This window comes from Frankia sp. ACN1ag, assembly GCF_001414035.1.
Taxonomy (GTDB): Bacteria; Actinomycetota; Actinomycetes; order Frankiales; family Frankiaceae; genus Frankia; species Frankia torreyi.
Genome location: NZ_LJPA01000008.1, coordinates 1 through 115343, shown reverse-complemented (window position 1 = coordinate 115343; position 115343 = coordinate 1). Strand labels below are relative to the sequence as shown.

The following is a 115343-nucleotide window of genomic DNA, read 5'->3' as shown; positions in this document are numbered from 1 at the left end:
ACTTCGCCGACTACGAGGCCAACAAGATCGAGCGGCTTGGCCAGGAGGCCGCCCGCCCACACCGCGTCACCTACCGCAAGCTCACGCGCGACTGACGTTCCGCCGCCGCCCGGGCTGGGAGACCAGCACGGGCGGCGGCGTCGGGACGGCCTTGTCGTCGGACGGCCTTGTCGGCGAACTCAGGCGGCGAACTCAGGCGGCGAGCTCAGTCGGCGCGGTTCTGCAGCGAGTTCGCCGCCATCTGCAGGTAGTCCCAGAGCGTCTTGTACTGATCGGGCGGCAGGTTCAGGGAGTCGACCGCCGCGCGCATCACGACGAGCCAGGCGTCGCGCTGTACCGGGCCGATCGCGAACGGCACGTGCCGCATCCGCAGCCGCGGGTGGCCCCGCAGCTCCTGATAATCGCTCGGGCCGCCCCAGTACTGGATGAGGAACAGGCGCAGGCGATCCTCCGCCCCCGCCAGATCCTCCTCCGGGTACAGCGGACGCAACACCGGATCGTTCGCCACCCCCTGGTAGAACCGCGCGACCAGCCTGCGGAACGTCGGCTCTCCGCCGACCGCATCGAAGAAGGTCGTCGTGGGCTGGGCCGGTGTGCGGGGCTGGCTCACGCCTCCATTGTGCGTCACATTCGCCTGCATCCGGGCCGCCGATGCGCTCTCAGCCCGTACGGGGTGCGACCCACGCCGTGGTGTCCGGTGGCAGGGTCAGCGTCGCGCCGTCGTAACCCACAGGTCCGCTCGCGAGCACCAGTCGGCCGCTCAGGTCGATTGTCACCTCCCGTCCCATCGTCGTCACGCACGTCATACGTGCCGGCCCCACCGAGGTGGGCGCCCCCGGGGTCGCCCGTTCGGCGGTCGTCGGGTCCGCGGTCGTCCGGTCGAAGGCAAGACAGCCCGCGGGTGCGTCGTCGCGCCAGTGCAGCTCGTCGCCGCGCAGGTGCGGCAGGGCCCGGCGCAGCGCGAGCGCCCCACGGATGAGCAGCCACGTCGACATCGGATCTTCGGCCTGGGCGAGGATCGCGAACCCGGCCCAGTCGGCCGGCTGCGGCAGCCACGGCTCGACGCCGTCCGCGGTGAATCCGTACGGCGGCGCGTCGCCGGACCAGGGCAGCGGCACGCGGGCGCCGTCCCGGCCCGCCACCGTGCCCCCCGAACGGGTCCACGCCGGGTCCTGGCGCGCCGCCGGCGGCACGTCGGCCTGCGGCAGCGCCAGCTCGTCGCCCTGGTAGAGCACGGCGACGCCGGGCAGCGCGAGCAGGGTCAGCAGCGCCGCCCGGGCGCGGCGGGTGCCGACCTCCCCGCCCCCGTAGCGGGTCACCGGACGCACCACGTCGTGGTTGGCCAGCACCCAGGTGGCCGGCGCGCCGACCGCCGCGAGCGCCGCGCGTTCGGCGTCGATCACCGTCCGCCAGGCCGGCGCCGACCACGGGATGGTCAGCAGGGAGAACGAGAACGTCAGGTGCAGCTCGTCGGGGCGGACGTACCGGGCCAGGCGCGCCGGGTCGCGTACCCAGGTCTCCCCGATCAGCACCCGGGGCCGGCCGTCCCGGCGGGTGTACTCGTCAGTGATCGCCCGCCAGCTCCGGTAGATCTCGTGCACGCCGTCCTGGTCCCAGACCCGCGGTTCGCCCTCCTCCCGAAACCCGCTGTCGTCGATCACCCGGTCGGGTGGGTTGTCGCGCAGCTCGCCGTCCTTGACCAGGCCGTGGCTGACGTCGATGCGGAAGCCGTCGACGCCCCGGTCGAGCCAGAAACGCAGGGTCGCCTCATGATCGGCCCGCACCGCGGGATGGTCCCAGTTCCAGTCGGGTTGCTCGGCGTCGAACAGGTGCAGGTACCACTGGCCGTCGGCAACCCGGGTCCAGGCCGGACCGCCGAAGACGGACATCCAGTTGTTCGGGGGCTCGCCGCCGTCCGGTCCCCGCCCGTCCCGGAAGATGTACAGCTCCCGCTCGGGTCCGCCCGCCGGGGCCGCCAGCGCCGCCTGGAAGGCCGGATGCGCCGAGCTGGAATGGTTCGGAACCAGATCGACGAGGACGGCGAGACCGGCGTCGGCGGCGTCGGTGAGCAGCGCATCGACGTCGGCGAGGCTGCCGAACAGCGGGTCGACCTCGCGGTGGTCGGCGACGTCGTAGCCGTGGTCGGCCATCGGGGACGGGTAGAAGGGTGTGATCCACAGGGCGTCCACGCCCAGCTCGGCGAGGGCCGGCAGGTGCTGGCGCAGACCGGTGAGGTCGCCGACGCCGTCGCCGTCGGAGTCGGCGAAGCTGCGCAGATACACCTCGTACAACACGGCCCGCCGCCACCATCCGGCATCCCGGTTGCCAACGCGGGCCGGAGACGAACGGGGGGTTTCCCCCCTGTTACCAGAACTCGATCCAATCGTGGAATAGTCAGTGCTGGAATGATGTATCCCCATGTGATCCTTTCTAAGGCCCCTGGTCCCGCGGTGACCGATACCCACCAGGGCGCCGTCGCCGACGCCGGGACACCGACAGATCTGCCGGCCGTCCCGGCCTCCGGCGGCGTATCTAGCACCTCGGCCCCGCCCGGTCTGTCCCGTCCGGACCTACCGCCCCGTCCGGACCTACCGCCCCGTCGGGACTCGATGCTTCGGGCTGCCCCACCGTCGCGGCCTTTCGGACGCGGGCGGTCGGACGGCCGCGCTGGTGCGACACATGCTCCTCCGGCGACGGCTCGGTGGCGGCAAACCCGGCTCGAGTGCGCGAAGGGATGGCGATGGGGTACTGCTCCCGGCTCGGGTCGACGTTCTCGCGATGCGCGATATCCGGTTACCGAACTAGACTTCCGCGGGTGGACCAGGTGACTGGCCGTTACGGCTCGGTCCCGGTAGTCGGATTCGATCGGGGGCGGGGGGATCCAGCCCCGACGCCCGAACCCGCCACCGGGGCTTCGTCCGGCATGTCCGCTATCGCTGCCGCGGCGGACGCCGGGATCGCCCTGAGTTCGCAGGCGGCAGCCCGGATGTCGCAGCAGGTGCGCCGCTCGGCGTCAGCGGGGCTGCGCGGTGCCCGGGGGATCGCCCGCGTGCTGTGGGGCGGCCCGGGCGGCGACGGCCGGGGCGGCCCGGACGGCTCGCCGGCGTCGTTCCTGGCCGACGCCGGGCTCGTCCTCGGTGGCACCCTCGATCCTGAGCACGTCCCCGACCTGTTGGCCGGGCTGGCGGTGCCCCGCTTCGGCACCGGCGCGATGGTCTGGGTGCGCGACGGCGACGACGTGCGGCTGGGCGCCACCGTCTTCATCGACCCGAAGGTCGACAAGATCATGCGGGCGATCGTCGCCACCCGCCCGCCCACGCTCGCCGACGACTTCCCGCCCGGCGTCGTGCTGCGCAACGGGCAGACCTACTGCCTGCCCGACTTCGACAGCCTGCGAGCCACGCTGTCGTTCCCGCACGAGCTCGCCTACCAGCAGTTCCGCCGCATCCAGGGCGGCCCGACGGCGAACGTGCCGCTGTCGGTGCACGGGCGGATCCTCGGCGCCATCACCGTCGGCCGCCGCGAGGGCTTCTACACCAACGCCGAGGTCACTCTGCTGGAGGACCTGGCCCGCCGCGGCGCCCTCGCGTTGGAGAACGCCCTGCGCTTCAAGGAGGCCCAGGAGTCCGCGTTGACCCTGCAGCGCTCGCTGCTGCCGGCCCATCCGCCCGCTCTCGAGGGCGTCGAGATCGCCATGGAGTACCGGCCGGGGACGGCGGGCACCGAGGTCGGCGGCGACCTCTACGACGTGATCCCGCTGTCCGGTGGCAGGGTGGGAGTAGCCATCGGCGACGTGATGGGCCGCGGGCTGCGGGCCGCCGCGGTGATGGGCCAGCTTCGCGCGGCGCTGCGGGCCTACGCGCTGGAGGACTGGTGCCCCGCGGAGGTCCTCACCCGGCTGGATCGGGTCGTCGGCCTGCTGCCCGGCCTGCAGCTCGCCACCTGCATCTATGCGGTCTACGACCGGCATACCGGCCGGGCGACCATCGCCAACGCCGGGCACCCCGCCCCGCTGGTGATCCTGCCCGACGAGGACCCGGACTACCTCGTGCTCGACCCCGGCCTGCCGCTCGGCGTCGGCGAGGGCGGCGGCTTCAGCGAGACGACGGTGACGCTGCCGCCGGGCTCGGCGTTGGTGATGTTCACCGACGGCCTGGTGGAGTCGCGGCGCCGGCCGCTGGTCGACGGCCTGGAGAACCTGCGGCGCGGATTGACCGAGCAGCGTGCCCGGGTGGCCGCCGCGCGGGCCGGCCAGGCCGCGGCAAACGGCAACCCCGGCGACGCTGCGCGGGGGGGTGCGGCGGAGGGCGACCCGGCCGGCGGCTCTGACAGGCCCGGCGAGGCGTCGACCGGCGCGTGGGTCGACCGGCGGGCGCCCGGGCCCTCCCTCGGCCCGCCGCGGGGCATGGCCGACCGGCGCAGCGGCCGGGACCGGCGCACCGGCCCGGACCGCCGCGCCGGGGGCGAACGTCGCGCCGGGGGGGCCGATCGGCGCCGCCGGGCCCGCGGTGACAGCTTCGCCGCGCGGAGCTGGTTCGGCCCGGACACGGTTGCCGGTACCGGCGAGGGCCCGGCCGAGGAGACGGCCCGGTCGCTGCTCGAACGGTGCCTGATCGCCGCCGACCTGCCGGCCCGCACCGACGACGACACAGCCATGGTGGTGCTGACCACCCAGGCGGTGAACCCGCCGCTGCTCGAACTGGCGCTGCCCGCGGTGGCCGCCTCGGCCGGGCAGGCCCGGATGGCGATGCGCGACGTCATGCTCGACTACGGCATCACCTCGGTCGAGGACGCGACCCTGCTGGTCAGCGAGGTGGTGACGAACGCGGTCCTGCACGCGCGCAGCGACCTGGTGCTGCGGGCGTCGCTGGAGCCGGGCCGGCTGCGGATCAGCGTCGAGGACCGCGAGGGCGGCCACCTGCCGCGTCCGGGCGCGGCGGCGGCGAACAAGCCCGACCCCGAGTCGGGCTGGGGCCTGCTGCTGGTGGAGGCGCTGTCGCTGGCCTGGGGAGTCGAGACGACCCCGGGCGGCAAGCGGGTCTGGTTCGACATCGAGATCCCCGACGTGCCGGGACGTGGCGTCGGGGGCCGGCTGCCAGCCGGATCCGAACCGCCGCCGCTGATGGATCCCCCGGGGCACGGACCGTTTCCCCCCGACCCGCCGGCCCAGGGCCGGGGCTGGACCTGACCCCCGGGCCCGCCTGCCCCCGGGCCCGCCTGCCCCCGGGCCCGCCTGCCCCCGGGCCCTCGCTGCTGTCCGGGCTCTCGCTGCTGTCCGGGCTCTCAGCGGCGGGCAGACGCTGCGGGGGACACCTGCGTCGCCTCGGCGGTGCGCACGATGTTGCGCAGCATGCCGCCGAACACGGCCGCATGGAAGGGACTGATCGCCCACCAGTAGAGCTGGCCGGGCAGCCCGCGGGGCAGGAAGATCGCCCGCTGCCGGTAGACCGTGCCGCCGTCGTCGCCGACGGCGGCACGCAGCTCCAGCCAGCCGTCGCCGGGCATCTTCATCTCCGCGCGCAACCGCAGCAGCCGGCCGGGCTCGATCTCCTCGACGCGCCAGAAGTCCAGCGCCTCCCCGACGTGCACCCGCTGCGGGTCCCGCCGGCCGCGGCGCAGGCCGACGCCGCCCAGCACGATGTCCAGCCAGCCGCGAGCCGACCAGGCCAGCGGCCACGAGTACCAGCCGTTCTCGCCGCCGATGCCCTCGATGACCCGCCAGAGCCGATTCGGTGGGGCGGCCACCGGCATGCTGCGCTCGTCGACGTAGAGCGCCCCGCCCGTCCAGTGCGGGTCCGTGAAGGTCGGCTCGCCGGGCGGCCGGGGAGCGCAGGCCACGCCGCCGCGTCCCGCCGCGGTCCCCAGGACCGACGGCGGCAGGGTCCCTGCCGTCACTGCGGTCCCTGCCGTCACTGCGGTCCCTGCCGTCACTGCGGTCCCTGCCGTCACTGCGGTCCCTGCCGGCTTCGGCGAGCCGGCCCGCCGCCTGGTTCGGGCGGGTGAGCGGGTCGGCCAGACCGCCGTCGACCAGCGGGTCTCGACGCCGCGTTCGCGGACGCGGGCGAGAGCGTAGGCGGCCGCGGTGTCGAAGGGCATCAGCCCGTCCGGCGGGTCCGGGATCCACCGGCGGACCGCGTGCTCGTCGCGGACGACGACCTCGGTACGCAGCGACCGGACCAGGGGCTTCGCGATGGCCTTGGGTACCGGGGTCACCACGCCGACCCACAGCGAGGACAGCCCGGGGGACAGCACCGGTACCGGAATGATGATCCGTCTGCGCAGCCCCTCCACCGCCGCGAAACGTTGCATCATCTCCGCATAGGTCAGGATGTCCGGGCCACCCACGTCGAAGGACTGGTTGACCTCCGGAGGCACCCTGAGCGCGCCGATCAGGTAGTACAGCACGTCCCGGACCGCGATCGGCTGGATGCGGGTGCGCACCCAGCGGGGGGTCAGCATCACCGGCAGCCGTTCGGTGAGGTAGCGCAGCATCTCGAACGACGCGCTGCCGCTGCCGATGATGACCGCCGCCCGTAGCACGATGGTGGGGATCCCGGAGTCCAGCAGGATCCTCGCGACCTCCTGGCGGGAGCTCAGGTGCGCGGACAGGCCCTCCTCGCCGCCCGCCGGGCTCAGCCCGCCGAGGTAGACGATGCGCCGTACCCCGGCCATGCGGGCGGCGGCGGCGAAGGCGCTCGCCGCCTGGCGGTCCACCGCGGAGAAGTCGCCGCCCGAGTCGATGGAGTGGATGAGGTAGTAGGCGACGGCGACACCGGCCATCGCCGCCGGCAGGGAGGCCGGGTCGCGGGCGTCGGCCTGGACCACCTGCGCCCGGGCCGCCCAGGGGACGCCGCGCAACCGCGCCGGGTCGCGGGTCATCGCCCGCACGTCGTGCCCCTGGTCGAGCAGGCGGGGGGCCAGCCGGCCGCCGATGTAGCCGGTCGCCCCGGTCACGAGGATGCGCACACCGGCTACCTGCCCAGCGCCGACAACGCGTACCCGGGACCGGGTCGGGTGCCTCAGGCCGAGGCGGCCTCGGTCACGTCCGTGCTCAGGTAGGCCGACCAGCGCGGATCCATCCGCCGGGACCCCAGAATGCGCCAAGCGGCTCCGCTCGGCGCTCGGGGAGCCGTGCGGAGCCGCCAGCCAAGATCAGCCACGGCGCGGTCGGCTTTGACATGGTTGCAGCGACCGCAGGCCGCCACGACGTTCTCCCATACGTGAGCGCCCCCACGGGAGCGCGGAATGACGTGGTCCAGCGATGTTGCTGGCGCATTGCAGTACACGCACCGGTGATGATCGCGCGCCAGCACCCCCTTGCGGGTCAGTGGGACCTGCGAGCGGTATGGCACCCGGACGAAACGCGCTAACCGGACCACGATCGGGACGTCGACAGACGTCGTCGAGGACCGAAGAACCTGGCCCGCCGATTCGACCATCACAGCCTTGTCGGTCAGGACCAGGACGAGCGCGCGCCTTTGCGACACCACGCACAGAGGCTCGTACGTGGCATTGAGAACCAGCGCCTCTGCCACGCGCCGACCTCCTGCCCACCGAGGGCCCTTTGCGGGCCGTTCTGCCCAAGCGTCTCCGGTGACAATGGACAGTCAACCGTCTTCGGCGGCAGAACGCGAGCCTGTTTGCATGGTCATCGGCTTTCGTGCCGTGGCGCTGCACATATCTGGTGGCCTTTGTCACTCTCCGCCCATCAATCGGTGAACTTTTAGTCACTCTCCGTCGATCCAATGTGAGCGGGGTCATCATGGCGGCGCGTGGTCGCCCGCCGGCCACGTCCGGGGGCGGGCACCGATGGGCCGTCCCCATGGGCGAGACTGATCTCTGATCGTCGCCCCCCCGGGGTCGTGGGCGCGCCACGCCGCGAAACGGCCGCCTCGGGGGTGTCGCGACCGCCATGACCGACGGAATCGACAGGAAGGATGACCGACGTCGTGACGCCCGCCCCGTCCCTGCTGGCCCAACCGCTCATCCCCGGCCTGGGGATGCTGCTGTCCGCCTCGCCGTCGCCCACCGCGTCGCCGGGCCCGCTGTCCGCCGCCGCGGCGGCCACCCCGCCACCCTCGCCGAGTCCATCGGTGACCACCGATCCGCTGGTCTCGCTCGAGGGGGTCGCGAACGCGCTGCGCGACGCCTGCGGGACCAGCCCCGGGCTGCTCTGTCGCACCGTCTATAACGCTACGCACAGTAACTATCTTGCCTCCGGCGCGGAGGTGTTCCTGGGCACCCCGATCAGGATCATCCTCATCCTGCTGATCGCCCTCGTGGTGCGGGCGCTGCTGCACAGGTTCATCCGGCGAACCACGGAACGAGCTGGTTCCGGCGGCGGTGGGCTCTTCCGCGGTTCCCGCGCCGGGACGCTGCTGGGCGCGTTCGGGGATCCGACGGTGCTGATGGAAAGGCGCCGGCAGCGGGCGGCGACGGTCGGTTCGCTGCTGCGCAGCGTGACCTCCATCTTCGTCTTCGGGTTGGCATTCCTGAGCATCCTGGGCGAGCTGGGCATCAATCTCGCGCCCATCGTCGCCAGTGCGGGCGTACTGGGAATCGCCGTCGGTTTCGGGGCGCAGAACCTCGTCCGCGACTTCCTGTCCGGGATGTTCATGCTGCTCGAAGACCAGTACGGCGTGGGTGACGTCATCGATGTCGGCGCCGTCTCGGGCACCGTCGAGGCGGTGAGCCTGCGGATGACGAGGCTGCGCGATGTCGAGGGGACCGTCTGGTACGTCCGTAATGGCGAGATCACCCGGATCGGCAACAAGAGCCAGCAATGGGCAAGGACCGTGCTCGACGTCCCGCTCGACTACGACACCGAGGTCGGCGAGGCCAAGCGGGTGCTCGGCCGCACCGCCGACGAGCTGTGGGCGGACCCCCGGTGGAGCAGCCTCATCCTCGCCGAGCCGGAGGTGTGGGGTATGGAGACCATGACCGCCGACGGCTACTCCCTGCGTCTCGCGGTCAAGACCCAGCCGCTGAAGCAGTGGGAGGTGGCCCGCGAGCTGCGGGAGCGGGTGCGCACGGCACTCAGCGACGCCGGCATCGCCCTCGGCACCGTCCAGCGCAGCGAGGTGACCGTGGTCGACGACGACNAGGAGGAGCGCAACGACGACGAGGCCGAGGACGACGGCTCGGGGACGGGACTGCCGGGCGGCTCGATCACCGAGGACCTGCCGCGGCCGCGGCTGGACCCGCCGAGCCCGTCGCGCTCCGGGTGAGCCCGTCCGGGGTGCTCGCCGTGCGCCGCCGGCCCGCCGCGCCACCAGGCGGAACCCCGTCGCAGCCGGGGATCCGGGGCCGGCGGCCTGGCTGAAGCTGGCCTGAAGATCGCGGTAGGTGTTCCTGAGACGGCCCGGCGACCATCCACCTGTCCACTGCGCACAGGCAGACTGGAGCCGTGCGGGTACTGGTGGTGGACGACGACGCGGCTGTCCGGGAGTCCCTGGAGCGCTCGCTCCGGTTCGAGGGCTACGAGGTGACGACCGCGATCGACGGCGTGGAAGCTCTCGACGCGGTGTGCCGCAACCAACCGGACATCGTGGTCCTCGACGTGATGATGCCCCGCATCGACGGGCTGGAGACCTGCCGCCAGTTGCGGGCCCGTGGCGACGACGTGCCGGTGCTCATGCTGACCGCGCGTGACGGTCTGGCCGATCGAGTCAGCGGCCTCGACGTCGGCGCCGACGATTACCTGGTCAAACCGTTCGCCCTGGAGGAGCTGTTCGCCCGGCTGCGGGCGCTGACCCGCCGGGCGGCGCTCGCAGCCCGGGCCGCCGGGGCGGGCGGCGCCGGCGGGTCGGGCGCGGTCGCCGACTCGGTGCTGCGCTACGGCGGCGTGAGCCTGGATCAGGCCAGCCGCCAGGTGACCCGGGGCGAGCGCGAACTGACCCTGACGAAGACCGAGTTCGAACTGCTGGAGCTGTTCCTCAGCCATCCGCGGCAGGTGCTGTCCCGCTCAATGATCATGGAAAGGGTCTGGGGCTACGACTTCGGCCCCACCTCCAACTCGCTGGAGGTCTTCGTGAGCTACCTGCGACGCAAGCTCGAAGCGGGCGGCGAACCCCGGCTGCTGCACACCGTGCGCGGCGTCGGCTACGTGCTGCGTGAGCCGGCGGGGGACCGCGGGTGACGCGAGCCGGCGCAGGACCGCCGGCAAGCGGTGCGGCGCCGCCGTCCTGGGGGCGGCCGATGCCGGCCTATCCGGTGCCCGCCGGTGCCGGTGCCGCCGGTGCCGCCGGTGCCGCCGGCGCTGCCGGTGGTGGTGCCGGTGGTGGTGCCGGCGCCCCCGCCGGCGGCGAGTCCGGCCCGCCGAGGGGCGCCGTCCGGCGCGACGGTTTCGCCCGGCGGGTCGGGTCGAGGCAGCGGTCCCGGCTCAGGTTCTCCTCGCCGCTGGGCCGGCTCACTCTGCGGGCGCGGCTCGCGCTGCTCGTCGGCATGGCGGTGGCCGCCGCCGTCGCGGTGGTCGCCGGGGTCTCCCTCGGCGCCACCAGCATCGTTCTCAACCAGGCCATCGACGACCAGCTCATCGAGCAGGCGGAGGCGTCCGCGGACACCATCCAGACCAACTCGCTGGGCCTGGGACTCGGCCTGCAGGCCTTCAGCTTCGGCCTGGAGGGTCAGTTCCTGGATGCCACCGGCAACCCGCTGCAGAACGCCGTGTCGTCCTGGAACAGCGTGCGGATCCCGGTCGACGCCGCCGACGCCGAGGTCGCCCGCCGGGAACGGACCCAGAACCTGCGCACGATCACCGTCGACGGCCAGTCCTACCGACTGGTCACGGTCCCGCTGCAGCGTCCGGCGTCCGGCGGGGCGCTCCAGCTCGCCCGGCCGACCACCGACGTCGACCGGACTCTGCGTGACCTCGGGCTGGTGCTGCTCGTCGTCGGGGTCGCCGGGGTCGTCGGCTCGGCGCTCGCTGGCCGGATCGTGGCCCGGGCGGCACTGAAACCCGTCGACGCCGCCGCCGCGGCCGCCGAGGAGGTGGCCCGCACCCAGGACCTCTCGGCGCTGATCCCCGTCACCGGGGCCGACGAGATCACTCGGCTCGCGGAGAGCCTCAACAGCATGCTGCGCGCGCTGGAAGCCTCCAGAGCCCGTCAGCGCCAGCTCGTCGACGACGCCAGCCACGAGCTGCGCACCCCCCTGACCAGCCTGCGGACCAACATCGAGCTGTTGCTGCGCGCCGAGGCGAACCCGCACCGCGCACTGCCCGCGGCCGACCGCGAGGCCCTGCTGCGCGACGTGGACGCCCAGATGCGCGAGCTGTCCGGGCTGGTCAGCGAGCTCGTCGAGCTCGCCCGGGACGAGCTGCCCACCGAGGACGTGGAGCGGCTCGACCTGGCCGAGATTGTTGCCGCCGCCGCGGAACGCGTGCGTCGACGAGCCACCGGCAAGGGCATCCGGATCGAGGTCGACGCCGCGGGCTCCCCGGTCGACGGCCGGGCGAACATGCTCGAACGAGCCGTCACCAATCTGCTCGACAACGCGGTGAAGTTCTCCCCGCCGGCGTCGGTCGTGCGGGTGCGCACCCGCGACGGCGAGGTCACCGTCGCCGACGACGGGCCGGGCATCGCTCCGCAGGAGCGGGCCCAGGTCTTCGATCGGTTCTACCGGGCCACCTCGGCGCGTGGGCTGCCGGGATCCGGGCTCGGCCTCGCGATCGTCGCCGACGCCGTGAAGACCCACGGCGGCACCGTGACCGCGGAGGGCTCGCCGAGCGGCGGGGCCCTGCTGCGGATGCGGCTGCCGCTGGCGACCCCCGACCCCTCGGACCCCCGGGATGCGCTGACCCTGGCGGGCGGCGCCCCGGGCACGGACGCCGACCTGGTGTGGCGCCCGCCGCCGGCCGGCGCCTCTCCTACCACAGGCTCTCCGGCCCCCACGCCGGCGGACGGTGTGTCCCGGCCGGGTCTCGCGGCGGAGAATCCTGGTCCGTGAGCCCAGACGATCCCGCCCGGTCCGAGCCGTCCCAGCATTCCGTCAGCGCGGTGCCTGGCACGGCGGTGCCTGGTGCCGTGGCGCCTGGTGCCGCGGTCATCGGCGTCGCTGCGGCTGTCGCGGAGCCTGCGGACCCGGCCGGGGATTGGACGGCGCCGCCCGCCCGGGAGCTCGCCGAGCTTGCCGAGGCGTCCGGAGTCGCGACCGCGTACCGCGACGCCGAAGGGGCGCTGGTGCGGGTCGCGCCGCAGACCGTGCGGGCGGTCCTGCGCCTGCTGGGGATCGACCCGAGCGACCCCGCGGCGGCCCTCACCGCGGCCCGGGAGGCGCCCTGGCGGCGTCGGCTGCCGGCCTGCGCCGTGGTTTCGGCCGCCGCGCCGCGCCCGATCATCGTGCACCTGCCGGCGGGTGCCGTGGTGCAGGCCGAACTGGAACTCGACACCGGCCGGCGGATCCTCCTCGACCCGCCGGGCGAGCCCGCCGAACGCCGGACCCTCGACGGCGAGCCGTGGGAGGCCCGGCTGCTCGCCCTGCCCACCGGGCTGCCGCTGGGCGACCACGTGCTGCACGTCGCGGTGGGGGCACAGCGCTTTCGCTGCGCGCTCGTCGCCGTACCGGACGCGGTGCCCGGGCCCCCGGCGCTCGCCGAACCGGCGCGGGCCTGGGGCTGGATGATCCAGCTTTATGCGCTGCGGTCGGCGTCCTCGTGGGGCATGGGCGACTACGCCGACCTCGCCGATCTCGCGGACTGGTCCGGCCGGGCGGGTGCGGATGTGCTGCTCGTCAATCCCCTGCATGCCGCCGCCCCGACGCTCCCGGTCGCCGCGTCGCCCTACTCTCCCGTCAGCCGCCGCTTTGCCGCGCCGCTCTACCTGCGGCCCGAGGCGACGCCCGAGTACGCGCGGGCCGACGAGCGGACCCGGGCCGCCGTCGACGAGCTCGCCCGCGAGGCCCGCCGGGACGGCCGGCCGGACGGCCTGCTCGACCGCGACGCCGTGTGGCGGGCGAAGTCCGCCGCGCTGGAGCTGCTGTTCCGGGCCGCACGCGGCGCCAGCGACCCCGAGGTCGGCGACCCGGATGGCGGTGCCGGCGGGCCTGGCGGTGCCGGCGGGCCTGGCGGTAACGAGGACACGGCCACCCAGGGGCTGGTCGACTTCGCGACCTGGTGCGCGCTGGCCGAGCGGCACGGGCCGGACTGGCGGGCGTGGCCCGCGCAGCTCGCGCATCCCGGCACACCCGCCGTCGCGGCCGCCCGCGTCGAGCTGGCCGACCGGATCGCCTTTCACACCTGGCTGCAGCGGCGCTGCGACGACCAGCTCACCGCGGCACAGGCCGCCGCCCGAGGCGCCGGGATGGCCGCGGGGATCGTGCACGATCTCGCGGTCGGGGTCGATCCGGGCGGGGCGGACGCGTGGGCCTTGCAGGACGTCCTCGCCGTCGACGCCACGGTGGGGGCCCCACCCGACACGTTCAACCAGCAGGGCCAGGACTGGGGACTGCCGCCGTGGCGACCGCAGGCGCTGGCCGACACCGGGTACGCGCCGTTCCGGCAGATGGTGGCCGCAGTGCTGCGCCGCGGCGGGGGGCTGCGGGTCGACCACATCCTCGGCCTGTTCCGGCTGTGGTGGATCCCGCAGGGTGCCGGGGCGGCGAATGGGACCTACGTCCGCTACGACGCCGAGGCGATGCTCGGGCTCGTCGCCCTGGAGGCCGCGCGGACCGGTGCCGTCGTCGTGGGCGAGGACCTGGGCACCGTCGAGCCGTCCGTGGCGACGACGCTGGCGCGTACGGGGGTGCTCGGGTCCACGGTGCTGTGGTTCGAGCAGGACGACTCCGGCCGTCCGCTGCCGCCGGCGCGGTACCGGGCGGCGACGATGGCCAGCGTCACCACGCATGACCTGCCCACCGCGGCGGGTTATCTCGAAGGCGAGCACGTGCGGCTGCGGGCCGGGCTGGGCCTTCTCGGGCGGTCCGAGCAGGCGGAGACCGCCGGCTGGCGCGCCGAGCGGGACGCGCTGCTCGACCTGCTGCGAGCCGAGGGACTGCTGGCCGGGCCGGTGGGCGCCACCGAGGGCGGCGGCGTGCAGTTCACGCCGGCGGCCCGCACCGAGCTCGCCTTCGCCCTGCACCGGCTGCTGGTGCGCTCACCGTGCCGCATCGTGCTGGCCGCCCCCGGTGACGCCCTCGGCGACCTGCATCAGCCGAACCTGCCGGGCACGGTCGACGCCTATCCCAACTGGCGCCTGCCGGTGCGCGACGCCGACGGCGGGGAGGTCACGGTGGAACGCCTGCGCACCGACCCCGCGGTGGCGCGCCTCGGCGCGCTGCTCGACGAGGTGCGTGGCGTCGACGAGGTGCGTGGCGTCGACGAGGTGCGTGGCGTCGACGAGGTGCGTGGTGCATCCGTTGCCGGTGGGGTCTTTCTCACCCCCTCGCGGGGACCGTCGGCACCCCTGAAAGAGGACCCTAGACCCACTTCCCGGTAACCTTCGCTGCGTGACTCCTCGTCAACCGCGCTGGTCCCGCTGGCTGCCTCTCGCCGGTATGATCCATTCGTCGCGAGGGCCGGGCGGGCGCCCGGCGTCGCGGCGCGGCACCTTCCTGCGCCGGGCGCTGACCGTCGGCGGCCTCACGCTCTTCACGCTGCCGGTGTTCGCGGCGGCCGCCTCCGCAGGGGAGATCGGGACCAAGTACAACCCCGATCCGCTCTCGGCCCTGCAGACCTGGGGGATCTACGGTGGCACGATCGTCGGTGGGTTCCTGATCGCGATCCTGCTCGCCGCCTGGTCCAGCCGCAAGAGCGGGCCGGCGCGCTACCGGCCGGGTCAGCCCTGGGAGCACGACGAGGTCTGGATCGGCACCAAGCCGGAGGAGATCGAGGGCGAGCGGGCTCAGAAGGCCGTCCCCGGCGCGGGTGGTGCCAGTGGCAACTGGTGAGGCGTTCACCTCGGAGCAGCTTGAGCGGCTGAACCGGGCGTTGGAACTCGCCCAGAAGCACAGCGGCGTCCGCTTCGGCGTCCGGCTCGGGTCGGTGCGCGGCGACGTGCGGCTCGCCGCGGAGCGGATCCTGTCGACCCTCGTCGAGGACCCGGCCCGGGATCCCGCCGTGCTCATCCTCGTCTCGCCGGGGCAGTGCTTCGTGCGGGTAGCCACCACGCCGGCCGCCCGCAAACGGATCAGTGACTCCGCGTCCGGGCTCGCCGCGCTCACGATGACCTCCAGCTTCTCCCTGGGCGATCTGGTCGGCGGACTTACGACCGGCATCCGCCAGCTCGGCGAGGCGGCCGGCCCGGCCGCCCCCGGCACCGCCGCCCTCGGCAGTGGTGCTCCGGCCAGCCCCAGCTCCGCAGGCAGCCACGCGACCCACTGACGCGGCGCACCTTCGGCGGGCGAGTCTCGAGAGTCGGCCGGCAACCGCCGGTCCGCAACTCGCGTACGCGGATTTCCGCATTGCCGGATGACGCCGTCTTCTGCGATCCGGCGGGCACGGGGAACTGCAGGAGGTGGGTGCCATCCGCAGCGGCGAAAACCGTCATCAACCTCCTGTCACTGGCCCACGCCGGTCGGGGCGGGGTTGACAGGTTGGCGAGGCGGCTCGTGGCGGCCGTGCCGGCGATTCACCGTGACGACTCATCTTGACGACCGACCGGCACGCCCTCGATGCGGACGTGCCGGTCGTAGCGCCGAGCCCGGAGCCTACGCGGCTGCGGCGGCGTCCTTGGTGCGGGCGGCCAGCGCCCGGACGAGCCCGTCGCGGCCCTCGAGCAGGGCGCGGCGCAGCGGCGGCGTCGGGTTGCGGTCGGCGAGGTACGCGTCGACCCTGGCCACCGTCTCCGGCTCGATGACGGAGGACGGGAAGAGCATCTGGGTGATGGTCGAGGCCGTGTCGAAGCTGCGGGTCTCCCAGATCCCGCCGATCTCGTCGAAGTAGCGGGCGACGTAGGGCCGGGTCAGCTCGATCTGGTCGGAGATCCAGAAGCCGCTCATCGTCGCGACGGCCAGGTGGTTGGACAGCTCGTCGGAGTCCATCACCGCGGACCACGCGGCGGACTTCGCCTCGGCGCTCGGGCGGGCGGCCCGCGCGGTGGCCGCGCGCTTCTCGCCGGTGGCGGTGCGGTCGCGGGCGAGCTCGGCGTTGATCTCGGCGTCGCCGTAGACGCCCCGCGCCACGAGCTGGGTCAGCAGCGTCCAGCGCAGCTCGGTGTCCAGGACGAGACCCTCGATGACGTCGGTGCCCTCGAACAGCGCCCGCACCCGGGCCACCTGGTCGGCGTCCTCGGCCCGGGCGAACGTGGTCGTGTAGACGAGCTGCACGTCGCTGCCGGGCGGCGCGGACCGGGCCAGCTCCTCGGCGCGCTCGGTCAGCGCCCGCAGCGCCGGGGTGCGGTTCGCCGGCTCGCCGTAGGCGTCGATGGTGAGGTCGGCCTTGGCCAGCAGCGACTGCACCACGCCGATGTCGTCCTCGGCGGTCACCCCGGACAGCACGAGCCGGACGTACTCCCGCGCGGCGAGCTCCGCGTCGCGGGTCATGTCCCACGCCGCCGCCCAGCACAGCGTCCGCGGCAGCGACTGGGAGATCGCGCCGATCGACTCGACCAGGGTGGCCAGCGACCGTTCGTCCAGGCGGACCTTGGCGTAGGTGAGGTCGTCGTCGTTGAGCAGGACGAGGTCCGGCTGGCGGGCGCCGACGAGCTTCGGCACCTCGGTGAGCTCGCCGGTCACGTCCAGCTCGACCCGCTCGCGGCGGACCAGCGCGCCGGTGGCGTCGCGGTCGTACAGGCCGATCGCGAGCCGGTGCGGGCGCAGCGCCTTCGACGCGGTCGGCGGGGCGCTCGGCGGCTCCTGCACCACGTCGAACGAGGTGAACAGGCCGGAGGAGTCGGTGAAGAAGCGCGGGCGCAGAGTGTTGACGCCCGTGGTCTCCAGCCACTCGGCGGACCAGGTCGTCAGATCCCGGCCGCTGGCGTTCTCCAGCTCGTCGAGCAGGTCGCGCAGGGAGGTGTTCGCGTACTCGTAGCGGCGGAAGTAGGTCCGCAGCCCGGACAGGAACTCCTCCTGCCCGACCCAGGCGACAAGCTGCTTGAGTACCGACGCGCCCTTGGCGTACGTGATGCCGTCGAAGTTCGTGCGCACCGCGTCCATGTCGGGGGCGTCGGCGACGATCGGGTGGGTGGAGGAGAGCTGGTCCTGACGGTAGGCCCAGCCCTTCTCCGCGTTGGCGAAGGTCGTCCAGCCGTTGGTGAACCGGGTGGAGCTCACCTGCGCCAGCACCGACATGTAGGTGGCGAACGACTCGTTGAGCCACAGGTCGTCCCACCAGCGCATGGTGACCAGGTCGCCGAACCACATGTGCGCCATCTCGTGCAGGATCGTCTCGGCGCGGCGCTCGCGGCGGGCCTCGGTGACCTTGGCCCGGAAGACGTACTCCTCCAGGAAGGTCACGCAGCCGGCGTTCTCCATGGCGCCGGCGTTGAACTCCGGCACGAAGAGCTGGTCGTACTTGCCGAACGGGTACCGGTAGTCGAACACGCGATGGTAGAAGTCGAACCCCGCCTTGGTGATCTCGAAGATCTCCGCCGGGTCGAGGAACTCGGCCAGCGAACGCCGGCAGTACAGCCCCAGGTCGATCCCGTCGTGCTGGTCACGGACCTCGTGGTAGGGACCGGCGACGAGCGCGGTGATGTAGGTCGAGATCACCGGCGTCGGGAGGAACCGGATGATGCGCACGCCGATCGCGGCCTCGGCGACCGCCGCGACCGCACCGTTGGAGATGGCCGACCACTCCGCCGGCACCGTCACCGTCAGCGTGAACGTCGCCTTCAGATCGGGCTGGTCGAAGCAGGCGTACATCCGGTGCGCGTCGTACGTCTCGAACTGGGTGTACAGGTAGACGGCCTCGTCGACCGGGTCGACGAAGCGGTGCAGCCCCTCGCCGGTGCGCGAGTACACGCCGTCGCCCACCACGGTGAGCCGGTTGGACTCGGCGAGGTCGTCGAGCCGGATGCGCTCGCCGTCGAACACGGCGGCGGGGTCCAGCGACCTGCCGTTGAGCACGACCTCGTCGACCTTGGCGGNGGCGAGCTCGATGAACGTCGACGCCCCCGGCTCGCGGGCGGTGAACGTGACCGCGGTCGACGTGCGGAAGGTCCCGGGGCCGGTCGTCAGGTCGAGTTCGACGTCGTAGGACGCCACGTTGAGCAGGCGGGCGCGCTCGCGCGCCTCGTCGCGGGTGAGGTTGTTGGGCACCCGGTTCCTCTCGGCAGGCACGGACTTCTCGGCTGGCACTGCATTCCCGCGAAACGTACCCGGGAACGGGTGCGTTCGGCGTGTTGTCGGGCACGCGACCGCGCTGGCCTGGGCCGGCCCGACGCGGCCGCCCGCAGCCCGGGGCCCGCACCCCCGCGATGCGCCGCCGCGCGGAACCCACCGCCGCACGGACTCATCGGCGCCGGTCGGACTCGTCGGCGCCGGTCGGCCCGGGTGGCCGCGGCACGGTCGTTGCCGTCGGCCCAGTCTCCCACGTGACGGGCGGGGTCTCCCACGTGACGGGCGGGTCCGGACGCCGTCGGTGGAGGTGGTCCGCCCGGGCCAGACCGGGCGGCGGTTCACCGAGGCAAGCTCCGGATTGTGGCGATTCGCGCGGGGTAGGTCCTCCGTCCGCGGGGCCGGTGCGGCACGATGGCGACATGTCCCGCACGCGCGGGCGGCGCGGGCGGCGACGTCCGGACAGTCCGGCGCGGCGTCGTGGCCGTCAGGCCGCGTTGGCCGTGGTCGATGTTGGCCGCGGTGGGGTGTGGGGGCGTCGGGATGTGCCGGCGTCCGACGTGTCGGCAGTCGGGACGCCGTGGGTGTCCGGGACGCCGTGGGTGTCTGGGACGTCTGGGTGTCGGAGCCGGAGGGGGCGCGGGTGAGGCGGGTGGCCGGGTTGGGCCGCGTGCCCGTGCGCCGGCGTTCGGGCGGGTCCGGGACGGGTGCCGGGGGAGCGCCGGCCGGCCGGCCGGACCTGGGCGCCGGCGGTGCGCCACCGGACCCGGGTGGGAGCGCAGGCGTCGGCAAGGACGGCGGTCCTGGTACCGGCGGCGGGGCGGCGGCGCACCCGGACTATGAGCCGGGCCGTTCCTCGGCGCATCCCGCCCATCCCACGACGCACCCGGCGGGCCCTGGGACGCACCCGGCGAGCCCTGGGACGCACCCGGCGAGCCCTGGGACGCACCCGGCGAGCACCACGACGCACCCGGCGATCGAAGCTGCGGGCGACCCCGGGTCCGGGGCCACCGTGGCCGGGGTGGGCAGGGGCCCGCGGCAGGGGATCGTCCCGCGCCGGCTGCGGATGCTGCGGGCCGCGCGGGCGGCCGGGCTGGATGAGCCGGGCGAGACCGTACCGCCGCCCGCCCGCGACGCCTCCGACCCGGGGCAGTCGCCCGCGGCCCGCGCCGAGGAGCACATCCCGGTCTCGTTGCGGGTGTCGGCCGGCTGGTCCTGGCGCCTGATCATCATCGGCGCGGCGATCTACATCCTGCTGATGGCGATCGGCCGGGTCCGGGTCGTGGTCATCCCGATCATCGCCGGGCTGCTCATCTCCGCGCTCATCCACCCGCTGGCCCACCGGTTCCAGCGGCTGGGCCTGCCGCGCCTCGGTGCGGCGTTCGCCGCGCTGTTCGTCTTCTTCGCCGTGCTCGCGGGGGCCGCCGTCGCCGTCGGGTTCAACGCCGCCAACGAGATCCCGACGGTCAGCGACCAGGTGAGCGCGGGTGTCGAGCAGATCCGCGGCTACCTGACCAACGGGCCGTTCCACCTGTCGCAGAGCCAGATCGACAATCTCGTCGACGACATCCGCCGCAACCTGGCGAACAACCGGGGGCGGCTGGTCTCCGGGGTGATCTCCGGCGCGTCGGTCGCGGCCGAAGTGATCACCGGTCTGCTCGTCGCGCTGTTCTCGACGTTCTTCTTCCTCTACGACGGCGACCGGATCTGGGACTGGATAGTCACCCGCTTCCCCGAGGGTGCGGAGGAGCGGGTGCGCGGCGCCGGCCGGGAGGCCTGGCTCACGATCACCGGCTACATCCGGGGGACCGTCTTCGTCGCCGCCGTCGACGCCTTCGGCATCGCGATGGGGCTGGTCGGTGTCGGCGTGCCGCTCGTCGCGCCACTGGCGTTGCTGACCTTCTTCGGCGGATTCGTGCCGATCATCGGGGCGACGGTGGCCGGCGTGGCGGCGGTCCTGGTCACGCTCGTTTCGGGCGGGGTGACCGACGCGCTGATCATTCTGGCGGTCGTGCTGGCCGTGCAGCAGATCGAGGGGCACCTGCTGCAGCCGCTGGTCATGCGTCGGGCCGTGCGGCTGCACCCGCTCGCGATCGTGATCGCGCTGTCCGCCGGCGGTGTGCTCGCCGGCATCCCCGGGGCGATCGCCGCCGTGCCGTTCGTCGCCGTGGTGAACCGGGTGGCCGGATATCTCGCGGCGACCGGGAAGCGTCCACCACCCTGATCGGTTCTAGCTGGGCAAACGGAGCTGTCGTTCGAGGAGGCCGTGCATGAGCACCGAGACCCTGTCCACCCCGGCGGTGGCCGAGGACGACCCCGGCACGGTCGTCGCCGACCTCTGGTTCGACCCGCTGTGCCCGTGGGCGTGGCTGACGTCGCGCTGGCTGCTGGAGGTGGAGAAGGTCCGCCCGGTCCGGGTCCGCTGGCACGTGATGAGCCTCGCCGTGCTCAACGAGGGGCGCGACCTGCCCGAGCAGTACGCGGCCATGATGGCGAAGGCCTGGGGCCCGGTGCGGATCTGCATCGCCGCCGCCGAGCGGCACGGTGAGGGCGTCCTCGCCGCGCTGTACACCGCACTCGGTCGCCGCCGGCACCTGGAAAAGGCCGAGTTCGACGAGGCGACCCTCACCGCCGCCCTGACAGAGGCGGGCGCCGATCCCGCGCTCGCGGCCGCGGCGACCTCGACCGAGTGGGACGCGAAGCTGCGGGCCAGCCACGCAGACGGCATCGGCCGCGTGGGCATGGACGTCGGCACCCCGGTGATCGCGGTCGGCGAGAACGCGTTCTTCGGGCCGGTCATCACCCCGGCACCCAAGGGCGAAGACGCCGGCCGGCTGTGGGACGGAGTGCTGCTGGTCGCCGGCACACCCGGCTTCTTCGAGCTCAAGCGCTCCCGGGATGTGGAACCGATCTTCACGTGATCAGGCATGATGACGCATCATGCGCGTCCATCTAGGTTCTGACCATGCAGGCTTCCACCTGAAGGCGGCGCTCGCCGAGCGCCTGGTGGAGCTGGGCCATGCGCCCGTCGACCATGGTCCCGTCGAGTACGACCCCGACGACGACTACCCGCCGTTCGTCCTGGCGGCGGCGCGGGCCACCGCGGCCGAGCCGGACAGCCTCGGCATCGTCATCGGCGGTTCCGGCAACGGCGAGGCGATCGCGGCGAACAAGGTCGTGGGGGTGCGCGCGGCGTTGGCCTGGAGCGAGCAGACCGCCACGCTGGCCCGTCAGCACAACGATGCCAACGTGCTCAGCCTCGGTGCCCGCATGCACACCGTCTCCGAGGCGCTGGCGTTCGCGGAGGTCTTCCTCACGACGCCGTTCAGCGGCGAGCAGCGGCACGTGCGCCGGCTGCGGATGCTCTCCGCCTACGAGCGGACCGGCGAGGTCCCCTCGGCGTCCGGCACGGCGTCCCCGGCGTCCTGACCGGCCGGCCGGTCCGGCGGGGCGGGGGCTGACAGGCGGGGCGCGGGCGCGGGTCGGCGAGGTCCGGCGGACCGCCCATCGGGTCGCCGCGGTGGCCGCGGCCGGCCGCCTTCGCCCCGTCCGTCCGCCGTAGTCCGTCCGTCTGTCGTCGCCTGTCCCTGTTCCGTCGCCTGTCCCTGTTCCGGGGCCTGTCGGTGTTCCGTCGCCTGTCGGTGTTCCGGGGCCGAACCCAGGTCCGTCGCCCGGCCGTACCGCGTCGTAGGGAGATCGGGGTCGGCGGCCGGGGTGATGCGCTGGCCGCGACGCAGCACCATCACCCGTTCCGCCTCGGCGAGGTCGTCCGCGCTGGGCCGGGCGGCGTCGCGCGCCCGCATCGCCGTCGCCGGAGGCAGCCGCGAGCGTCCGGCGCCGACCAGGCCGCGTAGCTGAGCATCGGGATCGCCGGCCTGGGGTGGTCGCATCCGCGAGCGGGCGGCGCGTTCGGATCGCGGCATGTGCCCTCCTTCGGCTGCCGTTCCTGCGGCGCCGCCAGCCGGGCGCGGCGGAGTCGACAAGCGTCGTCCGCCGTCGGTGTCGCGATCGTAGCCCGTGGCGGGTTGATACACCGGTCACATGTGCCGGATCGGGGTCCGATCTGGTGACCCGAATTGATGACGCAGCGCGATTGCACCCGCCGTATTGCGTCCCTTTGCGGGAGTCCCGGCTTACCTCGTGGGTGTCCGGATGCCCGCGCAGGAGACCGCGCCGCAGTCGGGTGCAGCCGGCGCGATCGGGCCGAGTGGCGTCGGTGGAACGGCCGTCCGCGGCCGGCGTCGACGCTGGCCGCGCCGGTCTGCCGGCAAACGGGGCGCCCCGCTGCTGCGGGGGGTGGACGTGGGAGCGGCGGATTCCACAAGCCCCGTCGCCGTGGCGAATCGGGGCCGGAGGAATGCCCGCATAGTGCTCCTGGTGGTCTTTCCTTGTTGTTCGCGAGACCGGGCGGATATCTGACCGTCGGGAGCCCGTCGCTTTCCGTGGTTGATCATTCCCGTCCGCCCGGCCGGTCGCCGTCCACCCGCTGTCCGATCTGTTCCTCGGTGTCCGTATGCTGGGCCCGCCGGGAGAACGTCCGATAAGCCAATGTATGGCCAATAAGTGCCTGCCGCGGAGTAAGGGGACGAAGGTCGGGATGGCGGACTTTGGTGCACTTACATTGACACTCCTGGTGAATCGCCTGAAACTGCATGCTGATCTCGTCCAGCCGTCACCAACCGCTGCGCCCTCGTTGGCGTCTGTCACCGGTCCCGCCGTCGCAGCCTAGGAGTTGAGTCTTGGACAGCGTGCCCGTGAGCGTCATCATCCCGGCCTACAACGAGGCGATGCGCCTGCCCGGTTCGCTGCCCCCGCTGGTGTCGATGATGCGCAAGATTCCCGACGCCGAAGTGATCTTGGTTGATGATGGGAGTACCGACGGCACCGCCGCCGTCGCGGAGGAGCATCTCGCCGGGTTGCCGGGCGGCCGTGTGCTGCGGTTGCCGTGGAACTCGGGCAAGGGCGCGGCGGTGCGTGCCGGTGTGTCGGTCGCGCACGGTGCCTCGATCGTCTTCATGGACGCCGACGGCGCCTCGGACGTCAACGATCTGCCGTTGTTGCTGGCCGCGCTGGAACATGCCGAGGTGGCGCTCGGCTCGCGCCGCATCGGTGGCGGTGCGGTGCGTAGCAGCAGTCGCCGGGTCGGTAGCTGGGCGTTCAACCAGATCACCCGATCGCTGGCCAGCCTGGACGTCGCGGACACCCAGTGCGGATTCAAGGCGTTCCGGGGCCAGGAGGCGAAGCTGCTGTTCAGCCTCGCCCGCTCATCGGGATTCGGCTTCGACGTCGAGGTGCTCTCGATCGCCCGCTCGATCGGATACCGCATCGCCGAGGTCCCGATCCACTGGGCGGAGATCCCCGGCGGCACGTTCCGGGTGACCCGGCACACGCCGGCGATGATCGTCGACGTGGTGCGGGCCCGTCGCTACCTGGGCCGCGCCGCGCCCGGCCTCGTGGTGCCCGCCAGCCCGGTGCCGTCCGTCCAGGCGGTGTCCGCCGTCTCGTCTGACCCGCTTGCCCCGTCTGACCCGCTTGCCCCGTCTGACGCCGCTGCCCCGCCTGACCTGGCTGTTTCACCCGATACGGCGCTCCCGTCCGACTCGTCCGCTTCGCCGACGCGAGGGGGTCCGGCGGGCAGCCCCGACCGCGCCGGAGGGCCTGTCCGGTCGGTTGTCGGCGCAGTCCCGCGGACTCCGCTGTCGCCGCCGCGCCGCCCACGGCCCGAGGCGGTCCAGCCCGCCGCGGCCCGCCGGATGGACCCGGTTCCGGGCGCCTCGGGCGCCGGGCGCTCCCTGGCGGACCCGGTCGTGCGCGGGCCGGCCGCGGCGGCCACCAGCGCGGGCCGCACCTCGGACGCCGGGGGTGCGGGGTTGATCCTTCCGGGTGCCACGATCAGCCTCCCGAACCCGGGTGTGAGCCGGCTCGCGAGCCCGGGGGTCGCCCGCGCGCAGCCCGGGGGGACCGCCGACGAAGCCGTCGTGACCATCCCGTCGCCGGGTGGGGAACCGACGCCGACGGCCACGGCCGCGCTCGCCGCGGTGCTGGCGACGGCGGTGGGCGGCGCCGAGGTGCCGGCGCGCCCCGCACCCGAGCGGGACGGCGCAGCCCGCTCGTCGTAGCGCTCGCCCTCCCGGCCCGCGGACCATGGGCCGCCCGGCCGCCCGGCCGCCCGGCCGCCCGGCCGCCCGGCCGCCCGGCCGCCCGGCCGCCACGTCGGTCGGCGGCTCGTGACCGGACCGGTGTGGCCTCCTCCGGCGGTGGGACGGGCGGGAGGGGACGCATGGGGTGCTATCAGCCGGGGAGGGGTGAGACATCCCGGTTCCGGCACTCTAGGTAAGGTCTGGCGTACCTGTTCTCGACCCTGGAGCCAGCGATCTTCTCCCCCGCCCGCGGTCCCGTCGCGACGGCGACCGGCCCGCGTGTGGCCCGGTCATCCGCCGCATTCACCTCCGCCCCCGCCTCCTCACTGCGTACCCGCCGGACCTCGCGGTGGCCGTTGCTCGGGATGGCGGTGGGGTTCGCGGTGCTCTACCTGCTCCAGGCGCCCGGCCGGCTGACCGCGGACACCAAGCTCGACGTCCCGCTCGACCCGTGGGGCTTCATGGGTCGCGCCACCCATCTGTGGAACTCCCTCGCCGAGTTCGGTTACGTGCCGAACCAGTACGTCGGCTACCTGTTCCCGATGGGGCCCTTCTTCGGCCTGGCCAAGCTGGTCGGCCTGCCGCCCTGGGCGACGCAGCGGCTGTGGATGGCGTTGCTGCTGACCGTCTCCTCGTGGGGCGTCGTGCGCCTCGCCGACGCGCTGCGCCTCGGCGTGCCTGTCACCCGGGTACTGGCGGGGCTCGCCTACACCCTGTCGCCGATGTTCCTCGGCAAGGTCGGGGCGACCTCCGTCGCGCTCGCTGGCGCGGCGATGCTGCCCTGGATCACCCTGCCGCTCATCCTCGCGTTGCGCCCCGACGGTGCCCTCGGCGCGGACACCGGCACGGCGGCGTCCCCCGGCCCGCCGGACGACTTTGGTTGGCGCGAGGCGCACGACCCGGCCGCCGATCCGGCGCGGCGGCTGTCCCCGCGCCGCGCTGCCGCGCTGTCGGGCCTCGCCGTCCTGGGGACCGGCGGCATCAACGCCACTGTCACGCTCTGCGTGCTGCTGTGCCCGGCGGTGGTGCTTGTGTTCGCGGGCGGGACCCGCCGGGCGTGGGCGCTGCGGGCCTGGTGGGTGGTGGCGGTCATCCTCGCCTCGACCTGGTGGCTGCTCGCGCTGATGGTGCAGGGTCGCTACGGGCTGAACTTCCTCCCGTACACCGAGACCGTCCAGACGACGACGGCCACCACGTCGGTCGCCGAGGCGCTGCGCGGCGCGACGGACTGGATGGCCTACCTCCAACTTCCGCGCCCCTGGCTGCCGGCGGCGACCGAGTACGTCTCCCGGCCGGTGCCGATCGTCGGCTCCGCGGCCGTCGCCGCGATCGGGCTGTGGGGGCTGTCCCGGCCGGACCTGCCCGCCCGCCGGTTCCTGCTGGTGACGCTCGCCGTCGGGACCGTCTCCATCGCTGCGGCCTACCCGGGCGATCCGGGCAGCCCGTTGTCGGGCGTGGCGCGCGATCTGCTCCGCAACCAGCTCGGCTTCCTGCGCAACGTCTACAAGTTCCAGCCGGTGGTGCGGCTGCCGATCGCGCTGGGCGTCGGGCATGCGGTGGTCGCCCTGCCCGTCCGGGTCCGCCGCGCGCCCTCGCGGCTCCGCCGCGCCGCAGGCCGACGGGGCTGGGCGCGCCCTCGGGCCGGCGTGACGACGGCGGCCGCCGCCGTGACGGCGGTCGCGCTCGTCTGCGGCATGACTCCCGCGCTGTCCGGCCGCGCGTTGCAGCCCCGCCCGTTCACGCAGGTGCCCGACTATTGGGTGCAGGCCGCCGACTGGCTCGGCGGGAACCCGCAGGGCGGCCGGGCGCTGGTCCTGCCCGGTTCACCGTTCGCCGAGTACGACTGGGGCCGTCCACTCGACGAGCCGTTGCAGTGGCTGGCGAAGACGCCCTGGGGGGTGCGTAGCCTCATCCCGCTCGGCGGAACCGGGGTGACCCGGCTGATGGACGGCATCGAACGCGAGCTGGCCACGGGCTCCGCGCCGGGGCTCGGTGACGCGCTGGCCCGGGCCGGCATCGGCCAGATTCTGCTGCGCAACGACCTGGAGCAGAAGGACTGGGACATTCCCCCGTCCACCGACGAGCTGCACCGGGCGCTGCGATCCTCCGGGCTGACGCTGGCCGCGTCCTTCGGCCCGCAGGTGCCCGCGCGCGCCTCGGCGAAGGAACGGCTCGTCGCGGAGCTGCGCAACCCGAAGCAGAAGGTGCCGGCGCTGGAGATCTGGACGGTGCCGACAGGCGCGAAGCTGGTCCAGTCCTACGCCGCCGACAGGGCTGTCGTCGTCTCCGGCGGGCCCGAGGCGACGGTGCAGCTCGCCGCGCAGGGCCTGCTCGGCGCGGACCGGCCCGTCGTGCTCGCCAGCGACCTCGCCGACCCGTCGGCCTCGGCGACGGCGGCGTCGACGAGCCCGAACGCGATCAAGGCCGCGCCGCGGGAGGTGATCGGCCCGTCGACCGCCTGGGTCGACACGGACACCTTCACCCGCCGGGACAGCACCTTCGGCATCGTCCACGACGCCAACTCCTACCTGCTCGGGCCGACCGGCAACGCGGTGGGCAGGACCGGGGAGCCCAACCAGTGGGCCGAGGACGACGTGGCCGGTCACCAGACCGTCGCCGGCTTCGTCGGCGGCATGTCGGTCACCGCCTCCTCCTACGGCTACGACCTGCTCGCCGCGCCGGACCTCGCGCCCCCGGCCGCCGTCGACGGGTTCGCCGCGACGGCCTGGACGGCCATGCGCAAGAAGGGCACCACCTCCGCCGGCCAGTGGATCCAGCTCGACGTCGGCCGCCGGATGACCGTGCCCTACATCGACATCAGCCTGCTGTCGGAGGGCTCCTGGCGACCGGCCGTGCGGGCGATGCGGGTGACCAGCGAGACCGGTGCGGTCGTGACCGAGGTGTCCCCGGTGGAGGACATCCAGCGCCTCGCCGTCCCACCGGGGGAGAGCCGCTGGTACCGGCTCACGTTCGAACGGGTCGACCGGGAGAACGACGACACCCTCGGTGCCGGCATCCGGGAGATCACCATCCCGGGCGTCGCGTTCCAGCACTACGCGCAGCTCCCCGACGACGTCGGCCGGCTGTTCGCCGGAGCCGACCAGGGAGACGTCGCATTCTCGCTGGCGCGGGAGCGGGTCGACCCGGCGCAGCCGTTCGGCGGCTCGGAGGAGCTGGCGCTGTCCCGCCGCTTCGACGTGCCCCGGGAGATGACGTTCACCGTCAACGGCACGGCGAGCTTCCTGCCGCCTCCCCGGGGTACCCCGCCGGCGGACGACGCGCCGCTGGTCGTGCCCTGCGGCAGCGGTCCCACCCTGGTCGTCGACGGCGAGCGCTACCCATTGCGGATCATCGGGCGCAACAGCGACGTCACCTCGGTGCTGCCGGTGCAGGCGTTGCTGTGCTCCGAGGGCAGCCGCCTGACGCTGCCGGCCGGGACGCACCTGCTTCGCGTCGACCAGGGCCCGACCTCGATCCTCGTCGACTCACTGGCGCTGATGGGTGCCGGGCGTCAGCCGGCCGCGCCGGCGGCGCGCGCGACGGTGGTGGGCCAGTGGGGTGCTGAGCGTCGGACCGTCCAGATCGGCGCGGGCGAGCGGGCGTTCCTCGCCGTCCGGGAGAACGCGAACTCCTCGTGGACCGCGAAGCTCGGCGGCACCACGCTGACGCCGGTGCGCCTCGACGGCTGGCAGCAGGGCTGGATCGTGCCGGCCGGCGCCGGCGGCACCGTCGTCATCGACAACATTCCCGGCGCCGAGTACCGCCGCGGCCTGATCGTCGGGCTGCTGCTGGTGCTCGTGCTCGTCGGGCTGGCTGTGCTGCCGGAGCGCTTCCGGCTGCGGCGCCGCTCCGACGAGAACGGGTACCCGGTCTTCCCGCGGCTGCCGCGGGCGAACCGGTCGCCCGGGGTGGCGCGGCCGGGGGCACCGCCGTCGGGCCGTGCCGTGCGGGTGCTGTGGACCGGGCTGGCGACGGTCGCGCTGGTCCTGGTGGCCGGCCCGGTCGCCCTGGTGGTGCCGGTGTTCGTCTGGCTCGGGCGGTCGCGGCCGCAGGCGCTGGGATGGCTCGCCGCGATCGCGATGCTCGGCGCCGGCATCGGGGTCGCGGTGGAACCGAACAGTCAGCCCGGGTCGGGGCACGGGGCGTTCGGGGTGCCCGTGCAGGTGCTCGGTTCGCTGGCGTTCGCCGCGGTGCTCGCCGCGCTGGCCGTCTGGGTCTGGGAACGGCCCGCGGATCCGGAGATTCCTGAAGCCGACGGTCGTGGTTCCGGCGGTCCTGATTCCCGTGTCGGGCGGCGGACTTCCGGTGGCGGCATGCGGACCGCNAGCAAGAGACTCGACTAGCGGCGCCGCGACACCGGCAGTTCGATCCTTGGCCGCCATCCGTTTCAGAAGGAGTCACCGGGCCATGACAATGGTTGTGAGCGGATCCTCGACCCGGCAGTCCGGAACGGCCCCCGCAGCCGCGGCGGGCACCGCGCCGCTGCTCGACCCGGGGTGCGTCGAGCGGATGGCGCAGGCGATCCACCGCCGCTACCTCGACCACGAGCTCGGCAAGCGGCACGAGGCGGGGTCACGCCCGGGGCTGCGGCCGTGGGCGGAGCTGGCCGAGCCGCTGCGGGAGGCCAACCGTGCGCAGGCCGCCCAGTACGCGGCGATCGTGCAGGCCCGCGACTGGTCGATCGTCTCCGCCGGGCCGGACGGCGACCCGTTCGCCTTCACCGACGCCGAGATCGAGGAACTCGCCCGCGACGAGCACGTCCGGTGGCGCCGGCACAAGGAGCGCCAGGGCTACTCCTACGGACCGCTGCGCAGCGACGCCGAGCCGGACAAGCGGCACCCGTCGATGGTGGACTGGGAGGAGCTCACCGAGGAGGACCGCGACCGCGACCGCGACGTCATCCGCAACATGCCCGCCGTGCTGGCGCAGGCGCGGCTGAGGGTCACCCGCAGGCAGGCCGCCGCCGCGAGCTGAGCCGCGCCCGCGTCAGTCGAAGCCGTTCTCGCGCAGCCACCGGCGCCGCTGGCGGGCGGACAGAAGCCGGATGATGCGGGGCCGGCGGGCGTAGTCCTCCTCGAGGATGCGGCGACGGACGGTCGCGTCCCTGACGTAGCGGAAGCCGTCCTCGTCCGCCGACTCGCGAAACCCCATCTCGACCAGATCCTGCAGGTCCGGGGTGCGGTCCACCCAGCCCAGCAGGAACTCGGCGGCGGCGGGGAGTTCCGCCGCCGCGGCGGTGAACTCGTGGGATGGGTCAAGGCGCAGCAGGCTCGCCGTCCGCCAGAGCGGGGCGAGCGCGCCTAAGTCGTCGCGGCGGTCCATGCTGCGCAGGCTGGCGAGGGCGACGGCGAGCAGCCCCAGGCGCAGCAGGTCGGGGTCGGTTCGGCGAACGGCCAGTGCGGCCATCCGGAACCCGAAGGCCCGCAGGGTCTCCGCCTCCACCTCCGGGCGGATCAGGTCCAGTAGCTGTTCGAGACCGCCGCCGCGCCGCGCCTTACCCAACAGTTCGACGATGGCAAGGTCGCGTTCATGGGGAATCGTTTGATCGGTGTAGTGTATTGATGATTCGCCCGTGAGGCAGACGAGGTCCGCGAGTTCAATCCGGCCCGACGGGCACCTCTCGTTGCCGGTCATGGCGCTCCTCTCCGAAACTGGCCGGTCGGCGCAGTCCTCTGGCGCCGTGGCCGAGCGCCCCGATCGCGCAGAGTGTCGCCACGATGACCGGGAGGATCATGGGGGCATCCTCTCAGGTCCCGACGATGCCGACCAGTGGGTAACACTGGGTGACAGGGTGCCCGTTTCGGGACGGGGGGTAGGACGACGGTGCGGGGCGCGGGCGACCTTTGGGATTCGTTACGCCCACAAATTGGCTACTTTGCGTGAGTAGCGGCCCGGTGTCCGGGTGGGTCGTATGCCCCGACAGACACCGTTTTTATGGCCTCTGCCTGCCATATCCCTGTTCGGGGTGACCTTGCGGGGGCGGGTCCGGACGGGCCGGCGGCGGGTGACCTCTCTCCCGAGCAAGCGATTTTCCCTGGTTACGCTGGACCTGCTCCTCGACGGCGACGCGCGCCATCGCCGTGAAAACGCGAAATCCCCTGCAGAGAGGCCGGCCTACGACAATGGGATTGGCGCAGGACGGCGGGGCTCCGGCACCGCCGATACCCGATCGGGTGTTGACTCCGGGTGAGCAGATTCTCGCCGCGTCGGACCGGGCGAGTGCGCCGCTGACCTGCGGGCTATTCGTCCAGACGACGGGGCGGCTGGACCCGGCGCGGCTGCGGGCCGCGGTGTGGACAGCGATCCGTCGTCATCCGATGGCCCGCGCTGTGCTCTACGGATCCCGCCAGCACGCCTGGCGGTTCCCCGCCGAACCCACGGCGGATCCGGTCGGCTTCGTCGACGACGGAACCGACGGGTGGCGCATCCACGAGATCCTGTCCTCGGCGCCGTTCGACCTGCACCGCTACCCGCCGATCCGGGTGGCGCTGATCCGTCGGGCCGACGGCGACCAACTCAGCGTGGTGGCCCATCACCTCGCCTTCGACGGGCTGCGGCTCGCCGCGCTCGTCGCCGAGATCCTCGACCACTATCGCGCGACGGCTTACGCCGCCGACCGCGACGGTGCCGTCGCACCGGGCGAGGGACACCGCGGCGTGCCGGCGGGCGTGCAGCCGCTCGCCCGGGCCGGCGCGCCCGGCTGGGCCACGCTCGTCCGCCACTCCGGGCGCTACATCACGCCGCTGGCGGCGGGGGGCGACGGCTACGGCTTCCATCCGCTGACGCTGCCGGCGCCCACCGGCCGGCGGACGCTGCCGGACGGCCGGCCGATGACCATCAACGATCTGCTGATCGGCGCGGCGCATCTGGCGGTCGACCGGTGGAACTCCCGCCGGGGCGGGGGGTCCAGCCGGCTGCGGATCCGGATGCCGATCGCCCTGGCGTCCGCGCCGTCGTCAGCCGCGGCGCCGTCGGTCCCCGCGCCGGGCGAGATCGGCGGCAACCGCACCGGTCTGACGATCATCTCGAGTGAGGTCGCGGACCGGGTCGACGCACTACAGCTCGCCGTCCGCGTGGTGGAGCAGACCGACCTGGCCAAGCAGGCCATCCCGCCGGTGGTGCCGGGGCTCTCCGGGGCGCTCGGGGTCGCTGCGGCGCGGTTCGTGCCCGGCCCGTGGCGCAGCACGCTGCTGCGCTGCGGAGTGGCCGCGGGGCGCCCGGTGCTCGCCCCGACCGCCGCGGTGAGCAACCTCGGTCGCTTCGACGACCTGGCCGGGGCCGCTGGGCTGCCGATCAGCGCCGTGTACTTCACCGGGACGGCCGGGATGCCGCAGGGGCTGTTCATCGGCGTGCTCGGGATGGGCGACAGCCTGAACGTCACGTTCGGTTACCACCGCCATCTCCTCGGGCCCGGCTCGGTGCCGGCCTTCGCGGATCTGTTCCGAGCCGCCTTCGTCGAGCTGGGCGCCACCGGCGCCCCCGGTGCCACCGTGCCGACGCCGGTGACCGTGCCCACGCCCGCCGTGCCCACGCCCGCCGTGGCCAGGGCCCCGCGGCCGGACCGCGCGGCGTCGCCCGCGGTGACCACCCGCCGCGGCGGGGCCGTTCCGTCGCGTTGACGCGAGGCTGGGCGGCGCGCCGGTGGGCCGCCGCAGGCACCGCCCGCCCGGGACCCTCACCCGCGGGCGGGCACCCCGGCGGCCACCCGCGAGAAGCCGGGGGCCGGCGGCGCGTCGGCCCCCGACACCAGCTCGCGGCTCGTGGCGAGCAGCAGGTCCTCTCCGGTGCCGGGACGCAGCCGAGGCTCGGCGGACACTCCCGCTCGAGCCAACGCCGCCCGCGCGGCGGCCTCGCCGGCGCCGTAGAGGACGGCGACCACCTCGCCCCCGTGGGGATCCGGCCGGTACACCAGGTCGGTGCGGCGCAGGGCGGGGCGGGGCGCGCCGGCCGGCAGCGTGAACGTGGCGTGGGTGAGCGCGTCGTCGACTCGGCGGCGATCGCGCGCCGCCCTCCCTCCGCGGCCCGAGCCGACCGGCCGCGCCAGCCGGTCGATCTCGGCGGTGACCACCCGGGCGAGCAGCTCGGCGCTGGCGTCCCAGGTGAATCCGGCCGCCCAGGCGCGCGCGGCCGCGCGCAGCCGGGCCGCGGCGGGCGGATCGGCCAGCGTCCGCAGCGCCTTGCCGATCGTTCCCGCCAGCGGCACGCCCTCGTCGACGAGCCAGCCCGTCGTCCCGTCCCGGACCGCGTCGCGCAGCCCCGGCACCCGGAACGCCACCGCCGGCACCCCGAGGGCGGCCGCCTCCAGCACCGACAGCCCCCACCCCTCCCCGTGCGAGGGGTTCACCGTCAGCCAGGCCGAGGCGAGCAGCCGGTCGCGGGTGGCCGCGTCGGTGTAACCATGCCACCGAACCACGTCGCCGCCACGGGAGTCGCTGCCACGGGAGTCGCCGCCAGGGGAGTCGCCGCCACGGGCGTGGCCGCCCTCCCCGAGGGGGCCGTCCCCGGAGACGGTCGTCAGGCCGAGCGCGACCGCGCGGGCGACCAGCCGCTGCCGATCGGGGCCGTCGCCGACGACATGGACGGTGAGACCTGGATGAGCGGCGACCAGCGTCGGCAGCGCGTCCAGGAGCAGGTGCAGCCGCTTGTGCGGCACGAGCCGACCGACGCACACGATCGTCGGCGCCGCGGCCGGACGCCCCGCCGCCGGGTCCGCCGCATCCCCCGAGGACGCCATGCCGGCGGCGGTCATGGGGGAGGAGACGGCGGCGGTTGCGGGGGAGGGGACGGCGGTGGTTGCGGGGGAGGGGACGGCGGCGGTCACGCCGTTGGGGACGAGGAAGCGCGGGCCGGGCAGGCTCAGCACCTCGCGTGCCTGCGCCCGGGTCGAGGGGGAGACGACGACCACCGGGCGGCGCCGGTAGACCAGCCGGCTGCCCGGTGCCTCGAGCAACTGCCCCACCTTGGCCACCGGACCCGGGAAGTACAGCGGGAACTGCTTCTGGTGGACATGGTGCAGCACCTGGACGATCGGTGTGGACGCCGGCAGCACCAGCGGGCTGAAGAACGGGATCCCGTTCTGGCAGTCGACGACCGCGTCGACGCGGTGTCCACCCCGCCCGAGGCCCGCCAGCCGGCCCAGCACGGACGGATAGACCCCGAAGGTGCCACCGCCACGGCGGACGTCCACCCCGGCCACGTGCTCGGCCACCGGCAGCGCCTGTCCCCCGTCCCCGGCCGGCCGGGAGGTCAGCAGCGTCACCCGCGCGCCGGCTGCGGCGAACCGCTCGGCGATCGACTGGCAGAACAGCTCGGCCCCCCCGGCTTGCGGGTGGTCCTGATCACGCCAGTTGAGGAACACCACGTGCCGGCCGGCGAGGGTGGGCAGGTACCGGTGCTCCCCGAGCCCGGCGGGGTGCGGCGTGCTGGGGCTTCCGATCACCGGTGGCGTTCCTCTCGGTTCGATCGACAGGGCTTAGCATGTTCGCCTGCAACCTACAGATGTCGGAAAAATCGGCGGGCACATACCATGGCCGGTGTTCCGCCACGGGTGATCGACGTGTTCCGTTCCCGATGGGGAGACTGATGGCGAAGCCCTCGCGAGAGGCTGTGTCCGGCCTGCTGGCCGGCCCGGCAGCCCTGGCGGTCGCCGGCATGCTCGTCAACGGCTGTAACCTGCTGATGAACCTGATCGTCGCGCGCGCTCTCGATTCCGATTCCTACGGCGCCGTGTCCGTTCAGGTGAGCATCTTTCTGATCCTGTCGGTCGCCGGGAACGCCCTGCTCATCGCCGTCGTGCAGCACGAGACGTCCGGGACCGGGGACACCCGCCGCGAGCAGTGGTCCTGGATCCGTCGGCTGCGCGGGGCCTGCGGCGTCGGAATCGTCGTCGCCACCGTCGCCGCCCTGGCGCTGTCCCGCCCGGCGGCGGCGCTGATGTCCTACCCTCACCCGGTGGCGATCGCCGAGGCCACGATCGGGGCCGCGCTGTGGACGCTGCTGTGCGTGGAACGCGGCCTGATGCAGGCCCGTGGCGCCTATCAGCGGCTGGCCGTGAACTTCGTGGTCGAGGGCTTCGTCCGGATCGGCCTGGTGATCGTCTTTGTGGTCTCGGGCATGGGGGTCAACGGCGCGGGGCTCGGCATCGTCATCGGCGTGATCGTGGGCGCCGAGCATGCCCGCTGGGCGGTCGCCCGCACCCCGCGGCTACCCCGTCCGGCCGCCGTCCGCACGTGGTCGGCGCCGCTGCCCGACGACGGCACTCCGCCGGCCACCGGCCCGATCCCGATTCCGATCCCGGCCCCGCGCGCCAGCGCCCGCCAGAGTGTCATCGCCGACACCACCGTGGCGCTCGGTGCGCTCATCCCGCTGGCCCTGCTGCAGAACATGGACGTCGTCATCGTCGGCTGGCTGGGCACGGACGGGGTGGGCGGCTACGCGGCGATCTCGACAGCCTGCAAGGTGCCGGTCTTCATCGGGCTGGCGGTGGCCAACTTCCTGCTGCCCGAGGCGGCGCGGCGGCGCAAGGAGGGCCGCTCGGCCGGGGCGACCCTGGCGGTGGCCCTCGCGTTCGTCGTCGCGCCCGGCCTGTTTCTCGCCGCGATCGGCCTGGTCGGGGCCAAGTGGCTGCTGGGCCTGGTATTCGGGCCCCACCTGACCGGTGCGGCCCCCGCCCTGTGGGTGCTGGCGCTGAGCATGACGCTGCTGGCCGTCACCCTCATGTTCACCACCTACCTGCTCGGCGCGGGGGTCCGCCGGGTGGTCGGGGTGCTGGCGGTCGCCACGGTGGCGACGGCGGCGGCGCTGGTCTCGGCGGGCGGCGGCTCGATGGCGACGGCCACGGCGGCGCTCGCCGCCGAGTCGGTGACCGCGCTCGCGGTCGGGCTGCTCGTGGTCCAACTCCACCACGCCGACCGGCAGGCGGCGGGCAGGAGGGTCAGGGACGACGGGCGCGGCGGCGGGGACGCGCCGCCGCTCGGCGCCGCGTCGATCAGCGACGCGCGGCCCGAGGAGGGCTTCCCCGCGCCGGTCTAGGCGCCCCCGGACGGGCGTGGTCCAAAGGCCTTGTCCGATATGTCGTTCTAATCCGTCGGGTACGGTCGTCCTACTCGGCCGGGGCCCCCCACCCTCCGGCCTCGAGAGGGCCCACCGGCGTTGAGAGGCGAGGCCACCGCACATGCCAGCCAAGATCCGTTCGGATGCCGACGGCGGTGAGCGCGGGCGCACCACAGTCGGCAGACATGGCCGTCGTCGCGGCAGGGACACCCCCGACGGCCATGACCGAGCAAGCCGTCCCGACGCCGCTTCTCCGGACGCCCCTGACCCGGACGCCGCCGCTTTGTACACCCCTGACCCGTACACCCCCGACCCGGGCACCCCCGACCCGGGCACCCCTGACCCGGGCACCCCTGACCCGGACGCATCTGACGACCCGGCCGCCGCTGCCCCAGGCGCCACCGTTTCGCACGCCACCGTTTCGGGTGCCACTCTTGCGGGTGCCGCGGCCCCGGACAGACGCGCCTCGGACACCGGCGTCCCGGACCCCACGACCCGGGACGGCGCGGCCCCGGACCCCGCGACCCGGGACGGCGCGACCCGGGACGGCGCGACCCGGGACGGCGCGACCCGGGATGGTGACCTCACCGGTCGGGGCGGTGCCCTCGGCGACGGCACTGATGATCATGAAACTCTGCCTGGCCGCAGCAAGCAGGTCCGGATCGGCAGGCAGGTCCGCTTCGGAAAGGGCCATGCTCCCGACGGCGGCCATGCCCCCCGCGACAACCATGCCCCCCGAGACAGCCATGCCCCCCGAGACAGCCATGCCCCCCGCGGCAGCCACACCGCCAACGACGGTGATGACGGCGGCCCCAGCAGCGACGACCACGACACCCTGCCGGGTCGTGCCGGTGCCTTCCTCGGCGGGGACACCGACCAGACCGAACGCGGTCGCCGTGCCCGCCGCCGGGACCGCGCCGGCCGGCGTGACCGTGCCGCCGAGGCCACCTGGATCGGGGCCGCGGACCTGCCCGGCGCCGACCAGCCGGAGATCCCCCCCAAGCCGGCCGCGGCCGCGGAGGACGACAGGGCCGCGGGTGCGCAGCACACCCGGCTCAGTCGCCGCCGGCTGCTCGTGACCGCCGTGGGACTGGGCGCGGCCGCGGGTGGCGGGCTCATCGCCGGGCGGCTGCTGTCGTCGGAGGGGTCGGTGCCCGGCGGCCTGCCCCAGGGCCAGCCGTCCACCCCGGTCGGCGGGGTCACCGCCGGCCCCTCCGTGCAGGCCGGCTCGGTGACGAAGCTGCCCGAGAACCTGCTGACCATCTACGGCGCGCCCGGCAGCTTCGGCAACTTCGACGGCGGCCAGACGACCGTCCGGGTCACCGAGGTGCCCGGGTGGGGCTTCGGCCCCGGCCAGGCCGCGTTCAATTCTGCGGTGTCGGCCGACGGCACCGTGTTCATGACGACCACGCCGTTCTCCGACGACCAGTCGAAGCTGACCGGTACCGACATGGAGATCGAGATCTTCGAGCCGGACATCGAGCGGTTCACCCGGCTGGTGATCCCCTCGACGAAGGGCCGCCTGAGCCTGCCCCGGCTCGATCCGAACTACCGCGGCGTCGGCGGCGGGGACACCTCCGACGTGATCGTCGTGCCCGGCCCGGACGGCGCCCAACGGGTGCTGTTCACCTCGCTGATGCCGTACTACGGCTGGAACACGGCCGTGGACGGGGAGCTGCCGAGCGTGGGCCAGCTCCGCCGGGACCAGCCGACCGCGCGGTGGGTCTATGACCCGCAGGTGTCCTGGACGGCGGAGCAGCTCGCCACGACGGCCTCGCCGTCCCTCGCCGCACAGGCCTTCCCGCCGCTCACGCCGTTGCAGCCGCGTTCCTCGCGCGGGCCGGCGTCCATCGCCCGCCTGCCACGCAGCGGGCACCTGGTCATCGCCCAGTACCTGGGCGCCGGCGGCGGCGGAACCGACAACGGGGCGCTGCTCGTCGTCGACTCGGCCGGCCGGGTCCTGGCGCACTGGCAGTATCCGCAGGTCCGGCCGTTGGGCATCGCGCTGGTCGTCAACCCGCGGGAGGTCGTCGCAGATCCGACCAGCGAACCGGACGACGAGCGGTTCGTCCTGATCAGCGATGTGCGGGGCCTGGACTACAGCACGCAGCCGTTCCCGATCCAGGAGTTCTCCTACTCGGCGTCCCGCGGCACCATCACCCCGTGCAGCACCGCGGTGCGCGCCGTGCAGGACGGTTCCCGGATGGAATCCGCCGTCTTCGGCGCGGACGGCACGCTCTACGTGGCGCGGACGAAGAGTGACGGCCTGCACGCCGAGACCGTGGCCGTCTACCCGAAGCTCGGCCGCGAGCGCGGCCTGGTGACCCGCGCGCCGGCGACCGGCAACTGGCCGACGGACACCTGGGGCATCGCGAACCAGCCCGACTATCTGGTGGCCGGCACCGACCAGGGCGGGCTGGTCCGCAGCATCACCCTCGACCCGCGGACCGGCGCCGTCCTGCTCGCCGGCCTCGACGGCCTGGTGCAGGTCGTGCGGCCGGCGGGGCGCGGCGCACGGATGACCTTCCGCACCGAGCCGCCCATCGACGTGGGCCTGAACATGCTGCGCGGTCCGTCGACCCGCTACGTCGGGGTGCGCCGCGGCGCGGTCGACCCGCTGCGGCGCAGCCTGTGGCTGCCCGTCAACCAGATGGTGCTCGACGGTCTGCCCTGGCCGTACCCGCCGTTCAAGCTCGACCAGTGGCTGATGCGGGTCGACCTGGACGTCCTGCTGGGCGACGACTGAGGGCGACGGCCAAGGGTTCAGCCGCCGGCCACAGCGCGCAGCGGCAGCGCCAGCAGGTAGGGATCGAACCGGGCGTCGCGGAAGCCGACATGGCGGTAGAAGGCGCGCCCGGGTTCCCGCATCGCATGGGCGAGCAGCAGGGGTAGCCCGACCATCCGGTGTACGGTGAGTGAGCGCATCACCGCGTCGCGGACGAGCCGGGCGCCGATCCCACGGCCCTGGTAGCGCAGATCGACGGCGAGCCGGCCGACGAACATCGCCGCGACCGGCTCGGTCGGCCGCCGCGAGCGTCGGCGCGAGCCGGGGATGCGTTCCACTGCGGCCGTCGCCAGGCAGTAGTAGCCGGCGATCCGGTCGGCATCGAGGATCACGAACGTGTTCGTGGTCCGATCCTGCTGATGTTCGAGGGCGCGATGCCGCAGCCAACCGTCAAGCAGGTCGTCCCCGCTGTTGAAGGTCGTGCGATCCATGGCCTCGGTCAGGGCCGCGGGTTTGGTCAGGGGCACTGCGTGACATCCTTCTTGCCGGGTCGGGGACGCGGTCGGGAGGCGGTGGGCGGTGGCGGACTACTCCGCGCCCGGCTCGTCGTCCAGCAGCCGGCGCAGCCTCGGGGTGTCGGCCGGCGGCTCGTTGAGCAGCGCCTCGAACGCGCCCCAGTCCGTGTCCGGCACGCGGAACAGCCGCCGGTCGGCCAGCACCTCCTGGGCGTACCGCTTCATCGCCTCGACGGCGAAGTCCTCGAGGGACAGGCCCTCNCCCTCCGCGGCGGAACGGATGACGCCCGCCGAGTCCTCGGGTAGCTGCACGGCGAGTCTGTCGTCCCTGGCGGCACTCATGCTGGCAGTCTGCTCCCCGCGCGTCCGGGCCCGCTCGCTGGGTCTGCCTCATCGTGACAGAAAGGTCTGCGCGCCGTGCCGCCTTCGCCCGTTCCCACCGTCCCCCTCGCGCANGGCGCCCGGATGCCCCAGCTCGGGCTCGGGACCTGGCCGCTGGACGACCGCGCGGTCCAGGGCGTCGTGGAACAGGCGATCGGGCTGGGCTACCGGCTGATCGACACCGCCCACAACTACGGCAACGAGAAGGGGGTCGGCGCCGGCCTGCGCGCCGCCGGGGTGGCCCGCGANGAGCTGTTCGTCACCACGAAGTTCAACAAGCGCTCACACAGCGTGCGGGGAGTGCGCCGGGCGGCCGCGGAGAGCACCCGGCGGATGGGCCTCGACTACGTCGACCTGTTGCTCATCCACTGGCCCAACCCGTGGCGGGACCGGTACGTCGCCGCCTGGAAGGGCCTCGTCGACCTGGTGAAGGATGGTCAGGTGCGGGCCATCGGCGTGTCGAACTTCAAGACGACCCACCTGGACCGGCTGCTGGCCGAGACCGGGGTGGCCCCGGACGTCAACCAGATCCAGCTCGATCCGCGGCTGGGTCGGGGCGCGGTCCGCGCCTACCACGCCGAGCACGGCATCGTCACCGAGGCCTGGAGCCCGCTGGGTGCCGGCACCGGCCTGCTCGACGAACCCGTCATCACCCGGATCGCCGCCGCGCACGGCCGCACACCCGCGCAGATCGTGCTGCGTTGGCACGTCGAGCTCGGCGTGGTGGCGGTGCCGAAGTCGGCCAGCCCGGCCCGGCTGGCCGAGAACATCGACGTGTTCGGCTTCAGCCTGACCGCGGAGGAGATCGCGGCCATCTCCGGCCTGGACCGCGGGGCCGCCGGCGAGGCCGACGCCCTGGACTCCGACGTCTTCGGCCACTGACGTCTTCGGCCCCTGACGTCTCAGGCGGTCATGTCTCGCCGCCGGAAGACCATCAGGGCGAGCAGCACCATGACGCCGGCGTAGACCACCCCGCGCAGCAGGGCGTCGGCGTAGGGCATGGGGTCGGCGGCGCCGCCGGTGGCGATCTCCTGCATGAGCTGCACCGGCAGCCACGAGCGCGCCGGGCGGTAGATGCGCGCGATCAGCATCTCCACCGGAAGCGCGTAGGCGAGCGCGACGGCGATCGCGGCCGCCGGCCCGCGTAGCAGGATCGCGGCCAACGCCCCGATCGCCGCGTACCCCAGCGAGCCGAGGCACAGGTTGACGAAGCCGGTGCCGAGCTCGACCAGTCCCGCCCCACTGCTCCAGGCGGCGGTGGACACCCCCCGGGTCGGCGCGAGCAGGAACGACAGCCCCACCGAGACGGCCGTGGCCGCTGCGACGATCAGGACGACGAAGGCCGCCAGGGCGAGCAGCTTCCCGGCGAGCAGCCGGGCCCGGTGGGGCCGGGCGACGAGCTGGTTGCGCAGGGTGCCGTGACTGTGGTCACCGGCCAGCGAGGCGGCGACGACCGACAGCGCCACCACCCCCAGCAGGATGCTGACGGCCTGCACGCCCTGGAGCAGGCCGTCCGGCCGGGACAGGGCGGCGGCGGTGACCGGATCGCCGTCGAAGTCCCGGTGCCCGACCGAGAAGAAGGTCAGCACGGTGCCGAGGAGGGCGCACGCGACCACGGCACCGAGCGTGCCCAGCAGGAACCGGGGCCGCAGCAGGGGCACCCATTCGGCCCGAAATGCCGCGATCATGTGGCACCCCCGCGGCTGTGGGCCGGGTCGAGCCCGGCGCCCACGGGCGGCGGCACGCTCCCATCCGGCTCCTGCCCGGCCTGGGCGGTACGGACCAGGTCGCCGTCGATCTCTCCGGTGACGCGCAGAAAAGTCTCCTCCAGGTTGGGTCGGTGGGTGCGCAGCGAGCGCAGGGTGATGCCGGCGCGCATCGCGAGCCGGTTGAGGTGGGCGGCCAGTCCCTCCGGGGCGTGCGCGGTGACGACCGGCCGGCGGCCCCGGGTGGCCGAGGCGTCCGGAGGACCGTTGCGCAGATCGATCTCGACGCGCAGTCCCTCGTCGCCGAGCAGCCCGGCGAGCCGGCGCGCGTCGGCATCGTGCTCGGGGATCATCACGATGCGGGGATCCTCGGCCGCGAGCAGGTCGGTGACGTGGCCCTGGAACAGCATCCGCCCGCCGTTGATCATGACGAGGTGGTCGCAGATCTGCTCGACCTCGGTGAGCAGGTGGCTGGAGACGAAGACGGTCATCCCCCCGCCGGCGAGCTGGCCGAGCAGCGCCCGGATCTCCCGGATGCCCGCCGGGTCCAGACCGTTGGTCGGCTCGTCCAGGATGAGCAGGCACGGGTCGGGTAGCAGGGCGGCGGCGATGCCCAGGCGCTGCTTCATGCCGAGCGAGTACGTGCTGAACCGGTCGTCGGCCCGCTCGCCCAGGCCCACCTGCCCCAGCACCTCCTCGACGCGGCGCTGTCGGAGGGCCCGTTGCCAGCCCCCGATGCCGCGCAGGATCGCGAGCTGATCGAGGTTGCGCCGGCCCGACAGGCCCGGGTGGAAGGTCGGGCCCTCGATCATCGCGCCGACCCGGTGCAGGTAGCGGTCCGGCTCGGTGATCGGCTCGCCCAGGACGTGGCCGTGGCCGGCCGAGGGCCGGATGAGGCCCAGCAGCATCCGCAGCGTGGTGGACTTGCCGGCGCCGTTTGGCCCGACGAAGCCGGACAGGGCCCCGCGGGGCACCTGGAGGTCGAGATGATCCACGGCGCGCCGGGCGCCGTAGCGCTTGGTCAGCCCGCGGGTCCAGATCGCCGTGTCGGCGCGGGCCAGGCCCGCCGTACCGTCCATGACGGTCGGCGAGGCGGCCGTCCCGTGGGCCGGGTCGTGGTTCGCGTGGGCCGGGTCGGTGGCCGAACCGGAAGTCATCGTGGTGCTGCTCCCACCCTGGGTGTCGGATGCCCGCCGCAGGGGGCGCCCTGCAACGGCGAGCGTCGGGGAGTGCGACCGGGGCAGTCCGTGAGCGCTCGCGGCCCGGTCGGGTGACGCGCACCCGCGAAAGTCAGGGGGCGGCACGTCCACGAATGTCAACGACCAGCCTGTGGGCCGGGTTCCAGCTCCGCGGCTTCAACCTGTGTTNTCCCGCCGGTTGACCTCGTCACGCGCCGAGGCTCGGCGTGGACGAGCAAATCAGCCTTTTTAGCTGGATTTCCTGACCGACTTCGTTTTTCGTACCGCCAGTGACCTGGCCGCCTTTTTGGACGCGACGTGGCGGTACCGCCGGCATGTTCCGGTCGCTCGGATCGCTTTCCTTCGGCTGGCGGGCGCGCCGGACCCGTCGGGTTGCAGGCCGGGGCTGCCCGCCGGACGACCGACAGGACACCAGGGACGCGGGACGCCCGTCACCCGACACAACCCGCCCCCGACGAGTGGACGACAATCCTGGCGTGGGCGAAACGGCTGGCCTCCGGCGCGGCATCCGGACGCTGACGCTGCTTGCCAGCATCGCGATCATCGTGATGCTGGTGCTGGCCGTGGCCTCTGCCCTGCGGTCGCGGCACGCCGCCTCCGAACGGGGAAAGCACCTGGACCCCGCGGCCACGACCACCGCGATGCTCCTCGCCGACTTCGTCGATCAGGAAAGCGCGTTGCGTGGCTACATCGTCACCCGTGACCGCGGCTTCCTGGAGCCGTTCGACGACTCCCGGCGTTCGGTCCCCGCGCTCAACGCGCGGCTGGACGACCTGCTGGCCGACTTCCCCGACCTGCGGGCGCAGCGGACCCGGGTCGACGTCGCCTACGGGACCTGGCGGCGCGAGGTCGTCGAGCCGGAGCTGGCCGCGATGGCCCGCGGCGACGTGGCCGGGGCCGCCGGCATAGTCCGCGCGAACGCCCGCCGCGACTTCGACGAACTGCGCCGCCAGGCCGCCCGCCTCGCCGGACAGATCGACCGCGAGCAGGTCGAGGCGTCCGGCCGGGTCGAGAGTTCGTCCGTGCTGCTGCTGAGCTCCCTGGCCAGCGCGATGTTCGTCATCCTCGGTGTCCTGGTGACGATCATGATCGTGCTGCGGCGCTGGCTGCTGCGCCCGATCGGCGCCCTGCAACGCTCGGTCAACTCCGTGGCGGCCGGGCGATACGACACGCGGATCCCCTCGGTGGGCCCGGCGGAGATCGTGGCGCTGGCGGCGGACGTCGAGACGATGCGTGCCCAGCTCGTGCGCCTCGTGCGGCAGAACGAGCGGTCCTGGGAGGCCCTGGCGCAGCAGGGGCCCGCCGTTATCGCTCTGCGCGACGCGCTCACCCCCTCACTGCTGCGAGCCCGCGGGCTGATGTTGCACGGACGGGTCGATCCGGCCCAGGGGGAGCTTGCGGGGGACTGGTACGACGCCTTCGAGCTGCCCGACGGACGCGTCGCCGTGGTCGTGGGCGACGTCTCGGGCCACGGCGCCGCAGCGGGCGTCTTCGCCCTGCGACTCAAGCAGCTCCTCGACGCCGCGCTGTCCACCGGCGCTGGCCCGGCCGCCGCGGTGGAATGGGCGGTGGAGAACCTCGGCGAGACCGAGGAGATGTTCGCCACCGCCATCATCGCCGTCGTCGATCCACGCAGCGGGGAACTGCACTACGTCAACGCCGGCCACCCGGACGCGCTGCTGCTGCGCCGGGCCGGGCCTGCCTGGGCGATGGCCGCGCCGGCCGCCCCGCCGGCCATTCCCCACCCCGCCGCGCCGCCCACCCCGCCGGCCGGCGCCGTCGACGATGCCAGGGTCGACGATGCCAGGGTCGACGCGGTGGTCGACGCTGCGGACCCGGCCCGCAAGCGGGACGCCGGCGTCGCGGGGCCCCGGCCGTCGGTGAGCGTCAGCGCGATCGTGGGGCCGGCGGCCGGCGCGCGCCGAAGGCCGACGAACCAGGCGCCCGCGCCGAAGGGGAACCGCCGGCACCCCGCCGCCCAGATCGTGCGGCTGCCCCCGACGGGGCCGCTGATGTCGGGCCTGCTCGCCGCGCCCGGCGCGTGGGAGATCCGGACGTTGCACCTCGAACCGGGGGACGCGCTCATCGCCTACACCGACGGGCTGGTCGAGGCGCGCGACGCCGCCGGTCGCCAGTTCGGCGCGCACCGGCTGATCGCGGAGATCCTGCGCGACCCCGGCCGCACCCCGGTGGGCCTGCTCGACGCCGCCTTCGACGCCGTGCGCCGGCATGCCCCGGGCCGGCAGGGCGACGATCGCACCGCGATCATCCTGGCGCGCACCAGCGAGCCGGCGGCGATCACCGGCGGGCGGTCGTAACGCCGACAATCGGCGTGGTTACCGGGGNTTTCGGGTACATCTTGCGCCATGAACGACGAGCCCGGCACGGACCGGCCCACCCGCTCGAACCGGACCCTGCGCTCCCTGCCGTCCCGCTTCAGCCCGCTGCGGCTGATCGCCACCATCCTGCTCGCCGTGCTCGTCGTCGGCCTGATCGCGGTGGTGGCCGGGTGGCGGCCCAGCCTCAACCCGTTCAAGGAGCGGACGATCGACCGCAGCTCCCCGGCGGTGCTGCGCTCGCTGGAGGACCTCAGCTCCTACCACGCCGCCGGCGCCCACTTCGAGGTCGTCGTCGATCTCGAGGACGACACCAGGTGGATCCCGGCGGCGCTGAAGGGGGAGCGCACACTGTTCGTGGGGGTCGGCACGGTCGACTCGACGGTCGACTTCGGCCACCTCGACGCCGACGCCGTCACCGTCTCGCCGGACCGCCGATCGGTGACCATCGAGCTGCCGAACCCGACCCTGTCCACGCCGGTGCTGGACCTCGACCACAGCTACGTGGTCGCCCGCCAGCGCGGTGCGCTGGACCGGGTTGGCGGCCTGCTCGGCGGGGTCAGCAGCGACAAGGGGCTGTATCAGAAGGCCTCGTCGAAGATGACCGACGCGGCCAGGACCGACGGTCAGGTCATCGAGCTGGGCAAGAAGAACACGACCGCCATGCTGCGCGGTCTGCTCGGGGCGCTGGGTTTCACCGACGTCCGCGTGACCTACGCCGCCGACCGCCGCTAGCCGGGCGGCTGGCTGGTGGCCTCCCGGCACCGCCCGGCCACGGGCGGTGCCGGGACCTGGCCACCGGGTGCGGCCGGGGGACACGGCCGGAAGGACACGGTGGTCCCTGACCGTCGCCCGGACGGGCGAGACCGACGGCTCAGCGCCGAGCCGCCTGCTCGGCCACCACTCGGTCGATCTCCGCCTGGAAATGCTCGGAGATCTTTATGACATGCGGTTCCCGAAGCAGATAAAAATGTTCACAAGGGACATAGTGCGTGTCGTGGCTGCCGGTGAGAAAAGCCGACCAGGCGTCCTCCGAGTCCGGATTTTCGGCCGATCGGTAGACGAGGGTCCGGCCGGCCCACGGCTGCGGCCGGTAGAAACGCTCGAGTAGCCTGCCGTGATTGAAGAAGACGTCGAACTGCTCCATTCCGCCGAACTGCACCACTCCGGTCAGCGGAATCTGCACCATTTTCTTCAGCGTCGCGATGTTGGTGAAGTTTGCCCGCTGCTCCGGCAGTAGCCGCTGGGTGAAGCGCGTCAGCCGGTGGCGGTAGGTACGGGCGTGCTCCTGCGCACCGCCGGGCGTCACCGGCGCGCCGGCTCCGTTCGCGGTGTCGGCGGCCGGCGCTGCGCCGTCCTCCTCGCCGGGCGTGATCCGCAGGGAGGACGGCATGTAGGTGTCCATGATCGACAGAAAGCCGACCTCGTCACCGGCCGCGGCGAGCTGCTGGGCGATCTCCATCGCGATCAGACCGCCGAGGGAGTGCCCGGCCAGCAGGTAGGGGCCCCGCGGTGCGATGATCCGGATGATCTCCAGGTGGCGGCGGGCGGTCTTCTCCACGCTCCAGTCGGGGAAGCCGCGCCGTTCCAGACCGTGTGCCTGGAAGGCGTAGACCGGCTGGTCGTCGCCGAGCCGGCGGGCGAGCGAGTGGAAGCCGAGCGCGAGCGCACCGGCTCCGGCGAAGCAGAACAGCGGCGGGCGCGAGCCGGTGGTGCGCAGCGGCACGACGGTCGGGTGGCGGGGGCCGGCCTGCTGGGCCAGCGAGACCGTCCGGGCGAAGGCGCCGAGCGTGGGGGAGTCGACCAGGGCCGACGACGGCAGGGAGACCCCGAGCTTCTCGCCGACGAGGGTGAGCAGCTCGTTGGCGGCGAGCGAGTCGCCGCCGAGCTCCATGAAGTCGTCCTCGATCCCCACCTCCTCCAGGTCCAGGACCCGGGTCCAGATGTCGGCGACGACGATCTCCCACTGGGTCCGCGGCCGGGCGGACCCGGCGGGGGCCGCGGGNGGGGGCGGCAGTGCGCCGCGGTCGACCTTGCCGCGCTCGTTGCGGGGCATCTCCGCCAGCGCCACGATCGTCGTGGGCACCATCCAGACCGGCAGCCGCTCGCGCAGCGCTCGGCGGATGCGCACCGGGGACAGCGTGTTGCCGTTCACCGCTGGGACGACGTAGGCGACCAGGCGGTTCTGTACCCCGGTGGTCACCGCGGTGACCACCGCCTCGGCGATCTCCGGGGAGTTCAGCAGGGCCGCCTCGACCTCGCTCGGCTCCACCAGGTACCCACGGATCTTCACCGCGGCGTCGCGCCGGCCGAGCAGCACCATCGTGCCGTCGGGCTCGAACCGGCCGAGATCGCCGGTGCGGCAGGTGGTCCGGCCGTCCGGGCGCGGGGTGAACTTCTCCGCCGTCAGCTCCGGGCTGCCCCAGTAGCCCGCGGACAGGTACGCCGAGGTCACCTCGACGTCGCCCGACTCGCCGGGCCCGGCGATGGTGCCGTCCTCGCGGCGGAACACCACCTCCTTGCCCGGCGCGGGCAGCCCCGCCGGCACGGTGCCCGCGGGCACCGGCGCGTCCGGCGCAATCTCGAAGAAGCCCAGCGAGGCGATCTCGGAGGCACCAGACCAGTTCACGTAGGTACAGGACGCCGGCACGTGCGGGCGCAGCGCGGCGATGTCGCGGCCGTACGCGGCCTCCCCGCAGGTGGTGACGATCCGCAGGTCGGCGAGGATCTCGTCCGGTTCGAGCGCGCCGAGCAACGCCCGCAGCAGCGACGGGGTGGTCTGCAACGCCGTCAGGTGCTGGGCGTTGATCCAGTCACCGAGACCGGGCAGCCCCGCCGACCGTGGGTCGTAGGCGTAGAGGCCCGCGCCGTTGAGCAGGCCGAACACGACTACGGTGATCCCCGCCGCGAACGAGTACGGCAGCACCAGCGCCAACCGGTCGCCGGGCCCGAAGCCGAGGCGCTGCGCGCCGGCATAGGCATCGCACAGGAATGTGCCGTGCGTCCAGACGACGCCCTTGGGTGCGCCGGTGGAGCCGGAGGTGAACACGATGCAGGCCGGGTCGGTGAGCTGCGGCTCGGGCCACCAGACCGCGTCGGCCCCGTTGGCGGCGATCCACTCGGCGCCGTCGCCGGCCGCGGCCGCGAGGTCCAGCACCAGCCGGGGACCGTTGCCGGCCAGCAGCTCCAGCAGCGGTTTCGGATCGACCGTCGCCACGGCGGCCGCCTGCGCGTCCGGCGACCCCACCGGCCGCAGGCCCACCGTGGAGCGGGCGACGGAGCCGTCGCTCAGGTCAGTGATCAGCGCGACGCAGCCGGCCTGACGGATGATCTGAGCCATCCGCTCGGCCGGCACCATCGGATCGAGCGGGACGACGGGCCGGCCGGTCTTCATCGCCGCCAGCACGCCGAGCAGCCCGGGGACCCCGTGCGGAAGCAGCGTCGCCACCGGGCCGTCCTCGGTCGCGTCGAGGCGCCCCAGCACGGCCACCGCGATGTCGTCCGTGCGGCGGTCGGTCTCGGCGAACGTCATCGTGACGCCCGGGGACACCACCGCCGGGGTGTTGGGCAGGTGCGTGGCGACCTCGCGGAACCGGCTGACCACCGAGGCCGGTAGATGATCGAAGTCCAACGCGGGGAAGGGGACGTCACCTCCGGGCGTCGCGACCGCCAGAGCCGCGCGCCGATCGCTCTCGTTCAATGCCACTCCTTGTCCTCTGTGCTGCCGGCGCCATCGGTCCGTGCCAGATGACCCTCGACCACGTGACTCTCGCCGATCGTGGGATCGTCAGTCGCGCGCGACCAGGCGGTCCGTCGGAAACGCCCCGAAGGGCCGTCGCCGCGGCGACGGACGGGCGGGGCTGTCGGCGGGATGCCGCCTGACGGGAGTGGGTCGTTCTGGGCGACTCCGCCAACGAAACACGTGCGGCGCTGCAACCGTTCGCTCGAGGTACACGAACAGCCTCCCCAGCATGCAGTCCGGTATAGCGTGGGACTTTATACCACGATGGTGTGGCTTACTTGTCGCCACCCCTCGTAACCTTGACGGAAGTGTCGGTTTACCCGCTCGTAATCGGGGTCGACGTTTCTCCACTCCGTAAGGATTTGCTGGTCTTGCCGGGTATTCCGGCTACGGCGCGAACCGGTCACCCGGTGCTGATCTGCGCTCGTCGGGCATTCTCCCGATGGGCGCGTCACGGCACCCGGGGCCGCCCGGTCGGGGCCTGGCGCTCCAGCCGGTCGGCGTGTCCGCCGGTCCGGCTCCTCGGAGTCCACCGGCGGCGGGTGATGGGCTTCCGCGCGCCTGACCGGATGCGCGGGTTGTTCCGGGTACGCGGGCCGCGCCGGCGTCCCCTCGCCGCCCCGCCCCCGCCCGGGGAGGGGCGAGCACTTCTCGGGCAGCCCGAACGGGCCGGGCGCGATGCCGCAGCGGCGGGGTCCGGGTACCCCCGCGGACGATCGTGGAGGTCGCCCCGGCGACCGCGGCCGCGAGATCGCAGCCTCGCTGTCACCTGTGTCACTCTGCACCAGAAGTGCTGCCGAGACTTGCATCCCGAAGCTTGAGCGTCCTAGACTCATGAACTGTGAACGACGGACGAGCTGAAAGCCGAGGCCTCACGGCGAAGGATCGCCGGGATGTGCCTCGGGGCGGCCCGGCCCGCCGTGACACCCAGAGATCGATCAAGACGAGGGAGGCCCTTGTGAGCACCTACCTGTGGGACCCGTTCGCGGCGCTGGGGCGGATGGACCGGGAGTTCGACGAGATCGTTCGGCGCGCGTGGGGTACCCGGCGCCCGGCGCTCGCCGGCCGCTCCCAGAGCGCGGAGCTCGCCGTTCCCTCGGCCGACGTCGTCACCGAGGGCGAGGACGTGCTGATCAACCTCGAGCTGCCCGGGGTAGACGTGGAGCACGACGTGGTCGTGGAGATCGACCGTGGCCGCCTGGTCGTCCGCGGCCGGCGCGGTGGGCAGCGCGAGCGGGAACACGCCGGTCGCGTCCACCGCGAGAGCTGGTCCGGCAGCTTCCGCCGGGAGTTCCAGCTCCCCGAGCGGGTCGACGCCTCGCGGATCTCCGCGGGCTACGACCGGGGCGTGCTGACCGTCCGGCTCGCGGGCGCGGCGGTCGAGCCGAAGGCGACCCGCATCGCGGTCACCGCGGCGAGCGGCGACCACGCGCCGGCCGCCGTCGCGAAGCCGGTCGAGGTCGCGCCGGCCCAGCCGAGCGAGGTTCCGGCCGTGTCGGCGCAGCCCACGGCGCAGAGTGAGGGCGGCCGGGCCGAGTCCGCGAACACGCCGGCCGCGTGACGGCGCACCCGGGGTGCGAGTCCCTCCGCACCCCGGCCCGCCGCGGCGTCGGGCCCGGGGCGCATGACCTCCCGGGCCCGCGTCGGCGTCAGCGGCGCAGCGAGTCGCCGGTGGACGACGAACGGCCGCGGCCCGTCGAGCCGCGGCTCGACGGCGGCGGCACCATGGGGCCCACGTCCCCGTCCGGGGCGACATCCAGGTCGACGATGACCGGCGCGTGGTCGCTGGTTCCGGTCCCCTTGCGGGCCGCCCGATCCACCCACACCGCGCGCACCCGGCCCGCGACGTCGGCGGACGCCAGCGTCAGGTCGATGCGCATGCCGAAGTTCTTCGGGAAACAGAGCTGGCGGTAGTCCCAGTAGGTGTAGACGACGTCGTCGGGCCAGCGGGTACGCAGGACGTCGACGAGACCGGCGTCGACGAGCTCCCCGAGGGCGGCGCGTTCGGCCGATGTGACGTGCGTGGCGCCCTCGAACTGCGCGACGTCCCACACGTCGGCATCCGTCGGGGCGATGTTGAAGTCGCCGAGGGTCATCAGCGGGCCCCGGGCCACCTCCGCGGTGACGACGTCGCGCAGCGCGGCCAGCCAGGACAGCTTGTAGGCGTAGTGCGGGTCGTCGACGGTGCGCCCGTTCGGCACGTACAACGACCAGACCCGGATGCCGTCGCAGGTCGCGGCGATCGCGCGAGGTTCGGGGTCGGGGAAGCCCGGCCCGCCCGGCAGGCCCCGCACGACGTCGTCGAGGCTGCCCCGCGACAGGATCGCCACGCCGTTCCACCGGCCGTCGCCGTGATGGGCGACCCGATAGCCACGCCGGAACAGGTCCTCGTCGAAAAGCTCGAGGAAGGCGTCGTCCGACAGCTTCGTCTCCTGCAGGCACACCACGTCCGGTCCGGCGCGGTCCAGCCACTCGATCAGCCGGGCCTGCCTGGCCTTCGCGGAGTTGATGTTCCACGTCGCGATCCGCACAGCAGGTCACGGTAGTCCCGTGCCGCGGCAGGCCCGCGGCCGCTCCCGACCGGCATGCCATGCTGACGCGCGTGGACGGCGAGCGCACGGCGGTGGGGCGCCCCTACGTGATCTGTAGCTGCGCGATGTCGCTGGACGGCCGGATCGACGACTGCTCGGATGCGCGGCTGATCCTCTCCGGGCCGGCGGACCTCGATCGGGTCGACGAGGTGCGCGCCGGGTGCGACGCGATCCTCGTCGGCGCCGCGACCGTCCGGCGGGACAACCCCCGTCTCGCCGTGCGCGCCGAGCATCGTCGCGCCGCGCGGGTCGCCGCGGGCCTGCCGCCGACGCCGGTCAAGGTGGTGCTCTCCGGCGGCGGCGACCTCGATCCGCGTTCCCGCCTGTTCGGCACCGACCCGGTCGACACGCTCGTCTACCGGCGCGCCGGCAGCGCCGCACCGCCGCCATCCTGGTCCGTGGCGCCGCCCGGCGCCGCCATCGACCACACCCGAGTCCTCCCGGCGCCCATCGCCGATGGGGCGGCGGGGGCGGGCGGACCTGGTCCCGGCGGGCGGGTGAGCGTCGTCGACCTGCCCGGTCGGCCGCGGGTGGACGTTGCCGAGATAGACGTTGCCGAGATGCTCGCCGACCTCGCCCACCGGGGCGTGCGCCGCCTGCTGGTCGAGGGGGGAACCTCGGTGCACACCGCCTTCCTCACCGCCGGCCTCGTCGACGAGCTCCACCTCGCCGTCGCCCCGTTCTTCGTCGGCGAGCGGGACGCGCCGGCGTTCGTCGGCCCTGGGGCCTTCCCGCAGAACGTCCATTCCCCGCTGCGGCTGGCCGAGGTCCGACAACTCGACGATGTGGTGCTGCTTCGGTATCTGGTGCCGACGTCGGCCTGAACGCGCCTCGTCCGGTTTTGTGCGCACCGGTTTTGTGCGCCCCCGGCCGGGCATCGCTCCACCCGGATCAACCGATCCCATGGTCCGAGGGAGTGATCACTGTGTCGGTGCAGACCGGCGGCCGGCTGCGGCACGCCGTCACCAGCGGCGGCGACGCTGGCAGCCAGGCGAAGGGCGCGGCGCGCCGGGCTCGCCACAGCCGGACGGTCGACATCACGGCCCGCATCGGACTCGCGGGGCGGGGCTTGGTCTACGTCCTCATCGGGGTGCTTGCCCTCCAGGTGGCCTTCGGACTGAGCAACGCCCAGACGAACCGCAACGGTGCGCTCGGGGAGATCAAGGACAAGCCGTTCGGGTCCACGGTCCTGGTCATCATGGTCATCGGCTTCCTCGGGTACGCGGCCTGGCGGCTGCTCGAGGCCGCGGTCGGTGTCCAGGACGAGAACGGCGAGAAGAAGCGGACCGCGAAGCGGGTGGTCTCCGCGGCACGTGGCGTCATCTACCTGGTGATCGCCGGTAGCACGATCAGCTTCCTCGTCTCGGGCGGCGGCGGGTCCGGCGAGCCGGCGCCCTGGACGGCGCGGGTCATGCGCAACGACGCCGGCCGGGTGCTCGTGGGCATCGTCGGCCTCGTGGTCGTCGGCATCGGCATCGGCATGATCATTCGTGGGGCGAAGCGGAAGTTCGAGGAGAAGCTGAAGACCGGGGAGATGGGCGCGCTCGCCCGTAAGATCGCCAAGCCCGCGGGTCTCGTCGGCTACATCGTGCGCGGCATCGTGTTCGGGCTCGCCGGCGTGTTCGTGACCAAGGCGGCGATCGAGTTCGACCCGAAGGAGGCCAAGGGCCTCGACGGCACGCTGAAGACCCTCGCCGGGCAGGCGTACGGCCAGTGGCTGCTCACCGTGTGTGCGATCGGCCTGGCGCTGTTCGGCGTCTACTCGTTCTTCGAGGCCCGCTACCGCAAGCTCTGACCGTCGACGGTCCGCGCGACGGCGGCCCCGGTCGGTGCCCACGGGCGGCCGGCCGGGGCCGTCCTCGCACGCCCGGAACCATGGGCGGCTGACCAACCGGGCACGGTAGCGTGCGTGCTGCCCGGACCGGCGGCCGCCGAGCTGCGGATCGGCGGATCGGCTGAGCGGCGGATCGGCTGAGCGGAGGGGACGCGGGTGCGCGCTGGCCGGTCGTCGGACGGGGCGTCCCCCCGACGGCCCCCGCGCCCGGCCACGCTGCTCGCCGACATCTCCCCCCTGCGTGAGTACCCGGCCTACCGCCGGTTGTGGGTGGGGGAGACGATCTCCGCCCTCGGTTCCCAGATCACGGCCACCGCGGTGCTGCTGCAGGTCTTCGCCGTCACCCGCTCGTCGTTCCAGGTCGGCCTGGTCAGCCTGGTGGCGCTGGTGCCGCTCGTCGCCGGCGGGCTGTTCGGCGGCGCCATCGTGGACGCGGTCGACCGCCGCCGCCTCGCGATGATCACCTCTGGTGGGCTGGCGGTGGTCTCGGCGGCGTTCCTGCTGCTGACTCTCGTCGGCGCCGTCGACGACGCCGCCTGGCCGCTGATGTGCCTGGTCGCCGTGCAGTCCGCGCTGCTGGCCGCCGATCAGCCGGCACGCCGGGCGATGACGCCCAACCTGATCCCGCTCGAGCACCTGCCGGCCGCCAGCGCCCTGGCCCAGATCGGCGGCACCGCTGCCGGGGTGTTCGGCCCGCTCATCGCCGGCGTGACGGTGGCCGCCGGCGGCTTCTCGGTTGCCTATGCGGTCGATCTGGTCACCTTCGCCGCCCCCTTGTACGGGCTGGCCCGGCTAGCGGCGATGNCACCGCGCGGCGGCGGGCGCGGCGCGGGGGTGGCCAGCGTCGCCGAGGGGCTGCGATTCCTGCGCGGGCAGCCGGTGCTGTTGATGACCTTCGTGGTCGATCTCATCGCGATGGTGTTCGGGATGCCGCGGGCGTTGTTCCCGGCGCTCGCCGAGGGCCGCTTCGGTGGGGGGAGCGCGACGGCGGGCGCGATGTACTCGGCGGTCGCGGTCGGCTCCCTGCTCGCCGCCGGGCTGTCCGGCCCGCTCGGCGGGGTCCGCCGCCAGGGGCTCGCGGTGGTGGTCTCGATCGTCCTGTGGGGCGGGGCGATCGCCGGCTTCGGCCTGGCCCATGACATCGCGCTCGGCCTGGCGCTGCTGGCGCTCGCGGGCGCCGCCGACATGGTCAGCGCCATCCTGCGCAACGCGATCCTCAACGTCGCCACCCCCGACGAGATGCGCGGGCGGCTGCAGGGCGTGTTCCTCGTCGTCGTCACCGGCGGGCCACGGCTCGGGGATCTGGAGGCCGGCAGCGTCGCGGCGGTCACCTCGCCGGCGTTCTCCGTGATCAGCGGGGGGCTGGCCGGCATCGGCTGCCTGCTGCTGGTGACGGCTGCGGTACCCGCGCTGATCCGCTACGACGCGAAGGCCGCCCTTGCGCAGGCCCGGGAACGATCCTCGCAGCCGCCTGCGTCCGCCGCAGCTGCGTCCGCTCCGTCCGCTCCGCATGACCGGACCGAGGCGCCGGTGGTACCCCGTCCCTCCGGTGGCACCTCGCGGGACACCCTCGATCCGAGCGCCTAGACCGCGCCCAGACCGGTCAAGGGGCGCAGGGGGCCTGCGCGTCTCGCCGTCGTCCGTCCCGCAGTGTTCCCCGGAGCGGAACGTTACGGGATCGTTACTGCGGCGCCGTTCCTCCGACATCGTTCTCTCGTCGAATGTCAGTTGACGATGGTTCATGTGGTGAGACACATCGGGGGTGGTCGACCGTGACCGGCACGTCGGGCACGTCGGGCACGTCAGGCACGTCGCCTGTGGCCACCTACCTGCGAGCGCTGGCGATGGAGACGACGATGCTCGCCCGCGCCTGCGGCAAGAGCGACGTGCGCCGCCTCGAACCCGAGGACCTCGTCGCGCTCACCGTCGAGGCGGCGGCGCTGGCCGAGGTGCCGCTGGCCGAGGTGCCGCTGGCCGAGGTGCCGCTGGCCGAGGTGCCGCTGGCGGGGACCGACTGGGTCCCCGGATGATGACCGTGCAGGCGAGCGCTGACGTCGTCATCGTCGGCGGCGGCATCGAGGGGGCTGCGATCGCCTGGGCGCTGACCCGCAAGGGCGTGTGCAACGTGCTGGTCCTCGAACGGGCCACCATCGGCTCGGGCGGGACGGGTCGGTCCAGCGGCATCATCCGCTGCCACTACGGAGTGCCCTCGCTGGCCGTGATGGCCTGGCACGGCGTGCAGTTGTTCACCCACGCCGCCGAGATCCTCGGGGTGGCCGACGGGGTCGGCTTCGAGCAGGTCGGCTACATCGTCGGCGTCGGGCCGGGTGATGCCGCGGCGCTGGCGGCCAACGTCGAGGCGGCGGCGGCGGTCGGCATCGACACCCGCCTCGCCGATCCCGCGGAGGTCGCCGAGCTGTGGCCGGCGGCCGACCTCGCCGACTTCGCCGCGTTCGCCTACGAGCCGCGCGGCGGCTACGGCGACGCCTACCGGACCTGCCACGCGTACCTGGCTGCGGCCCGCCAGGGCGGGGTCCGGGTGCGCCAGGGTGCCCCGGTGGCGCGCATCCTGACCTCGGGCGAACGAGCAGGTGGGGGCGAACGAGCAGGTGGGGGCGAACGATCAGGTGGGGGCGAGCGTGCCGATGGGGGCGAGCGCTTCGATCGGGGCGCGGGGCCCGGCGGGCGGGCGATCGGGGTGGAGCTCGCCGACGGCAGCCGGATCGCCGCCGGCACGGTGGTGCTCGCGGCGGGCGTGTGGTCGGCGGCGCTGGCCGCCGGGGTCGGCGTCGACCTGCCGCTGCGGGCCCAACGGGAGCAGATCCTGCTGGTGGCGCCAGGCGCGCCGGTCGGGAACGTACCGGTGCTGTCCGACCTGGTCGGCCTGCAGTACGTGCGCCCGGAGCGCTCCGGCGACCTGCTGGTCGGCAACAGCGACCACAGCCGCCCGCAGTGGGTCGACCCCGACGCCTACCCGGGCGCCGCGGACCCGCAGTACGTGGAGCGCGCCGTCGGCCGGTTCGCCCATCGCTTCCCGGGTCTGCCCGAGGTGGCGCTGTCGTCGTCCTACGCCGGCTGCTATGACGTCACCCCCGACTACAACCCGATCATCTCGGCAACGCCGGTCGACCGGTTGTTCGTCGCGGCGGGGTTCAGCGGCCACGGGTTCACGATCTCGGTCGCGGTCGGTGAGCTCGTCGCGGACCTCGTCGTCGACGGGGATTCCAGCCATCCGCTCATCCCCGCCGCCGACTTCCGCCTCTCCCGCTTCGCCGAGAACGCCCCCCTGGTCAGCCCGCACCCCTACGCCGCCGCCGGCCAGATGCGCTGAGCCAGGCCGGCTGCCTGAGAGCGGCGCCGCCTGTCTCTTCCGCAGGGATAAATCGGACATCGAATCCTGTGGAAGGACCATGGCGGCTCGCTCCCGCGCATCCGCCGCTGTCCAGGCCCGTCCGCTGCCACGCCACGTCCCGCGAGGACCTCGGCGCCCCGTGATGCGTGGCCGGGCGTCAGGGGCCGTTGTGGGAGCCGTGGGCGGTGACGGACAGGAAGCGGATCGGCAGCTCCAGCAGGCGGACCGGGCCGTGCGGCCCCTGGCCGTCGAACATCAGCGCGTCGCCGGGGTGCAGCACGTAGCGGGCCTNGCCGTGCCCGTACTCCAGCACGCCGTCGAGGACGTAGAGGAACTCGGTGCCCTCGTGCTGGAACAACGGGAAGACCTCGCTGGCCTCCGTCAGGGTGACCAGCAGCGGCTCCATCCGCTTGGCTCCCCCGCGCAGGGTGCCCAGCAGCTCGTAGAGGTGGCCGACCCGGCTGCCGCGGCGCACGATCCGGGCGCCGTGCCCGGCGGGCACGAACACCGCCTCCCGCTCGTCGTCGACGCCGCGGAACAGCGCCGTCACGGGGACGCCGAGCCCGGCGGCGAGCCGGCCGAGGGTGGACAGGCTGCAGGAGGTCTGGGCATTCTCGATCTTCGAGAGCATCGCCTTGGACATCTCGGTGCGCCGCGCGAGCTCCGCGACCGACAGCGCGGCGGCGAGGCGGTACTCGCGGACCCGGGCGGCGATGACCCGTTCGAGGGCCTGCTCGCCCGGCTCGGTGGACACAGCATGCAGCGTAGGGCGTCGAGACCGGGGCACGGTCGGCCCGGCATCGACGTCAGGCCCCGCGGGGACGGCTCGGCCGGGCAGCGCGCGGCGGGCAGCCGTCCCGCGGCCGACGCTCGGACTGGCAGATTCTGCCGGCCGCACCGGTCAACTCGGCAGTCCACGGGAGTCCGTAAGCGTGGCTCGGCCGGCACGCTCGGGACATATGGAACAAATGACGTTCGCGGCCGCCGTCCGCGCGGTCAACGACACCCTGTCCCGCCGGTCGGCCCGCCATGGCGGGATGCCCTGCCCCGNCGGGCCGCGAGCGATCCAGGACGACGTCCTCGCCGCCTGCGACCTCGGGTGCTTCGACGACGCCGTGCCCCTGCTGGAAAGGATTGTCGACCGCCTGGGCCGGCGGGGTCCCGCCGCCCCGCACGGCTACCTCGTCCGGGTGGTGCGCTCGGCCCTGGGTGAGCTGCACCGCGACCGGCGGCGCGCCCACGGCCTGCAGCAGCGGCCCGAACGCGTGCCCGACGCGGCCTGGGCGCATGAGGCGCTGCCCGACCCCGCCGACCGGGCCCTGCTGGCGCACCTGATGACATGGCTGGGCAGCGATGTGCCCGCCGTCGCGGGCACCGGCTGGCCCCTGTCGGCCTGGGCCGACCGCTACGGCACCACCCCGGCCGAGATGGCGGCCTGGATCCGTCGCGTGATGGCCGCCGTCGAGGCGACCTCGCCGCGGCGTCACCGGCGCTACCTCGCGGGGCCGCTGGCCGACAAGGCGCCCGTCGTGCCGCCGGTGAGCGCCTTCACCGGCCGCGACGCGCGGCTCGACGGGCTCGCCCGGGAATCCGGCCGGTGGGACGGCAGGGGTGAGGGTCGTGGTGACGGGCGTGCCGGGCTGGCGTCGGCCCGGCCGCTGTGGCCGACGGCCGGGGGTGCGATGCCGGCCGCCGAGACGGTGCGGCGGGAGGTCGCCGGCTATCGGATCGTCGGGCTCACGGCGACCGTCGCCGGCCTGCACGGCACGGGCGCCGTCGCGGTGCGCGCGCTGCGCGCGGCGCTGGTCGAGGCCTTCGGACCGACAGCCGCGCGGGCCGCCGACGACGACCTCGCCGACGCGCTGCGGCGCGCCGCTCAGCCCGCGGCGCCGATCGCCGACGGGACCGGGCCCGCCGGCGGGACCGGACCCGCCGACTGCGGTGCGGGTGCCGATAGCGGTGCTGGTGCTGGTGCTGGGGGCGGGGTCGTCAGTGCCACCGGTGCCCGCGCCGCGGGATCGCTGCTGCTCGCGGCCTGAGCGCCGCCCGCGACCAGGGCCGCGAACGGGTCGCTCAGCCGGGCCTGCGCCGGGACGAGCGTGCTGACCGGCCGGTCGCCCGCGAGCCGGCGCAGGGCGTCGAACGCCGCGTCGACGGAGGCGTCGAAGTAGGCGTCGAGGAAGCGGGGATCACCGGCCCGTAGCACCGAGCCGTCCGCCGCGCGCGGGGCGGACGCGGGCACGTGCAGCAGCCGGGAATGCGGCGCGAGCAGTTCACCCCAGGCCCGGCACTGCGCGGCCAGCTCCATCGGCGCCGTCCCCGACAACGCCGCGATGATCTCGATGAGCTCCGGCTCCGGCACCACCATGACCACCCGCACGTCGGGCCCCGCGTCCCCGAGCAGCCGCGCGCTGGGCGCGCTCGGCTCCGGTGGCTCGGTGAGCACGTGTGCCCAGACCCGGCGCGGGGAGTTGTCCGGGCGGCGCAGCCAGTCCTGCATGATCTCGTCGGCGAGGGCGAAGTCGAGCTGCGCCCCGCCGTGCACCGACCGGGCCGCGCGGGCGAAGCTGCCCAGGCCCCAGCCGAGCGCCTTGGCCAGCAGTGCCGCGACCGTGTAGGAGCCGGTCCACTGCAGGCCGGTGACGACGATGCCCTGCGCGCCGACCCCGGACGCGTCGGTGGGGGCATGGTGGGCCGTGGGCTCGTGCGGAGCCGTGAAGCGGTGGACGATCAGCGGCGGCAGCGGGCCCGCGGGCAATCCCTCGACCAGCAGCGGCGTGGCGTCCCAGCTCGCCGCGGTCCGCTCGAAGACCTCGGCGAAGTCTCGTTCGGCGTCGGCCCGCTCGCTGATCGCGTCGACGCGTTCGAGCAGCACATGGTCGGCGAAGTGGCAGCGGTGGCGCCGGCCTCGCCAGTGCGGCCGCACGGTCACCGACCACCGTCCGTCGCGGGCTGCCGCCGCCGCGAACAGGGCGCCGCCGGTGGTCCGGCCCTCCTGCGCGGAGCGGGCGCGAAGCTGCCGCTCCCGCTCCTCGGCCTCCTCGGCCCGGCGGACGAGTTTGCTGATGGAGGGACTGCGCAGGCCGTAGGCGGCGAGCATGTCGCTCTCATGGCCACCGACCGCCCGGGCCAGCTCGATGATCGCGTGTGCCGGGATGGTCGTCTCGTTGCTCAGCCAGCGGCGCAGCTTGTGGGTGCCCTGCAGATCGAGCGGTCCGGCCACCCGTTCGGCGAGCGCGGGCAGGCTGATCTGCTCGCGGTTGAGCACCGTCTTCATCGCGTCCGCCCAGCGGGCCTGGCGCGGATCGTCGCCGATCCGCGTCGGCAGACTGTGCGGCTGGAACCGGCGCGCCTGCCGGGCGGAGCCGCGCTGCGGCGCGCCTCTGCCGCTCACCGACCCCGCCCCACCGCTCCCGGCCACCCCACCATTCCCGGCCACTCCTCCCTTCCCGGCCACGCCACCATCGTGACTGATACCACCGGTTTGCCGGCCTGGAGTCGCCGGGTAGCAACCAAAGGGTAGTTAGTCATAATCATTCTGCGATGATGATGGAGGTGGGAGTGATGGCGCTCTCCACCCGAGGCACGCCCGACAGCGGGGTCACCCTGGGCCGCTGGGACCCCTTCCGCGAGATCGAGGAGGCCTGGAGCCGGATGGGCAGCCTGCTCGGCGACGTCGCGGGCGGCTCCGGCCGGCCGCTCGGCGTGCTGGCCGGGGCGGTGCTGCCGGTCGACATCGAGGAGACCGACGACGCCTACGTCGTCGAGCTGGAGCTGCCCGGCGTCCGCCGCGGGGACGTCTCGATCGATCTGCGGGACGACGAGCTCCACGTCACCGGGGAGATCAGCGAGCGTGAGCGGACCGGTGTCGTGCGCCGCCGGTCCCGACGGATCGGCCGGTTCGAACATCGGATCGCCCTGCCCGGCGAGGTCGACATCGAGGGTGTCTCGGCGAACCTGGCCGACGGGGTCCTCACGGTGACCCTGCCCAAGGCGCGTCGCAGCCGGCCACGGCACATCGAGATCACCGTGGGTGACCGGGGTGAGGTCGGGGCTGGTCGCGAGGCCGCTCCGGCTGGTCTGGAGGCGGGCTCGGCTGGTTTGGGGACGGGTTCGGCTGGTTCGGAGACGCGGGAGACGGGCTCGGCTGGTCGAGAGGCTGGGTCACCTGGCCGGGAGGCCGGTTCCGAGGCGAGGGAGTTCCGCTGATCCGTCGCCCGACGGCTCTGACGGGCGGATGACGGTCGGCTTTCGGACATGTCGCGGAAGGAGGCGGGAAAACGACCCTCGCGCAGGCACACTATGGTGCGTCTGGCGATCGAGGGAGAGTGCTGGTGTCTGGGACCCCGCTGCGCGTCCACACCCCGGCCGGGGAGGTGACGCTCACCGGCGACGAGCCCGCCGTGGTGGGGCGGGCCCGGTCCGCGGACATTGTCATCAACGACGGACGGGTGTCCCGTCGGCATCTGGTGCTGCACCCCACGGCGGTCGGCTGGCGGGTCGAGGACATCAGCGCCAACGGGTTGTGGTGCGACGGTCGCCGGCTGGGCGACGTCGACATCGTCGGTGAGCTGCGGCTACGCCTCGGCGCCGCGGACGGCCCGGAGGTGGTGCTCCTGCCCCGGCCTGCTCGGCCGGTCATCCCAGCGACGGCCCCGACCCGCGGGCCGGACGCGGCGCCCGTCTCCATCGAGGACCTTGCGGCCTTCGCGCCCACCCCAGTGACGTCTGCGCCGGTGGGTCCTGGCGGGAACGGCGGTGTGCCTGGGAACGGCGGTGGGCCCGGAAACGGCGGTGGGCCCGGGAGCACGGAGCCGCCGGTGCCGGTCGGGGCCGGGGTGCCGGGGCAGCCGTCGGGGGCGGCCGGCATCGCGCCGGGGGTTTCGGGGGGCCTGTCGATCGATCCGGCGACCGCGCAGAGTGCGGTCGTGCACGACCGGCGCCGCGTGCATCCCCTCAGGCCCGGCCGGATGCGGATGGGGCGCTCCCGCGACAACGAGATCAACGTCGGGGATCTGCTCGCCTCCCGTCACCACGCCGAGCTGCACATCTCGCTCGGCGGGGTGGAGCTGGTCGACCTCGCGTCGGCGAACGGCACCTTCGTCAACGGCCACCGGATCAGCCGGGCCCCGGTGATGCAGCGCGACGTCATCGCCATCGGCCACCATCTGTTCCAGCTCGAGGGCAGCTCGCTCGTCGAGTACGTCGACTCCGGGGACGTCGCCTTCGAGGTCCAGGACGTCTCCGTCTGGGCCGGCACCAAGCAGCTCATGCACGACATGACCTTCCGGCTGCCCGGCCGGTCCCTGCTCGGCGTGGTCGGCCCCAGCGGCGCCGGCAAGTCCACCCTGCTCAACGCGCTCACCGGCTTCCGGCCCGCCGACCGCGGCTCGGTGCGCTACGCCGGCCGAGACCTCTACGCCGAGTACGACGAGCTGCGTCGCCGCATCGGCTACGTGCCCCAGGCCGACCCGCTGCACGACCAGCTCACCGTGCGCGAGGCCCTGCTCTACGGCTCGGAGCTGCGCTTCCCGGCCGACACCACCGCGGCCGAGCGCCGCGCTCGGGTCGAAGAGGTCATCGGCCAGCTCGGGCTGTCCGCGCACGCCGACACCCGGGTCTCCCAGCTCTCCGGCGGCCAGAAGAAGCGCACCAGCGTCGCGCTCGAACTGCTCACCCGACCGTCGCTGCTCTTCCTCGACGAGCCGACCTCCGGCCTCGACCCGGCCAACGACCAGTCGGTGATGGAGACGCTGCGCGGCCTCGCGAAGGGCGGCGGCGCCGGGTCCACCGACGAGAGCGGCCGGACCGTCATCGTCGTCACCCACAGCGTGCTGTTCCTGGATCTGTGCGACTTCATCCTGGTGCTCGCCCCCGGCGGCCACGTCGCCTACTTCGGTCCGGCCGACGGGGCATTGCGCTTCTTCGGCAAGCAGGACTTCCGCGAGTTCGCGGCGGTCTTCCGGGAGCTGGAGGCCACCCCGGGCGAGCAGATGGCCGCCCGCTTCCGGGCGTCGGAGTTCTTCGTGCCCTCCGCGGTCGTGGCGCCGGCGGTCCGCAAGGCGCCGCCAGAGCTACCCAGCGTCCGCCAGCAGCCGGTGACCGCGCAGCTGTCGACGCTGACCCGCCGGTACTGGCGGGTCGTCCTCGCCGACCGGTCCTACCTGCGACTGATCATCGCCTACCCGTTCCTGCTCGGCATCGTGCCGCGGGTGCTCAAGGCTCCCGACGGACTGGGCCCGCTGCCGCAGTCGCCGAACGCCGACGCCACCAAGGTGCTCGTGGTGCTGGTGCTGTGCGCCTGCTTCATGGGGATGGCCAACTCGATCCGGGAGATCGTCAAGGAACGCGCGATCTACCGGCGGGAGCGGACGATCGGCCTGTCCCGCACCGCCTACCTCGGTTCCAAAATCATCCTGCTGACCGCGATCACGACCGCGCAGTGCCTGGTCTTCACGCTCATCGCGGTGGTGGGCCGCACTCCGCCGCAGGCCGCCGCGCTCGGCTCGCCGCTGCTGGAGTGCCTGCTGGCGGTGATCGTCGCGGCGCTGGCGTCGATGATGATCGGCCTGTTCGTCTCCACCCTGATCGACAACGCGGACAAGGCGATGCCGATCCTCGTCCTGGTCACCATGGGTCAGCTCGTGTTCTCCGGCGGCCTGACCTCCATGACCGGGCGGCTCGTGCTGGAGCAGGTCAGCTACCTCGTCCCAGCCCGGTGGGGGTTCGCGGCGCTGGCCTCCACCGACGACATCAACGTGGTGAGCAAGCTCGGCAACCCGACCCTGCGCACCGACCCCCCCGACCGGCTCTGGGAGCACAGCGCGGGCACCTGGGCGCTCGACATCGTGATCGGCATCGCCATCGGCGTCATCGCGCTGGCACTCACCACGCTCATGCTGCGCCGGATCGAACCCAAGGTCACCCGAGCGGCGGATGCCGCGCCGGCGCAGGGCACAGGGCTGCCCGGGTTCAGGCCCGACCGGGTCCACGGCCAGCCGCAGCCGCCCAAGGGCCGGATGTCCCTGCGCGGCTGAGGAGGTCGGTGACCTCCTCGCACCAGAAGGCCAGACCGCAGAGCTGGTAGGTCAGCGGGCCCTCGGCGAGCGCGGGGCGGTTGTGCTCGAACAGCACGTGCCCGGCGATCTGCACGGCCCAGCTCGCCGCGAACACCGGCAGACCGATCCTGGGTCGGACGAGCACCACCGGCAGCGCGAAGGCCACCCCCGGGATGCCGACGAGATGGGTCAGCCGGATGGCCCGGCCGGTGTGCTGGGACCGGTAGTACGCCATCTTCTCGGCGAACGGGGCCGAACGGTCGGGCACCGCCCCGCCGGCCGTCCCGGATCCGCGCGCCCCGCGTCGGATGTTCATCGCCGCCCACCTCCCGCCGGCCGTGGCACCGAGGTCAAGGTCCCCGCCGGGCCCGGGCCGGCTCGCCCGTCGGTCGTTCGATCGTTCGGTCGTATCCACGTTGCCAGGCGCCGCGCCCGCGGGGTAGGACCCAGGGATGGGCAAGACGAGCGAATCGGTGCAGGCGGGCACGTCCCGCCCGGGTCGCCTGCTCGCCGTCCTGACGGCCGCGACGCTGCTGCAGTGGCTCGGTTCCTTCGCCATCGCCCCGCTGCTGCCGCTCTACCTGGCCGACCGGCACATCTCCGCCGCCGGCGTCGGGGTCGTGATGGCCGCGTTCTTCCTCGGGGCGCTGCTGTCGCAGTATGCCGCCGGGCGGGCGGCGGCGGCCCGCGGTCACCGCGGGGTGCTGCTCTCCGGGCTCGCCGCCTACGCTGCCGGCTGCCTCGGCCTGTTCGCCTCGACGGGGGTCGGGATGGACGCAGTCATGCGTGTGCTGCAGGGCGCGGGCGCGGGCGCGTTCGAGGTCGCCGCGCTGACCGCCGTCGCCACGACGGTCGCCCCGGGCACGCAGGGGCGCGCGTTCAGCGCCATCTACACCGGGCAGCTTCTTGGCGTCGCGCTCGGTCCGCTGCTCGGCGGCTTCGCGGGCGAGCACCGGATGGATCTGGTGTTTCTGGGCAGCGGCGCGGCCGCGGTGCTGGCGTCGTTGCCGGTGCTGTGGCTCCTGCCCGCTACCGTCCGCGCCGGATCGGTTCCCGCCGCTTCCACGGTTGCGGCCGCTTCCACGGTTGCGACCGTTTCCCCAGTTGCGACCGATGCCGCGGGGAGCAGCGCCCCGACGGGTCCGGCCGGTGGTGCCCCGCCGGCCCGGCTGCTGCTGCGCCGCGGCGTCCTCGGGCTGTTGCTGGTCGCCGGCTGCGACGGGCTGATCGCTGGCGTCTACGAGACATGCTGGAGCCTGCTGATGGAGCGCGACGGCGCGTCCACCACGCTGATCGGCCTCACCTTCACCCTCTTCGCGTTGCCATACCTCGTCTTCGCCTGGCCCGCCGGCTGGCTCGCCGACCGGTGTGACCGGCGCCGACTGATCGGGGCGACCACGCTCGTCCTGTCGGTGACGGTCGCCAGCTACCCTTTCCTGCACTCGATCCCGCTCATCATCCTGTTGAGCTGCCTGGAGGCGGCGGGCCTCGCCGTCGCCTACCCCGCGGCCCAGTCCCTGCTCGCCCAGGAATGCGCCGCCGGTGACGGCACCGGCCGCGGTCAGGGCCTGTTCGCGACGACACAGACCGCCACGACCGTGTTCGCCGCGCTGGCCTCCGGGGCGCTGTTCGCGGCGGATCCGCGGTTGCCGTTCGTGCTGGCCGCGCTCGCCGCGCTGGTCACCGCCGCCCTGCTGCCGCCGCTATGGCGGGAGGTCGCCGGCACCGTGGCCCAGGTCCAGGCGCGGTCCGCTGCCGGGGGGGCGGGGGTCGGGCCGGGCACGGCGGGCGGGCCGGACACGGGGCGGGAGGCTGCGGGGCGGGAGGCTGCGGCGACGCCCGGCCGGCCGTAGGCCTCGGGTCGGTTCCGCGGGAGGCGCTGGCGGATCAGTTCGCGAACCCGGGCGCCCGTTCGGCCACCGCATGCAGGGCCTCCGCGAGCAGGCTGACGGCGGTCGGGATGTCCTCGGTGCGGATGCCCGCGTAGGACAGGCGAAGGTGGCCCGCCTCCTGTTCGCCGATGGTGAAGAACCGGCCCGGGGCCACCGCCACCCCGAGCCGCCCGGCGCTGGTCGCCACCGCGAGGTCGTCGATTCCACGGGGCAGGCGCAGGAAGAGGTTCACCCCGCCGCGCGGCGGGGCGAAGGAGCATTCGGGCAGCTCACGGGCGAGCGCCGCACCCAGGGCCGCGGCCCGCTCCCGCAGGGCGCCGCCCACCGCCCGGACCTGCGCCGACCAGGCCGGCCCGCTGACCAGCTCGATCGCCGTGTGCTGGACCGGGCGGGCGACGAAGGAGTCGTCGACGATCCGCATGGCCGCGATCCGGCTCATCACCGGCCCGCGGGCGATGACCGCGCCCACCCGCAGGCTCGGGGCGAGCACCTTGGTCAGGGAGAGGATCGTGATGACCTGCCCGTGGTCGTCGTCCTGCCACAGCGGGGGCGGCGGCGTCACGGCGGCGAAGCCGAGCCAGCGGGCGAAGTCGTCCTCGACGATGAACGCCCCGGCCCGCCGGCAGATGTCGAGCACTTCACCGCGGCGCTGCGCCGCGAGCACGCTGCCGTCCGGGTTGGCGTACGTGGGCTGGATGACCAGCAGCCGGGCCGACGTCCGCGCGAACGCGTCGCGCAGCAGCTCGGGCCGGATTCCGTCCCGGTCGCCGGGCACCGGGATGGGGATGTGCCCGGCGCTGCGGGCGACGGCGAGCGCGCCGGGGTAGGTGGGGGTGGCGAACAGGACGGGATGGCCGGCGGGCAGGATCGCGCGGAACGTCGCCGACAGCGCGCCCTGGCTGCCCGGGGTGATCAGCACGTTCTCCGGCTCGGCGCCGATCTGCCGGCCGAACCAGCTCCGCAGCTCCGGGATGCCGGCCGTGGGGGAGCTGGCCCAGGCGTCCGGCCGCCGTGCCGCCCGGCTGGCAGCGGCGGCCAGCCGGGTGTCCGCCCGCAGCCCGGGATCGAGGTAGCCCGCCCCCAGCTGGAAACCCGGGCTGCCCATGAGCTGGAACAGCACGTCGAGGCCGGAGGTCTGCACGGGGCTCGGACCGAGCGCGACCTGCTGCCAGTCGGTGTCGCTGGCCTGGACGGTGCGCCGCGCCGAGACGAACGTGCCCGCGCCGGGCCGGGTCACCAGCCGGCCCTCGGCGACCAGCCGGCCCAGCGCCCGCTGCACGGTCACCGGGCCGACGCCGAGCCGCTGCTGCAGCGTCCGCGTGCTGGGCAGCTTCTCCCCGACGGCCCCGCTGTCCGCGAGCCGGCGAAGCTCCCCCACGACCCGGTCGATACTGCTATCGTTGACCATGACGTTAGACGATAGCGCTATCGTTTGCCGGTCCGCGGTGCTTTCGCGTCTCGACCTTCTCGGGCGGGTCCACGATGCCTGAACTCCTGCTGCTGGGACTGTTCGCGGTGCTGATCGGACTGGCCGCGGTGTTCGGGCCGGATACCCGGGACCGCGGCTACGGCCTGCCCGCCCCGCGTCCCCGCCGCCGGGTGTTGCGGCCGAGCTCTGCTCGCCGGGCAGCCGGCCTCCGGCTGGTGTCGTCTCGCTGATCCGCCGCTGTCCGGCGGGTGCCCGTCACCGTCCGGTAGGTGCTGTGCTGTCCGGGTGGCGTAGTGGCTGTCCAGGTGGTGCTGTGGCTGTCCGGGTGGTGCCGCCTGCGTGTCCGTGTGCCTCCGGTCGGCCCGCAGGGGAAGGCGTTCCGGCCTAGTGGCTTTCTGTTGGGCTGCGTGTCAACGCGCAGGTCAGACCGTGTCCGGGCATCGCTTCTCTTACGTTAAGGTTAAGATNCTCAGCGTTTGCTGATGGCCGAAACCCCTCGTGGCCGCTCGATAAGCTGGCGCTATGGTGAGCCGTCCGGAGTTCGCCGCCGTGGGGGATGGGTATGGAGATCGTCTTCTTGTGCGAGCAGTATCCGCCGATCATTTGGGATGGGGCGGGTGTCTACACGCACGACATCGCTCACGCGTTGGCCGCGCTCGGTCATCAGGTCCATATCCTCTGTGCGCAGGGTCGTCGCCGCACCGACGAGGACCATGACGGCGTCAAGGTGTACCGGCGCCCGTTGCTCCGTTTGCCGGTCAGCAGATATCTGGGCCCGCTGGGGCGGTCGTTTCAGGGGAAGAACTATCCACGAGATTCCCTGTCCCTGCGGGTGGTCCTCGCCGTCTCCTACGCTTTCTGGCTGCGCCGCCTCGGGCTGCACCCCGACGTCATCGAGACCCAGGACGGCGAGACCCGCGGTTTGCGTACCGCGGTGCGCCGCGACGTTCCCCTCGTGATCCACCTGCACACGCCGACGATGATGGACGTCCGCCTGCGCGAGGGTGAGCTGCACGGCCGGGGCGCGCTGGCGGACCGGATCGACCGGTTCTCCGCGCTGCGCGCCGACGCGCGGACGGCCCCGTCCGAGCTGATCGTCACCACTCTGCGTGGCTTCGGTTGGCTGAAGAAGAACACCGACGCCGACGTCATCCCCTACCCGTTCGACCGCTCCCCGTACACCGCCGTGCCGTCGCCGCAGCAGACCGACCCCACGCTGCTCGTCGTCGGCCGGCTCGAATGGCGCAAGGGCCTCGACGTGCTGATCGAAGCCGCCGCGCTGCTCGGGGATCGCGGCGTCAAGCCGACAGTGGTCTTCGCTGGCCAGTCGTCCGGCCTCATCGACGACGTCCCGACCGGCACCTGGCTGGCGCGCCGCGCCGCCGAGCTCGGCGTCACCTGCCGCTTCGCGGGCCACCTCACCCGGCCCGAGCTGGTCAAGGCCTACGAGGAGGCGCGGGCGGTCGTCGTCCCGAGCCGGTTCGAGAGCTTCTCCATCGCCGGCCTGGAGGGGATGGCCTCGGGTCGGCCGGTCGTCGCGACCGCGACCACGGGCGTCGCGACCTGGGTGGCGAAGTGGGAGGGCGGAACGGTCGTCCCGCCGGAGGACGCACCCGCGCTCGCCGACGCGCTGGAGCCCTTCCTCACCGACCCGGAACTCGCCGCCGCCGTGGGCGCCCGCGGCCGGGTCGGCACCGAGGAGCTGGAGCCGAAGCGGATCGCGGCCCTGCGCGTCGCGGTCTACCAGAAGGCCATCGACCGCCACCGGACGCGTCGCCGCTTCGGTAGGAGGCCGGCGGCCGTTGCCTGACCGGCGGGTGCCGCGGCGCCGGCCCCTAGGCTGGCGGGCATGAGTGCTCTGGCGGGCGTCGCCCTGGAACACCCGGTCATGAACGCGGCAGGCACGTGCAAGTCGGTGAGGGACGTCGACGTCTTCGCCCGGTCCGCGGTCGCGGCGATCGTCGTCGGCTCGATCACCCGCCAGCCGCGGACCGGCAACGCTGGCAACGTCTACTGGCCCGGTCGGGTCTACTCGATCAACGCGCTCGGGTTGCCCAACCGCGGCCTGGACTACTACGGTGCCCATCTGCCCGGGATGGTCGAGCGGGCGCACGAGGCGGGCAAGCCGCTGATCGTCAGCGTCGCCGGGTTCGACGTCGGGGAGTACCGGGAGCTCGCCGAGGTCGTCGCCCAGGCCGGCGTCGACCTCATCGAGCTCAACCTGGCCTGCCCGAACGTCTGGGACGGCGGCGCCCAGAAGCGCATCGCCTGCTTCGACCCCGGCCAGACCGCGGCGATCTGCACCGCGGTCGGCGACGCACTGCTCGCGCGGGCCGGCGGTGATCCGGCCGGCCGCGTTCCCTATGGCGTCAAGATCTCGCCGTTCTCCGACCCGGCGGCTCTCGCCGAGCTCGCCGCGGTGCTCGCCGAGCTCGCCGGGCGGCCCGGCGGTCCGCGCTTCGTCACCGCGGTGAACACCTTCCCCAACGCCCTGGTCATCGACGCCGACCACCGTCCCGTCGTCGACGTGGAGCTGGCCGGGATGAGTGGCCTTGCGCTCAAACCGGTCGGTCTCGGCCAGGTGCGCCAGCTACGCCGGCTGCTGCCGGACACCGTCGACATCGTCGGGGTCGGGGGGGTCGGCGAGGGACGGGACGTCGCCGAGTACCTGCAGGCGGGGGCTGCGGCCGTGCAGGCGGCGACGGCGTTCTGGAACCGCGGTGAGGATCCGTCGGTGTTCGGGTCGATCCTCGCCGGCTGGATCGACGCGGGTGGGATCGACGCCGGTGGGATCGACCACGTGGACTCGGCGGTCCACTGACCCGCGCGGCGGGCCCGGCTCGTCACGCACCGTCGATGAGTCCGTGGCCCCGACGCGCGCGGCGGCCGTGACCTCGGTGCGGTGAGCGGACTCAGCCGCCGGCGGCCAGACTTCTCGGCACCTCGACGTCGGCGGGACTCGCGGGCTCGGCGGCCGGCTCTGGACCACTTCCCGGCACCAGGGAGATCCGCCGATCCGGCGGGGGAAACGTCAGCCGGAAGGTGAACGCGGTCGCGGTCGGCCCGTGCGTGCGCAGGTGCCGGACCCGCTCCTCGGCCTCCGGCGTGCCGGGCCGGTGCCCGGCGGGCACCCACCACAGGGCGTTGGTGGCCCGGGCGGTCGGATGGAACCACTCCCGCCGGCGCCGCAGGAACGCGCCCTGATCGTGGCGGAAGACGAAGTCGGCGAGCGCGTCCGCCGACTCCCACACCGTCAGGTTCACGATGACGGTGAGGTCGGTCTCGGCGTCGAGCCGGAACGTGTGCACGGCCGCAGCGCCCTGCGCGGGTTGTAGCCGCCAGACGAAGCCGGGCTGCCCGTCGCCGAGGTCGTTCACCGGCGCGAGGCCGGCCAGGATGTCATCCGGCGCGGGGGAGTCGAGCGGGGCGAGTACCCGGGCGATGTTCACCTGGGCCAGATGGTAACCCGTCATGAAAGTAGCCTAGGGACGTCGCCCCGCATCCGCCAGGAATGACGCGCCATCACCCCCTGATGGAGATCGGTGTGCCGATGGGGAGGATTCCCGCCAGTTTTTCGATGTCGGCGTTGCGTAGCCGGATGCAGCCATGGCTGGCGTCCGTCCCGACCAGGTCGGGGCGGTTCGTGCCGTGCAGCCCGATGATCCCGTTGGCGCCGTTGAACTGGGTAATCACGTCCGAGAAGCCCGACAGACCGAAGGCGTAAGGGCCCCACGGCCCGCTCGGATCCGCGGGTCGCAGCAGTTCGGTGAGGTAGAACCGGCCGGACGGCGTGGGGGTGCCGCCGGTTCCGATGCCCACCGGGAGGCGGGCGATGACCGCGCCGTCCCGCAGCACGGTGAGCCGATGCGTGGAGCGGTCGACCTGCAGGTCGTAGGGGGTCTCGGTGACCCGGGTGTCCTCGGCCCGCAGCCATCCCCGCGACCCGTTGGGCCGGACGGGCAACTGGACCAGCAGCCAGCGAGCCCGGCGTTCCTCCACCGCGAACACCAGCGGCACGCCCTCCCGGTTGGGGTTGGCGAGCTGGCCCCGCGGGGCATCGGTGTCCGGGGTTGCGAACCAGGTGATCTCGGGTACCACGGCCTGCGCGACGAGGTGCCGCCTCTTCGCGGGGCCGGCGGTGCCGGTACCGGCCGGGGAAGGCGTCGCTCGGGTCTGCGGCGCCGGGGCGGCGGGGCGCGTCGGCGTGACCCGACCGGAACAGGCGCCGAGTAGGCAGCCCGCGGCCAGTAGCGGCGTAGCCAGGAGCAGGAGGCCGGCCGGGCCGGGGGTGCGGCGCCGAGGCGTCCGACCGAGGCTTGCCGCCGGCGGGCGGGTCGTGTCGGTGCTGCGCATCCAAACCTCCTTGGTCATACGTCGATTACCCTATGTAGTTTCAGGGGGGTGTGCCGGCGCCGGCCGGGAGGGCGCTGAGACGGCCGCCGACCATTCCCGGCGGACCGGGGCAGGCCAGATCCATCCCGGCGGATGGCCGCGTCGCCCCCGGCGCGCACCCCTACGGGCGCGACGGTGCGCCGCGGGGCCGATGCATCGAAATATCTTCCCGGTGATTCTCCGGTCATTTTCCGGGGCGCGCGAGAATGTGGGAGGAAACGTGAAAAAAGCCGAGGGTGGGCGGCTGGATTTGCAGTCCACGACGGGCCGGATACGCTTTCCCGCGACCTTAGTTGGTTGCTTTTCCGAAACCGTAGGGGAGAACTGTGCGGAGATCAATGAGGACCCGGGCGGCAGTGGTCGCGCTGTCGAGCATGGCGACCATTTTCGTCGCGCTGGGACCAGCGGCTTCGAGCGCCTGGGCGTCCGACGGCGGGGACACGGTCAAGCAGGCTCAGAACTGGGGCGGCGACGACTGGCACAAGGACGGCTGGCGCAAGGACGACTGGCGCAAGGACGACAAGCGCAAGGACGACTGGTTCGATGACGACTGGTTCGGCGACAAGGGCAAGAACGATTGGCGCAAGGACGACTGGTTCGGCGACAAGGACGGCTGGCACAAGGACGGCTGGCGCAAGGACGACTGGTTCAAGGACGACAAGCGCAAGGACCGGTGGAAGGACGACGGCTGGGACTGGTGACTGAGCCGTCGCACCGGTTGCTCCGGTCGGTGGGGCGCCCACCGTGCAGACGGTGAGCTGATCGCACCCCGGTGACCTGCCTGCCGGCGATGGTGCCGGTCGTCAACGTTGACGACCGGCACCATCGGGCCGGCGTCCGGTCCTCCGGGCGACGTTCACTCCGCCCGGGATCGCGGCATCGGCACGATGCCCACGAACCCGGGCGGAGTGGCTCGGACCCGAGCGGAGCCGGTCTCCGCGCTGCACGGCTAGAGCCGGCGGGCGAGGATCCGGTAGGCGTTCGCGCGCGAGCCCGACGTCAGGTAGGGCCGGCTCACCTCGTCCAGAACCAGACCGCCCGCGAAGGCCGGCACCAGCGCCGCCGCGGTCAGGGCCCGCGCGGCCCACGCCCGGCGGGGAACCGCGGCGGTGCGCCAGGCGGCCGACGGCGACGGCGCGAGCCGTTGCAGCAGGCCGTACAGGGCCATCACCGGGTCACCCTTCTGGTGCACCTCGCCGAAGCGGGTCTCCTGCACGGCGAAGCCACGTTCCTGCAGCGCCACGGCCACGTTGGCGGCGGGCATCAGGTGCTGGTGCTGCGGGATCAGCCAGCCCGGCCACAGCGCGCCGTACAGCCGAGCCGCCGGACTGTCCGGATTCGGCACCTCGATGAGCAGATGACCGCCCGGTTCCAGCACGGCCGCAGCCGCGTCCAGCTCGGCCCGCGGATCCCTCGTGTGCTCCAGGTAATGGAACATGCTGATGACGTCGTAGCGCCCCTTGACCTCGGCGGCGAGTTCGGGGAAGAAACCGCGGTAGGCGTGGTCCACCCAGCGCCGCCGGGCGGCCTCCTCGATGCCGGCGCCGATGTCCAGGGCGTCGAACCGGGTGCCCGGCCAGACGGTTCTCGCCACATTGCAGAAATGCCCGTGGCCGCCCCCTACGTCCAGCCAGTTCCGGGGAGTCGGAATGGCCTGGCGGGCGCGGTCGAGGTAGGGCTCCGGGCTGAACCCGAACACCTCCTCCAGTGCCGTCGCGCCGAGCCCGTCGTAGAAGTCCCGGTAATAGAACTCCAGCCCGGCGAGGGACAGCCGCGGATTCTGGAAGACATGGCCACAGCTCGCGCACCGGTCGTACCGGAACTCTCCCGGCTTGCCCTGCGCCACGTCGCGGCCGAGCAGGCGCGCGCTGAGCTCGCCGCCGCCGCACCACGGGCACGTGTTGCGCGGCCGCTCGAAGAAGCGGTCGAGCCCGCCGGCGAGGTCCGCCCGGTAGCCGGCGCGCCGGCGGGCGAGCTCGGCCGGGTTCGGCCGCCTGGGCGAGGGGCCGCCAACCGGCGCGGCCGCGGCGGTTGGTCTGGCCGACGGGTTCGGGGGAGCGCCGAACAGCTCCCGCAGGCGGCCACCCGATCCCCGCAGCTGGGCCGCCGCGGCCCGGCGGCGGGTGAGCGCGCTGCGGCGCAGCGTCCCCGAGGTCACCCGCACCCGGCCCCCACCGACGATCACGGGTTGCAACCAGGACATCCCGAGCGCGGCGAGGGCGGCCGGCGGATTGCTCGCCGCGCCGAGCAGGATCGCGCCGTCACGCAACGCGGGCAGGACGCGTCGGGCGGGCTCCCAGGCGTAGGCGGCCCGTTGGACGGGCAGCCGGGTGGCACCGTCGTCCCGCACCCGCCCGGCCAGCCCGGGCAGGACCGCGAGGTCGGTGCTGGCGGCGGCGTGCCGCTTGCAGACCTGGATCACCGCGACGAGCTCGGCATCGGCGAAGTCGGTGAGCTCCGAGCGTTCGACGAGCCGGGGATCGGCCGCTGCCGGGAGCCCGGTGCGCGCCAGCACCCCGCGATCGACGAGCACCGCCTGGAACGCCCCGCGGCCACGGGCGAGGCGGGCCGCCCGGTAGGTCGCCGGCTCCACCATCCGGGCCAGGTCGAGGACCCGGTGCGCGGCCAGCTCCGCCGGGACGAGGTCGAGCACCTCCAACCCGTGCCGGTGGGCGTGCGCCTCGGCGGCGCGGCGCTGCCCCGGGGTGAGCGCCAGTCCGGGCGCGCAGAGCAGGACATAGGGGGAGCTCCGGGCGGTGCCGGGCGCGGCCTTCTCGCCCGCGTCGATCTCGACCGCTTCGATCACCTCGAGGGCGTGCAGTCGGGCACGCAGCCGGACGGTGTTCAGCCCGATCCCGATCCCGACCGCCACCGGTAGCCAGCCGCGGCGCCTCATCACCATGTGCACTCCTTCGGATGGTCCGGTGGTGGTCACGGGCCGGTGTCGGGGGAAGCTCCCGAAAATACGCCCGGCCATCCGGCGCGCCTCGGCGCGAACCTCGATTGATCCGTCGCCGGACGATGACCGCCGACGTCGTCCCCGGCCACGCGACATGCCGGCCGACATGCCAGCTCGGCATGTCGGTGGGTGCAGGTCGAGCCGAACTCGACGCCGACTCCGGCCGGGCGCGCGGGCGTGATCGTCGCCGATCCGGTGCGGGGGTCTCACGGGCGGGGGATCCGACCTCGGACACCCGCATGTGGGTGGGTTGGTGTGGATCCCGGGTTCCGCCGTTCGCCGCGGCGCAGGGCGCCTGACGCAACGCCGACCACCACCGGGGCGGGGGAGAGGTGAAGAGCGGGTGACCGGGATCGAACCGGCATGGCCAGCTTGGAAGGCTGGGGCTCTGCCATTGAGCTACACCCGCGAGGTGATCGATGCGAGCTTACCCCGTAGGATAAGCGGGCAACGCCTCGGGGCGTAGCGTAGTGGCTAGCGCGCCTGCTTTGGGTGCAGGAGATCGGGAGTTCGAGTCTCCCCGCCCCGACCGATAGCCTCGGCGCGTCATCCCGTCCAACGTCGTACCAGGAGACCGCCGCGCCGTGAAGGCCACCAAGGAGACCCTCAGCCCGACCCGGGTCAAGCTCACCGTCGAGGTGCCCTTCGACGAGCTCAAGCCCTCGCTCGACGCCACCTACCGCAAGCTGGCCCGCCAGGTCCGCGTCTCCGGCTTCCGGCCGGGCAAGGTTCCGCCGCGGATCCTCGACCAGCGCCTCGGTCGCGGCGTGATCCTGGACGAGGCGGTCCAGGAGGCGCTGCCGCAGCTCTACTCCGAGGCCGTGCAGGCCGAGGAGGTCGACGTGCTGTCGCGCCCCGAGGTGGACATCACCGAGTTCGCCGACGGCGGCCAGCTCGTGTTCACCGCCGAGGTGGACGTCCGTCCCGAGGTGGTGCTGCCGGAGTTCGCCGACCTGTCGGTCACGGTGGNCGCCGTCGAGGTCACCGACGAGCAGGTCGAGGAGCAGCTCGGCGCGCTACGCGACCGGTTCGCCCAGCTTCAGCCGGTCGAGCGGGCGGTGCAGACGGGCGACTTCGTCTCGCTCGATCTGTCCGCGCAGGCCGACGGCAAGCCGATCGAGGGCGCCGAGGCGACGGGGCTGTCCTACGAGGTCGGCAGCGGCAACCTCATCGAGGGCCTGGACGAGGCGATCATCGGTGCCGCCGACGGCGAGTCCCGCACGTTCACCACGGAGCTGCTGGCGGGGGAGCAGGCGGGCGAGCAGGCCGAGGTGACCGCGACGGTGCGCGGGGTCAAGGAGAAGGAGCTCCCCGCCCTCGACGACGACTTCGCCACCACCGCCAGCGAGTTCGACACGCTCGACGACCTGCGCGCCGACGTGCGCAGCCGGTTGGAGCAGTCGCGGCGTACCGAGCAGGTCGGGCAGGCCCGGGAGAAGCTGCTGGAAAGCCTGCTGGAGNGGGTCGAGGTGCCCGTCCCGGACTCCCTGCTCGAGGGCGAGATCGAGGCTCGGGAGCACCGCCTGTCCCACGAGCTGGAGAACATCGGCACTGACCGCGCGACCTACCTGGAGACGCTCGGCCAGTCCGCCGAGGAGTTCGACGCCGAGGTCCGCGAGACCGCGGGCAAGGCGATCCGCTCCCAGTTCATCCTCGACGCGGTCATCGACGCCGAGTCGATCGGCATCGACCAGGGCGAGCTCATGGAGCAGGTGATCTACCGCGCCCAGCGCTCGGGCCTGCAGCCCGACGTCTATGCCCAGCAGCTTGCCCAGGGTGAGGGGCTGCAGGCGCTGATGGCCGACGTCCTGCGGACCAAGGCGCTGTTCCTGTTGCTGGAGAACGCCAAGGTCGTCGACGGGGAGGGCAACCCGGTGGAGCTCGCGCTCCCGGCCCGCCCGGCGCCGGACGCCGACGAGGACGACGATCACGAGGGCCACGACCACGAGGGCCACGACCACGACCACGTCGGCGGCGATGCTGCGGCGGAGCCGGTCGAGACACCGGCCGTGACCGCGGCGGCCGACAGCGGGGACCGCGACATCTGACCTCGCGGCAGGCCTGGGTGGGGGGGCGGCTCGCGCCGCACCGATCTCGGCTCTCCAGACGGCCCCCGGACTCGGTCCGGGGGCCGTCTGGCGTTGCCTGCGGGCCCTCAGAGGATCCCTGCCCGGAGGCCGGCGCACGGTGTCGCGCGGGCGTCCGGACTGGCCGGTCCTCACGCCCAGCGCGAACATCGAGCCTGAAGGGCATGAACTTGCGCGTGTCACAGATAGTGTCGAGCCGGTCAATCAGCCGCCCCATGTGAGGAAGCCGAGGAGCTGACCGTGAGTAACCTCGCAGTTCCGCGCCTACCAGTTCCGGGTCCGGAGCTCCGTTCGCCCGGCCAGGGTGGACCCGCCTTCGACGACCAGGTGTTCAACCGCCTGCTGGCCAACCGGATCGTCTTCCTCGGATCGGTGGTCGAGGACTCGATCGCCAACGCGATCTGCGCGCAGCTACTGCTGCTCAACGCGGAGGACCCGACCCGGGACATCTTCCTCTACATCAACTCGCCGGGTGGGTCCGTGAGCGCCGGCATGGCGATCTACGACACCATGCAGTTCGTCGAGAACGATGTCGCGACCGTGTCCCTCGGCCTCGCCGCGTCGATGGNCCAGTTCCTGCTCTGCGCCGGGGCGCCGGGCAAGCGCTACTCGTTGCCGCACGCGCGGATCATGATGCACCAGCCGTCGGGAGGGATCGGGGGCACCGCCTCCGACATCGCCATCCAGGCGGAGCAGATGCTCTACACCAAGCGGATGATGCAGGAGCGCATCGCGTTCCACACCGGGCAGCCGATCGAGCAGATCGAGCGCGACTCCGACCGGGACCGGTGGTTCACCGCGGAGGAGGCCAAGGACTACGGGTTCGTCGACCACGTGGTCCAGCAGGCTCGCCAGGTTCCCAGCGAGGGGCCGGTGAGCTGAGCGGGCAGCCCGCTCACCGGACCGAACCCGTCATCCGTCCCCGGAGGCAGCCATCATGTTCCACGAGACGCGCTACCAGCAGATGAGGTCTGAGCAGGCCCGCCAGGCCGCCGGCCAGCCGCAGGGCCGCTACGTCCTGCCGAACATCATCGAGAAGACCTCCCGCGGCGAGTACGGCATGGACCCGTACTCGAAGCTGCTCAAGGAGCGGATCGTCTTTCTCGGCGTGCAGATCGACGATGTGTCGGCGAACGACGTGATGGCGCAGTTGCTGTTCCTGGAGTCGGAGGATCCGGACCGGGACATCTCGATCTACATCAACTCGCCGGGTGGGTCGTTCACGTCGTTGACGGCGATCTACGACACGATGCAGTTCGTGCGGCCGGACATCTCGACGATCTGCATGGGGCAGGCGGCGTCGGCGGCGGCGGTGCTGCTGGCGGCGGGGACGCCGGGCAAGCGGTTCGCGCTGGNNAACAGCCGGATCCTGATCCATCAGCCGTCGGCGCAGGGGGAGGGCCAGTCCAGCGACATCGAGATCCAGGCCCGCGAGATCCTGCGGATGCGGTCGCTGCTGGAGCGGATGCTTGCCACCCACACCGGCAGGAAGGAAGAGGACATCCGCAAGGACATCGAGCGGGACAAGATCTTCAGCGCCGACGAGGCCAAGGAGTACGGCCTGATCGACGAGGTCATCAAGACCCGCAAGTCCTCGCGGCTCGCCACGACGCGCTAGCGGCGGGTCCCGGACGCGTGCCGGACGAGGGGCGCTCACCGGACTCCCGGCGCGGGCCGGGGCGCCGGTCGGGCGCCTCGCGCGCCCAGCGGCCGACGCCTCGCGCGGCACGATGCCGCGCGAGGTCGGCGGCGTGGCGCGGGGCCATCGGGGGCCGGTTCGCGCGACGCGCCGACGGGTCGAATGCGGTCAGCTTCCTGACGTCCGTGACGCGTTGGCCTTATGGGACTGCGCGGACGCGCGAGGACGGCCATGGTGACCGTAGGCTGACCGGTATGAGCCGAGCGATAGGGCACTCACCGGGCCGCTCGGCGGGGTACCGTCCCCACGGGGATGGTTGCAGGCAGACACGCGACGACCGGGCGGTGTCAACCGCCCCTGACACGCAGGCGACACCATCGTCTGGACGAAGGGACTGAGTCCTCGGTGGCACGCATCGGTGATGGCGGTGACCTGCTCAAGTGCTCGTTCTGCGGTAAGTCGCAGAAGCAGGTGAAAAAGCTCATCGCCGGCCCTGGCGTCTATATCTGTGACGAGTGCATCGATCTGTGTAATGAGATCATCGAGGAGGAGCTCTCCGAGTCCTCCGAGCTGAAGTGGGACGAGCTCCCCAAGCCCCGCGAGATCTACGAGTTCCTCGACAGCTACGTCGTGGGGCAGGAGACGGCGAAGAAGACCCTCTCCGTCGCGGTCTACAACCACTACAAGCGGGTGCAGGCCGGCGGCTCGGGCGGGGGCGGCGGCGCCGAGGGCGGCAAGGTCGAGGTCGAGCTCGCCAAGAGCAACATCCTGCTGCTCGGGCCGACCGGGTGCGGCAAGACGCTGCTGGCCCAGACCCTGGCACGGATGCTCAACGTCCCGTTCGCCATCGCCGACGCGACCGCGCTGACCGAGGCGGGCTACGTCGGCGAGGACGTCGAGAACATTCTGCTCAAGCTGATCCAGGCCGCCGACTACGACGTCAAAAAGGCCGAAACCGGGATTATCTATATCGACGAGGTCGACAAGATCGCCCGTAAGTCGGAGAATCCCAGCATCACCCGGGACGTGTCCGGCGAGGGCGTCCAGCAGGCCCTGCTGAAGATCCTGGAGGGCACCACCGCGAGCGTGCCGCCGCAGGGCGGCCGCAAGCATCCGCACCAGGAGTTCATCCAGATCGACACGACGAACGTCCTGTTCATCGTGGGCGGGGCCTTCGCCGGGCTGGACCGGATCATCGAGTCGCGGATCGGCAAGAAGTCGCTGGGCTTCCGCGCCGTGCTGCACGGCAAGGACGACCCGGACGCCTCCGACGTGTTCGGCGACATCATGCCCGAGGACCTGCTCAAGTACGGCATGATCCCGGAGTTCATCGGCCGGCTGCCGGTCATCACCAGCGTGTCCAACCTGGACCGCGAGGCGCTGATCCGGATCCTCACCGAGCCGAAGAACGCCCTGGTCCGGCAGTACAAGCGGCTGTTCGAGCTGGACAGCGTCGATCTCGACTTCACCTCCGACGCGCTGGAGGCCATCGCCGACCAGGCGATCCTGCGCGGCACCGGCGCCCGCGGCCTGCGGGCGATCATGGAGGAGGTGCTGCTGTCGGTGATGTACGACATTCCGAGTCGCAAGGACGTCGCTCGAGTCGTCGTCACCCGCGAGGTCGTCCTGGAGCACGTCAACCCCACGCTCGTGCCGCGGGACGTCGCCTCGAAGCGGGCGCCCCGCCAGGAGAAGTCGGCCTGAGGCCGCAGCCGGGCCGGGGCGGGACGGGACTCCAGCGCCCGCCCCGCCCCGTCCCGGCTCCGGATCAGCGCGCGATCACCCCGCCAGCGCCCGCCGAGCCTCGGTGAGGTGGTAGAACGACCCGGTCACCAGGATCGCGCCGGTCGTCCCCGCCCGTCGCCGGGCGAGCCGCACCGCGGCCGCGACCCCGGGGGCGCTCTGCGCGGGGATCGCCCACCGCCGCGCCGCCCCGGCGACCTGCTCGGCCGGGATCGCCCGCGGGGACGCCGGTTNGCAGCAGATCAGCGAGTCGATCCGCTGCGCGCGCAGCTCCGCCAGGGTGGCGGCGAAGTCGTGGCCGCGTAGTGCGCCGTAGACGACCGTCCAGCTCCGGTCCGGGAACTCCTCGGCGAGCGAGCGGGCCAGCGCCGCCGCCGCCGCCGGATTGTGGGCGCCGTCGAGCACGCACAGGGGCGCCGCCCCGACGATTTCCAGCCGGCCTGGCGCCCGCACCGACCCGAGCCCTGCCCGGACCGCCTCCTCGGGCAACGGACGACCGAGGAAAGCCTCCACCGCCGCCAGCGCGCACGCGGCGTTGGCCTCCTGGTAGGCGCCGTGTAGCGACAGAAGGACGTCGTCGTAGCGGGCGGCGGGGGTGCGCAGATCCCCGCGGCGCCCGGCGGGGTCGGGGCGTCCGCCGGCCATGGCGAAGTCCCGGCCCAGGCGCAGGACCCGGGCCGCCGGCGTCCGGGTGAAGACGTCGTCGAAGCGGGCGTCGACCTCGCCGAGCACGAGATCCGCACCGGGCTTGACGATGCCGGCCTTCTCCCGGGCCACCCCGGCCAGGCTCCCCGCGTAGTCCAGATGGTCCGCGCCGATGCCGGTGACGACCGCGACGCGGCCGTCGGCGATGTTCGTGGCGTCCCACCGGCCGAGCAGCCCGACCTCGACCACCGCGGCATCGACGGCCCGGTCGGCGAACCAGTGGAACGCCGCGGCCGTCAGCAGCTCGAAGAAGGTCGGGCGGTCCGCCATCGGCGCGGCCGCGTCCACCGCCGCGCCGACGCAGCGGGCGAACTCGCTGTCGTCGATCGGCCGGCCGTCGACGACCAGCCGCTCGTTCGTCCGCTCCAGGTGCGGACTGGTGTACTGGCCGACGCGCAGGCCCGCGGCGCCGAGCAGGGCCGAGGTGATCCGCGCCGTCGACGTCTTCCCGTTCGTGCCGGTCAGATGGATCATCGCGCCCCGGTTCTGCGGGTCGCCGAGCCGGCGGGCCAGCTCCCGCATCCGGTCCAGGCTCGGCACCGGCGGCTCGGCCGTGATCGCCTGCTTCTCCAGGTCCACCGAGCTGGCCAGGGCGGCGCATGCCGCCTCATAGGTCCACGTCACCTGCTGTTCCCGCCTCCTTCACCCGCGCTCGACAGTAGCGACCCGCGCAACCCGGACGAGTCGGCCGTGCGGCCGGCGCCGGTCGACGGGCAGGTCGGTGGGCCGCCGGGGTGCCCGGGGACCGCCGGTCGTCCGGACTCGTAGGATCGGGGCCGTGACAGGCGCCGCGGCGAACGCCGGCACCACCTCGACGTCCGGCGATGCCGCCTGGGCGGGTCCTGCGCCGTTTGCGGCCGCGTACGCGCAGCGCGCCGCCGTCGCGGTACCACCGGGACTGGCGCGGCTGCGCCGCCTGCTGGATCTGCTCGGTCAGCCGCAGCGGGCCTTCCCCAGCATCGTGGTCGCGGGGTCCGTCGGGAAGAGCTCCACCGTGGCCGCCATCACCGTGCTGCTCGACTCGTTCGGCATCCGCGCGGGCTCCCTGCGGTCGCCTGGCTGGCTCGGCAGCGCCCAGCAGGTGGGTCTGGCCGGTGCGGCGATCTCGCCCGACGTGCTCGAGGCGGCCTTCGACGACATCGCGCCGTACCTGCCGCTGATCGAGGATGACGGCCCGCTGAGCGCCTTCGAGCTGCTCACCGCCGTGGCCTTCGCCGCGTTCGCGGACGCCCCGGTCGACGTGGCCGTCGTCGAGTCGGGCTGGGACGGTTCCGCGGAGCTCGGCGACCTGGCCGACCTGCTCGACGCGCCGGTGGCCGCGATCACCCCGGTGACGGTCGCCGGCGCGGACGGCGTCGCCGGGGTGAGCCCGCTCGACGCCTTCGACGCCGCCGACGCCGTTGACGCCGCCGTGCTCGCCGGGGACACCGACGCCGCCGAGGCGCAGCTCGCCCGGATCGCCGCGCCGGTCGGCTCGGCCATCCGGGCGGACACCCTCGTCGTGCTCGCCCAGCAGGCCCTGCCGGCCGCGCAGGCGCTGCTGCGGCGGGCCGCCGGCAGCGGGGCGACGGTGGCGCGGGAGGGCATGGAGTTCGGCGTGCTCGGCCGCCGCATCGCCGTCGGCGGGCAGATGATCACACTGAAGGGGCTCGGTGGCACGTACGACGAGCTCTTCCTGCCCCTGCACGGCGCCCATCAGGCGCACGCCGCCGCCGTCGCGCTCGCCGCCGTCGAGGCGTTCCTGGGCGGCGGTCGCAGCGCCCTCGATCTCGACGTGGTCCGGGCGGGCCTTGCCCAGGTGGACGCCCGGGGCCGGCTGGAGGTCGTGCGCCGCTCACCGACGATCGTGCTCGACGTCGCCCAGGACCCCCTCGGTGCGGCGGCCCTCGCGGGCGCGCTCGACGAGGCGTTCAGCTTCGACGTGCTCGTCGGCGTGGTCGCCGTCGAGGGCGACGAGACGCTCGCCGCCCGGATCCTGGCCGCGCTCGAGCCGGTCCTCGCCACCGTGGTCGTCACGACCGGGGCGACGGCGGCGGCGCTGGGCGTCGACGACCTCGCGGCCGTGGCGACGGGCGTGTTCGGCGCCGACCGGGTCGAGGTCGCCCCCCGGCTCGACGACGCGGTCGACGACGCGGTCCGGCTCGCCGAGGAGGACGCCGACCTGGGCGGAGCCGGGGTGCTGGTGACTGGTTCGGCCCCCGTTGTGGGTCGGGCGCGGGCGTTGCTGCGGTCCTGAGTTGGCCCGGTTCGGCCATGGTGATGGCGCGGGCACCCTGTAAGTTGACACCGGGCCCGCGGGCCCGTCGAGGACGACGATGTCGATGATCGAGAAGGAGTACCGTGTCCGCCGAGCGCACCCTCATCCTGGTCAAGCCCGATGGCGTCAGCCGTGGCCTCGTCGGTGAGGTGGTCGGCCGGCTGGAGCGCAAGGGGCTCACCCTGGTGGCCCTGGAGCTGCGCACGCTGGAGCGCTCCGTCGCCGAGACGCACTACGGCGAGCACGCCAGCAAGCCCTTCTTCGGTGAGCTGGTCGACTTCATCATCTCCGGCCCGCTGGTCGCGCTGGTCGCCGAGGGCCCGCGGGCCGTCGAGGCGTCGCGTGGGCTGATCGGCGCCACCGACCCGGTGAAGGCCGCCCCCGGCTCGCTGCGCGGCGACTACGCGCTGGAGATCGGCCAGAACCTCGTGCACGGCTCCGACTCGCCGGAGTCCGCCAAGCGCGAGATCGACCTGTTCTTCCCCGGCCTGAGCTGACCTGCGTGGGCTCGTCAGTCCCCAGCCGTCCGACGGGTGCGGACTGACGGGCGCCCATCCTTACTGGCACGGATGGGTGAGTGGTCGCGGCGTGGTCCCGGGCGGACCGGACCACGCCGTGCGCTCACCGGATTCGGGTGAGTTCCCGGGCGCCGCGCGGCCCGGGGCGTACTCGCCCGCGGAGCCGTGAACCGGAGTCCGCCGATCGCGGCCGGCCATTTTGTGCCTGCATCGCGTCCTTGGCCGTCCGTCGAGGCCTCGTTGAGGCGCGTTGCGTACCGGGACTGTTACCCATTGATGCCCGCTGGGTCGATCTGACCCAAGGGTGACACGAGCCGCCTCGCGACCGGCCGGGGCGGCGGGGGGCTGCCCGGCGGTCTACCCTTCAAGTACTTGCCCGGAGCGTGTCCGGTGGGTCGCAGTGACCGGCTGTGACGGTTGGTTGCTGCGATCGTTTCCGCGTGGGGCGCTCCGGGTCGTCCTGCCCGATCTACGAACCCTGTACGTGTTCCACGCGCTTCTCCGGCTCCCTGGCTGGCCGTGCCGTCGGTCGCGCCGGAGGCGGCCAGGACCGCATCCCCCGGGAAGGTCGGTACCCGACGATGTCCAGTTCGCTGTCGTTCCTCGGTCGTGACATGGCCGTCGATCTCGGTACCGCCAACACCCTGGTGTACGTGCGCGGCCGAGGGATCGTCCTCAACGAGCCGAGCGTGGTCGCCATCAACACCACGACCTCGGGCATCCTCGCGGTCGGCACCGACGCCAAGCGGATGATCGGCCGAACTCCCGGGAACGTGGTGGCCGTGCGTCCGTTGAAGGACGGCGTCATCGCCGACTTCGAGACGACCGAGCGGATGCTGCGGTACTTCATCCAGAAGGTGCACCGGCGACGCCACTTCGCCAAGCCGCGGTTGGTGGTCTGCGTGCCGTCGGGGATCACCGGGGTGGAGCAGCGAGCCGTCAAGGACGCCGGNTACCAGGCCGGCGCCCGCAAGGTGTACATCATCGAGGAGCCGATGGCCGCCGCGATCGGCGCGGGCCTGCCGGTGCACGAGCCGACCGGCAACATGGTCGTCGACATCGGCGGCGGGACGACCGAGGTCGCCGTGATCTCGCTGGGGGGCATCGTCACCAGCCAGTCGATCCGCACCGCCGGCGACGAGCTGGACGTCGCGATCATCTCCTACGTGAAGAAGGAGTACTCGCTGATGCTCGGCGAGCGCACCGCCGAGGAGATCAAGATGGCGATCGGCTCGGCGCACAAGGTGCCCGACGAGCCCAGCGCGGAGATCCGCGGGCGCGACCTCGTCACCGGCCTGCCGAAGACGATAGTGGTGACCGCGGAGGAGATCCGCAAGGCGATCGAGGAGCCGGTCAACGCCGTGATCGACGCGGTGAAGGTGACGCTGGACCGCTGCCCGCCGGAGTTGTCCGGCGACATCATGGACCGCGGCATCGTCCTGACCGGTGGCGGTGCCCTGCTGCGCGGGCTCGATGAGCGGCTGCGGCACGAGACCGGCATGCCCATCCACATCGCCGAGAACCCGCTGCACTCGGTGGCCATGGGCTCGGGCAAGTGCGTCGAGGAGTTCGAGGCGCTCCAGCAGGTACTGATCTCGGAGCCGCGGCGGTAGCGCGCCGCGGCCGCAACCCCCGGCGCGCCCGTTCCCGGGCGCTGTCCGGGACGTTCCCACCGGTGGGGAATTTCGTGTCAGATCCGGGAACGTCGTGGCGATGTGGATCGTCCGACCTCAGCGACGGACCGTGCGCGGCGGCCGGCTCCGGCCGGCGCCACCGGCCCGTCGCCACCCGGCCGGTGCCGTGCCCGCTCCGCGGTGAGCGGGCAGGTGCCCCGTGCCGCCCGGCGCCTGCCGTGCGGCGGCGCGGGGCCTGAGAGCTTGTTCGGAGGCTGCAGTGGGGCGTGACACGAGGCGATCCCGCCTGGTGATCGTCGCCCTGCTCATCGTCGCCTTCACCCTGATCACCCTCGACTACAAGACCGGCCGCTCCGCCAGCGGAGCCCGCGGTGTCGTGCACTCGGTCCTCGGCGGTGTCGAGGACGGCGTGACCGCGGTGACCCGGCCGATCGGCCGGACCGCCTCGTCGCTGGCCCACCCGAACCGTTACCACGACCGCGCCGACCGGCTGGCCCAGGAGAACGCCGGGCTGCGTCGACAGCTCGCCGACAACGCCGAGATCGGCCGGATGTCCAAGCAGCTCGGCGATCTGCGGCTGATCGCGGACAAGGGCCAGTACTCGATCGTGCCGGCCAAGGTCATCGCGGTCGGCGACGTGAGCGGCACGGACTGGACCGTCACCATCAACGCGGGCCGGGACGACGGCGTCGACGTCGACAAGACCGTCCTCAACGCCGACGGGCTCGTCGGCACGGTCTCCTCGGCCACGGCACACACCGCCGTGGTCCGCCTCGCCTGCGACCCGGGCAGCCGGGTCGGCGCCCGGCTGGAACGCACCCAGCTGCTCGGCGCCGTGGCCGGCGGCCAGGGGCCGAGCGCGTTGACCTTCACCCTGTACGACGCCTCCTACCGGGTGCAGAAGGGCGACCGGTTGGTGACCTTCGGCAGCATGGACTACGTCGCCGGCGTGCCGATCGGCGTCGTCACCAAGGTCACCGATGTCGGCGGGCTGTCCCGGACGGCGGAGGTCAAGCCGTACGTGTCGGTCGGGACGCTCGACCTTGTCGGCGTGGTCGTCGGCCGGCCGGCGGCAGACCCGGGCGACCGCCTGCTGGCGCCGCAGCCGGTGCCGACCCAGCCGGCGCCGACCCAGCCGGCCGCCCCCGGCACCGCCACTCCCGGCACCGCCACTCCCGGCACCGCCACTCCCGGCACCGCCACTCCCGGCACGACCACCTCCGGCACGATCGGCGCCGGTCAGGGCGGGACGGGCTGAGCCGGCATGTGGGACATCGTCGGCTCCGCGGACACCCTGCGCGCCCGCACCTTCGTCGCCGCGATCGCGCTGCTGTCGGTCGCGCTCGTCGTGCAGGTCTCGATCGTCGCCCGGTTGGGCCTGCCCGGCGGCCGGCTGGATCTCGTGCTCGTCCTGCTGGCGGCGATCTCGCTGATTGAAGGTCCGCTGGTCGGGGCAGTCAGTGGGTTCGTGGTCGGGGTGTTGGCCGATCTGGCGTCAAGTCACGTTCTCGGCCAGTCTGCTCTCGTTATGTGTCTGGTCGGTTACGCTGTTGGTCTGGTGATGGATGCGACGGAGCGGTCGGTGGCGGTGCCCCTCGCGGCGATCGCCGGGGCCTGCATGGCGGGCACCCTGGGCTACGCGGCGACGACCTCGATCTTCGGCGAGGCTGCGCTGACCGGCGGTGAGGCGGTGGTCCGCGCGCTGGCTGCCGGCATCTACGCGGTGCTGCTCACCCCGTTCCTGTTTCCGTTGCTGGCCGCGGGCTCCCGGCGGTTGTCCGGGCGCCCCCGGCGGGGCGGCCGATGAACGATCGGATGCGGATCCGCGTCCTGCTGTTGCGTGTGCTGGTCCTGTCGCTGCTGGCGACCCTGGGCGCACGGCTGTGGGTGCTGCAGGTCCTCGACGGGGACCACTACCGCCAGGTCGCCGAGACGAACCGGGTGCGCGAGGTCGTGACCCCGGCGACCCGCGGGATGATCCTCGACGACCGCGGCCAGCCCCTGGTCCGCAACCGCACCTCGCTGGTCATCTCGGTGAACCGGTCCGCGACGGACCGGCAGGCCGACCACGGCAAGGCGGTCCTCGCCCGGCTCGCCGGCGTGATCAACACGCCGGCCGACGAGCTGACCCGGCGGATCAGGTTCTGTACCGCCCAGGTGAAGCCGCCGTGCTGGAACGGCTCGCCCTACCAGCCGGTCCCGGTCGCCAAGGACGTGAGCCCCCAGCAGGCGCTCGCCGTCATCGAGCATCCGGATCGCTTCCCGGGCGTGTCGGCGGATCTGCAGGCCGTGCGCGAGTATCCGCACGGCTCGCTGGCCGCCCACGAGCTGGGGTACCTCGCCCCGGTCACCCAGGACCAGCTCGACAAGCAGGGCGACGAGAAGGGCTACCACCTCAACAGCCTGATCGGCGTCGCCGGCCTGGAGAGCACCTACGACGACGAGCTGCGCGGCACCGACGGGGTGGAGCGCCTGGAGGTGGACCGCTTCGGCCGGGTGGCCGGCACCGCGTCGACCACCGCGCCGGTCAGCGGCGACCACCTTGTCCTCAACCTCGACCTCGGCGTCCAGCAGGCGACCGAGCAGGCGCTGCAGGACACGATCAACCAGCTCGGCGGCGGCAACCGGACCGCGTCGGCGGTCGTCCTCGACGTGCGCACCGGCGGCGTCGTCGCGATGGCCAGCCTGCCCTCGTACAACCCGTCGGTGTTCGTCGGTGGCGTCTCCGAGCAGGACTACCGGGCCCTGTCGGACCCCGCCAACGGCATCCCCCTGCTCTCGCGGGCCTACCAGGGCTCGGGCGCGGCAGGTTCGACCTTCAAGGCCATCTCCACTGCCGTCGCGATGCAGAACCTGGGCGCCAAGGGCGACCAACGCTACGACTGCGCCCCGACGCTGCAGATCGGCGACCAGGTCTTCCACAACTTCGACGGCGAGTCGGCCGGGCCGATCACCCTGCACCAGGCGCTCGTCATCTCCTGCGACGTCATCTTCGACCAGTTCGCCTACGACTCGTGGCTCGCCGACGGCGGTCTGCGCAACGGCCGCGGGCCCTACTCGCCGCCGAAGGAGTACTTCGTCCGGATGGCCCAGGCCATGGGCTTCGGTAAGGCCACCGGCCTGGACCTGCCCGGGGAAGCCAAGGGGTCGGTGGTCGACCGCGCCGGTGCGAAGGCGATCTGGGCGGAGCTGAAGGACTCCTACTGCCGGCGGGCGAAGAACGGCTACCCGGAGGAGTCCGACCCGGTCAAGGCGGAGCGGTTCCGCAAGTACGCGGCCGAGGCGTGCGTGGACGGCTACCTCTACAACGCCGGCGCGGCCACCCAGTTCGCGATCGGCCAGGGGCAGTACCTGTCGGTGAGCCCGCTGCAGCTCGCCACGGCCTACGCCGCGATCGCCAACGGCGGCACCCTGTGGAAGCCCACCCTGGCCAAGGCGGCAGTCGCCCCGGACGGCCGGGTGGTGCAGACCTTCCCGCCGCGCAAGGCCGGGACGCTGCCGGTCTCCCCGGAGATCCTCGCCTACATTCGCGGCAGCCTGGCCGGCGTCACCACCGAGGGCGGCGGCACGGCGACCGGCGTCTTCGCGGACTGGCCGAGCACCATCGTCCCGATCGCCGCCAAGACCGGCACCGCCGAGGTCGAGGGCAAGGGCGACACCTCGTGGTTCGCCTCCTTCGCCCCGGCCAACGACCCGCGGTTCGCCGTCGTGGTGACGATCCCGGACTCCGGCACCGGCGCCGAGTACGCCGCCCCGGTCGCCAAGCGGATCTACCAGGCCATCTACGGCGTCGGCCAGGCGGCGGCGATGCCGGGCGGACAGCCCCCGGCCGCCCTGCCGAAGATCAACCGAGACGGGACGATCGCGGCGACGTCGCTGCGGGTGCCGCCGGTCGGGACCATCGTGGCGGCGCCCGTGTCGGCGCCGGGTCGAGGGCCCGTCGTGGGAGCACCGGCCGGCAGCCCGCTCGCGGTGCTGCCCGCGCTGTCGACGACCGCCGACGTCGCCCGCACCGGCCCCGGGCTGGCGACCGGTGCGACCGGCCCGGCCGCCTGGCATCCGCCGCCCGGGAGCGCGGGGCCGCCCGCCGCCGTCGGCGTCCTGTCGTCGGCGCTGAGCCGAGCCCCGCCCGCGGGCACCGCGCGCCCGTGACCCGCCCCGCCGGACCGCCCGGCGTCGGCGTGGTCCCGGGCGGGCGCGGACGGCCGGGCGATGTTCGGGAGGGCGGTGTCCGGCCGGACGGCGTTCGGGAGGGCGGTGGATGAGAGGAGGCGTTGTGAACCAGGAGGCGGGACCGACCGCGCTGCGTTCGTCCCCGGTACCCGTCCGAGGGCGGATCGGGCAACTGCGGGACCGCGCCTCCGGGCGCCACTCGCCGTTGCGGCGGCTCGACTGGACGTTGCAGCTCTGCGTCATCGGCCTGTCCGTCGTGGGCGCGCTGCTGGTGTGGTCGGCGACCCGCCAGCGCCTCGGCGAGGCTGGNGGCGATCCGCAGACGTTCCTCAAGCGCCATCTGCTGAACCTCGCCATCGGGCTGGTGCTCGGCGCGGTCGCGACCGTCGTCGACTATCGGGTACTACGCGCGTACGCACCGTTCGTCTACCTCGGCTCGCTCGTCGGGCTCGTGGCGGTGCTGCTGTTCGGCTCGACGATCAACGGCGCGCACTCGTGGATCGTGCTGCCCGCCGGCTTCCAGCTCCAGCCGTCGGAGTTCGCCAAGGTGGCGCTGGTCGTGGGCGCGGCGATGCTGCTGGGGGAGCAGCACGAGGATCGCCACACCGGGATCCGGCACAGCGCCCCCGGTCACGGCGACGTCCTGCTCGTGCTCGGGCTCACCGTGGTCCCGATCGCACTGATCATGCTCCAGCCGGACTTCGGCACGGTCATGGTGCTGGTCTTCACCACCCTCGGCATGCTGGCGGTCAGCGGGGCGCCGCGGCGATGGGTGCTGGGACTGATCCTGTGCGGGGTGCTGTTCGGCGGCGCGATCCTGCAGTTCCACCTGCTCCAGCCGTACCAGGAGGCCCGGCTCACCTCGTTCGTCTCCGAGAACAAGGCCTCCTCGGGCACGGGCTACAACGTCGCCCAGGCCATGATCGCGATTGCCAACGGCGGCATCCACGGCCGCGGTCTGCTGCACGGCCAGCAGACTCAGGGGCAGTTCGTCCCCGAGCAGCAGACCGACTTCGTGTTCAGCGTGGCCGGCGAGGAACTGGGTTACCTCGGCGCGGGCGGGATCATCGTGCTGCTCGGCGTCGTGCTGTGGCGGGCGCTGTCGATCGGTTTCGCCTCCCAGGACTCCTTCGGCGCGCTGATCGCCACCGGCGTGGTCTGTTGGTTCACCTTCCAGTCGTTCGTCAACGTCGGCATGTGTCTGGGGATCATGCCGGTCACCGGCCTGCCGCTGCCGTTCCTGTCCTACGGCGGCTCGTCGATGTTCGCCAACATGATCGCCGTCGGCCTGCTCCAGAACGTCCGCCTACGCTCGCGTTCCGACCCCTACGCTCTGTAGTCGCCGCCCGTCGTTCCCTGCTTATCCCAGGGACGAATCGGGTGCGGAGGCCGCCGGATAAGCAGGGAGTCTCCGTCCAAAGAGGCAACTTGGGCGTACGGGCCGGTGGCTGGGCAAAGGAGTCGCCGAGGTCCGGCGATCGCGCGGGCCCGTGGCGGGGTGCCGCCGTGCCGTAGGCTCGCCTGCATGTCCGGACAGTCGCTGTTCGCTCGCCTGGAGCCGCTGCTCCCGCGGGTGCGAAGGCCCGTGCAGTATGTCGGCGGCGAGGGGAACTCCATCGTCAAACCCTGGGACGCCGCCGCGGTGCGCTGGGCCCTGATGTATCCGGACGCCTACGAGGTCGGCCTGCCCAACCAGGGGCTGCAGATCCTGTACGAGATCCTCAACGAGCAGCCGGACGTGCTCGCCGAGCGGACCTACTCGGTGTGGCCCGACCTGGAGGCGCTGCTGCGCGAGCATGGCCTGCCGCAGTTCACGGTGGACGGCCACCGGCCGGTGGGTGACTTCGACGTGCTCGGCGTCAGCTTCTCCACCGAGCTCGGCTACACCAACATGCTCACCGCGCTCGACCTCGCCGGGATCCCCCTGTACGCCGAGCGCCGCGGCGAGTCCGCCCCGCTGGTCGTCGCGGGCGGGCACGCCGCGTTCAACCCGGAGCCCATCGCGCGGTTCGTCGACGCCGTGGTGCTCGGCGACGGCGAGCAGGCCGTGCTCGGCATCACCGACGTGATCCGCGCCTGGAAGGCGGCCGGCGCCCCCGGCGGGCGCACCGAGCTGCTCGCCCGGCTCGCCCGTCGACGGCTGGTCTACGTGCCGGCGTTCTACGACGTCGCCTACCGGCCCGACGGCCGCATCCAGGCGGTCACCGCCAACCGCGACGACATCCCGGCCCGGCCGACCAAGCACACGCTGTCCGACCTCGACTCCTGGCCGTACCCGAAGGCGCCGCTGGTCCCGCTCGCCGAGACGGTGCACGAGCGGATGAGCGTGGAGATCTTCCGCGGCTGCACCCGGGGCTGCCGGTTCTGCCAGGCCGGGATGATCACGAGGCCGGTGCGGGAGCGGAACATCGAGACCATCGGTGCCATGGTCGAGGCGGGGCTGCGGGCCACCGGCTTCAACGAGGTCGGCCTGTTGTCGCTGTCCAGCGCCGACCACACCGAGATCGGCGAGATCGCGACCGGTCTCGCCGACCGTTACGACGGCGGCAACGTCTCGCTGAGCCTGCCCTCGACGCGGGTCGACGCCTTCAACGTCACGCTCGCCAACGAGTTCTCCCGCAACGGCCGGCGCAGCGGGTTGACGTTCGCCCCGGAGGGTGGCTCGGAGCGGCTGCGCAAGGTCATCAACAAGATGGTCAGCGCCGAGGACCTGGTGCGCACCGTCAGCACCGCCTACGCCCACGGCTGGCGTCAGGTGAAGCTCTACTTCATGTGCGGCCTGCCGACCGAGACCGACCAGGACGTGCTGGAGATCGCCGATCTCGCCCGGGAGGTGATCCGGGCCGGCCGCCGCGCCAGCGGCCACCGCGACATCCGCTGCACGGTCTCGATCGGCGGCTTCGTCCCGAAGCCGCACACCCCGTTCCAGTGGGTGGGCCAGGCGTCGCACGAGGTCACCGACGCGCGGCTGAAGCTGCTGCGGGACACCGTGCGGGCCGACAAGGAGATCGCCCGGGCGGTCGGGTTCCGCTACCACGACGGTCGTCCCGGCATCATCGAGGGCCTGCTGGCCCGCGGCGACCGCCGCGTCGGCGCGGTGATCGAGCGGGTCTGGCGCGAGGGAGGTCGGTTCGACGGCTGGAACGAGCACTTCTCGTTCGGGCGCTGGGAGTCGGCGTGCGCCGCCGAGCTCGAACCGCTCGGGGTCTCCCTCGACTGGTTCACGACCCGTGAGCGCGACGAGCGCGAGGTGCTCGCCTGGGACCATCTCGACGCGGGCCTCGACCGGGACTGGCTGTGGGCCGACTGGCAGGAGGCGCTGCGCGAGACCGAGCTCGACGACTGCCGGTGGACCCCCTGCTACGACTGTGGCGTCTGCCCCACGATGGGGACGGACACCCAGATTGGCCCGACCGGCCGATCGTTGCTGCCGGTGGTGGGCGTGTCGGCGGGTTCTCCGGTGGTCACCGGCCCGGTTGCGGCCGAGGCCGCGGAGGCCGGCGCCGGCGCCGGGCCAGCCGGCGACCTTCGGCTCGACCCCGCGGCGGTGGGTAGTGGCACGCCGGCCTGAGGGGCCGCCGCCCCCGCCGGTGGTCCAACGGGTTCGCCTGCGCTTCGCGAAGCGGGGCCGGCTGCGATTCCTGTCACATCGGGATGTGGCCCGCACCTTCGAACGGGGGCTGCGTCGGGCGGCGGTGCCGATGGCGTACTCGGCGGGTTTCAGCCCGCACCCCCGGATCTCCTGGGTGGGCGCCGCGCCCACCGGCGCCGCGAGCGAGGCCGAGTACGTCGAGCTGGCGCTGGCCGCGACGGTGGAGCCGGCGCGGCTGCAGGCCGCCCTGGACGCGGCGTTGCCGCCCGGACTGGACGTGGTGGGCGCCGTGGAGGCCGAGGGAGCCGGGCTCGCGGAGCGGATCGACGCCTCCCGGTGGGTGGTGCGGCTGCCGGGGGTCGCGGAGCCCGAGTTGCGCGGCGCGGTGGCCGAGCTGCTGAGCCGTGACGTCGTCGAGGTCGAGCGGGCGACCAAGGACGGCCGGCGCCGGTTCGATGTGCGTGCGGCCATGGTCTTGGCCGTTTGTCGTGCAGGGAACGACACGTGTGCGATACTGGAGATGGTCGTGCGGCACACGACGCCCGCTGTGCGACCAGACGACGTGCTGACCGCCCTTGGCGTGGTAGCCGGTCTGCGCCCGTCGGTGCCGCCCGAGCCAACCCGGCTGGAGCAGGGCCGACTGCGCGAGGATAGGACGCTGGCGGACCCGCTGGCGCCGGACCGCAACGACGCTGGCCGGCTAGCAGGTCGGTCATCAGCGTGATGCAGGGCGTCGCAGGCTTTCCCGGCAGCACCCGAGCCGGACCGAGACATTGGCTTCTGCGCGGCCGCGACTGCACCAGGCAGCGCGCCCGGGAGCCCGAGAGGCTTCTTAACCCGTGCCCGACGATGATCTGACCACCCAGACCGAATCCGAATCCACCCGCCCGGCGCCGCGTCGGCGCAGGGCCGCAGGGCGGGCCGCCGGTCCGCCCCCCGAGCACCCGGACGGGTCCGCTCCCGACGGCGCCGTGGCAACCGCCGCCCCGAGCGTGACCAACGACGCGGCCGGCCCCCCGGCCCCCGCGGCCGTTTCCGGTGAGGACACCACCCCCTCCGGGGAGCCGCCCTCGGCCGACGCGCCGGCCACCACCCGGCGGCGGACGAGGACCAGCTCCACGACGCGCACCCGCTCGACCCGCGCAACCAGGGCAAAGGCGGACGACGCGAGCGATGCGGCCACGGTCGACCCGGCTGCGGCTCAGGTGGCTGCCACGGCCGATCCGGCCGTCTCCGGCGCCGTCCCGCCCGTCGACCTCGCCACGTCGCCGGCCGCCGCGCCCGCCGACGCCGCCACGGCTGCCGGTGGCGGCGCGACCGAGGGTGTCGAGCCCTCGGCGCCGGCCCGGCGTACCCGTGCGACCCGCAGCCGCCGTGCCGTCCGTGACGTCGCTGCGGCGGAGATCCCGACCCCGGTCGAATCCGTGATCGGTGCCGACGCGACAGCGGCAGGATCGTCTGCCGCCGCCGGCACCACGCCGGCCCCGGCCGTCGCCGCGGGCACCGCCACCGCTGCCAGCACCGAGTCCCGCTCGGCGCCGGCCCCGATCTCGCCTGTCGCCGGGGCGCCGTCCGGAGAGACCGCGGCTGCGCCGCCCGTCGAGGACACGCCGAAGCCCAAGCGGACCCGTGCCCGCCGAGCCGCGTCCGGCCCGGTGACGGCACCGGTCGCACCCCCCGCCGCCGAGGCCTCCGCCTCTACCACCGAGGCCTCTGCCACCGAGCCGTCCGCCGTCGAGCCGTCCGCCGTCGAGCCGGCGCCGGCCGTCACCGCGCCCGCCGAGGCCGGGGGTGGCGAGCCCACCAGGACCCGAGCCACGCGTACCCGGACCACCAGGCGTCGCGCGACGGCTGCCAAGGGTGCGCCCGCCGAGGCCGCGTCCGGTTCCGCGCCGGCAGCCGAGGTGTCGGCCGCCGGATCTTCGGCCGCCGACGCTCCCCCCGGCCCGGCCCCGGCGAGCGAGGTTCCGGCCGACGAGGTTCCCTCGGCCGCCGTCGCCGAGCCGTCCGCGGTCACTGAGCTGTCGGCCGGTGCCGAGCCGCCTGTCGTCGACGCCGCCGCCCAGCCGTCCGGCGTCTCCGAGCCGCCGGCCACGGGCACGCCGCTCGGCTCGACTCCCGTCTCCGCACCCGCCGGAGGTCAGGCACCCGCCGAGGGCGAGCCGGTGCAGCCCGAACCGGCTGCCGCCGAATCGGCGTCGGCCGGCACCCGCACCCGGACGAGGACCCGGCGGGTCACCGCCCCGACCTGGGCCGGCATCGGCGACGAGCCGCCCGTCGAGCCCGTCTCCCGCCCGGCGGCTCGCCGCCCGGTGGCGATGGTGACCTTCCAGGCGCCGGAGCCGGCGGCCGTCGAGGCCCGCTGGCGGCGCGCCGACGCCGCGGACGAGGCGGGATCCGCCGCCGAATCGGCGCCGACCGCCGTCGCCGAGCGGCCCGCCGAGCCGGAGCTTGCCGACGAGGACACCGACACCGACATCGTCACCGAGGAACTCACCGCCGTTGACGAGGACGGGGAGTTCGACGACGACGACCAGGGCGGCGGGTCGGGTTCCACCCGCCGCCGCCGTCGTGGCCGCCGGGGTCGTGGCCGGGCCCGCGGAGACGAGGACGGCACCGAGACCGACGTCGAGGACGGCGTCGGCGAGACCGACGAGGCCCCGCGCGCCGCGGACGCCACCGATCGTCCCGGGCGCGGTGGCGAGCTGGAGCCGGCCGCCGCGGACGGCGGCGAGGCGGCGGAGCGCGCCGACGACGGCGACGACGAGGACGAGGACGATCGAGCGGGCGGTTCCCGGCGCCGACGCCGACGGCGCCGGCGTGCCGGCGGTGACGAGCCGGCGGTGGTCGACGACCCGCCGAACACGGTCGTGCACGTGCGGGAGATCCGCCGGGACGATGACCTGGTCCGCGGACTGAGCGGCTCGACCCGGCTGGAGGCCAAGCGGCAGCGGCGGCGGGAGGGCCGGGACAGCGGTCGGCGCCGCCCGCCGATCGTCACCGAGGCCGAGTTCCTCGCCCGCCGCGAGGCGGTCGAGCGTCGCATGATCGTGCGTCACGCGGGCGACCGCACCCAGATCGCCGTGCTCGAGGACAGCGTGCTCGTCGAACACTTCGTCACCCGGGCGAGCTCCGCGTCCTACGCGGGCAACGTCTACCTCGGCCGGGTGCAGAACGTGCTGGCCAGCATGGAGGCGGCGTTCGTCGACATCGGTAAGGGCCGCAACGCCGTCCTGTACGCCGGCGAGGTCAACTACGACGCCTCCGGGCTCGACGGCCGTCCCCGCAAGATCGAGCAGGTGCTCAAGTCGGGGCAGTCGGTCCTGGTCCAGGTCTCCAAGGACCCGATCGGCCACAAGGGCGCCCGGCTCACCAGCCAGATCAGCCTGCCGGGCCGCTACCTCGTGTACGTGCCGGACGGCCAGAACGCCGGCATCAGCCGCAAGCTGCCCGACACCGAGCGGGCGCGGCTCAAGAGCATCCTCAAGAAGATCACGCCCGAGGACGGCGGCGTCATCGTGCGCACCGCCGCCGAGGGTGCCAGCGAGGCCGAGCTCGAACGCGACATCGAGCGGCTCGCCGCGCAGTGGGAGGACATCGAGCGGCGGGCCAAGAAGGCGTCGGCGCCGGCCCTGCTCTACGGCGAGCCGGACCTCGTCGTGCGGGTGATCCGCGACATCTTCAACGAGGACTTCACCGAGCTGGTCGTCCAGGGCTCCGGCGAGGCCGCGACGATCGAGGAGTACATCGACGCGGTCGCCCCCGACCTGCGTCCGCGCATCCGCCGCTACACCGGGTCCGGGGACGTCTTCGTCGACTACCGGGTGGACGAGCAGCTCGCCAAGGCGCTGGACCGCAAGGTCTGGCTGCCGTCGGGCGGGTCGCTGGTCATCGACCGCACCGAGGCGATGACGGTCATCGACGTCAACACCGGCAAGTTCACCGGCAAGGGCGGCAATCTCGAGGAGACCGTCACCAAGAACAACCTGGAGGCCGCCGAGGAGATCGTCCGCCAGCTCCGGCTGCGGGACATCGGCGGGATCATCGTCATCGACTTCATCGACATGGTCCTGGAGAGCAACCGGGAGCTGGTCCTACGCCGGCTCACCGAGTGCCTCGGCCGGGACCGCACGCGGCACCAGGTCGCGGAGGTGACGAGCCTCGGCCTGGTCCAGATGACCCGCAAGCGGGTGGGCCAGGGCCTGTTGGAGGCGTACAGCGAGCCGTGCGTGCACTGTAACGGCCGTGGCGTGCTCATCCACCTCAACGGCGGCGGTGGCGGGCACGCCCACCCGGCGGCCGGTTCGGTCGCCGCCGGGTCCGGCGCCGGCCAGTCCGAACCGGCCGCGGTCGGGTCCGGGTCCGGTGGGTCGGGCCGGCGCTCGCGCGGCGCCGCCACCCGCGCTGCCGGCGGCCCCGCGCTCGTCGCGGCTGCCTCGGTCGGCGCTCCCGCCGGGGACACCGAGGTGGCGGGTGGCGCCGTGTCGGCGGCGGACCTCGTCCAGCCGGCCGCGGCGGACAACGACGACGCCGGCATGGCGCTCGGCGATGCCGGGGGCGCCCCGGACTCGCCGTCGGCACCCACTGGCGTGGTGGCGGACGCTGCCGCTGCCGGGCCGATCGTGGCAGTGAACGGCAACGGCCATGTTCCCGCGGGGGCGGTTGCGGTGACCGCCCCGACGGCTCCCCTCGCGCAGACCGGCGGCGGGGACTCGGCGCCGCCCGTGTACGCGAACTCCGACGACCCCGACAGCCTCGCCACCGCCGACAGCGGTGTGGCTGCGGGCAAGCCCGTCCGGAGCCGGCGGCGCCGGGCGTCCCGTCCGGTGTCGAAGCCGGCCGAGTCACTGGAGTCCGTGCCGCCCTCGGCCGAGTCCACCGGCACCTGACCGGACCGGCGGCCGGCAGGCGTGCCGCCGCCGAAGTGGCACAGGCATGCGAGCCCAGGTAGGTCGCCCTTCCCCTCCGGATCCCTCCGGGCGGGAGGGGCGGCCACCGGGTGACGCGGCCGGGAGGCAGCCTCAGGCGGCGGTTGGACCGGCCGGAGTCTGGGACGTGGCCGGGCCGGAGCGGACGAACCCGCGGCCCGGGTTCTCCCGCATCAGCAGATCCAGGGTGGCCCGGGAGCGGGACAGCGCGACCTCGACGGCCTGATGGGCCCGCCCCGGGTCACCCATCTGCAACGCGTACGACGCGATCGTCAGCGACTGGACGAGATCGTCCTGATCGGCGAGGTCGGGACTCATCCACTGGCGCGGCGAGCCGTCCTGCCCCGTCTCCCCACCTACCGGCTGCGTCACGGGCACTCCCCAGGCGGCAGGATCCCGGCGCCGCAGCGCGATCCACCCCGCCGCCAGCGCGGTCCCCACCAGCCAGCAGGCACCGGCCCAGGGCGGCACACCGGCGAAGGCGGTGAGGGCCAGGCCGACCACCACCAGCGCTGCCAGGGCGCCGGTCGCGGCCGGCACCGTGCCGGGAACCGAGCCGTGGCGGCGGGCCGCCTCGGCCGCTGGGCGGCATGCCACGGCGAGCGCCATGGCGGTTCCGGCCCCCGCGGTCCAGACGAGCAGTTGCCAGACCATCCCCATCNCCCCCGGCGCGACGTTGTCTCCCGCCATGTTGTCTCCGGCGTCGAAGCCTCACGATCCATCGTGGAACTGCGCCATGCGGACGATCCATGCTTCTCCTTCCTCGGCCCGCTCCACCATGGCCCGTCCGGGTCATCCAGAGATATGGCCCGCGTGCGGGGGACGGTGGGGTGCGACCGGGGTGACCGGTCCGGTGGGGATCCGGCCGGATCCCCACCGGGAAACGCCGACCTCGCCGTCTCCGTCGGCCCGTCCGGCACCCGGCGGGCACTGCCGTCGCGGCTCCCGGTCGTCACCCCCGCGGCGATGACCTGTAAGGTGGAGTCCGCGCGTTCATCCGGACTGGGCCCGGCCCACCGGAAGAGCCGCCTGACGGCTGCTGTGCGGCCGTCGGCGGCGGGGGGCGTACCCAAAGCTCCGCGGGGAACGTAGTTCCGTGCGGTCACAGCGGTTCAACAACAGCAGGGAGATCTGGTGTACGCGGTCGTTGCCAGCGGCGGCAAGCAGCACAGGGTCGCCGTCGGCGATGTCGTCGACGTCGAGCTCCTTTCCGGGAAGCCGGGCGCGGCCGTGAACCTTCCGGCGCTCCTGCTCGTCGACGGCGACTCGGTCACCCACGAAGCCGGCGCGCTCGCGTCCGTCGAGGTGACCGCCGAGGTGGTCGGCGTCGTCAAGGGTCCGAAGATCCGGATCCACAAGTTCAAGAACAAGACCGGCTACCACAAGCGTCAGGGCCACCGCCAGAAGCTGACGCGTCTCAAGGTGACCGGCATCGAGACCGGGAAGGCCTGAGCGAGATGGCGCATAAGAAGGGCGCGAGCTCCTCGCGCAACGGTCGGGACTCCAACGCCCAGCGGCTGGGCGTGAAGCGCTTCGGCGGCCAGTTCGTCAAGGCCGGCGAGATCATCGTTCGCCAGCGCGGCACCCACTTCCACCCCGGTGAGCTGGTCGGCCGAGGCAAGGACGACACGCTGTTCGCGCTGTCGGCCGGTCACGTGCAGTTCGGCCACCGGCGTGGCCGCCGCGTCGTGAACGTGGTCGAGCAGGTGGCGGCGCCCGCCGCCTGACTCGATCGGGCGGTGATGCCGACCGGCTGAGCCAGGCCTGGCTCAGCCGTCCCGGCGCTTGCCGCCTCGGAGACCCGAGCACACAGCCGCGCGCATCATCCCGCCTGGGTTTGGTGCGCGCGGTTTTGGCATGCATGTGACGACGGTCCGCAGACCGTACGAGATGGACCAGGGAAGAGGGAGCAGCGATGCCGACCTTCGTCGACCGGGTGGTGTTGCACGCGGCGGCCGGCGACGGCGGCCATGGCTGCGCCTCCATCCACCGGGAGAAGTTCAAGCCGCTGGGCGGTCCGGACGGCGGTGACGGCGGCCGCGGCGGCGATGTCCGTCTCGTCGTGGACCCGAGCGTGACCACGCTGCTCGACTTCCACTTCCATCCGCACCAGCGGGCCTCGCGCGGCCGACCCGGCCAGGGCTCGAACCGGAGTGGCGCGGACGGGGAGGACCTCATCCTCCCCGTGCCCGACGGCACGGTGGTCCTCACCGGCGACGGCGAGCAGCTCATCGACCTGGTCGGGGCGGGCAGCGCGTTCGTGCTCGCTCGCGGCGGCCGTGGTGGTCGGGGGAACGCGGCGCTGGCCTCCGCCCGCCGCAAGGCCCCCGGATTCGCCGAGCTCGGCGAGCCCGGCGAGTTGCTCGACGCCGTCCTGGAGCTCAAGACGGTGGCCGACGTCGCGCTCGTCGGATTTCCCAGCGCGGGGAAGTCGTCCCTGGTGTCGGTGCTGAGCGCCGCCAAGCCCAAGATCGCTGATTACCCGTTCACCACCCTCGTGCCCAACCTCGGGGTAGCCCAGGCGGGGGATCACCCGCCGTACACGGTGGCGGATGTCCCGGGCCTCATCCCCGGGGCGAGCGAGGGGCGCGGCCTGGGCCTGGAGTTCCTCCGGCACATCGAGCGCTGCTCGCTGATCGTGCACGTGCTGGACTGCGCGACCCTCGAGCCGGGACGCGACCCGCTGTCCGATCTCGACGTCATCGAGGCCGAGCTCGCGGCCTACTCCGCCGACCTGTCCGACCGTCCCCGGCTCGTCGTCCTCAACAAGATCGATGTGCCCGACGCCGCCGATCTCGCCGACCTGGTCACCGCCGATCTGCGGGCCCGAGGGCTCGACGTGTTCGCGGTGAGCAGCGCCACCCGGCGGGGAGTGCATGCGCTGTCGCTGGCGTTGGCGGAGCGGGTCGCGGCGCTGCGGGCGGCGGCGCCGAGCCGGTCCGCGACCCGCGTCGTCCTGCGTCCGCGGGCGGTGAACGAACCCGACTTCACCGTGACGTCTCTCGGCGACGGTTTTCTCATCACCGGGGCGAAGCCGCAGCGGTGGGTGCGCCAGACCGACTTCACCAACGACGAGGCCATCGGCTTCCTCGCCGACCGGCTCGCCCGGCTCGGGGTGGAGAAGGAGCTCGCCCGCCTCGGCGCGACCGCGGGCGTCGAGGTCACGATCGGCGACGTCACCTTCGACTGGGAGCCGACCCTGAGCGGCGGCGGGCTGGGCGGCGTCGGGCTGGTCGGCGGCGGGAACGCCGCCGAGGATCGGCTCGGCGTCGACGAGCCGGGCGCGGGTGCCCAGGCCGTGGCGGTGGGGGAGCGGCACCCGGACGTCCCGACCGTGCCCCCGCGCCCCGCGGGTCGCGCGGCGGCCCCGGTGGCGGCGTCCCTCGGGCCCCGCGGCAGCGACGACCGGCTCAGCAGCTCGGTCCGGCTCACCCGGGCCGAGCGGATGGCCCGGGCACGGCGCGCCCGCCTGGGCGACGCCGACGCCGTGGGTGCCGACGCCGTGGGTGCCGATGCCGCGGGTGCCGACGCCCGGACGGGCGGCGCCGTCGACGCGGACGCGTAGGCGCCGACATGCGGGCGTTCGTGGCCGACGCGCAGCGGGTCGTCGTCAAGGTCGGGTCGTCCTCGCTGACGACGGCGGCGGGCGGACTCGACGTCGCCCGCCTGGAGGGGCTCGTGTCCGCGCTGCTGCCCAGGGCCGGGCAGCTCGTGCTCGTCTCCTCCGGGGCGATCGCCGCCGGTCTCGCCCCGCTGGGGTTGGCCCGCCGGCCGCGTGACCTCGCCACCCAGCAGGCCGCGGCCAGCGTGGGGCAGAGCTCCCTGGTCCACAGCTACGCCTCAGCCTTCGGCCGGGCGGGCTTCCGGGTCGGCCAGGTGCTGCTGACCGCCACCGACGTCATCCGCCGCACCCACTACCGCAACGCGCGTACCGCGCTCGACCGGCTCCTCGAACTCGGCGTCGTTCCGATCGTCAACGAGAACGACGCGGTGGCCACGCAGGAGATCCGCTTCGGCGACAACGACCGCCTCGCCGCGATCGTCGCCCACCTGGTGTCCGCCGACCTGCTGGTGCTGCTGTCGGATGTGGACGGTCTCTACGACGCCAACCCCCGCCACGGGCCGGCGAACCTGCTGCGCGAGGTCCGCTCGGACGCAGATCTCGCCGGGCTCACCGCCCGCGGGACGGGCACCGCCGGTGTCGGCGTCGGCGGCATGGCCACCAAGATCGAGGCCGCCCGCATGGCCGCGTCCGGTGGCGTTACCGCGATCATCACCTCGGCGGCGAACGCCGCGCCCGTGCTGCGCGGCGAGGAGGTCGGGACGGTGTTCCATCCCACCGGCCCGCGTCGGGCCTCCCGGCTGCTGTGGCTGGCGCACGCCACCGCGCCGGAGGGGCTGCTGCGCCTGGACGACGGGGCCGTCGCGGCCGTCGTGCGGCGGCGGGCGTCGTTGCTGCCCGCCGGGGTCACCGGCGTCGAGGGCGACTTCGCCGCGGGCGACCCCGTCGACCTCGTCGCTCCCGACGGGCGTCCGGTGGCCAGAGGGCTGGTGGCGTTCGACGCGGTGGAGCTGCCGGCGATGCTGGGGCGGTCCACCGCCGAGCTCGCCGCCGAACTGGGCCCCTCCTACGAACGGGAGATCGTGCACCGGGACGACCTCGTCCTGCTGCTGCCGACCCGCTGATCCACCGCGCCGCGCCTCCGCGCCTCCGGGCCGGCCGGACGGTTCAGGGAGTGGTCTCGACGCGGCTGCCGTTCGTGCCCTTGACGACCCGGATCTGGTTCGGGATGCGCTGGCGCAGGTCGGCGACGTGGCTGACGACCCCGACGAGCCGGCCGCCGGAGCGCAGCTCGTCGAGGACGCCCATCACCTCGTCCAGGCTGTCGGGATCCAGCGTCCCGANCCCCTCGTCGATGAACAGCGCATCCATCCGCCGCCCGCCGGCCTCGGCTGTCACGACGTCGGCGAGCCCGAGGGCCAGCGACAACGCGGCCTGGAAGGTCTCGCCGCCGGACAGCGTCCTGGTGTTGCGTCGCCGGCCCGTCCACGCGTCCTCGACGAGCAGACCCAACCCCGCCCGGCGCCGCCGGTCGCGCCGCTCCTCGGTGTCATGGACGAGGGTGAAGCGCCCGGCGCTCATCGCGGCGAACCGCCGGCTCGCAGCGGCCGCCACCTCCTCCAGCCGGGCCGCGAGCACGAAGCTCGACAGCGGCATTCCCTCGGTGTTGCCGCCGCGGCCCGCGGCGAGCTCGGCGAGCTGATGCAGCTCGTCGGCCTCGGCGCGCAGGGGACCCAGGGCGGTGAGATCCGCGGTGAAGGAGGTGCGGAGGGCTGCGAGCTCGGTGGCCCGCCCGCTCGCCCGCGCGAGCGATGCGACGGCCGACTCGTGTGCCTGCCGAGCCGCCTCGGCGGTCGCCTCGTGCTCGGCGAGGGGCACGGTGGTGTCGGGGTCGACGGCGAGATCGTCGCCGGCCAGCGCCGCGGCGACCGCGGCGGTCTCCTCCCGGTACTCCTGGACCTCCTGCTCGGCGATGCGTTGCCAGTCCCCGTCGCGGACGGCGGCGGCGGCATCGTCCAGGTCGGTGAAGCCGGCCTGGCGAACGAGGTCGAGCGCGGTGAGACCGGCCCGCACGTGCTCCGCGCGGGCCCGCTCGGCCGCCAGTTCCGCCTCGTGCGTGGCCTCCTGGTCGGCGGCGAGCGCCGTCACCGCGTCCAGTCGGGCCGTCAGGGCCTCAGCGTCGCGCAGGTCGGCGGGAACCGCGGCGAGCCGTGTCGCGGCCAGCCGGCGCATCTGCGAAGCGCGCAGCCGGGCCGCCTGCTCGCTGGACCGCGCGCCCGCCAGCCGGGCAGCGGCGTCCTTCTCCTCCTCGTACGCGGCGAGCAGGGCTACCTCGGCGGGAGCCAGGTCCGCGGCGGCCCGACCGCGGGCAGCCACCAGGTCGTCCACGCCGGCGGCGAGCTCGGCGAGCCGGCGCGCCGCCGCAGGTGCCCGGTCGTCGAGCAGCTCGACGAGATCGAAGCGTCGCACCTGCGCCAGCGCGTCCGCGGCGCCGTCCGGTGCTGCCGCTGTCCCGTCGGGTGCCGCTGTCCCGTCGGGTGCCGCTGTCCCGTCGGGTGCTGCTGTCCCGTCGGGTGCCGCTGACTCGTCCGGCTCTGCCGAGTCGTGCGCGGGCGGGAGGTCGGGCGAGCCGTCCGTGCTCGGGCCCGGTGGGGTGGGCGAGTCCGAGGGATCGGACGGCTCGCGGGCCAGCTCGGCATGCAGCGTGCGGACCTGCGTCTCCCACCGGTCGGCGGCGCGCAGTGCGGTCGCCGCGCCGGCCGCGCGCCGGTCCGCCTCCTGCTCGGCGGCGGTCTCCTCGTCCTTGCTCACATGATCGGCGCGGACCCCTGCCGGATCGGGGTGTTCGAACGCGCCGCAGACCGGACAGGGCGTGTCGTCGACGAGCGCCGCGGCGAGTTCCGCGGTGATCGCGTCGAAGCGCTGCCGGCGCACGTCCCCGGCGCGCGCCCGGGCCTCGGCGGCGCGGTCGCGGGCGGTGTCGGCATCCCGGCGGGCGCGGTGCTGCTCGGCGACCGCATCGGCCAGTTCGCGGGTCCACCGGGCCCGTTCGGTCAGAGCCGGCAGCGCGGCGCCGGCTCGGCGTGCGGTGGCCACCCGGAACTCGGCGGCCGCCCGGACCGCCGGCAGTTCCGCGTCGAGCCGGCCGGCGAGCGCCTCGGCGTCGCGCCGGTGCTCCTCGGCCTCGCGCTCGGCCTCCCTCGCGGTCCGGTCGTCGTCCTCCGCCTCCGCCCGGGTCCGTGCCAGTCCCTCGAGCCGGCCGACCTCGACGTGGGCGAGCCGGACGAGCCCGCCGAGCTCCTCGACGCCTGGGGGTCCGCCCGGCCCGCCCCCCGGGTCGGCGCGCAGCAGGCCCGGGGGGTGAGCGGCCAGACGCTGCCAGGCCGCGTCCGCCGCGACGCGGGACTGCTGGGCGGCCGCGGTGCGCCGGCGCAGCTCGGTCAGCGCGGGGGTGACGACCGCGGCCCGCCGAGCGGCGTCGGCGTCGGCGGCGAGCTGATCGACGGCGACTCGGCGATCGTCCAGCTCGTCGCGGCGCGCCGTGAGCGCGCGGCGCCGCTCGATGCGGCGGATGAGGTCGCGGGCGTCGGCGAGCGCGGCGTCGGCGGCGGTGCGGGCCTGGCCGGCGGCCTGGTGCGCCGACTTGGCCGCGGCCGCCGACGCGTCCGCCTCGCGGGCCAGCTCGGTGGCCCAGCCGGGATCGTCCGTCGGGTCCGCGGGCTCGGTCACCCCGGCGACCTGGGCGATCCGCGCGGCCACCCGACCGAGCTCGGCCGTGGCGACCGCCAGCCCGTCGCGGCCGGTCTTGGCCCGGTCGCGCAGCCACTGCTCGGTGAACTCGAAGCGGCTGACGTGGAACAGCGTCTTGAGCAGCTTCTCCCGGTCGTCGTGCCCGGCCTGGAGGAAGTCGGCGAACCGTCCCTGCGGCAGCATGATGACCTGGAAGAACTGGTCGTGGGTCATCCCCAGCAGCAGGCCGATCTCATGCCCGACGTCCTGCGGCCGGGTGGCGAGGGTGTCCCAGCCGTCGGCGGTGTGCCGGTCCAGCCGGGCGGTGGGATGGGTCCGGGTGGTGCCGCCGCCACGCTTGGGCCGGTCCCACGCCGGGCTGCGGGTGATCCGGTAGCGCCCGGCCGAGACCGAGAACTCCAGGCTCACCTCCGGTCGGACCGAGGCGTCGGCGTGGTGGGACCGCAGGTCCGGGCCACCGGCGATCTTGCCACGCATGCCGGGGACCTCACCGAACAGCGCGAAGCCGATCGCGTCGAGCAGGGTCGTCTTGCCGCCGCCGGTCTCGCCGCANAGCAGCAGCAGGCCGCCGCCGCTCACCCGGTCGACATCGACATCGACGCGGCCCGGGAAGGCCCCGAACGCCTCCAGGCGCAGCCGGTGGGGCCGCATCAGGCCGCATCCTCGGCGATCCGGGCCGCGTCGAGGGCCTCGGTGAGCAGCGCCCGTTCCCGTGGCGACGGGTCGTTGCGCACGTGCGCCACGAACGCCGTGGCGATCTCCAGGTCGGTCCGGCCGCGGGTCCGTTCGCCGAAGCTGCGCTCGTCGGCCGCGCCGGGCGGTGGTTCGTGGGCGAGGCGCAGCGCGTGGGGGAAGCGTCGTTGCAACGTCGCCATCGCGTCGCCCGGCCGCACCGGATCCGTCAGCACCGCCGAGACGAAGTCCCGTTCGTGGGCGGCGAAGGTCGCGGCGGTCAGCAGCTCGTGCAGGGTGCCGCGCAGCACCGCCATCCGCCGTTCGGTGGGCACCTCCACGCCGCGGACCGCCCGGACCCCGTCGCGGCCGATGTCCACCAGCAGGGAGGTCTTGCGGTCGGCGGCCTCCGAGAAGGAGAAGGCCAGCGGCGAGCCGCTGTAGCGCACGGCGGGCGTGATCGCCTGCGGGCGGTGCAGGTGGCCGAGCGCGGTGTACGTGATGCCGTCGAACAGGCTCGACGGCACGTTGCCGACCCCGCCGACGGAGATGTCGCGTTCGCTGTCGCTGCCCGCGCCGCCGGTGACCCAGGCGTGCGCGAGGACGACGCTGCGGGCGCCCGGGTGGCCGCCGAGGTCGGCCCGCACGGCGCGCATCGCGCGGCGCATCGTCGCCGCCTGCGAGTACTCTGCCGCGGCGGCTGCGCCGGTAGGACTCTCGGCCTCCGCGGCGGGCAGCAGGGCGTTCGCGGTCGTCGGCTCCAGATAGGGGATCGCGTAGATCCGCACGGGGCCGTCGGCGTCCTCGACGACGACGGGGACGCCCACCGCGGCCGGATCCGTCCTGATCCGGATCCGCGGGTCGAGCAGGCCGGACTTGTCTCCCAGACGGCGCGCGGCGTCGTGGTTGCCGCTGATGGCCACGACCCGGGTGCCCGCGTCGCGCAGCCGCGACAGCGCCTCGTCGAACAGTTCCAGCGCGCGCACCGGCGGGATGGCGCGGTCATGCACGTCGCCGCCGACGAGGACCACGCCGACGGACTCCGCCCGGACGACCTCGACGAGGTGGTCGACGAACGCGGCCTGGGCCGGCATCAGGTCATGGCCGTGCAGGCCGCGGCCGAGATGCCAGTCGGAGGTGTGCAGGGCGAGCATGCGAGCACGGTAGGCAGGCGCCCGTGGCCGACTGGCACGGGGGTCCGGCGTGGTCGTGGCGTCGGGCCGTCGGGCAGCCAGAACGCCCGAATCGTCACCCGGTCCGCGCGGGCGGCCGCGAGTGTCGCCCGGCGCCGGTAGCCTCAGGACAGTGGGCTGCGCCGCGGCGCCCGCACTTACGGAGGATCCGGAAATGATCACCTCTGCGGAGGCTGTCCGAGACGTAGCAGTGCGCGCGAAGGCGGCGGCGGCCCTGCTGGCCCCGGTCAGCCGCGGCGAGAAGGACCGGGTGCTGCTCGCGATGGCCGAGGCGCTCCTCGCCCGGTCCGCGGGGATTCTCGCCGCCAACGCCGAGGATGTCGCGGCGGCGCAGGCGGCGGGAACGCCCGGTGCCATGGTCGACCGGCTCACCCTCACCGAGGCCCGCCTGGCGGGCATGGCCGACGGGCTGCGTCAGGTCGCCACGCTGGACGACCCGGTCGGCGAGGTCGTGCGCGGGCGGGTGCTGCCCAACGGCATGGAGCTGCGGCAGGTCCGCGTCCCGCTCGGCGTCGTGGGGATCATCTACGAGGCGCGGCCGAACGTCACCGTGGACGCCGCGGGGCTGTGCCTCAAGAGCGGCAACGCGGTGCTGCTGCGCGGCAGCGCCTCCGCGGTGCGGTCCAACATCGCTCTGGTGGAGGTCCTGCGCGACGTCGCCGCGGCGGGCGGCCTGCCGGCCGACGCGGTCCAGCTCGTCCCCGGCCTCGACCACGACTCCGTCAAGCACCTGATGCGTCTGCGGGGGCTCGTCGACGTGCTCATCCCCCGGGGCGGGGCCGGGCTCATCCGGGCGGTGGTGGAGGAGTCGACCGTGCCGGTCATCGAGACCGGGGTCGGCAACTGCCACGTTTATGTCGACGTCGACGCCGATCTCGACCAGGCGCTCGCGATCACCGTCAACGCCAAGACCCACCGGGTCTCGGTCTGCAACTCGGCGGAGACGCTGCTGGTGCACCGCGCCGTGGCGGATCGGTTCCTGCCGCGGGTCCTGGCCGCGCTGCACGACGCGGGCGTCGCCGTGCACGGCGACGAGGCCGTGTGCGCGGTGGACCCGCGCGCCGTGCCCGCCACCGACGACGACTGGGCCGCCGAGTACCTGTCGCTCGACATGGCCGTGCGCGTCGTGGACTCGCTCGACGACGCGGTGGCGCACATCCGCCGCTGGGGCAGCGGGCACACCGAGGCGATCGTCACCCGCTCGCTCGGCGCCTCCCGGCGCTTCATCACGAGCTGCGACTCGGCGGCGGTGATGGTGAACGCCTCGACCCGGTTCACCGACGGGGAGCGGTTCGGCATGGGCGCCGAGATCGGCATCTCCACCCAGAAGCTGCACGCGCGGGGGCCGATGGGCCTGCCCGAGCTCACCTCGACGACGTGGGTCGGCGTCGGCGACGGTCACCTCGTGAGCTGACCGATCCCGGCGGCGGCCGGGGGTGCTGCGGTCCCCGTACGCACGCACGGCGTTCGCCCGTCAGGGCCGGACCAAAGCCGCGGGCGGGGCGTAGTCGCCCGTCTGGGGCTTCATCCTGGCACTATGGACGTGGCGATGCTTGACACGGGGACGGAAGGTGGCCATGTCGCTTCAGGAACACGCTTTCGCCGACGTCGCGGACGTGCAGGAACGCCTCCGCGGGACCGGATACCTCGCGGACGAGGCGATCGCCACCACGGTCTTCCTCGCCGACCGGCTGCGTAAGCCGCTGCTTGTGGAGGGCCCGGCGGGAGTCGGCAAGACCGAGCTCGCCAAGGCCCTGGCCACCTCCGTCGGCGCCGAGCTGATCCGCCTGCAGTGCTACGAGGGCCTCGACGAGGCCCGCGCGCTGTACGAGTGGAACTACAAGAAGCAGCTCCTGCGCATCCAGGCCGGTTCCGGCGACGGCGGCACGGAGGGCTGGCAGCAGGCCCACGACGACATCTTCAGCGAGGAGTTCCTGCTGTCCCGGCCGTTGCTGACGGCGATCCGTCGCGAGGAGCCGACGGTGCTGCTCATCGACGAGACCGACAAGGCCGACGTCGAGGTGGAGGGCCTGCTGCTGGAGGTGCTGTCGGACTTCCAGGTGACGATTCCCGAGCTGGGGACGATCAGCGCGACCCAGCGCCCGTTCGTCATCCTCACCTCGAACGCGACCCGGGAGCTGTCCGAGGCGCTCAAGCGGCGCTGCCTCTACCTGAACCTGGACTATCCCTCGGCCGAGCGGGAGAAGGAGATCGTGCTCTCCCGGGTTCCGGACCTGCCGGAGAAGCTCGCCGAGTCGCTGGTCCGGATCGTGCGCGCGCTGCGCGCGATGGAGCTGAAGAAGGCGCCGTCCATCGCCGAGACCATCGACTGGGCGCAGACGATCCTCGCGCTCGGCTTCGACACCTTCGACGAGGCGGCCGTCGCCTCCACCCTCGGCGTGGTGCTCAAGCACGCCAGCGACCAGGCCCGCGCCATCGGCCATCTCAAGCTCACCGCGAACTGACCTGCGCGCACCGACTACCGCCGAACCACAACCGCGGCGGCCATCGCCACGGCCGCCCGTCCACAAGGGGGCGCCGGCATGAGCCTGCTGGACCGCACCGTCGAGTTCACCGCCGCCCTGCGCCGGGCCGGCGTCCCGGTCAGCAGCGCCGAGACGGTGGACGCAGCCCGCGCCGTNGGGGCCCTGGGCTGGGCCGACCGCGACGCCGTGCGGGCGTCGTTCGCCGCGACCCTGTGCAAGCGGCCGGTGTACCGGCCCGCCTTCGACACGCTGTTCGACCTGTACTTCCCGCCTCGCATCGGCGACGGCGTCTCGCTGGACGACCTTGTCGACGACCCGGCGGCCACGGGCGACGGCGCGGCCGGCGATGGGGAGCCGGATCCCGGCGACCTGACGCCGGAGGAGCTCGAGGCGCTGCGGCAGGCGCTGCGCGACAAGCTGCTCGACGCCCTGCGCGACGGCGACGACGAGGCACTGCGCCAGCTCGCCCGCCAGGCGGTGAGCGCGTTCGGTTCGGCGCGGGGCAGCGCCGGCCGCTCCTGGTTCCTCTACCGGGTACTGCGCGCGATGTCCGCGGAGACGCTCATCGCCGACCTGCTCTCGGCGCTGCTGGGCGATTCCGAGCGCGGCGGCCTTGCCGAACGGGCCGCCCGCCAGACGATCACCGACCGGATCCGCGAGTTCGAGGAGCTGGTGGGCGCGGAGGTGCGGCGCCGGATGGCCGAGGAGCGCGGCATCGAGGCCGTCGAGCGCACCGCGGTCAAGCCGCTCAGCGACCAGGTCGAGTTCCTGCGCGCCTCCCAGCGCGACCTCGTCGAGCTGCGCCGGCAGGTCCACCCGCTCGCGCGGCGTCTCGCGACCCGGCTGACCGCGCGGCGCCGCCTCGGCCGCACCGGCCGGCTGGACTTCCGGCGCACCGTCCGCGCGTCGCTGGCCACCGGCGGCGTGCCGGTGGACACCAAGCACCGTCCGCACAAGCCGCACAAGCCCGAGCTCGTTGTGCTGTGCGACGTCTCCGGTTCGGTCGCGTCGTTCGCGCACTTCACCCTGATGCTGACCCACGCGCTGCGCGAGCAGTTCTCCAAGGTCCGCGCGTTCGCCTTCATCGACACCACCGACGAGGTGACCCGCTACCTGCGCGGCCTTGACCTCGGCGACATGATGGCGCGGATCTCCGGCGAGGCCGACCTCGTCTGGTTCGACGGGCACAGCGACTACGGCCACGCCATCGAGGTCTTCGCCGAGAAGTACCCGGAGGCGGTGGGGCCGAAGACGTCGCTGCTCATCCTCGGCGACGCGCGCAACAACTACCGGCCGACGTCGGCGGCGGTGTTCCGGCGGCTGTGCGCGCAGGCCCGGCACTCCTACTGGCTCAACCCGGAGCCGCGCACCTACTGGGGTTCCGGCGATTCGGCGACCGACGTCTACGCCGAGCTGGTCGACGAGATGGTTGAATGCCGCAACATCGACCAGCTCCAGGTCTTCATCGAGCGCCTCCTGCCCTCCTGACGGTCGGTCAGCCGCGGGCGAGGGCCGCGTCCACGATCACCTGGGCCTGTGTGATCACCTCGTCGAGGTGCTCCGGCCCGCGGAAGCTCTCCGCGTAGATCTTGTAGACGTCCTCGGTGCCGGACGGGCGGGCCGCGAACCAGGCATCGCCGGTGACGACCTTCACCCCGCCGATCGCCGCGCCGTTGCCGGGCGCATGCGACAGCGCGGCGGTCACCGGGGAACCGGCCAGCGTGGTCGCGTCCAGGCTCGCCGGAGTGAGGGCCGCCAGGATCTTCTTCTGCGCCGCCGTGGCGGGCGCGTCGACCCGCCGGTACGCCGGCGCGCCGTGCAGTTCGGTCAGCTCCCGGTACAGCGTCCCGGGATCCCGGCCGGTGACCGCCGTCATCTCCGCGGCGAGCAGGCAGGCGATGAGGCCGTCCTTGTCCGTCGTCCACACCCCGCCGCCGCGGCGCAGGAACGACGCGCCCGCGCTCTCCTCCCCGCCGAAGCCGAGGGTGCCGTCGGTGAGGCCGTCGACGAACCACTTGAAGCCGACCGGTACCTCGACGACGGCGCGGCCGATGCCCGCGCCGACCCGATCGATCATGCTCGAGCTCACCAGGGTCTTGCCGATCGCCGTGCCCGCGGGCCAGCCGGCGCGGTGGCCGAACAGGTAGGCGATCGCCGCGGACAGGTAGTGGTTCGGGTTCAGCAGCCCGGCGCCGGGGGTGACGATGCCGTGCCGGTCGGCGTCGGCGTCGTTGGCCACCGCCACGTCGAAGGAGCCGGCGAGGCGAAGCAGGGAGGCCATCGCGTAGGGCGACGACGGATCCATCCGGATCTTGCCGTCCCAGTCCGTCGTCATGAACGAGAAGGTCGGGTCGACGGTGGTGTTGACCACCTCCAGGTCGAGCTTGTACCGCTCGGCGATTGCCTGCCAGTAGACCAGGCTCGCGCCGCCGAGCGGATCGACGCCGATGCGTACGCCGGCGGCGCGGATCGCGTCGAGGTCGATGACGTCGCCCAGGTCGGCGACGTACGCGCCGACGTAGTCGTGCACCACCGCGGCCGCCCGCGCCTGCGCGTAGGGCACCCGGGCGACGCCGGCGAGACCGGCTTCGAGAAGGGCGTTCGCACGGTCCTGGATGACCTTGGTGGCGGCGGTGTCGGCGGGTCCACCGTGGGTCGGGTTGTACTTGAAGCCGCCGTCGGCCGGCGGGTTGTGCGACGGCGTCACCACGATCCCGTCGGCGAGCCCACGTACGGATGGCGCGCCCGCCGCAGCGGCGCCGCGGTCACGGTTGTGCCCCAGGATGGCGTGCGAGATCACCGGGGTCGGCGTCGCCTCGCCGTCCGGGGCGATGCGCACCGCCACGCCGTTCGCGACGAGCACCTCCAGGGCGCTGGCCAGCGCCGGGGCGGACAGGGCGTGGGTGTCGATCCCGAGGAACAGCGGGCCGTCGACGCCCGCCGCCGCGCGGAAGTCGCAGATCGCCTGGGTGGTGGCGAGGATGTGGTCGGCGTTGAAGGAGCCGCGCAGCGCCGATCCGCGGTGCCCGGAAGTCCCGAACGACACCCGCTGAGCAGGATCCGTGGGATCGGGATGGACGTCCTGATACGCCGCAAGCAGGGCGTTGACGTCGATGAGGTCCTCGGGGGCGGCGGGCTGCCCCGCGCGTGGGCTGATCGGCATGGGCGGCGCCTCCTCGCGGTGGGACGGGGGTGGCCGGCGGCCTGCCATCAGCCTAGCCGGGTCGTCCCCCGCGGGGCGGGTTCGTCCCGGCGGCCCCGGCAGCGGTCGCCGAGACGGAGGCCGCCGGGTCGTCCCCCGGCGGGACGGGGAGCGCGGGGGTGGGGGCGCGGTGGGATCCGGCCGGGCGGCGTGCGGTGTGGGGATGTGCGGCCGCTGACGGGAGGCTTTGTGGGACATCTCCCGTCCGGCCGGGCGCTGCGCGCGCGTGCCGGTCATGCAGCGTTACTGTCCCGTCGTGCGTCTCGGCGTGATGGGTGGGACCTTCGATCCCGTCCACAACGGCCACCTCGTCGCCGCGAGCGAGGTGGCCGCCCTGTTCGACCTCGACGAGGTCGTGTTCGTGCCGAGCGGGCAGCCCTGGCAGAAGGTCCACCGCGTGGTCTCGGACCCGGAGGACCGCTACCTGATGACCTTCCTCGCCACCGCGGGGAACCCGCAGTTCACCGTCAGCCGGGTCGAGATCGACCGGGGCGGGGCGACCTACACCATCGATACCCTGCGTGACCTGCGCGGAGCCCGGCCGGACGACGAGCTGTTCTTCATCACCGGCGCCGACGCGCTCGCCCAGATCTTCACCTGGCGGGACCACCGCGAGCTGTTCGAGCTGGCGCACTTCGTCGGTGTCAGCCGCCCCGGCTACCAGCTCGCCCTGGACGCCGCGCTGCCGGCGAACTCGGTGAGTCTGCTGGAGGTGCCGGCGCTGGCGATCTCGTCCTCCGACATTCGCCAGCGGGTCGGACGCGGCGCCCCGATCTGGTACCTCACGCCGGACGGCGTGGTGCGCTACATCGCCAAGCGGCACCTCTACCAGCCGCCGGCCTGACCGCTTCCCGTCGCCGGCCTGGCCGGTAGGAGCCACCGACCTTCGGCGGCCCCAGCCCCGGCCCCGGCGCCGGACCGTCCCGAACCGTGGCCGGTGCGGCGATATCACGGTTTTCGGGCCGTCGCCGGCCTGATGGGNGCACTGCCCGGGCGGGGATGTGTCACGCTGGACTCAGCCGCCCGACCACGGGCGGCGCGCGGGGCGACCGGTGGTGGCCGTCCCGTGGACGTCGCCACCCTGGAGACCCTCAGCGTGACCGCTTCCCCGCGAGCCGTCGAACTCGCCCTCGCCGCCGCGCAGGCGGCGGCCGACAAGCTCGGCCACGACCTGCTCATCCTCGACGTGAGCGAGCGGCTGGCCATCACCGACTGCTTCGTCATCGCCTCCGCAGGCAACGAGCGGCAGGTCAAGGGCATCGTCGACGAGGTGGAGGAGCAGCTGCGCCGGCTCGGGGCCAAGCCCCTGCGGCGCGAGGGAGAGCGGGAGGGCCACTGGGTCCTGCTCGACTTCGTCGACGTCGTCGTGCACGTCCAGCGGGACGAGGAGCGCGTCTTCTACGCCCTGGAACGGCTGTGGAAGGACTGCCCGGTGATTCCGTTCACCGACGCGACCGTCGGGGTCGGGGCCGGTGCAGGAACCTCGGCGCCCGGGTCCTCCTCGGTGCCCGGGTCCTCCTCGGCGCCCGGCCCGCTCGGCGGCGGCTCGGTGAACGCCCTGTGAGGCTGCTGCTCTGGCGGCATGGCCGGACCACCTGGAACGATGTCGGCCGCTTCCAGGGGCACGCGGACCCGCCCCTGGATGCCACCGGACAGGCCCAGGTTGCCGCGGTGGCCCCGATCATCCGGGCGATGCACCCGGACCTGGTCGTCTCGTCCGATCTGCAACGCTGCCGGGACACCGCGGCCGGGCTTGACCTGCCGTTCCGCTCCGACGCGCGGCTGCGCGAGATCGATCTCGGGCTGTGGTCCGGACTCACCGGCGCCGAGGCGGCCGACCGGTTCCCCGAGGAGGACCGGGCCTGGCGCCGCGGCGACGACGTTCGCCGCGGGGGCGGCGAGACCTACCGGGAGGTCGCCCGGCGCGCCGGGGAGGTCTTCGACGAGATCCGCGCCGACGGGCTGCCGCCCGGGCCGGCCGGGCTCGTCGTGTTCGTGCTGCACGGCGGCACGGCGCGCTCGCTGATCGGCCACGTGCTCGGCCTGCCGCCGGAGCTGTGGTGGCACTTCGGGCCGCTGGCGAACTGCCGGTGGTCGGTCCTCCGCCAGGTCGAGGGCGGATACCGGCTCGCCGAGCACAACGCGGGTCCGCTGCTGACCGGTAAGATCGGCGTCGCCGGATCGGGTCTGTCCGAGCGCCTCCTGCCGAGCCAGGGGGCCCCGACAGAGTCCGACACGGAGCCTGTACACTTGCCGAAGTAGCCCGCCAGGCGCGGCGGTATCGGTGCCAGGGGGGCAACACACCGAGGTTCGCTCGGTCTGATATAAATGAACAGCAGTTGGGGCTGTGGCGCAGTCTGGTAGCGCATCACACTGGCAGTGTGAGGGTCAGGGGTTCGAATCCCCTCAGCTCCACGAGACTTTGGGCGTCTTGTTTTCTCCCTTTTGGGGGGAGAAACGGGGCGTCTCTTTATTTTGCCGGGGGGGCCGAGCCCCCCCGAGACCCCCCACGAACTTGCCCGTGGTTTTGGGGTGGGGGTGGGGGGTGATTTTGGGGTGGGTGGGGCCATCTGGTTTGGGGTGGGTGGCCTTGGCGGGCGATCGCTGCGGCGGGTTGGGGGCGCGGTCTCGTGCCTGATCCCGGTTGGGTGAACGGGGGGTGCCTTCCTCGCTGTCGGAAGCCGTTCGCCTCTACCGCGCCGAAGGCTGTGCAGCCGTGGCCGCAGCGGTTCGGGCGCCGCGATACGCAACAATCGGCGAGACTCCGCCGATGAATGCTGGCCGTGGTGGTCACCGTCGCGCAGAGCCACCAGCGATCGTGGGGCCAGAAAATTCGCCCAGGACGACGCGGCTATCACGTCACGTGGTGGCCATGATCCCGCGGAGCGGGAAGTACCACAGCTTCCGCCTCATCCATCTCGGCGACACCTTGGTCACGGTCGACCCCGACAGGTTGCCGGCCCGACTCGCCGCTGCCGGCTTCGACCGGACGGGCATCGCCATGGCGGCAGGCAGCTTCCGCTTCCAGGGAACCCGGCCGCCGGTGGATTCCACGGTGGCACCGTCCGGCTGACGACCCAGACGAGCACGTCCGACGGTCCGCGGCGCGGACTCGCCCGACCGTCGGCAAGTATCAATGCAACGAGTTGCTTGAGGGTGCTGGTGGTTGCCGCCGCGCGAACCGTCATCGACCTCCAGCGCTCACAGATCCCTACGCCTGCCCGACCGCACCCGGTCGCAACCGCCCACGCCGATGGGGCGTACTCGGCTGGCCGGCCTCGCGATCCGGTCGGCCAGGGATTCCCGCTGGGCTAGTAGACCGTCGCCACTAATGTTTGGGGTATAGGTGGCGGAGTTTGGTGCGGGCGTCGGCGGTGGTGAAGTGCCAGTGGACTTGGCGCTGGTCGGCGTTGACGGCTGTCTGCCAGGCGGCGAGTTCGGTGTTGAGCACGTCGAGGTCGTCGATGCGGCGGTCGAGGCATTGGCGGGTCAGTGCGGCCAGTTCGATCTCGGCGATGTTGAGCCAGGAGCCGTGTTTGGGGGTGTGGTGGATCTCGAGGCGCCCGGCGAGAGCGAACGCGACGGCGGGGTCGAAGGCCTCGTAGAGCGAGGCGATGCCGTGGGTATTGAGGTTGTCCATGACCAGCACCACCCGCTCGGCGTGGGGGTAGTCGATGGTCAGCAGGTGC

General features: G+C 73.5%; 79 protein-coding genes, 3 tRNA genes and 19 pseudogenes (1 of these 101 running past the window's edge). 68 read left to right on the top strand and 33 right to left on the bottom strand.

Annotated elements, in window-relative coordinates:
- Window positions 1-95, top strand: partial view of an energy-dependent translational throttle protein EttA gene (gene ettA / locus UK82_RS09170; RefSeq protein WP_055406890.1) — the end only. The gene continues 1588 nt to the left of window position 1, outside the view; only the last 95 of its 1683 coding nucleotides appear in the window; its start codon lies beyond the left edge, outside the window; it ends in the stop codon at window positions 93-95.
- 110 nt (window positions 96-205) lie between these two features.
- On the opposite strand, the gene UK82_RS09165 is transcribed toward ettA, so the two are convergent.
- Both UK82_RS09165 and UK82_RS09160 read right to left on the bottom strand, forming a co-directional pair.
- Window positions 206-640, bottom strand: coding sequence for a globin (locus tag UK82_RS09165; RefSeq protein ID WP_044882878.1), 435 nt, complete (start codon window positions 638-640; stop codon window positions 206-208).
- Between the two features lie 19 nt (window positions 641-659).
- The gene (locus UK82_RS09160) at window positions 660-2420 is read right to left on the bottom strand and encodes an alpha-amylase family glycosyl hydrolase (protein WP_055406889.1); all 1761 of its coding nucleotides are present in this window, start codon (window positions 2418-2420) and stop codon (window positions 660-662) included.
- 503 nt (window positions 2421-2923) lie between these two features.
- On the opposite strand from UK82_RS09160, the gene UK82_RS09155 reads away from it, so the two are divergent.
- Complete coding sequence (locus UK82_RS09155; RefSeq protein ID WP_236705698.1) at window positions 2924-5188, top strand: SpoIIE family protein phosphatase; 2265 nt, start codon at window positions 2924-2926, stop codon at window positions 5186-5188.
- Window positions 5189-5283: 95 nt separating this feature from the next.
- On the opposite strand, the gene UK82_RS09150 is transcribed toward UK82_RS09155, so the two are convergent.
- On the bottom strand, window positions 5284-6966 hold the full coding sequence (locus UK82_RS09150) for an SDR family oxidoreductase (protein ID WP_055406888.1): 1683 nt from the start codon (window positions 6964-6966) through the stop codon (window positions 5284-5286).
- A 53-nt stretch (window positions 6967-7019) separates the two neighbouring features.
- Window positions 7020-7535 (bottom strand): HNH endonuclease, encoded by a 516-nt coding sequence (locus UK82_RS31180; protein ID WP_009739884.1) that lies wholly within the window; start codon window positions 7533-7535, stop codon window positions 7020-7022.
- Between the two features lie 402 nt (window positions 7536-7937).
- Between UK82_RS31180 and UK82_RS09145 the strand changes: the two are divergent.
- The 6 genes and pseudogenes from UK82_RS09145 to UK82_RS09120 all read left to right on the top strand — a co-directional run.
- Window positions 7938-9101: pseudogene (locus tag UK82_RS09145) on the top strand (mechanosensitive ion channel family protein); the annotation flags it as partial.
- A 305-nt stretch (window positions 9102-9406) separates the two neighbouring features.
- Window positions 9407-10138, top strand: a complete 732-nt coding sequence (locus UK82_RS09140) for a response regulator transcription factor (protein ID WP_044882882.1) — start codon at window positions 9407-9409, stop codon at window positions 10136-10138.
- Window positions 10139-10197: 59 nt separating this feature from the next.
- Entirely contained in the window at window positions 10198-11946 is a 1749-nt protein-coding gene (locus UK82_RS09135) for a HAMP domain-containing sensor histidine kinase (protein ID WP_236705697.1), read from the top strand.
- On the top strand, window positions 11943-14432 hold the full coding sequence (malQ, locus tag UK82_RS09130; RefSeq protein ID WP_083507117.1) for a 4-alpha-glucanotransferase: 2490 nt from the start codon (window positions 11943-11945) through the stop codon (window positions 14430-14432). Before UK82_RS09135 ends, malQ begins: the two co-directional genes overlap by 4 nt.
- A gap of 58 nt (window positions 14433-14490) precedes the next feature.
- Complete coding sequence (locus UK82_RS09125) at window positions 14491-14883, top strand: hypothetical protein (protein WP_082121557.1); 393 nt, start codon at window positions 14491-14493, stop codon at window positions 14881-14883.
- Complete coding sequence (locus UK82_RS09120) at window positions 14870-15316, top strand: DUF5130 family protein (protein ID WP_044882884.1); 447 nt, start codon at window positions 14870-14872, stop codon at window positions 15314-15316. The genes UK82_RS09125 and UK82_RS09120 overlap by 14 nt, the downstream gene beginning before the upstream one ends.
- A gap of 326 nt (window positions 15317-15642) precedes the next feature.
- On the opposite strand, the pseudogene pepN reads toward UK82_RS09120, so the two are convergent.
- Window positions 15643-18020, bottom strand: a pseudogene (pepN, locus tag UK82_RS09115) (aminopeptidase N); the annotation flags it as partial.
- A gap of 1 nt (window position 18021) precedes the next feature.
- Window positions 18022-18192 (bottom strand): hypothetical protein (locus UK82_RS36755; protein ID WP_236705725.1); only part of this gene is annotated, 171 nt, incomplete at its 3' end.
- A 1084-nt stretch (window positions 18193-19276) separates the two neighbouring features.
- Here UK82_RS36755 and UK82_RS09110 point away from each other — a divergent pair.
- The 6 genes and pseudogenes from UK82_RS09110 to UK82_RS09080 all read left to right on the top strand — a co-directional run bounded on the left by UK82_RS09110 (window position 19277) and on the right by UK82_RS09080 (window position 29324).
- Entirely contained in the window at window positions 19277-20434 is a 1158-nt protein-coding gene (locus UK82_RS09110; protein WP_370657225.1) for an AI-2E family transporter, read from the top strand.
- Between the two features lie 46 nt (window positions 20435-20480).
- Entirely contained in the window at window positions 20481-21131 is a 651-nt protein-coding gene (locus UK82_RS09105) for a DsbA family protein (protein ID WP_044882886.1), read from the top strand.
- A 19-nt stretch (window positions 21132-21150) separates the two neighbouring features.
- A complete protein-coding gene (locus UK82_RS09100; protein WP_044882887.1) occupies window positions 21151-21639 on the top strand; it encodes a ribose-5-phosphate isomerase in 489 nt (162 codons plus the stop codon).
- Window positions 21640-22958: 1319 nt separating this feature from the next.
- A complete protein-coding gene (locus UK82_RS31170) occupies window positions 22959-24329 on the top strand; it encodes a dolichyl-phosphate beta-glucosyltransferase (protein WP_236705724.1) in 1371 nt (456 codons plus the stop codon).
- 386 nt (window positions 24330-24715) lie between these two features.
- Window positions 24716-28674: pseudogene (locus UK82_RS09085) on the top strand (alpha-(1->3)-arabinofuranosyltransferase family protein); the annotation flags it as partial.
- Between the two features lie 83 nt (window positions 28675-28757).
- A complete protein-coding gene (locus UK82_RS09080) occupies window positions 28758-29324 on the top strand; it encodes a RyR domain-containing protein (RefSeq protein WP_055406884.1) in 567 nt (188 codons plus the stop codon).
- 12 nt (window positions 29325-29336) lie between these two features.
- Here the strand turns inward: UK82_RS09080 and UK82_RS09075 are convergent, their stop codons facing one another.
- Complete coding sequence (locus UK82_RS09075) at window positions 29337-29984, bottom strand: hypothetical protein (protein WP_236705696.1); 648 nt, start codon at window positions 29982-29984, stop codon at window positions 29337-29339.
- Window positions 29985-30523: 539 nt separating this feature from the next.
- Here UK82_RS09075 and UK82_RS09070 point away from each other — a divergent pair.
- A complete protein-coding gene (locus UK82_RS09070; protein ID WP_236705695.1) occupies window positions 30524-31969 on the top strand; it encodes a condensation domain-containing protein in 1446 nt (481 codons plus the stop codon).
- Between the two features lie 56 nt (window positions 31970-32025).
- Here UK82_RS09070 and UK82_RS09065 read toward each other — a convergent pair whose 3' ends face one another.
- Window positions 32026-33789 carry a glycosyltransferase family 4 protein gene (locus tag UK82_RS09065; protein ID WP_055406882.1) on the bottom strand — a complete coding sequence of 588 codons (1764 nt, stop codon included), beginning with the start codon at window positions 33787-33789 and terminating at the stop codon, window positions 32026-32028.
- A 143-nt stretch (window positions 33790-33932) separates the two neighbouring features.
- Here UK82_RS09065 and UK82_RS09060 point away from each other — a divergent pair, with 143 nt between their 5' ends.
- On the top strand, window positions 33933-35381 hold the full coding sequence (locus tag UK82_RS09060) for a lipopolysaccharide biosynthesis protein (protein ID WP_044882894.1): 1449 nt from the start codon (window positions 33933-33935) through the stop codon (window positions 35379-35381).
- A 304-nt stretch (window positions 35382-35685) separates the two neighbouring features.
- Window positions 35686-38148, top strand: a complete 2463-nt coding sequence (locus UK82_RS42005) for a hypothetical protein (RefSeq protein WP_396230498.1) — start codon at window positions 35686-35688, stop codon at window positions 38146-38148.
- Window positions 38149-38165: 17 nt separating this feature from the next.
- Here UK82_RS42005 and UK82_RS09050 read toward each other — a convergent pair whose 3' ends face one another.
- From UK82_RS09050 to UK82_RS41420, 3 genes and pseudogenes are all read right to left on the bottom strand, one after another.
- The gene (locus UK82_RS09050) at window positions 38166-38654 is read right to left on the bottom strand and encodes a GNAT family N-acetyltransferase (protein ID WP_173667257.1); all 489 of its coding nucleotides are present in this window, start codon (window positions 38652-38654) and stop codon (window positions 38166-38168) included.
- A gap of 60 nt (window positions 38655-38714) precedes the next feature.
- Window positions 38715-38903: pseudogene (locus UK82_RS09045) on the bottom strand (DUF1778 domain-containing protein); the annotation flags it as partial.
- 1 nt (window position 38904) lies between these two features.
- Window positions 38905-38984: pseudogene (locus tag UK82_RS41420) on the bottom strand (DUF1778 domain-containing protein); the annotation flags it as partial.
- 114 nt (window positions 38985-39098) lie between these two features.
- Between UK82_RS41420 and UK82_RS36745 the strand changes: the two are divergent.
- Window positions 39099-39271 (top strand): annotated as a pseudogene (locus UK82_RS36745) (aldo/keto reductase); the annotation flags it as partial.
- Window position 39272: 1 nt separating this feature from the next.
- The coding region (locus UK82_RS09040) for an aldo/keto reductase (RefSeq protein WP_236705694.1) at window positions 39273-39905 on the top strand (633 nt) is incomplete at its 5' end.
- 20 nt (window positions 39906-39925) lie between these two features.
- On the opposite strand, the gene UK82_RS09035 is transcribed toward UK82_RS09040, so the two are convergent.
- Window positions 39926-40711 (bottom strand): ABC transporter permease subunit, encoded by a 786-nt coding sequence (locus UK82_RS09035; protein ID WP_044882898.1) that lies wholly within the window; start codon window positions 40709-40711, stop codon window positions 39926-39928.
- Window positions 40708-41886: an ABC transporter ATP-binding protein gene (locus tag UK82_RS09030; RefSeq protein ID WP_052680868.1), complete on the bottom strand. Its 1179-nt coding sequence runs from the start codon at window positions 41884-41886 to the stop codon at window positions 40708-40710. The genes UK82_RS09035 and UK82_RS09030 overlap by 4 nt, the downstream gene beginning before the upstream one ends.
- Window positions 41887-42404: 518 nt before the next feature.
- Here UK82_RS09030 and UK82_RS09025 point away from each other — a divergent pair.
- Complete coding sequence (locus UK82_RS09025; protein ID WP_055406879.1) at window positions 42405-44246, top strand: PP2C family protein-serine/threonine phosphatase; 1842 nt, start codon at window positions 42405-42407, stop codon at window positions 44244-44246.
- Window positions 44247-44294: 48 nt separating this feature from the next.
- On the top strand, window positions 44295-44999 hold the full coding sequence (locus tag UK82_RS09020; RefSeq protein WP_044882900.1) for a DUF4230 domain-containing protein: 705 nt from the start codon (window positions 44295-44297) through the stop codon (window positions 44997-44999).
- Window positions 45000-45138: 139 nt separating this feature from the next.
- Here UK82_RS09020 and UK82_RS36740 read toward each other — a convergent pair whose 3' ends face one another.
- Both UK82_RS36740 and UK82_RS36735 read right to left on the bottom strand, forming a co-directional pair.
- Window positions 45139-46209, bottom strand: coding sequence for an alpha/beta fold hydrolase (locus UK82_RS36740; protein WP_255354274.1), 1071 nt, complete (start codon window positions 46207-46209; stop codon window positions 45139-45141).
- 61 nt (window positions 46210-46270) lie between these two features.
- Window positions 46271-47868 (bottom strand): AMP-binding protein (locus UK82_RS36735; protein WP_255354273.1); only part of this gene is annotated, 1598 nt, incomplete at its 3' end.
- A gap of 1096 nt (window positions 47869-48964) precedes the next feature.
- Between UK82_RS36735 and UK82_RS09010 the strand changes: the two genes are divergently transcribed.
- Window positions 48965-49567, top strand: coding sequence for an Hsp20/alpha crystallin family protein (locus UK82_RS09010; protein ID WP_055406877.1), 603 nt, complete (start codon window positions 48965-48967; stop codon window positions 49565-49567).
- Between the two features lie 88 nt (window positions 49568-49655).
- Here the strand turns inward: UK82_RS09010 and UK82_RS09005 are convergent, their stop codons facing one another.
- Window positions 49656-50537: an exodeoxyribonuclease III gene (locus UK82_RS09005; protein WP_044882903.1), complete on the bottom strand. Its 882-nt coding sequence runs from the start codon at window positions 50535-50537 to the stop codon at window positions 49656-49658.
- A 59-nt stretch (window positions 50538-50596) separates the two neighbouring features.
- On the opposite strand from UK82_RS09005, the gene UK82_RS09000 reads away from it, so the two are divergent.
- The 6 genes and pseudogenes from UK82_RS09000 (at window position 50597) to UK82_RS08980 (ending at window position 55762) form a co-directional block, all read left to right on the top strand.
- Window positions 50597-51421 (top strand): dihydrofolate reductase family protein, encoded by an 825-nt coding sequence (locus UK82_RS09000; RefSeq protein ID WP_044882904.1) that lies wholly within the window; start codon window positions 50597-50599, stop codon window positions 51419-51421.
- Window positions 51422-51522: 101 nt separating this feature from the next.
- Entirely contained in the window at window positions 51523-52392 is an 870-nt protein-coding gene (locus UK82_RS08995) for a DUF1206 domain-containing protein (RefSeq protein WP_082121574.1), read from the top strand.
- Window positions 52393-52587: 195 nt separating this feature from the next.
- A pseudogene (locus tag UK82_RS36730) lies at window positions 52588-53235 on the top strand (MFS transporter); the annotation flags it as partial.
- 1 nt (window position 53236) lies between these two features.
- Window positions 53237-54018: MFS transporter (locus UK82_RS36725; RefSeq protein ID WP_236705693.1), on the top strand; the 782-nt coding region annotated here is incomplete at its 5' end.
- A gap of 218 nt (window positions 54019-54236) precedes the next feature.
- Window positions 54237-54461, top strand: a pseudogene (locus tag UK82_RS08985) (hypothetical protein); the annotation flags it as partial.
- Window positions 54462-54466: 5 nt separating this feature from the next.
- Window positions 54467-55762 (top strand): FAD-binding oxidoreductase, encoded by a 1296-nt coding sequence (locus tag UK82_RS08980; protein WP_152989842.1) that lies wholly within the window; start codon window positions 54467-54469, stop codon window positions 55760-55762.
- Between the two features lie 178 nt (window positions 55763-55940).
- Here the strand turns inward: UK82_RS08980 and UK82_RS36720 are convergent.
- From UK82_RS36720 to UK82_RS36715, 3 genes and pseudogenes are all read right to left on the bottom strand, one after another.
- A pseudogene (locus tag UK82_RS36720) lies at window positions 55941-56074 on the bottom strand (DNA-binding protein); the annotation flags it as partial.
- A 1-nt stretch (window position 56075) separates the two neighbouring features.
- A partial coding sequence (locus UK82_RS08975; protein ID WP_236705692.1) for a helix-turn-helix domain-containing protein occupies window positions 56076-56537 on the bottom strand: 462 nt, incomplete at its 3' end.
- 1122 nt (window positions 56538-57659) lie between these two features.
- Window positions 57660-59177, bottom strand: a complete 1518-nt coding sequence (locus UK82_RS36715) for a hypothetical protein (RefSeq protein ID WP_236705691.1) — start codon at window positions 59175-59177, stop codon at window positions 57660-57662.
- 149 nt (window positions 59178-59326) lie between these two features.
- Here UK82_RS36715 and UK82_RS08965 point away from each other — a divergent pair, with 149 nt between their 5' ends.
- A complete protein-coding gene (locus UK82_RS08965) occupies window positions 59327-59992 on the top strand; it encodes an Hsp20/alpha crystallin family protein (RefSeq protein WP_236705690.1) in 666 nt (221 codons plus the stop codon).
- A gap of 125 nt (window positions 59993-60117) precedes the next feature.
- Complete coding sequence (locus UK82_RS08960) at window positions 60118-62820, top strand: ATP-binding cassette domain-containing protein (protein WP_152989840.1); 2703 nt, start codon at window positions 60118-60120, stop codon at window positions 62818-62820.
- Here UK82_RS08960 and UK82_RS08955 read toward each other — a convergent pair.
- On the bottom strand, window positions 62756-63157 hold the full coding sequence (locus UK82_RS08955; protein WP_044882912.1) for a DUF962 domain-containing protein: 402 nt from the start codon (window positions 63155-63157) through the stop codon (window positions 62756-62758). The genes UK82_RS08960 and UK82_RS08955 overlap by 65 nt on opposite strands.
- Before the next feature lie 136 nt (window positions 63158-63293).
- On the opposite strand from UK82_RS08955, the gene UK82_RS08950 reads away from it, so the two are divergent.
- Window positions 63294-64694, top strand: coding sequence for an MFS transporter (locus UK82_RS08950; protein ID WP_055406870.1), 1401 nt, complete (start codon window positions 63294-63296; stop codon window positions 64692-64694).
- Window positions 64695-64728: 34 nt separating this feature from the next.
- On the opposite strand, the gene UK82_RS08945 is transcribed toward UK82_RS08950, so the two are convergent.
- On the bottom strand, window positions 64729-66141 hold the full coding sequence (locus UK82_RS08945; RefSeq protein ID WP_044882914.1) for a PLP-dependent aminotransferase family protein: 1413 nt from the start codon (window positions 66139-66141) through the stop codon (window positions 64729-64731).
- Between the two features lie 74 nt (window positions 66142-66215).
- Here UK82_RS08945 and UK82_RS33595 point away from each other — a divergent pair, with 74 nt between their 5' ends.
- The 3 genes from UK82_RS33595 to UK82_RS08935 all read left to right on the top strand — a co-directional run bounded on the left by UK82_RS33595 (window position 66216) and on the right by UK82_RS08935 (window position 68983).
- Complete coding sequence (locus UK82_RS33595; RefSeq protein WP_157866954.1) at window positions 66216-66392, top strand: hypothetical protein; 177 nt, start codon at window positions 66216-66218, stop codon at window positions 66390-66392.
- Window positions 66393-66724: 332 nt separating this feature from the next.
- The gene (locus tag UK82_RS08940) at window positions 66725-67972 is read left to right on the top strand and encodes a glycosyltransferase family 4 protein (RefSeq protein WP_044882915.1); all 1248 of its coding nucleotides are present in this window, start codon (window positions 66725-66727) and stop codon (window positions 67970-67972) included.
- A gap of 39 nt (window positions 67973-68011) precedes the next feature.
- Window positions 68012-68983 (top strand): dihydroorotate oxidase, encoded by a 972-nt coding sequence (locus tag UK82_RS08935; RefSeq protein ID WP_055406869.1) that lies wholly within the window; start codon window positions 68012-68014, stop codon window positions 68981-68983.
- A gap of 91 nt (window positions 68984-69074) precedes the next feature.
- Here UK82_RS08935 and UK82_RS08930 read toward each other — a convergent pair whose 3' ends face one another.
- Together UK82_RS08930 and UK82_RS08925 are read right to left on the bottom strand one after the other, a co-directional pair.
- Window positions 69075-69635, bottom strand: a complete 561-nt coding sequence (locus UK82_RS08930; RefSeq protein ID WP_055406868.1) for a DUF3291 domain-containing protein — start codon at window positions 69633-69635, stop codon at window positions 69075-69077.
- Window positions 69636-69684: 49 nt separating this feature from the next.
- On the bottom strand, window positions 69685-70515 hold the full coding sequence (locus UK82_RS08925; RefSeq protein ID WP_236705689.1) for a L,D-transpeptidase: 831 nt from the start codon (window positions 70513-70515) through the stop codon (window positions 69685-69687).
- Between the two features lie 395 nt (window positions 70516-70910).
- Between UK82_RS08925 and UK82_RS08920 the strand changes: the two genes are divergently transcribed.
- Entirely contained in the window at window positions 70911-71255 is a 345-nt protein-coding gene (locus UK82_RS08920) for a peptidylprolyl isomerase (protein ID WP_236705688.1), read from the top strand.
- Between the two features lie 248 nt (window positions 71256-71503).
- Here the strand turns inward: UK82_RS08920 and UK82_RS08915 are convergent, their stop codons facing one another.
- Together UK82_RS08915 and UK82_RS08910 are read right to left on the bottom strand one after the other, a co-directional pair.
- Window positions 71504-73450: a class I SAM-dependent methyltransferase gene (locus tag UK82_RS08915; protein WP_044883041.1), complete on the bottom strand. Its 1947-nt coding sequence runs from the start codon at window positions 73448-73450 to the stop codon at window positions 71504-71506.
- Window positions 73451-73851: 401 nt separating this feature from the next.
- Window positions 73852-73922: transfer RNA gene (locus UK82_RS08910), tRNA-Gly, on the bottom strand.
- A gap of 47 nt (window positions 73923-73969) precedes the next feature.
- Between UK82_RS08910 and UK82_RS08905 the strand changes: the two genes are divergently transcribed.
- The 9 genes and pseudogenes from UK82_RS08905 (at window position 73970) to clpX (ending at window position 78943) form a co-directional block, all read left to right on the top strand.
- Window positions 73970-74042: transfer RNA gene (locus UK82_RS08905), tRNA-Pro, on the top strand.
- A gap of 55 nt (window positions 74043-74097) precedes the next feature.
- Window positions 74098-74482: pseudogene (locus UK82_RS36710) on the top strand (trigger factor); the annotation flags it as partial.
- 1 nt (window position 74483) lies between these two features.
- Window positions 74484-74973, top strand: a pseudogene (locus UK82_RS36705) (trigger factor); the annotation flags it as partial.
- A gap of 1 nt (window position 74974) precedes the next feature.
- A pseudogene (locus UK82_RS36700) lies at window positions 74975-75561 on the top strand (trigger factor); the annotation flags it as partial.
- A 279-nt stretch (window positions 75562-75840) separates the two neighbouring features.
- Window positions 75841-76168: pseudogene (locus UK82_RS36695) on the top strand (ATP-dependent Clp protease proteolytic subunit); the annotation flags it as partial.
- 1 nt (window position 76169) lies between these two features.
- On the top strand, window positions 76170-76482 hold a 313-nt coding region (locus UK82_RS36690; RefSeq protein ID WP_236705687.1), incomplete at its 5' end, for an ATP-dependent Clp protease proteolytic subunit.
- 82 nt (window positions 76483-76564) lie between these two features.
- Window positions 76565-76955, top strand: a pseudogene (locus UK82_RS36685) (ATP-dependent Clp protease proteolytic subunit); the annotation flags it as partial.
- 2 nt (window positions 76956-76957) lie between these two features.
- Window positions 76958-77218, top strand: a 261-nt coding sequence (locus UK82_RS36680) for an ATP-dependent Clp protease proteolytic subunit (protein ID WP_236705686.1), incomplete at its 5' end; no start/stop codon positions are given.
- Window positions 77219-77644: 426 nt separating this feature from the next.
- Window positions 77645-78943, top strand: coding sequence for an ATP-dependent Clp protease ATP-binding subunit ClpX (gene clpX / locus UK82_RS08885; RefSeq protein WP_055406863.1), 1299 nt, complete (start codon window positions 77645-77647; stop codon window positions 78941-78943).
- Between the two features lie 75 nt (window positions 78944-79018).
- Here clpX and UK82_RS36675 read toward each other — a convergent pair.
- Together UK82_RS36675 and UK82_RS08880 are read right to left on the bottom strand one after the other, a co-directional pair.
- Window positions 79019-79215 (bottom strand): annotated as a pseudogene (locus UK82_RS36675) (bifunctional folylpolyglutamate synthase/dihydrofolate synthase); the annotation flags it as partial.
- A 1-nt stretch (window position 79216) separates the two neighbouring features.
- The coding region (locus UK82_RS08880) for a folylpolyglutamate synthase/dihydrofolate synthase family protein (RefSeq protein WP_236705685.1) at window positions 79217-80311 on the bottom strand (1095 nt) is incomplete at its 3' end.
- A gap of 154 nt (window positions 80312-80465) precedes the next feature.
- Here UK82_RS08880 and UK82_RS08875 point away from each other — a divergent pair.
- From UK82_RS08875 to proB, 16 genes and pseudogenes are all read left to right on the top strand, one after another.
- Window positions 80466-81923, top strand: a complete 1458-nt coding sequence (locus UK82_RS08875) for a dihydrofolate synthase (RefSeq protein ID WP_044882924.1) — start codon at window positions 80466-80468, stop codon at window positions 81921-81923.
- Between the two features lie 104 nt (window positions 81924-82027).
- Complete coding sequence (gene ndk, locus UK82_RS08870; RefSeq protein WP_044882925.1) at window positions 82028-82441, top strand: nucleoside-diphosphate kinase; 414 nt, start codon at window positions 82028-82030, stop codon at window positions 82439-82441.
- 602 nt (window positions 82442-83043) lie between these two features.
- Window positions 83044-83414, top strand: a pseudogene (locus UK82_RS36670) (rod shape-determining protein); the annotation flags it as partial.
- A gap of 1 nt (window position 83415) precedes the next feature.
- The coding region (locus tag UK82_RS36665) for a rod shape-determining protein (protein ID WP_236705684.1) at window positions 83416-84075 on the top strand (660 nt) is incomplete at its 5' end.
- 280 nt (window positions 84076-84355) lie between these two features.
- Window positions 84356-85354 carry a rod shape-determining protein MreC gene (gene mreC, locus UK82_RS08860; RefSeq protein WP_055406861.1) on the top strand — a complete coding sequence of 333 codons (999 nt, stop codon included), beginning with the start codon at window positions 84356-84358 and terminating at the stop codon, window positions 85352-85354.
- A gap of 6 nt (window positions 85355-85360) precedes the next feature.
- Window positions 85361-85903 (top strand): rod shape-determining protein MreD, encoded by a 543-nt coding sequence (gene mreD, locus UK82_RS08855; protein ID WP_044882927.1) that lies wholly within the window; start codon window positions 85361-85363, stop codon window positions 85901-85903.
- Window positions 85900-88248, top strand: a complete 2349-nt coding sequence (mrdA, locus tag UK82_RS08850) for a penicillin-binding protein 2 (protein WP_055406860.1) — start codon at window positions 85900-85902, stop codon at window positions 88246-88248. Before mreD ends, mrdA begins: the two co-directional genes overlap by 4 nt.
- A gap of 109 nt (window positions 88249-88357) precedes the next feature.
- Window positions 88358-88578, top strand: a pseudogene (locus UK82_RS36660) (rod shape-determining protein RodA); the annotation flags it as partial.
- 1 nt (window position 88579) lies between these two features.
- Window positions 88580-89608, top strand: a 1029-nt coding sequence (gene rodA / locus UK82_RS08845) for a rod shape-determining protein RodA (RefSeq protein ID WP_236705683.1), incomplete at its 5' end; no start/stop codon positions are given.
- 186 nt (window positions 89609-89794) lie between these two features.
- Window positions 89795-91840, top strand: a complete 2046-nt coding sequence (locus tag UK82_RS08840) for a TIGR03960 family B12-binding radical SAM protein (RefSeq protein ID WP_044882930.1) — start codon at window positions 89795-89797, stop codon at window positions 91838-91840.
- Window positions 91824-92585, top strand: coding sequence for a TIGR03936 family radical SAM-associated protein (locus UK82_RS08835; protein ID WP_044882931.1), 762 nt, complete (start codon window positions 91824-91826; stop codon window positions 92583-92585). Before UK82_RS08840 ends, UK82_RS08835 begins: the two co-directional genes overlap by 17 nt.
- A 115-nt stretch (window positions 92586-92700) precedes the next feature.
- The gene (locus tag UK82_RS08830) at window positions 92701-96750 is read left to right on the top strand and encodes a ribonuclease E/G (protein WP_044882932.1); all 4050 of its coding nucleotides are present in this window, start codon (window positions 92701-92703) and stop codon (window positions 96748-96750) included.
- 1173 nt (window positions 96751-97923) lie between these two features.
- The gene (gene rplU / locus UK82_RS08820) at window positions 97924-98241 is read left to right on the top strand and encodes a 50S ribosomal protein L21 (RefSeq protein ID WP_041939020.1); all 318 of its coding nucleotides are present in this window, start codon (window positions 97924-97926) and stop codon (window positions 98239-98241) included.
- Window positions 98242-98246: 5 nt separating this feature from the next.
- Window positions 98247-98516, top strand: coding sequence for a 50S ribosomal protein L27 (gene rpmA, locus UK82_RS08815; RefSeq protein ID WP_009739808.1), 270 nt, complete (start codon window positions 98247-98249; stop codon window positions 98514-98516).
- 188 nt (window positions 98517-98704) lie between these two features.
- Complete coding sequence (gene obgE, locus UK82_RS08810; protein WP_055406859.1) at window positions 98705-100354, top strand: GTPase ObgE; 1650 nt, start codon at window positions 98705-98707, stop codon at window positions 100352-100354.
- A gap of 8 nt (window positions 100355-100362) precedes the next feature.
- Window positions 100363-101475 carry a glutamate 5-kinase gene (proB, locus tag UK82_RS08805; RefSeq protein WP_044882934.1) on the top strand — a complete coding sequence of 371 codons (1113 nt, stop codon included), beginning with the start codon at window positions 100363-100365 and terminating at the stop codon, window positions 101473-101475.
- Between the two features lie 43 nt (window positions 101476-101518).
- On the opposite strand, the pseudogene UK82_RS41415 reads toward proB, so the two are convergent.
- The 4 genes and pseudogenes from UK82_RS41415 to UK82_RS08795 all read right to left on the bottom strand — a co-directional run.
- A pseudogene (locus tag UK82_RS41415) lies at window positions 101519-101694 on the bottom strand (hypothetical protein); the annotation flags it as partial.
- Between the two features lies 1 nt (window position 101695).
- Window positions 101696-104653 (bottom strand): annotated as a pseudogene (locus tag UK82_RS08800) (AAA family ATPase); the annotation flags it as partial.
- A gap of 1 nt (window position 104654) precedes the next feature.
- Window positions 104655-104752 (bottom strand): hypothetical protein (locus UK82_RS36655; protein WP_236705720.1); only part of this gene is annotated, 98 nt, incomplete at its 3' end.
- A complete protein-coding gene (locus UK82_RS08795; RefSeq protein ID WP_055406857.1) occupies window positions 104752-105927 on the bottom strand; it encodes an exonuclease SbcCD subunit D C-terminal domain-containing protein in 1176 nt (391 codons plus the stop codon). The genes UK82_RS08795 and UK82_RS36655, both read right to left, overlap by 1 nt.
- Window positions 105928-106120: 193 nt before the next feature.
- Here UK82_RS08795 and UK82_RS08790 point away from each other — a divergent pair, with 193 nt between their 5' ends.
- The 3 genes from UK82_RS08790 to UK82_RS08780 form a co-directional block, all read left to right on the top strand.
- Window positions 106121-107380: a glutamate-5-semialdehyde dehydrogenase gene (locus tag UK82_RS08790; protein ID WP_055406856.1), complete on the top strand. Its 1260-nt coding sequence runs from the start codon at window positions 106121-106123 to the stop codon at window positions 107378-107380.
- A 163-nt stretch (window positions 107381-107543) separates the two neighbouring features.
- On the top strand, window positions 107544-108431 hold the full coding sequence (locus UK82_RS08785; protein WP_044882938.1) for a MoxR family ATPase: 888 nt from the start codon (window positions 107544-107546) through the stop codon (window positions 108429-108431).
- A gap of 177 nt (window positions 108432-108608) precedes the next feature.
- Window positions 108609-109940, top strand: a 1332-nt coding sequence (locus UK82_RS08780; protein WP_236705682.1) for a VWA domain-containing protein, incomplete at its 5' end; no start/stop codon positions are given.
- A 7-nt stretch (window positions 109941-109947) separates the two neighbouring features.
- On the opposite strand, the gene pgm is transcribed toward UK82_RS08780, so the two are convergent.
- Window positions 109948-111615, bottom strand: a complete 1668-nt coding sequence (pgm, locus tag UK82_RS08775; RefSeq protein ID WP_044882940.1) for a phosphoglucomutase (alpha-D-glucose-1,6-bisphosphate-dependent) — start codon at window positions 111613-111615, stop codon at window positions 109948-109950.
- Window positions 111616-111925: 310 nt separating this feature from the next.
- On the opposite strand from pgm, the gene nadD reads away from it, so the two are divergent.
- The 5 genes from nadD to UK82_RS08750 all read left to right on the top strand — a co-directional run bounded on the left by nadD (window position 111926) and on the right by UK82_RS08750 (window position 114727).
- The gene (gene nadD, locus UK82_RS08770) at window positions 111926-112498 is read left to right on the top strand and encodes a nicotinate-nucleotide adenylyltransferase (RefSeq protein WP_173667258.1); all 573 of its coding nucleotides are present in this window, start codon (window positions 111926-111928) and stop codon (window positions 112496-112498) included.
- Between the two features lie 138 nt (window positions 112499-112636).
- Window positions 112637-113218, top strand: a 582-nt coding sequence (gene rsfS, locus UK82_RS08765; protein WP_236705681.1) for a ribosome silencing factor, incomplete at its 5' end; no start/stop codon positions are given.
- The gene (locus tag UK82_RS08760; protein ID WP_044882941.1) at window positions 113215-113916 is read left to right on the top strand and encodes a histidine phosphatase family protein; all 702 of its coding nucleotides are present in this window, start codon (window positions 113215-113217) and stop codon (window positions 113914-113916) included. The genes rsfS and UK82_RS08760, both read left to right, overlap by 4 nt.
- A 79-nt stretch (window positions 113917-113995) precedes the next feature.
- Window positions 113996-114069, top strand: a tRNA-Ala gene (locus tag UK82_RS08755).
- Between the two features lie 457 nt (window positions 114070-114526).
- Window positions 114527-114727: a hypothetical protein gene (locus UK82_RS08750; RefSeq protein ID WP_199865292.1), complete on the top strand. Its 201-nt coding sequence runs from the start codon at window positions 114527-114529 to the stop codon at window positions 114725-114727.
- 255 nt (window positions 114728-114982) lie between these two features.
- Here UK82_RS08750 and UK82_RS08745 read toward each other — a convergent pair.
- Window positions 114983-115343: transposase (locus tag UK82_RS08745; RefSeq protein ID WP_173667256.1), on the bottom strand; the 361-nt coding region annotated here is incomplete at its 5' end.

What these genes read in the sequence shown, in the direction of transcription:
- UK82_RS09030 (WP_052680868.1), bottom strand. Translation starts at nt 41,886, where the DNA reads ATGACTTCCGGTTCGGCCACCGACCCGGCCCACGCGAACCACGACCCG.
- mrdA (WP_055406860.1), top strand. Translation starts at nt 85,900, where the DNA reads ATGAACGATCGGATGCGGATCCGCGTCCTGCTGTTGCGTGTGCTGGTC.
- UK82_RS08750 (WP_199865292.1), top strand. Translation starts at nt 114,527, where the DNA reads ATGATCCCGCGGAGCGGGAAGTACCACAGCTTCCGCCTCATCCATCTC.
- UK82_RS33595 (WP_157866954.1), top strand. Translation starts at nt 66,216, where the DNA reads ATGCCTGAACTCCTGCTGCTGGGACTGTTCGCGGTGCTGATCGGACTG.
- UK82_RS08955 (WP_044882912.1), bottom strand. Translation starts at nt 63,157, where the DNA reads ATGAACATCCGACGCGGGGCGCGCGGATCCGGGACGGCCGGCGGGGCG.
- rpmA (WP_009739808.1), top strand. Translation starts at nt 98,247, where the DNA reads ATGGCGCATAAGAAGGGCGCGAGCTCCTCGCGCAACGGTCGGGACTCC.
- UK82_RS09035 (WP_044882898.1), bottom strand. Translation starts at nt 40,711, where the DNA reads ATGATCGCGGCATTTCGGGCCGAATGGGTGCCCCTGCTGCGGCCCCGG.
- UK82_RS09000 (WP_044882904.1), top strand. Translation starts at nt 50,597, where the DNA reads ATGCTGACGCGCGTGGACGGCGAGCGCACGGCGGTGGGGCGCCCCTAC.
- mreD (WP_044882927.1), top strand. Translation starts at nt 85,361, where the DNA reads ATGTGGGACATCGTCGGCTCCGCGGACACCCTGCGCGCCCGCACCTTC.
- UK82_RS09155 (WP_236705698.1), top strand. Translation starts at nt 2,924, where the DNA reads ATGTCCGCTATCGCTGCCGCGGCGGACGCCGGGATCGCCCTGAGTTCG.
- UK82_RS08925 (WP_236705689.1), bottom strand. Translation starts at nt 70,515, where the DNA reads ATGCGCAGCACCGACACGACCCGCCCGCCGGCGGCAAGCCTCGGTCGG.
- UK82_RS08965 (WP_236705690.1), top strand. Translation starts at nt 59,327, where the DNA reads ATGATGATGGAGGTGGGAGTGATGGCGCTCTCCACCCGAGGCACGCCC.
- UK82_RS09165 (WP_044882878.1), bottom strand. Translation starts at nt 640, where the DNA reads ATGCAGGCGAATGTGACGCACAATGGAGGCGTGAGCCAGCCCCGCACA.
- UK82_RS09105 (WP_044882886.1), top strand. Translation starts at nt 20,481, where the DNA reads ATGAGCACCGAGACCCTGTCCACCCCGGCGGTGGCCGAGGACGACCCC.
- nadD (WP_173667258.1), top strand. Translation starts at nt 111,926, where the DNA reads ATGGGTGGGACCTTCGATCCCGTCCACAACGGCCACCTCGTCGCCGCG.
- UK82_RS09020 (WP_044882900.1), top strand. Translation starts at nt 44,295, where the DNA reads ATGAACGACGAGCCCGGCACGGACCGGCCCACCCGCTCGAACCGGACC.
- UK82_RS08940 (WP_044882915.1), top strand. Translation starts at nt 66,725, where the DNA reads ATGGAGATCGTCTTCTTGTGCGAGCAGTATCCGCCGATCATTTGGGAT.
- UK82_RS09075 (WP_236705696.1), bottom strand. Translation starts at nt 29,984, where the DNA reads ATGACCGGCAACGAGAGGTGCCCGTCGGGCCGGATTGAACTCGCGGAC.
- obgE (WP_055406859.1), top strand. Translation starts at nt 98,705, where the DNA reads ATGCCGACCTTCGTCGACCGGGTGGTGTTGCACGCGGCGGCCGGCGAC.
- UK82_RS08840 (WP_044882930.1), top strand. Translation starts at nt 89,795, where the DNA reads ATGTCCGGACAGTCGCTGTTCGCTCGCCTGGAGCCGCTGCTCCCGCGG.
- pgm (WP_044882940.1), bottom strand. Translation starts at nt 111,615, where the DNA reads ATGCCGATCAGCCCACGCGCGGGGCAGCCCGCCGCCCCCGAGGACCTC.
- UK82_RS08785 (WP_044882938.1), top strand. Translation starts at nt 107,544, where the DNA reads ATGTCGCTTCAGGAACACGCTTTCGCCGACGTCGCGGACGTGCAGGAA.
- UK82_RS08795 (WP_055406857.1), bottom strand. Translation starts at nt 105,927, where the DNA reads ATGCTCGCCCTGCACACCTCCGACTGGCATCTCGGCCGCGGCCTGCAC.
- UK82_RS09125 (WP_082121557.1), top strand. Translation starts at nt 14,491, where the DNA reads ATGATCCATTCGTCGCGAGGGCCGGGCGGGCGCCCGGCGTCGCGGCGC.
- UK82_RS09100 (WP_044882887.1), top strand. Translation starts at nt 21,151, where the DNA reads ATGCGCGTCCATCTAGGTTCTGACCATGCAGGCTTCCACCTGAAGGCG.
- UK82_RS08930 (WP_055406868.1), bottom strand. Translation starts at nt 69,635, where the DNA reads ATGACGGGTTACCATCTGGCCCAGGTGAACATCGCCCGGGTACTCGCC.
- UK82_RS08950 (WP_055406870.1), top strand. Translation starts at nt 63,294, where the DNA reads ATGGGCAAGACGAGCGAATCGGTGCAGGCGGGCACGTCCCGCCCGGGT.
- UK82_RS08790 (WP_055406856.1), top strand. Translation starts at nt 106,121, where the DNA reads ATGATCACCTCTGCGGAGGCTGTCCGAGACGTAGCAGTGCGCGCGAAG.
- proB (WP_044882934.1), top strand. Translation starts at nt 100,363, where the DNA reads ATGCGGGCGTTCGTGGCCGACGCGCAGCGGGTCGTCGTCAAGGTCGGG.
- UK82_RS08915 (WP_044883041.1), bottom strand. Translation starts at nt 73,450, where the DNA reads ATGAGGCGCCGCGGCTGGCTACCGGTGGCGGTCGGGATCGGGATCGGG.
- UK82_RS09080 (WP_055406884.1), top strand. Translation starts at nt 28,758, where the DNA reads ATGACAATGGTTGTGAGCGGATCCTCGACCCGGCAGTCCGGAACGGCC.
- UK82_RS09110 (WP_370657225.1), top strand. Translation starts at nt 19,277, where the DNA reads ATGCTGCGGGCCGCGCGGGCGGCCGGGCTGGATGAGCCGGGCGAGACC.
- UK82_RS09060 (WP_044882894.1), top strand. Translation starts at nt 33,933, where the DNA reads ATGGCGAAGCCCTCGCGAGAGGCTGTGTCCGGCCTGCTGGCCGGCCCG.
- UK82_RS08945 (WP_044882914.1), bottom strand. Translation starts at nt 66,141, where the DNA reads ATGGTCAACGATAGCAGTATCGACCGGGTCGTGGGGGAGCTTCGCCGG.
- UK82_RS09135 (WP_236705697.1), top strand. Translation starts at nt 10,198, where the DNA reads ATGCCGGCCTATCCGGTGCCCGCCGGTGCCGGTGCCGCCGGTGCCGCC.
- UK82_RS09160 (WP_055406889.1), bottom strand. Translation starts at nt 2,420, where the DNA reads ATGGGGATACATCATTCCAGCACTGACTATTCCACGATTGGATCGAGT.
- UK82_RS08935 (WP_055406869.1), top strand. Translation starts at nt 68,012, where the DNA reads ATGAGTGCTCTGGCGGGCGTCGCCCTGGAACACCCGGTCATGAACGCG.